Origin of the sequence: Paenibacillus medicaginis, assembly GCF_042138635.1 — a bacterium.
Taxonomy (GTDB): domain Bacteria; phylum Bacillota; class Bacilli; order Paenibacillales; family Paenibacillaceae; genus Paenibacillus; species Paenibacillus medicaginis.
In genome coordinates, this window is record NZ_JBHIRY010000001.1 from 56,861 (window position 1) to 168,741 (window position 111,881).

Below are 111,881 nucleotides of genomic sequence, written 5' to 3' on the forward strand. Positions count from 1 at the left end.
GTAAGCATAGGACATCGGCTTGTTGCCTACCGGATACACGGAGGTATTGCTCAAAAACTCGGCATCCGAGGTGTTGCCCCGACCCATTTGCTGAAATATGTAAGGGAAATACAGGCTTTCCGCGGCCAGCCGGTTTATAACTGGCGTCAGCTCTTTACCATCTACAGAGGTGTTTAACAGAAAATTTTGAAAAGACTCAAGCTGAACGACGATCAGATTGCAGCCCTTTCCTGCCCCAAAATAGGCTGGCGCCCCCGCTTTTTTATACTTTCGGTAAGGATAAGTCTCCTCCATTTGCTGAATGGCCTGGACGGTGGACTGCAGACCCGTATTCATCGTGCTTGTCTGCTTCTTTGCCGGAGGGACCCTTTCATGATGAGCAATGCCAGCGAACACGGCCAGACCGGCCAAGGCAGTGACAGCAAGGAATCCAAGCGTCCATCTCCTTATCTTCTTTTTGGACCTGTTCATGATAGGTTCACTCTCCCGATGATGCCGCAGCAGTTCTCCGCTTATTTTCCCCGCTCCCTAACCATCCATGTACTGTACGGAAACGAACTTTTTTCCAGATTGCAAAACAAAAAAATCCCGCCCCGGTCACTTGGACCCAGGACGGGATTCGTTCATCTCATTTACTGGTCTGCGTTTTCTTTCGTAATCAGCTTCAATTCGGCCGGGATGGACTTCTCAATCTTCTTGCCGTCCAGCACATCACGTGCTGCCTGTACCGACAGTTGTCCGATCAGTTGCGGCTGCTGTGCAACCGTCGCCGTCAATTTTCCTTCCTGAATCGACTTGATCGCATCATCGTTGCCGTCAAAGCCGATGACCGGAATATTTTTACCGGAGCTTTGGATCGCTTCGATGGCACCGAGCGCCATTTCGTCATTATGGGCAAATACCGCCTGCACGTCAGGGTTGCCCTGCAGCAGGTTTTCCATCACATTCAGCCCCTTGGAGCGGTCAAAGTCAGCCGCTTGCTTGGCCACAACAGTGAGCTGCTTGTCGGCAATTTCGTGGAAGCCTTTGCCCCGCTCGCGGGTTGCGGATGCGCCCGGCACACCTTCCAGTTCAATCACCTTCGCTCCCTCGCCAAGCTGATCGACGAAGTATTGGGCTGCCATGCGTCCACCTTTGACGTTATCAGATGCCACCAATGCCGCAACCTCGCCTTTATCAGCGGAACGGTCCAGCGTAATGACCGGAATGCCGATGCTGTTGGCAGATTGAACGACAGTGGAAATGGCCGCAGAATCAGCCGGATTAATGAGCAATGCGTTTACTCCCTGCTGGATCAAATCATCCACATCGTTGGTCTGCTTGGCCGAATCGTTCTGGGCGTCAACGACAATCACCTGCATGCCCAGTTTTTCCGCTTCTGCAACTACCCCATCCTTAAGGGATACGAAGAACGGATTGTTCAGGGTTGAAATCGACAGGCCGATTTTGATTTGCTCCTGGCTTCCGCCGGAGCTAGGCTTGGCCCATCCCGGAGGCTCCAGGGAGCATCCGGCCAAAACAATCATTAATGCACTTACAAGAAGGAATATGCTTAGTTTTTTCATGTTCGTCTCTCCCCTTAAGCCGTTTTCTTGCGGTCCAGCAGGACGGCAATAGCAATAACGACACCTTTGACAACCATTTGATAGAAGGAGTTAACCCCCAGCAGGTTCAAGCCGTTGTTCAGAACACCGATGATCAGCACACCGATAAGTGTACCCACAATCCGGCCGCGTCCGCCTGACAGGCTTGTTCCGCCCAGCACAACGGCAGCGATGGCATCCAGCTCATAGGACGTTCCGGCCGTTGGTTGTGCCGAGTTCAGACGGGAGGTGAGAATCGCGCCGGCGAGTGCCGACAGCATGCCTGCCAAAGAGTAAATCATGATTTTGACACGCGACACTTTAATCCCGGAAATAATGGAGGCTTTCTCATTGCCCCCGATAGCGTAAGTTTTACGGCCAAAGGCTGTTTTATGCAAAATTATCCACAGAATCAAAAAGGTAATCAGCATCGTGACGGCCGGAACAGGAATACCGAACAGGTAACCGCGTCCAAACAATTGGAACAGCAGGCTATCGCCCAGTCCTGTGATCGGGTTGCCGTCCGTATAAACAAGCGTCAAACCTCTGAATACGGTCATTGTAGCCAATGTGGCAATAAAAGGTGCCATTTTACCTTTGGTGATCATGAGGCCGTTCACCATACCCATGACACCACCGAGCGCTACCCCGATGATGATGGACAGAAGCGGGTCTACGCCGGACAGCATCATATTGGCCACAAAGGCGCTCGATAATGCAAGAATGGAGCCGACTGACAAGTCAATCCCGCCGGTCAGAATCACAAACGTCATGCCAAAGGCAATCAGCGCGTTAATTGAGACCTGGCGCAGCAGATTCAAAATGTTAAGTGGTTCCAAAAAGCTCGGATTTAATACTGAAACAATGACGATCAGAATGATCAAACCGAGCAACGGTCCCAATTTTTGTGTCAGATTCGTAAGGCGGAAGCCGCCTTTTGCCGTGTTGTTGTTCTGCAAAGTTGTCATCTCATTGCCCCCCTGTGGCCAATGTCATAATGTTTTCCTGTGTTGCCTCTTCTTTTGACAGCTCACCGGTAATGCGTCCTTCATGCACCACCGCGATCCGGTCGCTCATACCCAGTACCTCGGGAAGCTCAGATGAAACCATGATGATGGCGACACCGCGGTCTGTCAGTTCATTCATCAGCTGATAAATTTCCCGTTTCGCCCCCACATCGACACCGCGTGTCGGCTCATCCAGGATGAGCACGCTTGGACCGATGCCAACCCACTTGGCGATAACGACCTTTTGCTGGTTACCCCCGGACAGGTTCCGGGCCGCCGTTTCCGAGGATTGGGTTTTGATTTGCAGCCGTTTGATCAGCGTATCAACGAAGTCCTGCTCTTTCTTGGCGGAAATGAATCCTTTGGCTGAAAAACTGAACAGATTCGGCAAGGCCATGTTCTCGCGAATTGAGAAATCAAGTACCAGGCCTTCATCCTTGCGGTCTTCCGTAATAAAACCGATTCCGTGTCTGACCGCATCGTCTGGCTTCCGGATATGAACTTTTTTGCCGCGGAGCACAATGTCCCCGCTGTCCAAACCATCGAGTCCAAAGATGGCCCGCATGATTTCGGTGCGTCCTGAGCCCATGAGTCCGGAGAAGCCGAGAATTTCGCCCGCTTTTACAGAGAAGCTGACATTCTCAAACAGTCCTTTGCGGCTTGCATTGCGAACCTCCAGAACGATTTCACCATAAGAAGGATTACGCGCCGGATATCGTTCCGTCAACTCACGGCCAACCATTTTACGGACGACTTCATCAAAGCTTGTCTCCGGGATTGGCTTGGTATCCACAGTTTTGCCGTCACGCATAACGGTAATGCGGTCACAGATGGTGAAGATTTCCTCCATGCGGTGCGAAATATAGACGATGGATACCCCGTTTTTCCTGAGCGAGGCGATGACATCAAACAGCTTCTGAATCTCGCGTTCCGTAAGCGCTGCGGTCGGCTCATCCATGATGATTACCTTGGCATCTGTCATCAGGGCTTTGGCAATTTCAATCATCTGCTGCTGTCCGACGGAGCATTCTCCTGCAGGACGTTCCAGCGGAATTTGAACCGACAGCTTGGCAAATTGCTCTTGGGCGAGCGCTTTCATTTGCTTCGTATTGAGCAGCCCTAGGCTTGAAGTCAACTCCTTGCCGATGAACAGGTTCTCAAGCACCGTCATTTCCGGCCAAACGTTCAACTCTTGATGTATAAAGGCGATTCCCTGCTGCTCCGCTTCCTTAGGGCTGCCAAAATAGGTTTCCTTTCCGTCAAGCTCGATGGTGCCTTGATCTCTCTGATGTAAACCGATCAGAATGTTCATCAATGTCGATTTACCAGCTCCGTTCTCACCCATCAAGGCATGGACTTCGCCTTCCTTCAGTTCAAAATCCACTCCGTTCAGCACCTGATTCGTTCCAAACGCTTTATGAATGCCTTTCATCTGAATATGCATGATGCAGCCCTCCTTTTAACCAAAATGGACACCCGCCTGTAAAATGCAATTGGCATATGGCGTCGCTTCCCCTGTACGGATTACCGCTTTGGCATCCCGGGTAAGCGCTTTAAATTGCTCGTGGCTTATAGAAGCATCAACGGTGTCGTTTCCGAATTTTTCAGTCATAAATTGCATAATCTCCGGATTCTCGTCCCTGATTTCTTTGGCCAGAATGATCTTTTCAATGACCATATCCTCCGCAACCAGTTCCACAACCTCCCGGAAGCCGGGAGTACCCGGCTTTAAGGCCACATCGATTTTGGGCACTCCATCAGGCACGGGTAGGCCAATATCGGAAATGACAATGATGTCTGTATGGCCAAGATCAGACAGTACCTTGGAAATATGGCTATTTAGTATCCCGTGTCTCTTCATTACAGGCTCTCCTCCACTTCACGGCGTGCCGGCATGCCGCCCTGTGCCCCGAATTTGGTCACAGACAGCGATGCGGCACGGTTGGCGAAACGTATGCTTTCCTGCAGCGGCTTACCTTCCGCCAAGGCGACGGCAAATGCGGCGTTAAATGTGTCTCCTGCGCCTGTAGTATCTACTACTTCCACTTTGTAAGCCGGTACCAAGATCTCCTGCTCCCCGTCAAAATAGCGGACTCCCTTGCTGCCCTCCGTAATGAACAGCTTGTTCGGATATTTGCGCAACGCTTCCGCCGGGGTCACCCCTTCAAACAATACTGCGGTTTCATGCTCGTTAGGTGTGATATAAGCGGCATTGCTAATGACCTCTTCCGGTACGCTTCTTGCCGGTGCCGGATTCAGCAGCAGTGGGGTTCCGCTCTCGGCGCAAAGGGCACTCACATGCACAACCGTTTCTTCCGGAATTTCCTGCTGGATCAGCACAATATCAGCACTGCGGATCGCATCGGCCGCTTTGTCCACATATGCAGGCGTAACCTCATCATTAGCTCCTTTGACAACGACAATGCTGTTGTCACCTTCCGCCAAAATGATATGAGCTGTTCCGCTTTCTATATCTGTAACCGGTTCCACATACCGTGTATTTACAGAATTGGCTTTAAAATTGTCCAAAATGGCCTTGCCAAAATGATCGTCGCCTACCCTTCCGATCATCGTAACCTCTGCGCCAAGTCTTGCCGCGGCCACGGCCTGATTGGCTCCCTTGCCGCCAGGAACGGTTTTGAAGCTTTCACCCAGGACCGTTTCTCCGGCGCCTGGGCGTTTTGGGGAGGTGACCACCAAATCCATAGAACTGCTGCCGATTACACAAATTTTAGCCATTCGCATTCACCTTTCTTGTTGTGCCTCGCTCGATAAACTCGACAGGCATCTGTATATTTTTTTGATCAATTGGAGCCTGTTCAATAAGCTTGATAAGCAGCCCGGCCGCTTCCCTGCCCATCTCGTACGCCGGCTGGCGGATGGTCGACAATGCCGGCGACAGCAGGCTGCTCAGGGGAATATCGTCAAAGCCGATAATCTGCAGCTCTTCGGGAACCTTTCTTCCGATCCGCAGCGCTTCATGCAGCACTGCAGTCGCCGCGATGTCGTTGCTGGCAATGACGCCATCGGTCTCGCTGTGCTTGCTGAACAGCTCTTCCGCCCATAATGCAGCTTCGTTAAAGGAAAAGGACGTCGTCTGTACCACATGATAGTCAAGTCCGGCCTGGCGGATCATTTCAACCGCGCCCTCAAAACGGTCCTGTGCAGGTTTGATATGTACCGGACCCTGCATGACTGCGATGCGGCGGCTGCCACGCCTGATGATTTCTCTGGCAGCCAGACGGCCGCCTTCTCTGCCGTCCGCATACACGGACGGGCTATCCAGTGGTGTTCTGTCAAGGAACACGACCGGGATTTTCAAGTTTTCATATACTGGAGAGTGAGGATAGTTCGTCGAAGAGATGACACCGACCACATTATTCTGAATAAAAGTCTGGATGTAATCCTGTTCCTTCTCTTCATCCTCATCGCTGTTTCCGAAAATCAGCCTGAAATCCTGCTCCTGCATCCGGTCCTCAACACCGCGGGCCAACTGCGGAAAATAAGGGTTGGCGATGTCCGGCAGCAGCAGGCCAATCAGCTTGGACTTGCGTTTATATAAGGAACGCGCCACTTCATTTGGCGAAAAGTTAAGCTGCTTGACGGCTTCCTCTACCTTCTTGCGTGTATCGGCGTGCACATAGCCCCTTTCATTAATGACCCGTGACACGGTGGCTACCGATACGCCAGCCAGAACAGCTACATCTTTAATTGTTGTCATGTTATGCTCACCTCAATGTGTAACCGGTTACAGGTCTAAAATATCATATTTTTTTCTGTTTGACAATTTGTTTTTTACTGGAAGTTGCAAATTGCGTAATACGTAATGATCTTTTATAATGAGATAATTGTAACTAATGTAGTTATAGCTATCCGAAATAATGGAGGTTTCCTCATGATCATTGAAGTTTGGTCTGATTTTATGTGCCCTTTTTGCTTTATTGGCAAACGGCGGCTGGAAAATGCTTTGGCACAGTTTGAGCATAAGGATCAGGTTAAGGTGCAATTCCGCAGCTTTGAGCTGAACCCTTCCGCTGCCAGAGATTCCGAACATACCATGCCCGAGGAGCTGGCGGCGAAATATGGCGTAAGCGTGCAGCAAGCCGAAGCGATGAATAAAAATCTGGAGGCTCAGGCACGGACGGTAGGCCTCAATTACAACCTCAATGCAATCGTCCCTACCAACTCGTTTGATGCGCACCGTCTGGCTCACTGGGCAGACACTCAGCGTAAAATGGCGGAGCTGAGTGAACGGTTATTCAAGGCTACGCTTGAGCAAGCCAAGCATATTGGAAACATTGAAGTGCTTGCTGATCTGGCCGGGGAAGCCGGCCTCGACCGTTCCGAAGCACTTTCCGTGCTTGCCGGCGACCAATTTACAGCCGAAGTGCGCAGAGACGAAGCGCAGGCACAGCAGCTCGGCATTAACGGTGTTCCCTTCTTTGTGTTGAACGGAAAATTCGCGATCTCGGGGGCCCAGCCGGATGAAGTATTTGCCGATGCGCTGCAGCGGGCCTGGAGCGAGCGCTCTCCTTTTACGATGATGGAGGCCGAAGACAAGCCTGACGGCGCTGTATGTACAGAGGAAGGCTGTGAAATCCCGCCAGGAGACGGAAAAGAATAAGCAAATGAAGAGCGTCAGCCTACGACTACACAATAAGAGCCTGGGCTGACGCTATTTTATTGAGCTATCGATTCCAGTTTAATTTTTTCAGAAATTATCACTCTTTTCAGCCTCGTTTCGCAGTATAATGAGAAGCATGCTGTGCTTTGCAGCTCTAATGAACGAGACAGAAAGAAGATGACTTCCGTGATTTTGTCTATTTTGCTCAATGTTGTCCTGCCCATTGTGGTGCTGATCGGCTTCGGCTGCATCATGCAGTATTCCTTCCGGCTTGATCTGTACACGCTTGCCAAAATCAATTTTTACTACATAACGCCGGCAGTAATTTTCTTTAGCTTGTATCAATCGAACGTTTCGCTGGTGCTGCTTGGGGAAGTGGCCCTTTTTTATGCCATTTATGTATTCATCCTTTTCCTCATCAGCTGGACGGTGGCACGCTCGTTGAAATACTCTCCCGGCATGCGGGGAGCCTTTACCAACAGCGTGATGCTGGACAACTCGGGCAATTACGGGATGCCGATCAATGAGCTGGTATTTAAAGGGGAACCGGTGGCCGCTTCCGTGCAGGCGCTCATTATGACTTTTCAAACCTTTATTACGTTCACCTACGGCACCTTCGTCGTTCAGAACGGCGCCTCCAATGCCAAAAAAATTTTGCTGAACTTTTTGAAAATGCCGGTGCCCTACGCGCTCATCCTCGGACTGCTTTTGAATGTGCTGCACACGCCGCTACCGGCTATGCTGACCGAGCCCTTGGGATACATAAGCCGTTCCATGGTCGCCATTGCCCTGCTGACCCTTGGCGCACAGATTGTACAATACCCGTTCCGGCTGCGCCGGACGGCTATTTATATCAGCATGATTCTGCGGCTGCTGGCCGGTCCGGCTGTAGGCTTCGCCATCATTATGCTGCTCGGGCTGAAAGGAATCCCTGCCCAGGCACTGCTGATCGCCTCCGGGATGCCCACAGGCGTAAATACGTCCATTCTGGCGGAGGAATATAAGAATGAGCCGGACTTTGCGGCACAGACGGTACTGCTTTCCACGATTGTTAACGTGCTTACGATGACAGTTCTGATTACATTAGCCAATCATTTGGGATAATACGGCTATCGCCGCCTCCGGAAGCGAGGCGGCAGCCGCTTTTTCTCATGTGCTAAAATACTGGCTGGGACTGCCTCTCCATGGGTGAATTTTTTCCGTAAAATTCCCGCCTGTGTATTCACCGATCACCTTGCGCCAAAAAGCACGCGCCGGGGCGTTATTCTTCACCTGTGTTACCTTCCAGTTCCCTCTCAATCTGCTGAACAATTCGCGTGCGGCCCAGGAGCCAATGCCGTATCTGCGAAAAGGGCGCATGACAAAAAACTCGGCCATATAATAATCCCCTTCGAGCTTGTCATCAAGCCTGTCCACCAGAGCAAAGCCGGCCGGCTTGCCCTTATGCCACATAATAAAGGCCATTTTGCGATCCCCGCTTGTCCAGTATTGGTCCAGATCCGGATACTCGGGAAACCTGCCGTCAGCTGAAAGGTCAATCTCGATAAACTCGGTGAAATCATACAGATAAAACTGCATAAGCCGCATTATGATCGGCCGCTGCTCCCAACTTGCCAGCTTTAACATCGTTTTCATGCGATCACCTTCCACGCTTCTGCTGAACTCATTCTTGTTCAGTCATCGGTATTGCGGCAGTACCGCCCGCCGCCGGCCCTTTTTATGCTAAAATGTTCATGAACCATGAAATCAGAGGTGCAGACGATGAACATTCAAAAAGGAATCGACCGGCTCAAGCTGGATGAAAAGCTGCCGGCTATGCCATGGTATGTGCAGAAATTTATTGATTACAAGCTGCCTGATCTGTCCCCCTCCACCCTGCTGGAGTATATCAGGGATTATGAGATCTTCTTTTCCTGGCTGCGGGCGGAAGGACTCTCAGCGGCTGACACGAACAGCGGCGTGACCCTGGAGGAGCTGGAAAGGCTGCATATGGACAGTATTACCGGATTTCGTCTTTTTTTAACAACAAAAAGGGATGGGGCCAACACCAGAATTACCGTATCCCGCAAGCTGTCGTCCTTGCGCTCCTTATTCCATTACCTCAGCCAGATCGCGGAGGATGAAAACTTTTATCCCCTGCTGAAGCGCAATATTATGGCCAAGGTCGAAATCAAGCGTATACATAAGCCAAAGGATACCGCAGCCAAGCTCAAGGGCAAAATTCTTGAAGACGACGAGCTGCTTGAGTTTATCGCCTATATTCACGAAGGCTACGGCCATGATGTGGAAAATAACAAGCAGGCGCTATATGCCTATGAACAGAACAAGGAACGCGACGCATGCATCGCCAGCCTCATTCTCAATTCGGGGCTGCGTGTATCCGAGGTGGTCAACCTGAATCTGGATGATCTGGACCTGGCTAACAGGCTGCTGTATGTCTATCGCAAAGGAAACAACGATGAAACTTTTAAAGCCCCCGTCTACTTCAGGGAACAAGCCAAAGACGAGCTAGCCTTGTATCTGTCCATCCGGCAGCAGCGATACCGTGTGACCAAACGGGAGAAGGCCTTGTTCGTGGCCCTGCCGAACGGGAGCAATGAAGGAAAACGGATGACCAAGCGGGCCATACAGGCGATGATTATCAAATATGCCAAAAGGTACGGCAAACCGTCGTTAACCGTTCATAAGCTGCGGCATTCCTTTGCAACAGACTATTATTTGCAAAATGATATTTACAAGACGAAGGAGCAGCTTGGCCACGCCTCCACAGAAACGACTGAGGTATACGCGCATCTTACCGATAAAACGATGTCTGAAGCGATTGAACGCCGTGTGGATTCCTAGGCATAACCTTTGATCTGTTCTTCAATCCAGCGTGCGGCATGTTCCGCTTCCTCCGTGCCATACACCGTCAAGCCCGCAATCTGCTGCTGCACTTGTTTCTTCATACCCGGCCAGCAGACGGCACCCGCCACACACGGCAGCCTGTCGAGCAGCCCGGTGTCCCCGGCTTCCTTGACCATGACCAGCTTCGGGAAAGGCGCTTCCTTGAAGCCCTCGATCAAAATGCAATCATAGGTGTCAAAGCGTCCGATCAACTCATACAGCCCGGCGGCTCTTTCCTCCAGAACCGCCGTGCGGCCGGCTGAAACGATGGCAATGCCCTCCGCTCCCGCCTCACGGTGCTTGTATGTATCTGTGCCTGGATGGTCCATTTCAAAGCCGTGCGCATCATGCTTAATGACGGCCACCCGATGCCCTCCGGCTGTGAGAATGCCCAAAATTGAAGCGAGCAAGGTTGTTTTTCCCGTATTTTTATACCCGACAATCTGACAAATAAACGGCAGCTTCCCTTTACGATCGAGCTTCATGACCATCCTCCGCCTTCCAGCTTGATTATCTCTATCTTGTCCCCTGTTCTCAGCTGACCCGTACCGGGAGGAATGACAATAAGGCAGTCACTGTCTTTGATCGAAATCATGACGCTGGATTCGTCAACCGCCGCAGGCACGGCATAGATTCTTCCATCCCGGATTTCGGTCCGTGCCCGCACGAATCTCGTAAAATTGTTCACCCGGTGATAGTCCGCGCCCAGCAGAACCTCCCAGCGTGGGAGGAATGGCTGCCGCGCACCCAGCATCGTTCTGATCACGGGTCTGACCAACAGTTCGCAGCCGACAAAGCATGCGCCCGGATTGCCTGACAGGGCAAAGAGGAGACCCCCATCGATGACCGCTGCCGTCGTGACACTACCGGGCCGCATCGTTATTTTATTAAACAGCAAATCAACGCCTTCCTGTCTGACCAGATCACCCATAATATCGTAGTCCCCAACGGAAACCCCGCCGCTCGTCACCACATAATCAAAACCCGAGAGCGCATCCAGCACTGTTCTGCGGGCTGCCTCTACATCATCCTGCACGGAATCCAGAATATAAGGCTCGCCTCCCGCTTCCCGAATTTGCACAGCGAGCATAAAGCTGTTGCTGTTGCGGATCCGTCCCGGCTGCAAGGGCTCGTCCACGGACAACAGCTCCGATCCTGTTGAAATGACGGCTACCCGCGGCTTGCGAACAACGGGCACGCTGTGGATGCCAAACGAGGCCAGCACGGAAATTTCACCAGCTCCAAGCTGCCTCCCCTGTTCCAGCAGCAGTTGGCCTTCCTCTAGCTCGTAGCCGACAGGAGTGACATTATTCCCCGGCTCCACCTTTTTCTTCAGTCCGACGTATACGTCCCCTGCTTCCTCACGCAACCGTGTCGCCTCAAGCATGACAACGGCATCCGCTCCTTTGGGCACCTGCGCCCCTGTCATGATTCTGGCAGCCAGCCCGGAGGTAATCGGGCGGTCAGATACATATCCGCAGGGGATTTCATCTACAACACGCAACCATACGGTCTCATTCTCCGCACAGTTCTTCGTATCCGCACTTACAACCGCATATCCGTCCATACCCGAACGGCGGAAGTGCGGAAATGGATGCGGCGCATGCAGCGACTCGGCCAGAAAGCGGCCATTCGCTTCCGACAGCGGCACAAACTCGGCTGTCCCCGGTTTGCCATACTGCATTACTCGCTCCTGTGCTTCTTCAACGGAGATAGCACGCCGTTTGAATTTTTCGTTGGAATAGTCATCACTGTGCTTCATAAACCCACCCTTTTCATCAACGCTTATATGCTCTCCAGCTCTCTTTCTCTATCTCTACGTTTGCCTTTAAAACCCATGCCGCTTAAAACCGCTGATACAAAAATTTTGGCTTTCTGTGAGATTCATACCACCTTCCCTTTCCGATTTAGAAGAGCTTTTTCTTCTTCCATGGACTTCATGAAATACTTCGCTAATCCCAAATAATTGTCCGTTCTCAGATAAGAATAATATTTAGCCCTGTCCTCCACCTTAACAACTACTGGGGGAAGGTTGTTTTGTAGCAGGAGATAATTCACTAAAGTCCTTCCTGTTCTGCCGTTTCCGTCTTCATATGGATGAATCTTCTCGTAAGTAAGATGGAACCAAGCTACCGCTTCAACAATATCCTCTTCTGTCTTTGAATATATGAATTTTGCATTCATCAAATCATCCAAGGCATATAGAATTTCAGTTGAAACGTTATTCTGAGTGCGTTTAAACCTACCTGAATTATCGTCTATGTTAAACATGGTCAACTGGTGTATCTCATGCATAACAGAAATAGTCAACTCTGCTGTGCAATGATTCAAGATGTAATTCCAGACAGAAGACAGATTTGTTAGCTCATAAAGTTCTCTTGTAGTCACAGCTCTTTTAAAAGCTGGTACAAATCCATCCACCAAAAGAACCTGCGTTTCATCTATGCTAATGCTATTTCCCTCGATGGCTGCTGAGTTGTACACAGACCTTACGAGTATACTTTGCAGATACTCATGGTCTCCACGGATAATCCTTACAATGTCCTTTTCTCCGTAACTATACATAGATTTCTAAACCCTCTTCGTTTTGATAACGTATAAGTCCCGGTCATGTTCGCCTAGTTTGTGAACAAGGTAATCAACGCTCTCAGTAACGCCCTTTACTTCACCTTCTAACGAAGAAAGGCGTAGCTCAATACCGTCAATCTTTGCGTTCGTTACTTCTTGATTCTCGCGGATAGCGCGTAGTAGCGCAGCCATTTCTTGTAGAGTCTCTTCCATAAAAACAGCAACCCTCCGTTTAATTTAAAGTTACCTCTTTATACGTACAATCATTTTCTTCTTTCACTAACTCGATTATATCAGGTATGTATTATGCTTGAAATCTAAAAAAGGAAATCCCGGCTGAATGATCGGGATTTCCTTATCTCATCGTCGCCCTCGCCTGCTGATTTTGCCAGAGCCGATACGTGTCTTGGGCTTGGTGATGGATTTGCGCGGGGAATCAAATATGCTGCCGCCCTTATTCCGATTGATCGTGCCTCTGCTCGGCGAGCTCTGACCGCCGCGGTCAAATATACTTCCGCCGCTGCCTACGGCAGATCCTGTGCCGCCACGGCGGATAACCGATCCGCTGCGGTCAACCGTAATGGGCGGAATCGCTTTTTTCTCGCTGGTTGTAGGCTTGTGGTATTGGCCCCCAGCAGGCGGCTTGTATACATCCCGGCTGGTATAACCTCTGTACGCGCCTCCTCGTACGGTATCAAAAAGGTCGTTCAACAGACTGGCAACCAGATATCCCTGCAGAAAGCTTGAGCTGTAATTCTGCTGCACGTACTGCTTTGTATCCACTTCAATCAGCGTATCCGATGGCTTCTTGGGGTCCTGCTGCAAATGGTACCATTCATCCGAATATACGAGAAACATGCGCTCCGTACTTTCAGGCGACATTTGATCCGGAGTACGGCTGTTCGCCAGCTCCTGCGCCACCTCCGGCACCGTTTTGCCGGCTGCCCGGTATACGTACGAGGTAGCATTGCCGCTGCCGCTTACCGATTCAAGCGGATACGTATCCTTGACCGACGGCGCCCCACATCCGCTCAGCACGGACATAAAAAGGCATAAAGCCAAAATGATTTTTAAATTCCTCTGCCAGGCAGCGCGTGTATTCATAGGTATCCTCTCCTAGCTTGCCCGGATGACCTTCACGTCTCCCGGAATGACTTGTTCTCCTTCATACAACATAAAACGCCCGTCCTGCCACTCAATGCGCAGCATACGGTTGTTGTCCGCCTGATACTGCCATACATGCTGTTCGCCGCTGTTCGGGAAGGGGGTCCTGCCAACCGCAGATACCGTGCCTCCAAACTGCTCCTCAAGGTGATAGTCCAGTCCGTCCAGCTCCATGATGGTCGGCAGCTCGTCCGGGGTATCCGGACGCCCGTCAATGGGCTGATACATTACAAACTTCAGCATTTCCCGTTCTTCAATATATAAATAATCAATATTGCTTCCATCCTGCAGCGTCAGCATGACCGCATTCCGGGCACGGTTATGTACCCTTCCAGCCACCTCATAGGTGGTAAGTGACACCTCGCATATGTCGCCAGGCATCAGCTCAAGCATGCTTTTCTCCCGCTTAGGGGGCTCCGGCTTGGCAAACAGGTTGGAAATTCGTTTCCACATGCCCATCGCTATGTTCCCGCCTTTCTCTTGTTAGTACGTGTTCAAAAAGTCCGGTTTTCAGCACCGAGAAGGTTGAATGAAGCTAGGGACTGAGGAGCGGAGCGTACTTGGGGTACGTGAGCACCTGAAATGTTTCCGCAGGAAACATGCTTCGGAAGCATCCGCTTAGTCCCGGCTGAATTCAAGATTCGATGTCGAGTCCGCCTCCTGACTTCCTTCGTGATCAAAAGATGACTTTTTGAACTACCTCTGTTAAAAGCAAGCTGTAATGATGAATGCGCCGACCAGGTGCAGTGTACCGGAAAAAAGACCATAGCCCAGCTTGCCCTGCTGTGTTCCTTCATCAAGGTCAAAGTGTGCCCATCGGCGCAGCAGAATGCGGACCATCGCTTCCATGATCAGCAGAATGACAAATGCCACCACGGAATACAGAAGCGCAGTGCCAAGGCTGTAAGCAGTTGCGATCGAGCCTGACAAAATATACCCCTGCGCGATCAGCTTCAGAATCATTCGTGACGTCACAGCCATATTTCCGTTCTTGACCTCTTCAAAATCTTTGTATTTCGTGAACAGCGAGTCAACAAACATCAATACAAACAAAAGTACCGCACCGGCTACCGTCCAAACGAACATAGCCGTCAAGGTTTGCAGATCCATCAGCTTCATCCTCCAACATTGTCCTGGTTTGCAGTGAAAAGCGAAGGGAAACGTCACATGGGCCCCCCTTCGCTTCCTTTAAAGACGCCGCAGCGTCTTTAGTGGTTCAGCATTATTTATTTTCGTACTGCTTTAATAATGCGGCCAGTTCGTCGTCCACGGCGCCCTTCTTCTCAAGCTCCCTGAATTCATCGTCCAATGATTTGCCTTTGTTAGACATCTCGTTGCTGGCTTCGGCTCTAGCCTCCATCTGCAGCATCTTCTCTTCCATTCTTCTCATGCCCGCTGCTGCGGAGTCGGAGTTGAAACCACTCATCGCATTATTGATTTCCGTTTGCGCTTTAGCGGCGTTGTAGCGCGCAATCAATGTATCACGCTTGTTCTTCATCTCCGTAAGCTGTTTGCGCATTTCCTCCAGCTTGCCGCGAAGATTGTCTGCGGAAGCTCTGTTCTGATCATAGCTTGCTTTGTACTCGCTCATTTTGGCTTCGGCCGCTTTTTTCTCCTCAAGCGCCCGCCGCGCAAGCTCTACATTTTGGGCTTTGGCGGCAGTGTGCGCCTGTTCATCACGTTTTTTCACCAACGCTTCCTGTTCTTCGTAAAGCTGCTTGAATCTCTTCTCGATGGCGATTTGAGCTGCCACCGCTTTCTCTGCATCTTCAAGATCCTCCTGCATATCGCGAATATATTGTTCCGTCATTTTGATCGGATCTTCCGCCTTATCGATAATTGCATTGATATTGGACATGGTAAGATCGCGAAGCCGTTTGAAAAGGGACATTTGGATTTCCTCCTTAAATTTTTAGCTGTTAAAAACTCATTATGCTTACATTTACGTAGACAAATACTCCAGGTTTCATTTTCACAAATCTTTATGTCACTTATTTTATATCATCCTGCTCCATCCGAGCAAATCCCGCTTTGCAACCGGCAGGAATAAATATTATCCAATTGTAGAAAGATACTATAATCCGACGAATCCACCGAGAGAGGATGCAATCCATGTTCCGTTCTTTTTTGCTGCCCAGCATACTGATCGTACTGCATATGGCCTTCGGCCATTCGCCTTCTTCTTCTCCGCCGCAGACGCTTAAAGCCGCCACGGATACAGCCGTCATCACAGCAGCAGATGAGAACAAGCTGAGCAGACTGCGTAAAAAATACGCCGATACGTTCAAAATGCAGGGTCCGCGCACAAGGCAAATCGCCCTCACCTTTGACGATGCCCCGGATCCGAGGTTTACTCCTTATATTCTGGACGCTTTAAAGCAGAATCATATCAAGGCCACCTTTTTTGTTGTCGGTGATAAAGCGGAAAGATACCCCGAGCTCGTAAAACGCATGGTGAGAGAGGGGCATATTGTGGGAAATCACTCCTTTAATCACCCCAATTTCAATAAAATTTCGCTCAGACAATTTCAGCGGCAGACTATCAAAACCGGACTTGCTATACAAAAAAGTACCGGTTACAAGCCGCTTCTGATCAGACCGCCCTATGGTGAAATCACAGAATCCCAGCTGCGCTGGGCTCGCCGCAGCGGATACACCATCGTCAACTGGAATGTCGATTCCATGGATTGGAAGGGACTAGATAAGGAGCAAATCCGTCGTAATGTGCTAACGACCACCGGGCCAGGCTCGATTATACTGATGCATGCAGGAGGAGGAACAACCTCCAACCTGACAGGAACGATAGAATCCCTGCCCTCGCTCATCCGCACATTGCAGCAAAAAGGCTACATTTTTGTTACCGTTCCACAGCAGCTCGACATTCAGGCTCATCAATGAACATGGCAATGTGTACTTGAAACCAAAGAACCTTCCAGCCTACTGCAGGCATAGAAGGTTCTTTCACTCGTGTCTACTCGATGACATACAATTTAACATTTTGATAGCCGAACTTGCTGACATGGGACTTGCTTCCAGGGATAAAAATATCGATTCTATTGCCTTTGATCGCGCCGCCCTTATCGCTGGCTGTTGCCACAAAAGCGTGGTCCGGCAGCCCTGGATGGGAGTAACCTGTAACCAGCACCTTGGTGCCTAGTGGAATGACGTCCGGGTCCACCGCAATGGTGCCCAGCTTTAACGAATTGCCGAAATAATCGACAGCTCCCCACTTGCCGTGCTCATCGGCCACTGCTGAATAGGCTGATGCTTTGACGTTAATTTCTTTGGAATAAGTAAAGGTTTTGCCCCATGCAGTTACTTCGTTGGCCGACTTTTGCGCCACAGCGTTCGGATCTAGCTTCACGGTAGCTGCTTTAACCAATCCGCCGTTTACTCCGCTGCCAGGGAGCTTGATCTGTCTGCCAACATAGATGTTATTCGCCGGAATATCCGGATTCGCCTTCATCAAAGCCTGGAGGTTAACATCGTATTGCTTGGCAATCTTGAAATACGTATCCCCCTGCTTCGCCGTATAAACCGCCTCCGCATGTACCGGCACCGTATTCACGATCAGGCTGATTCCTGCCGCAATAAAGGCCGCTTTAAATAATTTCCTCCATTTTATCATTGTATGTACCTCCCAGGATGAATTCACACAGAATCATTTTCAGAAAATTTACCAGATTTCATCTTCCGCACTTTGCTTATGCTCAGGTTACTACCTTATGCATATTATCACAACTTTGTAACCTTTTCTTTATGGAAATGTTACCATTTCCCCAAGTCCTCATCACCATCATCCGGCTTGTCGACCGCTGCCACAAAGTCGCTCTTGGCCGGGTAACCTTTGAGGCTGTAGTAAATCTCCATATAAGCTTCTGCCGATACATTCCAGCTGTAGTCTCCCTTGAATGCGGACTGCATGATCTGCTGCCAATGCTCCGGCTGACGAAAAAAGGACATGGCCCTGCGAATCGTATGCATCATATCATGCGCATTGTAATGCTCAAAGCTGAAACCGTTCCCTTCCCCTGTAAGCTCGTTATAAGCATGAACTGTATCCTTCAAACCGCCTGTTTCGCGGACGATCGGGATGCTTCCGTAACGAAGCGCCAGCAACTGGCTGATGCCGCACGGTTCAAAACGTGATGGCATCAGATACATATCGCTGGCCGCATAGATTTTGCGGGAAAGCTCCTCGCTGAAACGGATCTGGGCGGACATTTTCAGCGGATAACGCCCGGCTGCTTCGTTGAACCAGCGCTCATAAGATGGATCTCCGGTACCGAGAACGACGAACTGGAAATCGTCGTAATACATCATCTCATCCAACACCCGGGTGACCAGATCCAACCCCTTCATGCTGACCAGCCGGGTTACCATTGCGATCAGCGGAACATTCGGGCGTACGGGCAGACCGAGCTCCTGCTGCAGCCCGATTTTATTGTCCCGTTTCTTGCCCGAACTGCTGCGATACTTGACATAAATATGCGGATCGATCGACGGATTATAGCTTTTTACATCTATCCCGTTCACAATACCGCTCAGGCGCCCTTCATCCCCCAATTTGCGCAGCAAACCGTCCAGACCGTATCCGTAATACTCCGTCTGAATCTCCGTGGCATAGGTCGGGCTAACTGTCGTCACATGATCGGAATATACGAGGCCTGCCTTCATAAAGTTCACCCTGCCGTAATGCTCCACACCATCGACATGAAAGTGGCTGCTGTCCAGGTCGAGCAGATCTGTTAGAACTTCATAAGGGAAATCCCCTTGGTACAGCAGATTATGTATGGTGAACACCGTTTTGATCCCGTGATAAAATTTGTGGTGGCTGTACTGGTCACGCAGCAGCAAAGGAATCATCGCCGTATGCCAGTCATGACAGTGCAGAATATCCGGCTTGAAGCCCAGCTCTGGCAGCACATCCAATACGGCCCTGTTCAGGAAGGAAAAACGCTCGCCATCATCCATATATCCATAAATGCCTTCCCTGGAAAAATAGTATTCATTGTCCACAAAATAGAACTTGATTCCGTCCAGCGTCAGCTGCTCGATACCGCAATATTGATTCCGCCAGCCTATCTGCACATGTTTCACACCGACAGACTTCATGCTTTTCTTGTACTGCTCCGGAATGCCGGCATATTTGGGCAAAATGACGCGGACATCGTTGCCTGCCCTCACGAGTGCCTTCGGCAGAGCTCCCAGGACGTCAGCCAGTCCTCCGGTTTTGATAAAAGGATGTACTTCAGCGGCGGCAAATAAAATATTCATTGCGGTTTCCTCCTTCTCGGTTTGGCAGCTGTTTTTTTCAGTATAACCATGCCAAGCGGCGGAAGTGTCAATTCGAGGCTTTGCTTCTGTCCATGCCAGGGCATCTTGACCGTGCGCAGCACTTCCGTATGGACCAAGCCGCTTCCCCCGAATTCTTCCTGATCACTATTAAAAATTTCCGTATAGCTGCCCGGTCGTTCCACTCCAATCCGGTAATTCATCCGCTGCACCGGCTGAAAATTGAGCAGAACGATCAAGCCATTTCCTTTTCTGCCCTTGCGCACAAAGCTGATGACACTCTGTGCATCATCCTCCGGGCTGATCCATTGATAACCCTCCCACGTATGATCCTGCTCCCAGAGCGCTTTTTCCTGCAGGTACAAATGATTCAGGGCAGCGGTATACCTGTGCAGCTTGCGGTGGCTGTCATAATCGAGCAGAAACCAGTCCAGCGCCTCCTCATCCCTCCACTCTATAAACTGGCCAAATTCCCCGCCCATAAAAAGCAGCTTTTTGCCCGGTGATGTCATTTGATAGCCGAGCAGCGCTCTTAATCCGGCAAATTTCTGCTCATAGCTGCCTGGCATTTTATCCAGTAAAGATTTTTTGCCATGTACAACCTCATCATGCGATAAAGGGAGCGTAAAATTTTCGGAGTATGCATAATATATAGGAAATGTCAGCAGATTATGCTGCCGGGGCCGTTCGGAAAAGTCTGTCTCCATGTACTTGAGCGTGTCGTTCATCCAGCCCATATTCCATTTATAGTTAAATCCCAGTCCCCCTTCATTCGTCATCCGGGTAATTCCCGGCCAGGCACTCGATTCCTCGGCCATCATCAGAGCATAGGGATAGTCGTTGAATATCGTCTCGTTCAGTTGCTGCAATAAAGAAATCGCTTCCTCATTCTCGATCCCCCCCTTGGCGTTGCGGTTGAAGCTGCCCTCTTCCTTTTCAAAGTCCAATCGCAGCATACTTGTCACCGCATCGACCCGCAGACCATCAATGTGATACACATCCATCCAGAAAAGCGCGTTGGAAATCAGGAAAGAGCGGACTTCCGGTTTGCCGAAGTCAAAGGTAAGCGTCCCCCATCCCGGCTTCTCGGCCGTTAGAGGATCGGCATACTCGAAAAGAGGTGATCCATCGAACAAACGAAGTCCATGCGCATCCTTGGCAAAATGAGCCGGAACCCAGTCCAGAATGACGCCAATTCCGGCTTGATGGCATTGATCTACAAAATACATGAAATCCTGCGGGCATCCGTATCTGCTTGTTAGCGCAAAATAACCTGTCAGTTGATATCCCCAGGAAAGATCATAAGGATGTTCGCTTAGGGGCATAATTTCAATATGTGTATACCCCATTTCCTGAATATAAGGTACCAGCAAATCTGCGATTTCCCTGTATGTATAGAAGCTTCCGTCTTCTTTCTGCCGCCATGTGCCCAGGTGAATTTCGTAGATGTTTATCGGCCTGTTGTATGGCTCCCGCTTTTTGCGGCGCCATGCCGAGTCCGACCATTTATACCCGTTCAGGCTGCCTACGACGGAAGCCGTAGCGGGTCTCAGCTCAGCCCGGACTGCAAAGGGATCAGCTTTAAGGAATCGCTTGCCATCAGGACCTGTAATGTCATATTTGTAAAAAGTTCCTTCCGTGATCCCCGCAAAAAAGCGGCTCCACAATCCTGATTCGGGTATCTTATATAAGGAATGGGTTTGGCCGCTCCAATGATTCATGTCCGCCGCAAGCCCTACATGCAGTGCATTCGGTGCCCATACAGTGAAACGGACACCTTTTTCGCCGTTTTCTTCCGTGATGTGCGAGCCCATGAAACGATAGGCGTTATAATGGGTTCCTTCATGGAATAGATAAATGTCCTGGCTCAAAACCGCCCCGGTTGCCCGTGCAACGGCCGAATTATGGATGGGTTGAGCTTGCTCTTTCAAATGATCACCTGCTTTACATAGTTAAACTTTACTTAACTTATTACCCCATTGTTCCCAGTTTGAAAAGGAATTTTGCGGCTGCTTATATTATTTGCATGATTTCCATTCATTCACAGCCCTGGATCGTTTCAAGAGTGTCTGTTTTCGTTTATGTATGTACTACATTGACAAAATTCGGGAGGGAATCGAGATGTACAATAAAGAATGCATTGCCATGTTGCTCGCTGGCGGAGAAGGACGCCGCTTGGCACCGCTGACTTCGATCATAGCCAAACCCGCCGTTCCATTCGGCGGCAGTTACCGGATTATCGATTTTCCTCTCAGCAATTGCGTAAACTCTGGAATCGATACGGTCGGTGTCTTGACTCAGTACGAAGCAGAGTCGCTTCACCAGCATATCGGCGAAGGTGAACCATGGGGATTAAACAGTACGACGGATAAAGGGATTACGCTGCTTCCTTCATATAATACAGGCATTTCCGAATATTTAGGAACAGCTGATGCCATTTACAAAAATCTGGAGTATATCGATCAGCAAAATCCGGAGCATGTACTCATTCTTTCTGGCGATCATATTTATTATATGGATTATCGTGAAATGCTGGAAGCTCATAAAACGAAAAAAGCAGCAGCCACCATTTCCGTGATGGAGGTGCCTTGGGAGGAGGCTAGCCGCTTCGGCGTTCTGAGTACAGATGAGCATAAGCATGTCACCCGTTTTGACGAGAAACCGGAGCAGCCGGGAAGCAACCTCGCTTCCATGGGCATTTATGTGTTCAAATGGAGCTACCTTAAACAGCTTTTAATCGCAGATGCAGCGGACGACAGCTCCAGTCATGATTTTGGCAAGGACATCATTCCCAAAATGATTACCGATAGGGAGCCGGTATGTGTCTATGAATTTCAGGGCTACTGGAAGGACGTGGGCACGGTGCAAAGCCTGTGGGATTCCCATATGGACCTGTTGACGGCAGAATGTGAAATTGATTTAAACCGCCAGGACTGGCCGATGTTTACCCGTGAATGGCGGTCGAAGCTCAGCGCGCGCAGCAACACACTGCCGCTGTTGAACAACTGCCTGGTGCACGATAGCTGCAGTATGGAAGGAACCGCGGACGGGTCTGTTGTATTCTGTGGTGTGGAGGTTGGTAAATTCACCCGCATTATAGACAGCGTCGTTATGCCGAACTCGAAAATCGGCCGCAATGTAATCATTGAGCGGGCGATTATCGGGGAAGGTGCCGTCATCAAAGATGGCGCCGTCATCAAGGGATCCACCAACGAAATTGTAGTCATCGGTCCGTATGAAACGGTTCTCGGCAAGCCTGCCGTTCGCCCTCAGGCCGCTCGTTTGCTGAAGGATGCCTACGAGAAAAATGCTCGTCTGCGTGCAGAAGGCCTTTCTTCCTAATATGATAATGGGATGTGCAAAGTTTGGCAACTTTGTACATCCCATTTTTTCATGACAAGGAGATTTTCTCAGGATCGGACACTCTTCTCTCCTCCCACTCGCTGCGCAGAATCCCCATTTCAAAAAGGCTCCAATACTGATCGCCAATCCGGGCGCATTCCCTCATCAAGCCTTCCTGCTTAAACCCTGCGCGTTCATACGTACGGATAGCCGATTCATTAAAATCAAAAACGCCCAAGGTCATACGATGCAGCTTCAGCACGTCAAAGCCGATGCGAAGCGCTTCATGGATCATGCGGCCCCCGCAACCTTTCCCTCTATATTCCGGGTTCCCGATCACGACCTTGCCGATGCGGCCAGACAGATTGCGTCTGTCCAGCGCGATGGACAATGTGCCAATGATGTCCCCGGACAAGGCATGCAGCACTTTGTACACGAGTTTTCCGCCGACGGCAGGATGATTTGCATTCTCCATATACTGGCTCAGTGCATCCAATTGCAACGGATGGTCCCATAAGGGGCCGGCCCACTGCAACTGAAACTCGGGTGTACTGGCCCACTGCTGCATGAGTGGCAGATCTTTGTCCAGCATGTACACGAACCGGATATCCCTGTCACTATGCTGCTGCGGCTGCTTTTCATAAAGAGTGACAAAACGTCCGCCCATGTCCGAGATGCCCATGAAACGGTAGCCTTGTTTTTGATACACAGCGTTCAGCTTTGGATTGTCCGAGGTGCAGTCGAGCCGGAGCCCCCTCTTGCCCCTATTTTCCACAAGGTTTTCTGCCGTACGCAGCAAATGTTCTCCGATGCCTGCCCCGCTGTAGCGTCGGCGGACGGTAAGCCGGTGGAGATAGCCGAAGCTGCTGTCATTCTGATCCTTCCAATAAGCAGGGTCCTCATCCTGCAATGTAAACATGCCGGCAGGCTGGTCGTTGATGCAGGCGACATACACCTTCCTATCCGCAAAATATTCGGCGACAAGCTGTTCGGTAAACAGGGAACGGTCCCATTGTTTGATTTGCTGCTCTGACAGCCAGCCCGCCGCTTCCTGCAGCAGAGCCATGACGATGCCGGTTTGCGGCAGGGCCGCTTCCGTGATTTTTAATAAGCCCAGGCTGGTAGATACAGTATCTATAACTTTGGCATCATTCATTTATGAGCCCCCGCTTCCGTTTCAGCTTCAACAACATCAGACGGAACGCCCGCTTCTTCCAGGGCGGGAAGCTTCACCGTAACGGTGGTTCCTTGCCCAAGCACACTGTCCATCAGCATTTCTCCCCCATGCCGTTCGACAAATTGCTGGGAAATGGTAAGCCCCAAGCCTGTTCCCCCATTCTGATGATCCACCTGGAAGAAACGATCCCGTACCTTTTGCAAATTCTCCTCACTGATTCCAATTCCCGTATCCTGAACAGACACGGCTATTTGCTGGTCCGCTTTTCTTAAGCTAATGAAAATATAGGAGTTCTCACTTGAGAACTTGATCGCATTGTCAACAATATTGAGAAATACCTGCTTGAGCCGGTTGCCGTCCCCATGAACCAGATAGGGCTGCTCTTCGGCATCCAGATTGAGCTTGATCTTCTTCATCTCTGCTTTGGCCCACACATTCAGCATAATCTCCTGCAGCAGCTGCCGCAGATCGACGGTTCCCATCACCAGCTTCATCTCATTACTCTGCAGTTTGGAGAAATCAAGAATTTCTTCCACAAGCCCGATCAGCCGGTCCGTTTCCTTGGAAATAATTTGCATCCCGATTTTTGTCTCCTCCGGATCATAGCCCCCCGAGTTCAGCGTCTCACTCCAGCCCTTGATGCTGGTCAAGGGGGTGCGCAGCTCATGGGAAATGGAAGAAATAAAATCATCCTTCACCTGGTTCGTATGCACAACCTCCTGGGCCATATAGTTCAGGGTGGCTGCAAGCTCGCCAAGCTCATGCGGGTGGTTGCCCCTGATACGGACATCAAATTTTCCTTCAGCCATCTGGGCCGACACTTCGGTAATTTCATTAAGCGGCCTCACAATGGAGTTTGCCAGACCGATGCTGAAAATGAGGACGATTGTCAACACCGCCGCTCCCACACCGATGGACAGCAGCGTAATATAAAAGAGTCGATCGTTTACTACATCAAGCGAGGTTACGTAACGAAGGATATAAACATTATCCCCGCCGATGCCTGACAGCTTTTTGGATATAGCCATCACCTGCTGGCCGGTTTCCGGTTGTTTGCCCACCCACCGTCCATTGCCACCGGCCAAGGCCTGGGCAACGTCACTGGTTTGGATTTTCCGGTCTGATTCAAAGCCGGTGGAATTGATAATGACATTTCCCTGCTCATCAAGCACTTCCAGAAGCGTTCTTTCTATTTTGAAGTTATTGATCAAATTCGCGTTCAGCGATTGTCCCGGCATGCGCAGAGGCTGAGAGAGATCGGCCACGTAATCGGCATGCAGTTCGATGTGCCGATAGATGGTATCATAATAATAGGATCTGATCGCAAATAAGAAAATGATCTCCGCCAGCAGCAGAGCCAGAAATACCACAAAAAAGTAATGCAGGACAATCTGCCTGCGGATCCCTTTCTTAATCATTGACCCTGACCCTTCCATTTATATCCATGGCCCCATACTGTCTGCAAATAGGCGGGCTCTGACGGATTAGTCTCGATCTTCTGGCGAAGGCGCCGTATGTTCACGTCCACAATTTTCGGATCCCCCATATATTCCTTGCCCCAGACGTGATCAAGCAATACATCCCTGCTGAGCGGTGTGTTTTCTTTTTCCAGAAAAAACTGGATCAGCGAAAATTCGGTCGGTGTCAGCTCGATCGCCTGACCGTTCTTTTTGAACTGCTTGGAAATCAGATCGAGTGTAAACGGTCCGGAATGGAATGACACCTTGGCAGCCGTCTCGCGGTGCACATTGACCCTTCTTAACAGCGAATGGATGCGGGCGATCAGCTCCGTAGGGCTGAACGGCTTACTAACATGGTCGTCTGCACCTACGGACAGAGCATATACCTTATCCTGCTCCTGAACCTTCGCTGTCAGAAAAATAATGCCGAGCCGTTCATTGGTTTCACGGACCCTGCGGCATACTTCAAAGCCGTCGATGCCAGGCACCATCACGTCCAGCAGCGCGATATCAATATCCGGAACCGAATTCAGCAAATGGAGAGCCTCATGCCCATCTCCTGCTTCCAATACTTCAAATCCGTTGCGCTTCAAGTTAATAACAATAAAACTGCGAATGGATTCCTCATCCTCAAGAATCAAAACTTTACTCACTGCTCTCCTCCCTTTCCACCGCTGTATTTAACATATTTCCCATTTTGCGTTTAAATGCTCCCGACTCTTTGATGCCAACCACCTGGCCGCTTGTACGCACCAGTTCCTCCCAGCCGCTGCTGACATTATCCCATTGTGAGAGCGGGAAAAACTTGATTTCCGCAAGCACCTCATCATTTTCAATCCTTACGAAGCGCAGATAACGTTTTTTATCCGAATTTCGGTTAATCGTCACTTTGCCGTGCAAATCCTTCGGGATATTCAGAATAAAGAGGTTCTGGTTGTCCCGATACTGCTGCAGCTTGAAAATCGTGCCCTGCTCACCGTCCCACTGGTAAAAGGAGACAAAGAAAGGCACCTCGGTCGGATCGGAATTCTCCCAGCCTACCGGCCGTTCAAGCAGTCCGAATTCGAGAACTCCGTCGTTGTCCACATCTTCACTCAAAATAACTGCATCCCTGTACGTGTGGTCCACAAGATCGAGCCGCTGCATTCGGCCATCCTTCATGATAATAATATTGGACACCGAAGCAGACTGGGTGATCATCGTATCAATTATCAGGCCGGTCGTGTTCTTCGCCACCTGACCAGCTGCCACGTTGTACACACCGGATATCTGGCTCTCCATATCAAGGCGTCCGATTTCCCGGAAGCCGTTATTATACTGATAAGTTGTGACCGTAAAATACTCGTTGCGCAAAAAAGATATAATGGTAATATCCGTTAACTTGTCGCCATTCATATCCATCGGTTTTTGCCTGCTATCGTCCACCACAAAATGGGAATACGGCATCTGCCAGACGACCTCCAATGTGCCTCCGGTATAGGAGTATACGATCAGGGTGTTCTCGGAATCCTCTTCCCCGCGCGAGAAACCGGCCACAATATCCAGTGTTCCATCATTCGTCACATCCACGAGCTTGAACGATTCCAGCACAAGACCCGCTCCGTTAAACGTCAGCTTCTTCACCCATGTGCCGCCCTGATTCTCCAGCAGCATGCCGTGAATGCGCACATTTTCATCCTCTGGAGTCTCGTAGAATAAAACGGCTTCCTGTATTCCGTCGTTATTTAAATCCCCCACTCGAATCGAGCTGGTATCCTCCGGATCGCGTGGACTGACAATTTGATTCCCGGCCAGCTGTGAGGTAATCACACTATGCAGCTTCTGGTTTCCGTCTGACATCATCGGCTCCCTCATCAAGGAAACCGGGTCTGTTTCGTTGCCAATGCCGCAGCCGGCCAGCAGAAACACGGCAACCAGCAGAAGCCCCGCGAAGCTCAGAGCGCGCAGTCTTGTTAACATGCATCCACTTCCGTTCAAAGCATATTTTTCTCCCCGTAAGTTAACCTCCGTCCATGAACGTCGAAGACGATCTCGCCTCCCTGCAGCCCCCAGATCCGGGATGCAAAACGCTCGGCTCTCTCCAGTGGAAGCACGCTGATGACGGTGATCCGCTCCTGTTTGCACAGCTCCCGCAACGTTTCCAGCACCTTGTCCGCCGCAGCAGGATCCAAGCCGTTTACCGGCTCATCGGCCAGAATAACCTTGGCGCCATGCACCAGCGCACGGGCTATAGCTACCCGCTGCCGTTCTCCTCCGCTTAGTTTCTCGCATTTGGCATGAGCTTTATCCAGCAAGCCCAGCTCTTCAAGCGTATCCATCGCTCCCATATAATCATCAGAACGGACCATGCCTGTAATCATTCGCCAGACAGGAGTTTGTCCCGTTCTTCCGATCAATACGTTTTTAAGTGCGCTCCGGTTCAGATTCACATAAGGATTCTGCTCCAGAAAAGCCCATTCCCGTCTTTGCTTCAGTTTCCCCGAAATTCCGTTCTTCAGGACGTCTTCCCCGTTTATCATGAAACTGCCGCCGTCCCATGATTCCTTCAGCGCCAGGCAGCGCAGCAATGTGCTCTTGCCGCTACCGCTCGGTCCAACAAGCGCAATAAATTCGCCCGGCTGGATATCTGCGCTTATATTGCGGAGCACCGGAATTCTGTCTGCTCCGACATGTTTGGTCAGCTGCCTTATTCTGATCATCGGATATTCCCCTTCTTGTCCGAACCAACGTATTTTGAAACCTTCTTAATTACTTAAGTTTATTGTAATAAAAGAATAATTTCTATGCAAACAAACGTTCTAGACAGACTAGTTCACATTATAGTGGACAACGCCCGGCAAAACAAGCGATAATGAATGTTGACGCAATTATTTCAAGGTTGCAATAGCATGCTGTCTGACAGGAGGCATTTTGTGGCATGAGCTACGAGGTCAAAATTGACGCATCTCCGATTTATGAGCTTCTCGGAAGCTTTATGGTATACGTCACCAAAAAATGGGTTCGGGATCTGGATGTAGGAACCGCATGGATTGAGCAAGTTGATAACAAACTATCTTCTGAAGCAAAACAAGCCATCGACACAGCCAAAGATCTGCCCTTTCATGATTACGATGTTCTGTATGCATGGGCCTTTACAAGGCCGGGCTTTGATGAAATCGCAGATTTTCTCGCCTATCTGGAGAGCAGTGATGACCGGTCGCTGCATGAGCGGATATTCCATCATCTTCCTTTCCTGACTCCGGAGGAGTCCATCAGAATTCGCCGCATCTATGTCCCTCTGCTCCGCGCCTGGGACAAGGAGTATTTCCGCCAGCAGGAAGGGGATCTGCGGGCTATCGCCTTTGAGGATGCCGAGGAGAAAAAAATGCTGCTTGGCAAAATGGATCCTGATGCGCTTGTAGAATACGCCACGGCAGGATTGGTAGTTCCCCCGCTGCAGGATCTCGATACGGTCGTGCTCTTCCCGAGCGTACACAATCGGCCGATCAATACGTACTGCTTTTATAGCCGGATGCTGCTCATCCAGTATCCAGTGGATATTCCCGAAGAAGACGAGGATGCGCCTCCTACCATTTTACTGAGACTGACCCAGGCTGTTGCGGATCCGCAGCGTCTGCGGCTGCTCCGTTATTTTGCCGGCGAGCCGCGATCGTTGTCCGACATGCGCCGGGATTTAAAGCAAGCGGATGAAGAGCTGATGTCTGACTTGATGATTTTGCGGGTAGCCGGGCTGCTGCGCATTCACATCGGCCGTTACGGCAAGGAAAAATTCAGCATCCGCCCCGAGGGCACTTCGGATCTGCAAATGTTTTTGGAATCATACGTCCGGATTTGACCAGCGTGCATATCCGGACGTCAGGGAGGAAATCAACAATTTATGATCACACGGCAGCAAATTATATTTGATTTGGATGATACGCTAATATACTGCAACAAATACTTTGATATGATTCTTGACCAGTTTTTTGAGACCCTGCAGGAATGGTTTGCGGATGAAGCTCTGACGACCGGGGAAATCCGCGACAAGCAGATCGAAATTGATGTCGCCGGCGTGAAAAAGCTTGGCTTTGCCAGCGAGCATTTCCCCCGCTCACTGGTTGAAACATACCATTATTTCTGCAATGCTTACCAGCGCGAATACGTTAAAACGGAAGAGGAACAGCTCCTGCTGCTGGGAAGAAGCGTATATGATCAGGAGGTGGAACCTTATCCCGGCATGGTGGAAACCCTTGAATCTCTGCGTAAGGCCGGTCATACCCTGTACCTGTACACCGGCGGGGAAGTCGCAATCCAGCAGCGGAAGATCGACCAAATGAAGCTGTCCACATACTTTGAGGACCGTATTTTCATCCGCCAGCACAAAAATGTGCAGGCACTGGAGGAAATTTTGCGGACAAACCGGTTTGACCGCAGCGTTACCTGGATGATTGGCAATTCACTGCGTACAGACGTATCACCGGCGCTCGAAGCGGGTATCCATGCGATCTATTTGCAGCAGGAAAAGGAATGGGTGTATAACATGGTGGAACTGCAGCAGAAGCCTGCCTCTGTGATGTATACGATCAGAACCCTTACGGAGGTTCCCCGCGTCATTCATGAAAGCATTCAAATCCACCAGCAAAAAAGGACCCTTGGCTAGTCGGCTAGGGTCCTTTTTTGCTGCACGTTATTCCATTCTGACTCCCAGTTTGCCTGTCGGCGCATCCTCAAGCACAATTCTCGCTTTAACGGCTGAACCGTCGCTGCGTTTGAATGTCAACAACTGGGTCTGACCTTTGCCCAGCAGCGATTTCAGCATCGCTTCCGACAGCGTTTTGCCCTTGTATTCCTTCCAGATGACAAACCCGCAGCCCTGCTTGAAATGGGTGCATCCATAGCCTTTCCTGCCTTCAATGATCGAGCCGCCGCAGCCCGGACGGGGACAGTTCCCCAATTTCGTCCGCTCTGCCACAAGAGTCGCTGATGCGGAGGCGCTTTGAGCGCTTCCCGTGCTGCTCCCGGCTTTTCCGTTCCCGGAGCGTCCCGCACGTCCCTTACGTGTCCGGCTGCCGCCGTCCGTGCCGAAGGAGTCCGCCGCCGCAGGCGTCTGTTTTCTAACCTTTTCAATAACGGAGAAAGTGAACTTTTTTACATTTTCCATGAACTTTTCCTGCGCAGCCTCGCCCTTGGAAATCTGGTTCAATCTGCGTTCCCATTGTCCGGTCATTTCCGGGCTCGCCAGCAGCTCGACCCCGGCATGGCGGATAAGCTCGATGGCCGTCTTTCCTTTTTCTGTAACAAGAACGCGCTTGCCCTTCATCTCGATGTAGCCGACCTGCTTGAGCCGCTCAATGGTGGCAGCGCGGGTGGCGGGTGTGCCCAGGCCGGCATCCTTCATCACTTCGCGCAGTTCCTCATCCTCCATCTGCTTGCCCGCGCTTTCCATCGCCTTCAGCAAGGTGCCCTCCGTATAGCTTTTAGGGGGCTGGGTCGCTTTCTCCTTTACCTCCGACTTGACGCAATAGGCAGGCTGGGCTGGGTCGAGCTCGAAATGTCCCTCCGTCCACTCCTCCGTCTCTTCCTCTTCATCCTTTTTTCCCCGTCGACCTGATTTCTTCTCCGTGTCAGACGCAACTGCAAGCACGACCTTCCAGCCCAGCGAAACGAGCTCCTTAATACCTGTTTTGAAGATATGCTGCTCCACTTGTGTCAGCACCGTATGCAGCTTGTACTCCGCCGGTGGATAAAAGTGGGACAAAAAGCGGCGCACTACCAGATCATAGATGTTCTGCTCTTCTTTGCTGAGCGTACCCGTTCTTTTCAAGGTGGGCAGGATCGCATGGTGATCTTCAACCCTGGCCGGATTGCAGACCGATTTATTTTGCTTGTGAACCAGCCTGCTATCCGCATTTTGCGCAAGCTCCGCATATGGACCGGATTGCAGCATATGAAGCACTTTGTGCATGCCTTCAATATTTTGCTCTGTTACATAGTTGGAGTTCGTTCGCGGATAAGAAATGACCTTATGACGCTCATACAAGGCCTGCGCCACATCCAGCGTTTTCTTGGCCGAATATCCGTACCTGGCGTTCGCCTCGCGTTGCAGCAAGGTTAAATCATATAGCTTGAAGGGATATTCCTTGGTCGGCTTCATTTCATATTTGGCAATGCTGCCTGTTTTGCCTTTGACCGCGGCAGCAATGTCAGCCGCCTTCTCCTGCTCAGTTAGACGATCTCCCTGCCATATCCCTTTATATTTGGTTTGTCCCTGCTTAAAAAAGCCCAGCACCTCGTAAAAGGTCTGGCTTTCAAACGCCGCAATCTCCTTCTCCCGGTCATGGATCAGGGCCAGCACAGGCGTCTGTACCCTGCCGACAGATAGCAGCGCGTTGTGTCTGGTCGTAAAAGCACGCGAGGCATTCATCCCGATCAGCCAATCGGCCTCACTTCGTGCCCGGGCGGCCAGGGTTAGATTTTCATACTCCGAGGCATCCTTCATATTCGCGAAGCCCCGTGAAATGCTTTCTGCCGTCAGATCCGAAATCCACAACCGCTTTACAGGCTGACGTAATTTCAGCTGCTGCTGGATCAAAGCAAAGATATACTGCCCCTCACGCCCTGCGTCACAGGCATTGATGATGGAATCGCAGCGTTTGGCCAGCTCTCCGATCGTTTTCAGCTGATCCTTGGTCTTCGGATTGGGAACAATTCTGAAATGCTCCGGTATAATAGGCAGATCATTGATGTTCCAGCGCTTGTACTTCGGATCATAGGCGTCCGGCTCGGCAAGCCCGAGCAAATGGCCAATGGCCCAGGTTACAATATAACGTTCACCTTCCAAATAACTGCGGTTGTTCTTCGCACGGGGCTCGATCACCGCCGCTATCGTCCGTCCCATGTCGGGTTTCTCGGCGATCACCAGCGTCTTCATCCATTTCTTCCTCCCTGGCGCCTGCAGCTTAGCAAGCTTGATCCTAGTCCGTTTAGAAGCAAAAAAAGCTTCCGTCTAAGAAAGCTTTATGCCATGATTACAGTCTATTATACCACAGAAGCCAATTCTTCTAAAGGAAAAGCAAATTCCACAAAAGTTATGTATATGTTAATTTTAATAACACATAAAGCACGAAAATACGGAATACCTTTTAATCTTCGAATTAATTTTCAATTTCCGCATATATGTTGTGGCTAAGACAGAAGTTATATGTTATATTTAATGACGATAAAGGTGCGAAAAAAAGACTCCGCTTAAGCAGAGTCTCGAAAAATAGGATCATAGCTATTGATAAAAGTTTAAACCAATACTGAGGAGCCCATCAAATATTTATCCACTTCACGGGCCACTTCTCTGCCTTCGTGAATGGCCCAGACGACCAGACTTTGCCCACGGCGCATGTCCCCGGCAGCGAACACTTTATCCACGTTCGTTACATATTTGCCGTAACGGGCTTTGACGTTCGAACGGCGGTCGGTTTCCAGCCCCATCTGCTCAACAATGGTTTGCTCAGGACCGTCAAATCCGATCGCAATCAGGGCCATTTGCGCAGGGAATACACGCTCTGTTCCAGGGACCGGTTGATAGATCTTGCGTCCTGTTTCATCAACCATACGCTGAATTTGAACCGTATGCAGTTCTTTCAGGTTTCCGTTGTCATCCCCGACAAATTTCGTGGTCATGATGGAGAACTCACGTGGATCATCGCCGAAAATCGCCTTTGCCTCTTCCTGAGCGTAATCGAGCTGATACACATTCGGGAATTGCGGCCACGGATTGGCGACAGGATCCCGTTCCAGCGGGGCCTTGCTGTGAGTACCGAATTGGGTTACACTGCGGCAGCCATGACGCAGCGCTGTAGCAACACAGTCCGAGCCGGTGTCGCCGCCGCCGATGACGATAACATCCTTGCCCTCAGCATTAATGAATTGACCGTCCTCCAGACCGGAATCCAGATAGCTCTTGATCGTTCCGTTCAAATAGTCCATCGCATAACGAACCCCGTTCAAATCGCTTCCCTCAATGTTGAACTCTCTCGGCTTGGTTGCTCCCCCGCATAATACCACCGCATCAAACTCATCAACAAGCTGCTGTGCCGGAATGTCCTTTCCAATTTCCGTACCGGTAATGAACTGTATCCCTTCCGCTTCAAGCAGTTCCACACGCCGCTCAACCACTTTCTTATCCAGCTTCATGCTTGGAATGCCGTACATCAGCAGTCCGCCGACACGATCAGCACGTTCGTATACGGTTACACTGTGGCCTGCTTTGTTCAGTTGAGCAGCTGCTGCCAACCCCGCCGGGCCGGAACCGACGACAGCTACGCGCTTGCCTGTACGCTTCTCCGGGGGTTCGGGAACAACCCAGCCCTCTTCAAAGCCTTTCTCGATAATCGCTTCTTCAATGGTCTTGATCGTCACGGGCTGTCCGATCAGACCGACGGTACATGAACCCTCGCACGGAGCGGGACAGACGCGCCCGGTGAATTCCGGAAAGTTGTTCGTCTTGTGCAGACGGTCCAATGCTTCTTTCCAGAGCCCACGGTATACAAGATTGTTCCACTCAGGAATGAGATTGTGAACAGGGCACCCATAGGTGCTGCCGGCCATATCCAAGCCTGTATGGCAATAAGGGGTTCCGCAATCCATGCAACGGGCACCCTGTGTGCGTAATTCTTCTTCGCTCAAATGCTTATGGAACTCCTCCCAGTCCTTAACCCGTTCCAGCGGGTCGCGGTCAGCAGGAAGCTGTCTCTTATACTCCATAAACCCTGTTGGTGTAGACATCTTACGTTCCCCCATCTCCTCTTATCTGTGCCCGCTTCGCAAACATTCCACAACTCCCTCTCCATGAAGGGAGCTCAGGAATATGAAACGGTAACCCTCAATTGAATCAAATTTGATTCATTGTAACACAATAAAGCAGAAAAGTGTTGAAATACTGTGCAACTTTTTAGCGAAAAGCGAAATGTATTTTCAATCATATCAATAAATATTTCAAATAGCATACCACACACAGATATGAATAATAAACAGGAAAATCGTATATTTATTTGATTATGTGCTTTATTTGGCAGCAGTCAGACTCTTTCATAAAATACAAAGCGGTAGCAGTAAGGGTTCTTCTCGTCTGTTATTCCCTGAATTTCGCGTACAGGTTTCCAGCTGCTCCAGTCCAAATCCGGAAAGAGCGTATCTCCTTCGAACGCTTCTTCAATACGGGTTACGATCAATTCGTCGGCATAGGGCCAGAACAGCTTGTAGATTTCCGCTCCTCCGATAATCATAAGCTGCTCCTGCTCAGCCAGCTTCATTCCTTCTTCAAGACGGTGAATCACATCCGCTCCGTCTGCGGTATAATCAGGATCGTGGGTCAAAACGACATTTTTACGCTGCGGCAGGCTTTTCCCTCCAAAGGATTCCCACGTTTTGCGGCCCATCAGCACCGTTTTATTCATCGTCTGCTCTTTAAAAAATGCCATATCCCGCGGCAGTCTCCATGGGAGAGAATTGTTGCGGCCGATCGTTCCGTTCTTATCCATCGCCCATATCATGGAAATACTCATGTAAGTCCCCCCTTTTCACGCGCCAAAGACTCGTGTTCGGCAGTTCAGCCGTCTTTAAATCGCCACCGGCGCCTTAATTGCCGGATGGTGCTGATAGTTCACAAACTCAAAGTCTTCAAATGTATAATCGAAAATGGTATCCGGCTTCCGCTTGATCACCAGCTTCGGCAACGGATAAGGCTCACGCTGCAACTGGGTGCGAACTTGCTCGAAATGGTTTGAATAGATATGGACATCTCCGCCGGACCAGATAAATTCGCCCGCTTCAAGGCCGCACTGCTGGGCAACCATATGCGTAAGCAAAGCATAACTTGCAATGTTAAAAGGCAGTCCCAGAAAGGTATCCACCGAACGCATCGTCAGCATGCAGGACAGCTTTCCGTCAGCTACGTAAAATTGAAACACAAAATGACATGGCGGCAGCTTCATCTGCTCGATTTCCGCAACATTCCACGCACTCACCATATGTCTGCGCGAATCCGGATTGTTCTTGATCGAATCGATAACATTGACAATCTGGTCGATCGTTCTTCCGTCCGGTGTTTGCCAGGAGCGCCATTGCGAGCCGTATACAGGACCGAGATCACCGTTCTCATCCGCCCACTCATCCCAGATGGTAACTCCATGCTCCTTCAGATAAGCGATATTGGTATCACCGCGCAAAAACCAGAGCAGCTCATGAATGACCGACTTCAGATGAATTCTTTTGGTCGTTACAAGCGGAAATCCTTCCGTCAGATCAAAACGGAGCTGTCTGCCGAAGACGGAACGAGTTCCGGTGCCTGTGCGGTCGTTCTTGTCCGTTCCATGCTCCAAAATATCCTTCAGCAAATCCAAATAATTTTTCACTGCACATTCCCCTCTTCATGCAAGCATTGTACATGACAGCATTCGTCCGGTTTTACCAGATCACGTCATCTTTTATAAACATCCTGACTCTTAGTGTACCATGAGCGGCCGACTCTCTCCAGATGAAAAAAACGTCTGTTCGGATGGATAATACTTGCTTTTGTGTGAATGTTCCCACCGCCTAAAGAGGCGGGGGCTTCTTGTTTCGACGATCGCTGCCTCTCTGTAGGAAAGGTCTGACTGGATCTCCACAAGCGTTCGATGCGGCACGCATCCCGTTCGGGGCAAACCCTCCCTACGGTATCCAGTCCATCACGCTACGATGTTCAAAGCCCGCTGCAAAATGACCTGGGCCGAAACGATGTCTCTGTCCTGCGCCAGCCCGCATTCTTTGCATTCATGAAGCCGGATTGCCAACGTTTTTGGCACTTCCGCACCGCAGATGCAGGTTTGCGATGTGCCGTGGGCGGGCACTTCTACGAGTCGCTTCCCCTGTTTTGCGGCTTTATACGACAGATACGTGATGAACCTTCGCCATCCGGCATCCGAGATGCTTTTGGACAGTCGGCGATTGCGAATCATATTTTTCACTTTCAGCTGCTCCACCGCAATCAGGTCATGTCCCTGAACGATGCGATGCGATTGTTTGTGCAAGAAATCTTTGCGCTGCCGCGCCACTTTCTGGTGGATGTTCGCCACTTTCTGTTTGGCCTTCTGCCAGTTACGAGAACCGCGCACTTTGCGGGACAACCGCCGCTGGGCGCGTCTGAGCCGCTTTTCCGATTTTCGCAGATACCGTGGGTTGTCCACCTTCGTCTCATCAGACAGCGCCGCAAACGTGCGTAGCCCGACGTCGATGCCCACGGCGGTTTCCGTCGTCTGGCTAGCTTTCGCTGCTTCTATGCTTACGCTGATGCCTGCGATCCATCCGTCCGCATGCCGTTTCACGTTGATTTGCGTCACATTTGCCTGGTCGAGCGGACGGTGTGTACGCATGCGGACAAAGCCGATTTTAGACAGATAGACGTATCCATCCCGTGCGAAAGTCTTGTCTACCGTACCCGGCTGAGGGTATGTAAAGGAGAGATATCGGTCGGCTGACTTATAGTGGGGAAAGCCCGCATCGCCGCGAAAGAACCGTTGATAGGCATCATCCAAACGCCGCAAGCAGTCTTGTAACACTTGGGAATGAACTTCTTTGTATTCGGGAAATTCCTTCTTGAAAGCGGGCAATTCATTTTGCTGTTTGGCGTAGGTGATGGTTGTGCCCTCTTGCTTGTAGACGGTATCCCGTTGCTCCTTCGCCCGATTGTAAAGCTTCCGGCACAAGATCAACGTTCGAATCATGCGTTCTTCCTGTTCGGGAGTCGGGAAGAGGCGAAATTGATACGTAATTTGCACGAAGGGTCACCGCCTTAATAAGAACGTATATTCCCATCATACCACACAAACATTCGACTAGGAAAGCACGAGCTTTATACAATAGACAAGTGCATTTAGGCTTCGCCTAACCGAGATTCATCCCCTACCTGCAGAGGAAGGGGACTTCTCACGGAAACATGTTAAAAAAAGACAGAGAACGCGCTTGGCGTTCTCTGCTTTGTACAAAATATATAGTGCTGCAAAAGAATTAGCGGCGAGGAGCCATCGTATGGATGGGGTGACCCAATACCACTTCAGCAGCCTCGGCAACCAGTTCACCCAGCGTAGGATGCGCATGGATGGTAAGAGCGATATCTTCGAGTGTAGCTCCCATTTCAATAGCCAGACCCAGCTCGGCAATCAGGTTGGAGGCTTCGATACCTACGATTTGCGCACCCAGTACAAGACCGGTTTCATCATCAGCTACGATTTTCACGAAACCTTCAGCACCATTAAGGGAAACGGCGCGGCCGTTCGCAGCATAAGAGAATTTGCCTGTTTTTACTTTGTGGCCTTTGTCTTTCGCTTGCTGCTCACTGTAACCTACACTTGCACATTCAGGATCTGTAAATACTACAGCAGGAATGCATTTGTAGTCCACTACAGAAGGCATGCCGGCAATGGCTTCAGCCGCCACTTTACCTTCATAAGAAGCTTTGTGCGCCAATGCAGGGCCTGCAACGATATCACCGATAGCGAAAATATGCTTATGATTAGTGCGACCTTGATGATCCACTTTTACAAAACCGCGCTCATCCAATTCCACTTCAATCAGATCAAGACCCAGCTCACCATCCGTATTGGGACGGCGTCCAACCGTAACAAGCAGGTACTCAGCCGTTACTTCTTTGCTCTCGCCGTTTACGGAGAATTTCACCGTAACGTCTTTGTCTGTTTGCTCAGCGCTTTCGGCTTTGGCTCCTGTGACGATTTCGATGTTTGTTTTCTTCATGTTTTTCGCAACAAGCGAAGTCATATCTTTATCAAAGCCAGGGAGAACAGTATCCAAGCCTTCGATGATAGTCACTTTCGTGCCGAATTTGGAGTACATTTGACCCAACTCGGCGCCGATGTAGCCGCCGCCGATTACGATCATGCTCTTCGGTACTTCAGGCAGATTCAACGCTTCTGTCGAGGACAGAATACGGCCGCCGAACGGGAACGGCTTCAACTCGATTGGACGGGAGCCGGTAGCGATGATGCAGTTTTTGAAACGGTAACGCGGAGATTCATGATCATTGAACACACGCGCTTCGTTCTGGCTAATGAACATGCACTCGCCGTTGAAGATTTCCACTTTGTTGCCTTTGAGCAGCGCGCTTACACCGCCGGTCATTTTCTTAACAACACTTTCCTTGAACTCCTGTGTTTTGGTGAAGTCCACTTTAACGTCACCCACCGACACGCCGAAGAAATCGGCGTGCAGTGCGTTTTCGTACTGATGGGCTGCGGAGATCAGGGCCTTGGACGGAATACAGCCGCGGTTCAAGCACACGCCGCCGAGTTCCGATTTATCCACGATCAACACTTTTTGACCCAGTTGCGCAGCGCGGATGGCGGCTACATAACCGCCTGGACCCGCACCGATGACCAATGTATCAATATCCAGAGAAGCGTCTCCTACTACCATTGATTACACCTCCATAACAAGCAGCTCAGGGTTGGCGAGCAGCTGTTTGATATAATTCATGAAGTTTTGGGCTGTTGCACCATCGATAATACGGTGGTCGAAGCTCAGAGACAGTGCCATAACAGGAGCTGCCACAATTTCACCGTTTCTCACGACAGGTTTTTCACTGATGCGGCCCGTTCCGAGGATGGCCACTTCAGGGAAGTTGATGATTGGTGTAAAGAACATACCGCCTGCAGAACCGATGTTGGTGATGGAAATGGTGCTGCCTCTCATTTCGGCAGGAGTCAGCTTACCTTCACGGCCGCGGGAAGCGAGATCGCGGATGGAATCTGCAATCATCCAGATGCTCTTGCGGTCTGCATCTTTAATGACCGGCACGATAAGACCGTTATCCGTATCTGTCGCAATACCGATGTTGTAGTATTTTTTGTACACAATTTCATTCGCTTCTTCGTCGATCATGGCATTCAGAGCCGGGAATTGACGGCTAGCGGCAACGAGCGCCTTCACGATGAATGGCAGGTACGTTACTTTTACGCCTTTCTTCTCGGCGATTGGCTTCATGCGGGTACGGAATGCCACCAGCTCAGTTACGTCCACCTCGTCCATAATCGTAACGTGTGGCGCGGTATAAGCCGACTTAACCATTGCATTGGCGATAGCTTTGCGGATGCCTTTGAATGGCACACGCTCTTCTTCAAGCCGCTGGTCCGCTGTTGCAGGCGCCGCCGCTTTCTGAGCTGCAGGTTTCGTTTCCGCAGGCACTGCTGTTTGTGCTGCAGGAGATGCCGCAGGTGCCGGGGCCGCTTGACCGCCGCCGTTTTTGAAGGCCTGAACATCTTCTTTGGTTACTTTGCCGTTTTTGCCGGTTCCGTTTACCAGGGAAATATCCACGCCTTGCTCACGGGCAAATTTACGAACACTAGGTGTAGCAAGCACTTCTTTGTTGGAAGCTGCCGCAGGTGCAGGAGCTGCATTGACTGCTACAGGCGTTTCAGCAGCGGCTGTAGCAGACGCGCCGCCTTCCTGTTCAGGAAGCTCACCCTCTGCGTCGATGATTGCTACAACTTGGCCTACATGGAATACATCGCCGTCCTTCGCGAACACTTCAGCGACGGTTCCGTTTACAGGGCAAGGAACTTCCACAACAGCCTTGTCGTTCTGTACTTCCATAATGATGTCGTCGTCTGTCACTTTATCCCCTGGCTTGATGTGCATTTTGATGATTTCACCCTCATGCAGACCTTCGCCCAATTCAGGGAACTTGTATTCAAACTTGGAGCTTCCGGAAGCAGCCGGATTTGCTGTTGCAGGTGAAGAAGCCGTGTTAGCTCCGCCTTGAGCGGCATCCTTTTCCTGTACTGCGTGGCTGCCTGCGGTTGCTTCTTCCTGTTCAGGCACATCGCCTTCCGCATCGATGATCGCTACTACCTGACCAACGTTGAATACGTCGCCGTCCTTCGCGAACACTTCTTTCACTGTACCGTTTACCGGACAAGGTACTTCTACGACAGCTTTGTCATTTTGCACTTCCATAATGATGTCGTCGTCTGTCACCTTATCGCCGGGCTTGATATGCATCTTGATGATTTCGCCTTCGTGCAGGCCTTCACCAAGCTCCGGAAATTTGTATTCAAAATTTGCCACGTTCAAAACCTCCCAATTTAATCAGGGTTCAGCCCTTTCCTGCTCTCGTTGCCGAATGACCGGAACCCTCTACTGTGAGCTCTAATTAAAATTCCAGCACTTTGTTGACCCCGTCAATGATGCGGGCTGGGGTTGGAAGCCATGTATCCTCAATTTGCGCGAAAGGATAAATCGTGTCTGGCGGTGCAATACGCAGCACAGGAGCTTCGAGATGAAGAATGGCTTTTTCATTGATTTGGGCAACAACCTCGGCGCCTACACCGGAACTCTTCTGAGCTTCCTGCACCACAATGGCACGGTTCGTTTTCTTAACCGAAGCTACGATGGTATCGATATCGATCGGGCTGACAGTACGCAGGTCGATGACCTCTACTTTGATGCCCTTCGTTTTTTCAAGTTCTTCAGCGGCTTTGACAGATGTGTGAACCATCATGCCGTAAGTAATAATGGTAACATCGGAGCCTTCGCGAACTACTTTCGCTTTGCCCAGTTCAACCGTGTAATCTCCTTCCGGCACTTCATCGCGGAATGCATGGTAGAGATTCAGGTGCTCCATGAAGAATACAGGATCGTTATCGCGAATCGCTGCGATCATCAGACCTTTGGCATCGTAAGGATTGGATGGAACAACAACCTTGATGCCCGGTGTCTGAGCCAGTAGACCTTCCAGCGCGTCTGTATGCAGCTCAGCCGCTTTTACGCCGCCGCCGTAAGGTGTACGAAATACGATCGGGGAATTGTAGCGTCCGCCGGAGCGGTAGCGCATACGTGCCGCTTGAATAGCCATTTGATCCAGCGCTTCAAAAATAAAGCCTACGAACTGAATCTCTGCAACAGGACGAAAGCCCTGGATACCCAGACCAACTGCGAGACCGCCAATCGCGGATTCGGCAAGCGGTGTATCAAACACACGCTCTTCGCCAAATTCCTTCTGCAAACCCTCTGTGGCGCGGAATACGCCGCCTACATTACCTACGTCTTCACCGAAAAGAATGACGTTCGGATCACGCTTCAATTCAACGCGCAGCGCGTCGCGAATCGCTTCTTTCATGTTCATTTGTGCCATTGCTTCATTTCCTCCTTAAACATTAACAGATCACATTCGTACCTTATCCATCATGAACCTGAACCGGTCTCAGGCTTCATACCTATGTTTTATTGAAAATCCGCTTTTTGTTCTTCAAGATGCTTCGGCGTATGCTCGAACATGCTGTCAATCAGGCCTGGAACCGTCATTTTCTCGGTTTTCTCAGCTTTCTTGATCTCTTCGTTGACTTTCGCTTTCGCTTCTTCTTTCACGCGCTCGGTGTCCGCTTCCGTCCACAGTCCTTTTTTCTCAAGGTACTTGGCCAGACGGGCAATCGGATCCTTCTCGCTCCATTGTCCTTCTTCTTCTTTCGTACGATATTTGCTGGCATCGTCAGAAAGGGAATGTGGACGGAAACGGTAAGTGACCGCTTCGATCAGTGTAGCGCCTTCGCCGTTGCGTCCACGTTCAGCAGCTTCCTGAACCGCTTTGATAACAGCAAGCACATCCATGCCGTCAATTTTCACGCCTTTAATACCAGCTGCAACCGCTTTATGAGCGATGGACAGGGCGGCTGTCTGTTTGGAAAATGGCGTAGTAATGGCGTAACCGTTATTTTGCACAAAGAAAATAACCGGAAGCTTGTAAACCCCAGCATAGTTCAGACCTTCGTAGAAATCGCCTTCGGAGGAACCGCCGTCACCTGTGTAAGTAATGACCACTTGTTTTTGCTTCTTGAGCTTGAAGCCCATCGCAATACCCATCGCATGCAAAATTTGTGCCCCGATAATAATTTGCGGCATCAATACGTTAACACCTTCAGGAATTTGGCCGCCATGCTGATGGCCGCGGGAGTACAGGAATGCTTGATACAGCGGCAGACCATGCCATACGATTTGTGGCATATCACGGTAGCCTGGTGCGATAAAGTCCTCTTTCTCCAAAGCAAACTCACTGCCGACCATCGTTGCTTCCTGACCGGATACCGGAGCATAGAAACCAAGGCGGCCCTGACGTCCAAGGTTAACGGCACGGTCGTCCCAGGTGCGGGTAAATACCATGCGGTACATAATTTCTTTCAATTGATCGTCGGTAAGCTCAGGCAGCATATTCTCATTAATAATTTCACCTTCCGGGGAAAGCACGGAAAGAGCTTCCACTTCCTCCGTGTACACTTCGTAAGGAACCTTGCTCATTTTCTTCACCTCAACAAAAAATTTGAATATCAAGTTCCGCTGTTATAGAATTATTATACACCTGTTCTACCTCTTGAGTCAAAGATATCCGCCATTTTTATTTGTTTTGTGCAAATCGTGTATGTATAACAGGGTTTATAATTCACTATAACAGCATAGTACATCTTTTAAAATTTAACCAGTCTTTGCAACCACGGTTATCTTAACTTATTGTGATCATGAATGCAAAAAATTACCCGCGAAAGGTGACGAAGCATGACGGATTCCCGCTATCTGAAAAGAACGATTCTCAAAGACGAAATTCAGAGCCGTTTTTTGAACGCAAAACGCAATCTCCGGATCTACCTGCCACCTGGCTATAACGAAATTTTGAGTTATCCTGTCGTTTACTGCCAGGACGGCGAAGAGTTTTTCAACTTCGGGCGCATCGCCACCCATGCCAACCAGCTCATTCTCGATGAGGGAGTCGAGCCATTCATCATTGTAGGTGTAGAGGTCGATACTTCCATCCGTACACAGGAGTACGCCCCCTTTGGCAGCTTGTTTGAGGCCTATACCTCCTGCTTTGCCAAGGAAATCGTCCCTTATATTGAAGGCAAGTATCCTGTCAGACAAGAAGCCTCGGAACGAGTGCTGGCCGGGGATTCCCTTGGCGGCAGCGTCTCGCTGCATCTGGCCCTGATGTACCCCGAGCTGTTCACAAGGGTCATCAGCCTGTCCGGTGCCTACTACGAGAAATCACGCGAGCTTATCGGCCGTGAACAGGACCTGTCCTGTCTGGAGGTCTGGATGACGGTCGGCCTGCAGGAAACGGAGTTTCAAAGTGATACCGGAACCTATAACTTTGTTGAAATTAACCGCAAGACAGCAGACCTGCTCAGAGAACGTGGAGCCACGGTTTCCTATCGTGAGAAGGATGGCAAGCATATCTGGGGCTTTTGGCAAAAAGAGCTGCCTGATGCGCTGAGCTATTTTCTCGGGCTGGCTTAAGAAAAACGTCCCCACCCACCAATACCCGCTGCACAGCCTGCCTTAACGCCAAATTTTACAGACATAAATTAAAAAAAATTCGGCAGCCCCCCTGTCCCGGCCTACTGGCCGGGATTTTGCTTTCTCCGGCGTTCAGCCTGTGGTTGCGCTTTCATCCAAACAACAGAAAAAACGGCACTGCTGCCGTTTATCCTTTTCGTCATCATACGACCATATTATAGCTTTTCGCTTACAATCTTGTCCAGAAGGACCTCGCACCCCAGATCAATTAATCTGTAGGTTTCTTCGAAGTTGCCTGTAAAATACGGATCAGGAACCTCGCGGAGCGGCTCATCGGGAAGCAAATCCATCAATTTCAGGATTTCCACATCCTTGCCTCCCTGAAGCCTGCGCAGATTTTGCTCATTGGAGTCGTCCATGCATACGATATAATCAAATTGTTCAAAATCCTGCGCCTGCATCTGCCGGGCAATCAACCCTTCGCTGCTAATCCCGTGCAGCTTGAGCTGCCCTAGCGTTCCTTCATGCGGCGGCTTGCCGATATGCCAGTTGCCCGTCCCGGCCGAATCGGTTGCAATGGCACCCTGCAGCCCCCGCAGCGCCGCCTTATGTCTTAACACAGCCTCTGCCATGGGCGATCGGCAAATATTGCCCAGACATACAAATAATACTCGAATCATGATCCTTATCCTTTCTGAACCCGCCAGTCAACCGCTCCCGGATCTGCCTGCGACGGACGGCGCAGCGATCGCCGCGGGAGTTTCCATTTATAATACACGGAAAGCATACGAAATACTACGACACTTATAAAAAGCACGATCAGCTCTGCCGGGCGGGTCGTGAGTCCGGCACCCACCGCAAGTCCGGCCAGCATGGCCCATACGGCATAAATCTCGTCCCTCAGCACAAGCGGCTTGCGACCAGCCAGCAGGTCACGGATCATACCGCCGCCCGTGCCTGTCAAGAAGGCGGCGACCACGGCGGCAATGACAGGATGGTTCATCTGTGTAGCATACAGCGCCCCCTGAATTGCAAATGCAGCCAGACCAACCGCATCGAACAGCGCTTCTGTCCGTTTCCAATGCTTGATCCATTCATATGGCAGCATAAATGCAATGATTATGGAAATAACGGCCAGCGTAATTAGCATCCCCTGACTCCAGAGCGTAGTCACCGGAACACCGATGAGAATGTTGCGGATCACTCCTCCCCCGAATGCCGTCACCAGCCCAAGTACGAGCACTCCCACAATATCGTATTCTTCCTCCATCGCCACGATAGCCCCGGACATGGCGAAGGCAATCGTCCCGACAATGCTGAACCAATCAAAGATGTGTAATTCCAACAGCTTGTTTCTCTCCCTTTCTCCTCTGACTGCCTGCTTTCTTGAAATCCCTTACTTCCCCTGTCAACTTTTCACCTCCTCATTGTAGCGAAACCGGAGGAAATTGTGCAAGCGATAATTATCCAGGTTATACTTATACATAGTGTATTTTTTAGAGGAGATGTAGCGGATGAGCATCAGAAGAGCAATCATATTTTCCGGCGGAGTCCTGTCCCCGGACGACTGGTCCGAGATCAGGGACGGAGACCTGATTATTGGGGCGGATCGCGGGGCGTTATATCTGGTGGAACACGGAATCCGCCCCGATATCGCCGTGGGCGATTTCGATTCCGTGCTGCCGGAGCAGCGAGACAAGGTTGAGGCATGCAGCAAACGTCTGCTCAGCTGTGACCCGATTCACAAGGATCTTACCGACACCGAGCTTGCGCTTGAGCTGGCGATTGAGGAGCAGATCGGCGAGGTGCTGCTGCTCGGCGCTACCGGCACCAGAATGGATCATACACTCGCCAATTTGCAAATGATGCTGCGCGCCATGCAGCATCATATCCACTGTATCATCCAGGATGCACACAACCGGATTATGCTGACAGGCACGGAAGCCGTTGTAGAGGACAGGGGATATACCTACACCTCTCTGCTGCCCATGACGAATGAAGTAACCGGCATCAATCTTGAAGGATTTATGTACCCGCTGGTAAATGCAACCCTTAAAATGGGACAATCCCGGGGCGTTAGCAACCGTCTGACCGCTGCTGCCGGCAAAGTTTCGATCGAGAGCGGCATATTGCTCATCATCCAAAGCAAGGATTGATTACATTTTTGTAATCTTCTTTTAACATTTGTAAAAGAGTAAAAAAAGCTAAAACCGTTGATAATTCAACGGTTTTAGCTTTTTTTACTTGCCGGTTTCCGCAACATTCCAGCCTTTTACAGCAATTTTAACCGTTTTTTAATAATCGGGTTCAAGGCCATGGCGCACAAGGGATAAGCCTGGTTCACCTAAATTCTGGGAAGTAACAAAACTGTTATACTCAGTCCTGCAAGAGGGCAAGCATTCCTTTCGAATGACTAATACTTTTGGAGGTACAACTACATCATGAAGTTCAACAACTTGTTTAAGAAAGTCATCTCTGTCGGGCTCGCCGCTTCTATCGGCTTTGGGGCAATCGCAACTATAGAAGCTCCATCCGCGCATGCGGCTACCGCCACATCGACTAAAGGTCAACAAATTGTTAATTTTGGCAAAAAGTACATAGGAACTCCTTATGATTTCGGAGCTAATACCAGCACGACGAGAAGATTTGACTGCTCGTCCTTCACGAAGTACATCTTTGACAAATATGGAGTGAATCTTCCCCGCACTTCCGAGGATCAAGCGAGGAAAGGCAAATATGTTTCCAAATCCAATATTAAGGTCGGGGATCTGCTGTTCTTTTCCAGCGGCAGCCGCGCTAACGGTAGAAATGTAACGCATGTCGGTGTATATGCAGGAAACGGCAAAATTCTGCACACCTACGGTTCTCCAGGCGTAACCATCTCCAATTTGAATTCAGGCACCTGGAAGAAAACCTATCTGTTTGCACGCCGTGTACTGTAATGGATTGATATCATCATAAGTGAAACAAACCGGGCCACTGTGCTCCGGTTTGTTTTTCGTTATAGGGAATATTACGTTGCCTGGCCGGAAGCATCCATCCGCGGCTCCTGAAGCTGGTAACCCACACCGCGCACCGTCCGGATGAGCTTGTATTTTTGACCATAGTCAATTTTGAGCCGAAGATGCCGTATATACACATCGACTACATTAGTATCCGCTATAAATTCATGCCTCCAAACATGCTTTAAAATTTGCTGTCTGCTGCAGGCCTGATTTACGTGCAGTGCAAGATACCACAGGAGGTCGAACTCCTTCGCTGTCAGCCCGATTTGCTCTTCTTCCCGCTGAACTATCCTCACTTCCCTGTCAATCGTCAGGTCCGCCACCTTGATCCGGCTATTCATTTGAACGGCACCGCGGAAAATAAGCAGCAAATTTTTGATACGGGCTAGCAGCACCTTTTCCGGCACTTCTGCAGCTACAACGTCATGAGCCCCCCGGTCGAAGCATTCAACCATCTTATCGGCATCCTCGGAATCTGTAATCATGACGACCGGAATTCGCCTCTTTTCACCATGGATGCCGAGCAGCAGCCGGTCCGCCTCCACAGAAGGAAGCTCCGCATCGAGCAGCAGCAGTCCGAATTCCAGATTTTCCACACGATCAGCAGCTTCCTGCGCGCTGTGCAGATGGATTACATCATACCCCGCTTTCCGCAAACCTTCCCCCATATGTTCCCGGCCATCTTCGCCGACGAGCAATATACATTCTTCCATGTGACACCTGATTTCTGCCGCCTTGCTAAAGCAGCCTGGTGATATCCCTGATCCTATTCATAGTTTGGGGAATCCGCAAGAAATACATGTATCAGGACAAAGAGGGAATTAAAGTATTTTATCCGAAATAACGATGATATAACACACGGGCTTCCGCTATATCACTCGTGCCGTGAATCAGCGTGCGGCCATCTTCAAAAATGACCATTCGCTGTTTGCCGGCAGCAAAGGACACCAGAAAAGGATTACTCTCCACCAGACCATCCCCGGTGGCGGCAAGACGGGCGGCTGTCGCTTTCAGATCGAGCTTGGTGCGACGGGCAGGTCGGATCTGCACCGTGTCCCTGCCGCACAGCACATCCGCCTTTTGCCGATTAGCGGCCAGCAGATACGGGTACACCCTGTTCTTTCCGCAGGAAGGACAATCCTCCTTTTTGGCGCCGGTCACGGAGATTGATACGGTTTCATTACGCCACACATCAAAGGACAACAGCTTGCCCCGCAGTGCCTCCTTATGGCCGCTTAACAGCTTGAAGGCTTCCGCCGTCTGATGGGCGGTCACCATCTGCACAGCCTGGGGAAGAATGCCGGCCGTGTCGCAGGTATCTCCTCCACCCGGAATCGTGCCCAGCAGACAGTTCAGGCACGGCGTTTCTCCGGGAATAATGGTGAAGGTAATCCCGTAGCTGCCCACACAGCCGCCGTATATCCACGGCATGCCGAGCTTTTGCGCCACATCGTTAATGATCAGTCTTGTGTCAAAATTATCGGTTGCATCCAGGATAATATCCACATCTGCAGCCAGCTCTTCCAACGCTTCACCATCAATATCAAGCACATAGGCATGGATGAGGCATTCGGAATTAATCTCTTCCAGACGGCGCTTGGCCGCGATCGCTTTGGGTGTTCGCTGTACCGCATCCGACTCGGCAAAAAGCTGCTGCCGCTGCAGATTGCTCCACTCGACATAATCGCGGTCAGCGATCGTGATCGTGCCGATACCTGAGCGGACGAGCGTTTCGGCTATGCCTGTACCGAGTGCTCCCGCCCCGATAATGAGCGCATGGGAAGCACGCAGCTTGCGCTGCCCCTCCCGGCCGAACGGCGCAAAGCGCTCCTGGCGCGAGTAGCGGTCGGCCGCTGCCTGTGCGGCTCCTTCAGTTGAATCTGTCGGAACCGCTGTCTTGCGTTCATTCATTATGATGTAACCATCCCTTCTGTAGGGCTGCTTGCCGCAGCATAGCGTTTAACGGGAATCATGCCCGCCTTGAACGCTTGCCTGCCCGCTTGTACAGCGAGCTTCATTGCCTCCGCCATAGCGACCGGGTCCCCAGCGCCGGACACCGCCGTATTCAACAGTACCCCGTCCGCACCCAGTTCCATCGCGTGCGCTGCATCGGCAGGTGAACGGATGCCGGCGTCTACAATGACAGGAATCGAAGCCTGTTCTATAATGAGCTCCAAAGTGTAAGGATTGAGGATGCCCCGGCCCGAACCGATAGGGGATGCCCCCGGCATGACGGCGTGAACACCGAGCTGCTCCAGTCTTTTGGCCAGGATGACATCGTCGGAAATGTAAGGCAGCACAATGAAGCCTTCGGCAAGCAGCATTTCACAGGCTTTTAAAGTCTCAAACGGATCGGGAAGCAGCGTTCTGTCATCCCCGATCACTTCAACCTTTATCATATCACATAAACCGGACGCCTTGGCCAGTTGGGCGATGCGGACAGCTTCTTCGGCAGTAGCCGCCCCAGCCGTATTGGGAAGCAGGGTGAAGCTGGACAGATCCAGCCTATCCAGGAAGTTTCCCTGCCCCTTCTCCTCCAGATTCAAGCGGCGGACGGCAAAGGTAAGGATCTGGCTTTCCGATGCCTGAACAGCTTTCATTTGCGTTTCCAGATCCGGAAACTTCCCCGTCCCCAGCAACAGTCTTGATTTAAAGGCTTTATCTCCAATATGCAGCATATTATCCGCCCCCCACAAAATGTACAATTTCAAGATGATCCCCGTTCTTCAAATCGGTTGCGCTGTGAATGTCCTTGGTCAATATGCGCCGGTTCAACTCGACGACAACCGTTTTGACCTGCAGATCCAATGCATTGAGCAACTGGTCCACATTATAAATTTCCATGTCAAAAGTCATTTCCTGGCCGTTAATAACAAGCCTCATCTCTTCCCCCCCTTGACTGCTGGTGCAGGCTGTCTTTTCATTCTTGCTGGTGACAAGGCCGTCAAATTTAATTGCTCCACTGTATGGCCTGCCATCATCTTCGCTATCGCTTCCCCTGTAGCCGCACTCAGTAATATTCCGTTGCGGTGATGTCCACAAGCAGCGTATAAGCCGGCAGCATCAGGTACGGGGCCTATAATGGGAAAGCCATCTTCCGTTTGCGGCCTTAATCCCGACCACGCTCTCAGAAAAGACGACTCCCCAATGTCCGACAGCCAGGCTGAAGCGCGCTCCAGAAGCTGGCGCAGCCCGCCTGCGGATACATCCTCTCCCCATTCATGCGGTCTGCTGGTTGCCCCAATCCACAGCTCCCCCTCCGGCTTTGGCACCAGATACACATCCTCGGCGTAAATGGTATACTCCAGCGTACGTACTGGCATGGTAACGGCTGCGATCTCTCCCTTGACAGGATACATTTCCGTATGGATGCCGAAATGGTTAAGCAGCTTGACCGCTTCAACCCCCCCTGCGATCACAACATTTGGGCAAGCAATATATCCCCTGCTCGTTTTTACACCACGCACCATACCGTCCACAATCCGGATGTCCTCTGCGATTGTATTTGTCAGCAGTTCTGCCCCGTGCTTTTCCGCGCCTGACACCAATGCCTGCACAAGTCGCTGCGGGAGCAACTGCGATTCCCGCTCGCGGAACAAGCCTCCAAGCACCTGCCCTGTCAGGCCGGGAATCCTTCTGGTTATCTCTGCGGCGTCCCACCACTCTGCGGCTGATCCATCATTGTTCCCGGCCATGGCCGACAAGTGCTCAACTTGCTCCGCTGTCCGGACAGGGAGAACGAAGCCTGTGGTGGTATACCCTGTTACCAGTCCTGTCAGGCCTTCAAGCTCCCGCACCAGTTCCCCGAACAGATTACGGCTGTGCAGGGCAAATGCGGCCAACTGAGGGTGGGCAAAAGCCTCACACTCTGCCGCCAGCATTCCGGCTGCCGCTCGTGTGGCCCCTTGTGCAGGAACCGATTTTTCGATCAGAATCGTTTTGAAGCCTCTTTTCGCCAGCTGATAGGCGATGGAACTGCCGATCGCTCCCGCGCCGATCACCGTACAGTCTGCCGAATAGCTCATGTCTGTTCCTCCTCCCATTCTCCTGTTATCATAAGGATACATCTGATCTGTAACACCCTGCTTCAAGTTATGAGCATTCTCCTGTATTCCTTTGCCGCCTCGGCCGGATCATCTGCTTTCCAGATACCTGACATCACAGCGATTCCTGATGCACCTGCCCGCCTGATGCCCCGCACATGCCGGGGCTGGATGCCGCCAAGCGCGATAACCGGAATGGAGACTGCACGACATAGCTCCTCCAGACTGCTCAGCCCCCGCGGTGGCAGCCCGGGCTTGGAGACGGAATCGTAAATATGGCCGTACAACACATAATTGGCCCCCGCCTGCTCCGCAGCCCGCGCTTCCTGCAGCGAGTGTACGGATGCCCCGCAGCGCAGCTTCGGGAACGTCCGCTTCACAAGCTGCAGCGGCAGGCTGTTTGAGGTGAGCTGCACCGTCCCCGCACCGAACAGAAGTGCTGCGTCTACACGGTCATTGACCGCGAGCTTGGACGGCGAGCAGCAGCCGCGCTCCGACACCGTGAACATAAATTCGTACAGCTCCGCCGCGCTCAGATGTTTCTCCCTGATGTGCAGCATGTCGATATCCGGTTCGATCAACCGCAAGATGTCTGCCGTGCGTTCAGCGCTTTGGCAGCCGTCCGTAATAAGATGAAGCTCCATTGCTTTTTGCCTCCATGGACAGTTATTCGGGAAAGCCAAAAAACCGCTTCCCGGTCAGGAAGCGGCTGAATTTACAGGTTCACCGAATTTACATGGAACTGCCTCCCTGCGCATAAGCAAGGTCGCATTTGATTCCCATTCGGCTAATGTCCACTTCCCTACGCTGGTATGATCCAGATCAGGTGCAAAGGGTCCGGAATGCGTTTATTCCGTCTCAGCCGCCAGCCGCGGCTCCCCCAGTGTGATACAGGCCTGTTCAATCGCCTGTATTACTATATATTTTGTTTTCCCTTTTCATGGTAGCACAATCCGTTTCACTTGCCTAGACGTACACTCAGATTTCAGTCCGAAAAGTCCAAAGCTGTGCTTCTCCTGCACATCAGGCTTTGGCCGACCACTCTTCGACATTCCATACTCTCGTTACCCAATCCTTATAAAAATCAGGTTCGTGGGATACAAGCAGCACCGTGCCTTTGTATTCCTTCAGCGCACGCTTCAGTTCATCCTTCGCCACCACATCCAGGTGGTTGGTCGGTTCGTCAAACAGCACCCAGTTGCTCTCACGCATCAGCAGCTTGCAGAGGCGGACCTTGGCCTGCTCTCCACCACTGAGGGCAGACAGCGGACGGGTAATATGATCATTTTTCAGTCCGCAGCGGGCAAGATGGGCACGAACCTCATGCTGGTTCAAATGCGGGTACTCGTTCCACACATCGTCAAGCGGTGTGATCCGCTCAGGACGCACCTCCTGCTCGAAATAAGCGGGATAAAGAAAGTCTCCGGTATAGATTTTTCCACTCAGCGGAGAGATTTTTCCGAGAATCGTTTTGAGCAGCGTAGATTTGCCGACACCGTTATAACCGACGATGGCGATCTTCTCGCCCCGTTCAATCGTAATGGACATTTTCGGCAGCAGGGGATGGCTGTAGCCAATCTCAAAGTCAATGCCTTCAAAGACCGTTTTGCCGCTGGCCCGCGCTTCCTTGAACTGGAACGTCGGTTTGGCCGCTTCTTCCGGCTTGTCGATCCGATCAATCTTATCAAGCTGCTTCTCACGGCTCTTGGCCCGTCCGGAAGTGGAGGCACGCGCCTTGTTGCGCTGGATGAAGTCCTCCTGCTTCTTGATATACTCCTGCTGCTTTTCATAAGCATCGATATGCTGTGTCTTCTGAATGTCAGCCATTTCAAGGAACTTCTCATAGTTGGCCGTATAGCGGTTCAGCTTGCCAAACTCCAGATGATAAATGACGTTGACGACCTGATTCATGAACTCAGTATCATGGGAAATCAGCATAAAGGCATACGGGTAGTCCTTCAAATAACGTGTAAGCCATTCGATATGCTCAACGTCCAGGTAGTTCGTCGGCTCGTCCAGCAGCAGCACATTCGGTTTCTCCAGCAACAGTTTGGCCAGCAGCACCTTCGTGCGCTGCCCCCCGCTTAAAGAGGCTACATCGCGGTCCAGTCCGATGGCAGCAATTCCAAGCCCGTTGGCCATTTCCTCCACTTTCACATCAATCAGATAAAAATCACCGATCTCCAGTTGCTCCTGGATTTCCCCCATTTGCTCCAGCAGCACCTCAAGCTCCTCCGGTGTGGCTTCGGCCATTTTATCCGTAATCGCATTCAGTTCCTGCTCAAGCTCAAGCAAGGGTAGAAATGCATCCTTGAGCACATCCCGCACGGTCTTGCCCGGAGTCAGCTTCGTGTGCTGGTCCAGATAACCGTAACGGACCTTCGGTGTCCACTCGACTTTGCCGTTGTCACGCAACTGCTGGCCTGTCAAAATATTCATCAGCGTCGATTTGCCGACACCGTTGGCCCCTACCAGACCGACGTGCTCTCCCGGCAGCAGGCGGAACGATACATTTCTGAATAATGTTCTGTCCCCGAAATTGTGGGAAACTTCTTCTACTGTTAATAAACTCATTTCCGTTAACTGGCTCCTTATTTTTCATTAAACTTCAATATGACTTCAGGTTTGCTTTCAAAGCCTTATTGTAGCATAAGAGGCAGCCTTACCGGAACCGCCCGCCATAACGAAAATGAAATTATACACCTGCACGACACGGACTCACTGTCTCCGGAGGGAAGCAAATAACGGCTTTTTCCGCCTCGGCCCAGGCAGAGCATCCTTGAACAAGGCTTGCAAAACGGTATCCATTTCTTCACATGGCTCAAAGGGGTCCAGATGGAGAGGCAGCGTATACACCTTTCCTGTACCCAGCTCTTTTCCAAGCCTGCGGACTGCTTCGCTCGTTGCCAAAGGAAGGCAGAAGCTCCACTTCTGCTGCGGATACCTGGCCAGAGCACTCGCAAACATCACTGTATCCGGCAACCTCCACTCCGCCCCGGACCCGACAATCAGCGGATAATCGGCCCGCAAAAATTCCTCCAGCCCTTCAGGATTCCCACCGCTGCCCAGATCAAAAACAATAAAATCAAAACCTCCGCTCAAGAGAGGAATGATGTCTTCCGGCGACATTTGACGGCAGTACTGCACCCCCTCAAAAGAAAAGCGCTTCGTCCCCTCCGCTCGTGCGTGCTCGTCCCCCTCCAGCAGCGTCTGTATCCTGGAAAAGGACTGTGATCGTCCATTCAATTCGGCTACAGCCACCCTGCCGCCCTGCCGTGAAAGATAGTGGCTGATGGCAATGGCCGTATGTGTAACCCCGCAGCCTGGGGATACCCCGAGCAGCGCAATCACCCGGGTGCCGGAATATTTCGCCTCCACTACTGGTACCGGCCTGTCAGCGGACGGCACGGACAACAGCCTTAACTCATGCATAACCTCCCTGGCGGTCTGGTATCTTTCCCCTGGATCGATCTTTAGCAGCCTGCGAATCACTCTGGCCAAATCACGCGGCAGCCCTGAGCGGATGACCTCCTCTACGCCAGGTGTCCATTCGCTTTGTCTTCCGTCTGTACATAAATACAGCATAAGCGCACCAAGACCATACAGATCGGAGCGCGCATCGGTTTGTCCTCCTCCATACTGCTCGGGTGCCGCAAAACCGACCGTCCCCAGCTTGACCGTGTCCTGGCTGCTGCCAGTACTGTAATTCCGCGCTGTACCAAAGTCGATTAGTTTCAGCTCAAGTCCCGCAGTGACCATAATGTTGGACGGCTTCAAATCGCGGTAGATGATGGACGGATTGTGGCTGTGCAGATAATCGAGCACATCAAGCAGTTGCAAGGCAAACGATACAATTTGTCCGCCCTCCACGATCCCGTCGTTGTTCTGCATATAAGCTTCAAGCGTCATGCCTCCGATATAATCCATGACAAGATATACGTTGCCTTCGTTGCTGAAATCGAAAAAATCAACGATCCGCGGCAGCCGCGGATGATTCAGCGCGCTCAGCAGTTCCGCTTCCGCTCTCCACGCCCCCATCAGCTCCCTGTCGGCGACCGTCTCCTTAACTGCCCATATTTTGCCCGTCAGCTTCAGGTCCTCTGCCATATAAACCCGGCTCATGCCACCTCTACCGATCAGCCGGCATATGCGGTATCTTCCGCCCAATACATAACCGGGCTCATGCTGCCGCTGTTGCTTCATCCCTGCTCTTCCCTCCTTGAAAAGCAAAAAAGGAAAGCCATCACCGTAAATGACCTCAACACAAGAGATCTCTTTACAGGATGCTTTCCCTGCTTATCAAACACTATGACTTACACAATTTGGATTAATTATAGTGTATTCTGAGCATTTCTGCAATGCTATTTTTAAGCATATTTAATCATATAAAGTGTTATTTCATCCCGGTTATGGAACAGCTGCTTGGCCTGCTGCACCTGCATTCCCGCCTGCTCGAAGGAGGAGATGACATCCTGAATGAGCGCGAGCGGCTTTTTGTGCATCAGCTTCACCGTCACGATGGCCGTCCCCCCGCTCGCGAGGCTGTATAACAGTCCCGTAACGAGCTTCGCCATCTGCTTCGGGCTCCAGCTCATATCACATACCAGCACATCAAACTCGCTGTCCCGAAACTTGACCTCCCCCGCATTTTTACGGAGAAACGTGAGACGTGGGGATTGCAGAACGGACGGGTCCATGCGCGCCGGGTCCACTGCCGTAACCTCTAACCCCCGTTCCAGCAGGAACGAAGTCCAGCCTCCCGGAGCCGCTCCGATGTCCAGAGCTTTCCTGAATGCCGTAAAATCGATCCCAAAGGCCGCTTCCGCCTCCAGCAGCTTGAATTTGGCGCGTGACACCTGGCCCTCTTCCTTCTGGAAGCGCACAGCCCCTCCATTCCAGTCGGACAGATTGTCATCAGGTCTGGAAATGCCTGCATACCAGAATTGTTGGCCGGCAAAAACGGACAGGACGTAATCCGCTCCACGCACGGCAAAATCGAGCGGCGCTTCCGCCAGCTTGTCCGTGATGGCCTGCTTCAGCGCTCCCGTGCTGTCCTCCCAGTGGCTGTCCGTGCTTTTGCGGACCTGCACAGACAGAATCTGCCCTTGCAGCTCGATCCGGTTCATGACGAAGGCCGCCAACCGGGTCAGCACCGTATCCAGGCTGCCGCCCTCCTCCTGAAACTGGACGGGAAACAGATGGCGCAGAAACATCGGTGCCTGCGCCTGAATTCTCTCGACTACAGTCGCGGTCTCCTCTGAAAGCGTTACGAGCAGTACCTCGCCTGAAATCAGCACGGTCGATTTGACCGAGCCAAACAGCCGCCGCAGCTCTTCCTGGGCATATGGCGCAAAGCCATGATTGGCCGTACATATAAAGCGCGACGTCACGCCGGACTTTTTCTCATTTTTCTGCATATCTTCATCAATTGAATTCAAAATTACGTTAACCTCCAGCGCATACTCTGATTCACGGGCGCTCATCATCCCACTGCAGCTCGACCGGAATCTCATACGTATGCATTATCGTTTCATTACTCAAAACCACTTTTGAGTAATGAGCTCCATTTTAATCATTGGCTTACTTCCCTGATCTGTTCCAGTAAATTTTGCACGGATTCCATCTTGTATATTATTTTCGGCCTGGAGCTCTCGCCATTGAAAAGCAGCAGTGCAGGCACGCTGGATATCCGGTACTCCTGAACCAGATCGGGTATCGTGTTAATGTTGCTTTGCACGATCATATCCTCTGGCAGCATATGGCCGACAATCTCAAGCATCTTTCTGGCTACGGCACAGGTGCCGCACATCGGCGTATACACAAATACAGCAAGCCTGCAGCCTTCCCAAATATCCCTGCGCAGCTCCTGCTGATTGCGCTCCTTCATCGCTGTTCCTTCTTTTCAAGCTGGCTCAGCAGCTCCGGAGGAACCGGATGATTAAACAGCTGCACACCCTTCGGCAGGCTGCCGTACAGCATTTCATACATCTGCCTTCTGCCTGAAAGACTGGACGAGTGAAGGTAGATCTGCTCCGGAAATAATCCCTCTCTGACGATCGCCGCAGCTACCTCCAGCCCTGTCGGCTCACCTGGCCCCAGGTCATAGTCCAGCGAGAGGATTTCAACCTTGTATTCCTGGAGCAGCAGCAGGCACTCCTCCGCATTGCGGGCCAGCGTAAAGCCCTGCGGACAGCGCCGGTAATCATCCATGTATAAATTCATTCTGCATCTCCTTCCAGCTTTATTTCATCTGTTTGCTTCTGCCCATTCCCACACTTTGCGAATATCTGCCCGGTGTGTTCCGTCCGATCCCTGCTCAGTCTCCATAATCAACGGAATATGCTGAAAAGGCCGCTGCCCCAGCAGCCAGCGAAAGCCCAACTCGCCGATATATCCGCTTCCGACTCTGGCGTGACGGTCTTTTCTTTCCCCGCCCGGATAACGTGAATCATTCAGATGAACCGCGCATAGAGCGTCCCAGTATCCAAGCTGTACCCCCTTGTCCAGCAGGCTTTCATCCACGCCCCCATTCCAGAGTCCCGCAGCAAATGCATGGCAGGTATCCAGGCAAAAACCGATTCGTGCAGGAAATTTGCTCAAGCTCCGGATCTGCACCATTTCCTCCAGCGTCGTTCCCATCGAGCCATGATCGCCGGCCTGGTTTTCAAGCAGAATTTTGGCTTTTCCTGTCCAGCGGCCCAATACGGCATCCAGGCAGCCGATAATATTTTTATACCCCTCCAGAGGATCACTGCTGCGCAGATGGCCAAAATGAACCACAATCCCCACGGAGCCGCACGCTTCTGCAATCTCCAGGTCATTCAGCAGCGAAGCCACCATGAGCGCATACGCCGCCTCTCCCCGGGAGGCGCCCGCCGCAGGATTGACCGGGTATGGCGAATGGGCGATGGATATTAAATGATGGTCCGCACAGTAGCCCCTGCAGGCCTCTGCATCGGGGACATCCAGCGTCTTCAAAGCCAGGCTGCGCGGGTTTTTCGGAAAATACTGAAAGGACAGCGCCCCGGCTTCCCTTGCCCGTTGCGCCGCCTTGTAAAAGCCTCTGCGCGTGCTGACATGCGCGCCGAGATACCAATCAGGCTTCATGCTGGCAATCCGGACAGTAAAAGACCTTGCGTCCGGCCTGCTCCAACCTGCGAATCGTTCCCCCACACCGTGGACAGGCCTCGCCTTCACGGTCATACACCTGGCATCTTTCATCAAAGCCGCCCGTCTTGGTATCCCCAGCAAACAGCGGCATCTCCATATAGCCGCCATACATATAAGCCTCCCTAAGCACGGACCGGGCAGCTTCATACAGCTTTCCGACCTGCTCTGCGGACGCAGCAATATTTTGCATTTTCGAGGCCGGTGCAAGCCCTGCCGCGAAGGCGATTTCGTCGGCATAACAATTGCCGATGCCGGCTATGACATGCTGGTTGATCAGGGTGCTTTTCAGCGAGCTGCGTCTTCCTTTCAGCAAAGCGGAAAAGCTTTCCAAGGTCATACGAGGGTCCAGCGGCTCGGGGCCCAGGTCTGCCAAAGCTTCATTGGTCTCCTTGGCATTGAGCAGATGCAGGAATCCCAGTCTGAGCCCGATGAACAGCAGCCTTTGTCCGTCAAATTCTATTTCAACCTGGGTTGAGCGACCGATGGACTCGTCGGGAGCGGCCAGATACATCATGCCTCCCAGCATCAGGTGCAGCAGCAGCCGCTTGCCTGTGTTCAAATGAAAAATCAGATGCTTGCCGCGCCGCTCAATGTACACAATCGAGCTGCCGAGCAATTGTGAGCGAAAGTCCGCCGCCTCCAGATTGATTGATTTTTCCCGATTGACCGTGATTCCGGTCATCGGCTTATCCAGTATGCGTCCGGATAATAGTACCCGGTAATTCTCCATTTCAGGAAGTTCCGGCATGTGTTATCTACCCTTTCTAGGCTGTATATTTTTGTCTCTTGCACAGATCGTCATTTTCCAGGCGACAGACAGTCGCCCCAAAGCTCATTCAGACTACGACATACATAATCAGGCCGGATTCCGGCTGTTTGAATGTGCTGTTCCATATTGGAGGAGGTTGTCACCCCGGTCATCACAAGTGCTGTCCTGCAGCCTGCGGCTGCGCCGGCAGCAATATCCGTAAGCATATTATCCCCGATTACGACAGCTTGCTCCGCCTTGGTGCCCAACCGGTTAAGCGCGTAATCCATCAGGATGCCGGACGGCTTGCCGATGACAACAGGTCTGGTCTGCGAAGCAGCTTCTATGGCCGCCCCGATCGTTCCCGCCCCCGGGATGAGTCCTTCATGCGTTGGAAGCTGAACATCCGGATTGGTTATGATAAAAGCCGCGCCCTGCATAATCCATTGCATAGCGGCGGACAGCTTGGCATATGTAAAATGGCGGTCTATTCCCTGTATCACATAATCCGGCTGCTCCTCAACCAGTTGCAGGCCTGCGCTAACAAGCGCCTGCTGCAGCCCTTCTTCTCCAACACAGTACACCTTGGCTCCAGGACGTTTCCGGGATACATACTGTGCAGCCGCCTGCGCGGAGGTGCAGATTTCTTCTCCCGCTGTCTTGATTCCCATCCCGCTCAGCATATCCGCGATCGCCTCTGGCGTGCGTGAAGAATTGTTCGTCACGAATAGAAAAGGAATTTGCCGATCACGGCATATACGGATAAATTGATCCGCTCCTTCGATCATACGATTGCCATGAACCATCGTTCCGTCAAGATCAATCAGTAGCGCTGTCAAGCTGCCTTCCTCCCTGCCAAAGCCCTAATTCATTTCATTAAATATTCAGGGCATAAGTCATTTACCTGCAATACTTCGGCCTCACCTATCTATCTTAAGGAAATCAGTGCCGTACGTCCAATAATTTCCCTTGTATTTTAGAAGCAAGGTTAATGAGATTGTCAAAAAATTGTTATGTAAACCCTTCTTCAAGCCTGATCTGCGTCGAAAACCATCGACAGCTGTTTTTTTAAGGAAACTTTTTCGCTGTACCTTTGTCAGTTTCTGCGCTTTCCCGGAAAATAATCAGCCACTCCTGAGCAGCTTTTCGAAAATAAAAGGTACCGAAATAGCTCCGGCACCTTTTTCTTGGAGACCATACAAGCTTAGCTTCAGGCTCTGCAAGGCACCTGGAACAACATATGCTCTTCCGCCAGCATGCTGTTTGGAAAGACCGACTTTGCCTCGTCCAGCAGTTCCTGCAGTTGCTCCATATCCTTGTATCTTGAGCTGAAGTGAGTCATGATCAGCCCGCCCGCGGCGGCAGCCTTGGCCGTCTCCGCTGCCTGCAGTGCAGTGCTGTGATGGTATTCATGGGCTGTTTCCGCCAGCTCATGAAGAAATGTAGCTTCATGGATCACCAGGTTCGCCCCTGTGGACAACAGCAACGCATTCTGGCAAGGACGAGTATCCCCCAAAACGGTAACGATGCGGCCCTTCTTCGGAACTCCGAGCACCTCCTGCGGTTGCACCACACGGCCATCCTCCAGTTCAACCGGCTCCCCCCGCTTAAGCTTGCCATACAAGGGGCCAGGGCGGATACCGTATTTCGCCATCGCCTCTGCGTCCAGCTTGCCCGGTTTATCCTTCTCAGTCACCCGGTAGCCATAGCTATCGATCCGGTGCTCCAGCAGTGCGGCCTCCACCATGAACTGCTCATCCTCAAAAATCAGTCCCCCGTTGTGCTCAACAACGTGCAGCTCATAATTGATGCGCGACTGGCTAAGCTCCAGAGACATCTCGATATATTGCTTCAGCCCGGATGGTCCGTATACGGCCAGCGGAGATGTTCCCCCCTGGTACGCCCTGCTGGACAACAATCCGGGCAATCCGAACAGATGGTCACCGTGAAGATGTGTTATGAATATTTTCTCAAGCTTGCTCAGCTTCAGGGGCGATCGCAGAACCTGCTGCTGTGTTCCTTCTCCGCAGTCAAACAGCCACATCGTTCTACGCTCCTCCAGCAGCCGCAGCGCTAGTGAAGTCACATTGCGCTGGAGCGTCGGAACGCCGGCGTTTGTGCCCAAAAAATAAATGTCCATACTTATCCAACCTTCTTCCTGCTGGGCAGCAAAAAACCTCCGAAGCCCGGAGGATTCTGCTGCCAACCTCTTCTGCTCCTATAGGCTGCGCACAAACCGGGAAGAGGCAGCACTCCTCCTGTTATGCCGCAGACCGCCTAGGCTTTATCCACATTAAAATATTGAGCCTGCGGATGGGCGAAGACCATGGCAGATACAGAAGCTTCTGGCTCCATCATGTACCCCTCCGTCAAGGCGACCCCCATATCCTCCGGCTTCATCAGGCGGAAAAGCGGCTCCTGATCCTCAAGATCCGGACAAGCCGGGTAGCCGAATGAGACACGGATCCCCTGATATCTTGCCCCAAGCCGCTGTTTCATCGTCATATCCGGCGGATCCGGGAAGCCCCAGTTGTCCCTCATCATATGATGAATCCGTTCAGCAAGCCCTTCGGCCACCTCAAGGGCAACCGCCTGCAGTGCATGTGAGCGCAAATAATCCCCTTGATCCTTCCAAGCCGTGGACAGCTCACGGATTCCATGGCCGGCTGTAACGACCAGAAAACCGACATAATCCATTGTACCTGAACTTACCGGTTTAAGGAAATCGGCCAGACACAGGTAAGGCTCGACTTGCTGCCGCGGGAAGGAGAAGCGATGCAGCACCTTGCCGACATCAGCAGGATCATAGATCAAAATATCATTGCCCTCCGATTGGGCCGGAAAGAAGCGGTACATCGCATGTGCCTGCATGAGCGAATCCTGTACAGCGCTTTTCAAAATCTCGTCCACCGTCTCCTTCAGACTGACCGCTTTGGGGTCGCCTGCCGCCAGCAGTTGCTCCACATTGCCCTTCAAACCCAGATGGTGTCCAAGCAGCATTTGCATATTCACATACGGCAAAATGTGGCCAATCGGGTAATTGCGGAGCACATGGCGCTCAAGATCAGGCGGAACATAGACAGGAACATCTGTTGAGATATTGGAGCGTTCGACGCGACTCAGTTGGGGCAGAGACTTCGGCTCGGTGGCTGTTTCCGTTTCTTTTTCGTTCTCCGCTTCTTCCACCATCAACCGGCGCGTGTCCGGATTCATTAATTTATTGGCCAGGTCCAGACCGTCCATGGCATCCTTGGCATACAAGACAAGACCGTTGTATTCCGGCCTGATGCGGTTTTTAGTAAATTTGCGGGTTAACGCCGCCCCGCCAACCATGATTGGAGCATCAATGCCCGCCGTCTTCAAATCCTGGGCGGTCACGACCATCTGCTGCGCGGATTTCACCAGCAAGCCGGAGAGACCAATGGCATCCGCCTTTTCCTCTCGGTAAGCTTCAATAATCCGCTCCGGTGGTACTTTTATACCCAGATTAATGATACGGTAACCGTTATTGGAGAGAATGATTTCAACCAGGTTCTTTCCGATATCGTGAACGTCCCCTTTAACGGTGGCAAGAATAATTTTACCTTTTACCGAGGTCTCAGTCTTCTCCATAAATTGCTCCAGATGCGCCACCGAAGTCTTCATCACTTCAGCGCTTTGCAGAACTTCAGCAACAATCAGCTCATTATTGTTAAACAGCCGCCCAACCTCTTCCATGCCGGCCATCAGCGGGCCATTGATGATTTTCAGCGGCGTATATTTCGTTAAAGCCTCATCCAGATCCGGAACAAGTCCCTCTTTGCTGCCTTCCACCACATAAGCAGCCAGCCGTTCTTCAAGCGTCAGATTCGAGATCTGCTGCTTCTTTTCTACCTTTTTGTCCCGGAAAGCCGCCACGAACAGCGCCAGCGTCTCATCATTCGTATTGTAAATGAGGTCCTCCGCCAGCTTTCGCTCATGTGCCGGGATGGAGGCATAACGTTCCAGCTTCTCCGTATTGACGATCGCATAGTCCAGCCCGGCTTTGGTGCATTCATAGAGAAACACGGAATTAAGCACCTCGCGGCCTGCTTCCGGCAAGCCGAAGGATACGTTGCTGATGCCGAGAATCGTGTGCACACCCGGAAGCGCCTCTTTAATGAGACGGATTCCTTCAATGGTCTCCTCGGCCGAGCCGATATACTGCTCATCTCCCGTTCCAACCGGGAACACAAGCGTATCGAAGATCAGGTCTTCAGGGGAGAGACCGTATTTATGCACCAACAGATCGTAAGACCGTTTGGCTACCTCCAGCTTATCCTCCCTTTTAATGGCTTGCCCCTGCTCATCAATCGTTCCGACCACGACAGCCGCTCCATATTTATGAATCAAGGGCACGACCTGTTCAAATTTTTCTTCCCCATCCTCAAGGTTAATGGAATTAATAATCCCTTTCCCTTGTGTGTATTGCAGCGACAAATCAACAACAGACGGGTCTGTCGTATCGATCATTAAAGGAACTTTCACCTTGTTAACAACGAGCTTCAGAAAAGCTTCCATATCGGACGTCTCATCACGGTCAGGGTCCTGGAGGCACACATCCACAATATGTGCTCCGTTCTTCACCTGCGCACGGGCAATCTCCGACGCTTCCTCGTATTTGCCTTCAACGATAAGCCGTTTAAATTTGCGTGAGCCGAGGACATTCGTCCGTTCCCCTACCATATAAGGGCGGTTGTCCTGCTCGATGTAGACCGTTTCAATGCCCGTAATCGCTGGTGGATGCTGCCCGTGCAGAGGCCGTGGCGGGTATTTTTCCATTTCCTCGGCCATGGCCCGGATATGCGCGGGCGTAGTGCCGCAGCAGCCCCCGGCTATATTGAGCCAGCCTTTTTCCGCAAAGCCCCCCATCTTTCTCGCCAGCGACTCCGGAGACTCATGATACTGGCCGTTTTCATCCGGGAGGCCTGCGTTTGGATAACAGCTAACCGCAGACGACGACATGGCCGCCAGAGAGCGGATATGGTCCCTCATGAATTCCGGGCCTGTCGCACAGTTCAATCCGACGGAAATGGGCCGCAGATGCTCCAGTGATATATAGAAAGACTCAATATTTTGACCGGCAAGCGTTGTGCCCATAGGCTCAATCGTACCGGAAATCATCAAAGGCAGTTCGATGCCGCTTTTGGCATATGCCTGCCGGATTCCTATGCTGCCTGCTTTCACATTCAATGTGTCCTGTGACGTTTCAAGCAGCAACAGGTCTACTCCACCCTCGATGAGGGCTATGGCCTGCTCCTCATAGCTATCAACAAGTTCGGCAAAAGTTACACCGCCTGTAACGGACAGCGTTTTCGTTGTTGGTCCCATGGCCCCGACCACAAACCGGGGTTTGGCCGGTGTCTGGAAGGCATCCGCCGCCGCGCGGGCCAGACGGGCTGCAGCGAGATTGATCTCACGGGCTTTATCTGCAATGTCATACTCGGCAAGGACAACCGAAGTAGCGCCGAACGTATTGGTTTCAATCAGATCCGCCCCAGCCTCCAGGTATAACTCATGGATCCGTTGAATGACGTCCGGTCTCGTCAGCACGAGCATTTCATTACAGCCTTCAAGCTCCTCGCCCCCAAAATCCGCCGCAGTCAAATCCTCCTGCTGTATCATCGTGCCCATGGCACCGTCGAGAATAAGTATCCGCTGCTGTATTGCAAGCTGCAAACTTTCTTTCATTGCCCTTGTTCCCCCTCGCAAAACGTTAAATCTTAGTTTAGCAGAAACGCTTCTACTTGAATACACACAACTGTCGAAATATAGAATCTATAGTATTCAACAAAGCTGAACAATTCTATAACCGGAAGAAAAAAATTGCCCTTATAGTGGACAAAAAAATTAACATCGACACGTGACCTGATATTCGTTATAATTCATAATTAATATAATAATTCCAAGTGGAAAAGAGGGATAAAATGGCTGCGATCGTAATCCGCAACACCAATGAACGCATCAGCGACGAAGCTGCTGTACAGGAGTTTCTGGCCAAGCAAGAAGTACTGTACGAGAAATGGGACGCAAGCAAGCTCCCTGACGAGCTTCAAGAGAACTTTACTTTAACAGATGAACAAAAAGCCCGGGTTATCAGCATCTTTGACAGCGAAATCAAAGACCTGGCCGCCCGCCGCGGCTATAAAATCTGGGATGTCATCACATTGTCCGAAGCGACTCCGAACCTTGAAGAGCTACTGGCTAAATTTGAAAATATTCACACCCATACGGAAGACGAAATTCGGGCCATTGTGGGTGGTAAAGGGATTTTTATCATTAAAAGCGCTGACGGCGGCTACTTTAATGTGGAATTGTCGCCTGGCGATGTCATTTCCGTACCGGAAAACACACCGCACTTTTTCACTTTGATGGAAAATCAGAAGATCGTGGCTGTCCGTCTCTTTATCGAAGAAAACGGATGGGTGGCACACAACTATGATGATCCGACTTTCGTTAAAGCTTGAGAAAAACGTCTATCGATGCAAACCACTTATAAACAACTCTGTTGCTGCCCGTCCGGGCGATAACGGGGTTGTTTTGTTAGGTAGCGGGTACGAAAAAAACCGCCCGACGCACCTTTCCCGTCCGGACGGTTTATGATCAAGATATTGAGTTAATTACATTCTCCAACTCCGCAAGATGCCTGATTTCAAAATCCGGCTGTATGTTCTCCATATTGGTCTTGCTGTTCCGGTTCACCCAGACCGCATGAACCCCCGCTGCGAGCGCACCTTTAATGTCCGTCGTCAGCTTGTCGCCAACCATGACCGCCCTCTGCGGTTCAATGCCGAGCAATCCCAGAGCATGTCCAAAAATGGACGGATCCGGCTTGCCTTTGCCAAACGTACCCGAAATGACGATATGGTCAAAATAAGGAATCAGCCGCGGCACTCCGTCCAACTTCTCCTGCTGCAGCGAAGGAGATCCGTTCGTCAGCAGCAATAGCTTATATCTGCCCTTGAGGTCATCAAGCACCTGGAAGGTTTCTTCATATACATATGGCCGAGCTCTCCGTTCAGTCCCGAACTGTTCGGCAAGTCTGCCTGCCAGCCCGTCATCGGATACCCCCACTTGTTCGAGTCCTCTTCTCCAGGATTCCTTGCGGTATACAGGCGCCAACTGTTCCAGCTGCCGGAATTCGGGCTGATCTCCGCCAGCAAAAGTTGCCCACAAGCCTTCAAAAGGATTAATGCCTATCATTTTCGTAAAAGGGAAGGTTTCATAAGATTCATAAAGTAATCTGGCCTCTGCCCTTACCGCATCTTCCAGCTTGACCGGATCCACCCCGGTTGCCCCGGAGGCCGTCTGACATACGGCTGCAAACGCTTCTTCAACACTGCGCTCATCCCACAGCAGTGTATCATCCAGATCAAACATTACCGCTTGAATCGTCATCCTGCTAGTCCCACTCCTTCATTTAATTCACCTGATGGCTGTTAAATCCTGTTCCCCGTGTACGATTATGTCTCGGACCCTTCCGATTGAAACGCGATTTGGTTGGAAGCTGCAAATTTCTCAAGCCGTTCTGCGATGGCACCGGTATCATACCGTCCCAGCGTTTTGTTAAAAATCCAGTTGCCGCCTTTGCCCTGCTTTTCAACGATAACATATCCGGATTGAACCTTGATCCCCTTGATCTGATCCGCTGGCATCGAACGCTCTCTGCCGCCTTTTAACGTATACAGAGCGTTTTTGCCAACCCGCAGGTACGGACGGCGAAGAAAAAATACAACCGCAAGCAGCATATAAAGCCCGAATACAAGCCAATCCATGCCCCTCATGCCTACCTGTGTCCAGAACATGGTCAAGACCAGATACAGGACAGACAGGCCCACCAGCATGATCGGAACTGTCAAATTGCGCCCATGATATGTATCGCCGGTATTGCCTGTGCTGCTGCCGATCGGTTGCCCCCCCTGCTTTCTGCGCTGCTTGTTCACTTTCTCCATGTTTTTGCGAATTTTTCTTTCAAATGAACCGGCCATATGCACATTTCCTTCCTCTAAATAGTGACGGTTATATAGTGACGGCGCATCTGCCCGGGCCGCCGACAAGCGGACCGGTCCGTAACACCGGCTGTATATCGCTATATAATGTAATTAATGCTTCGGTCCTTTGTCTTGGTCCGGCTCGTCATCCACAATTTCGATGGATTCCAGCTGCTGGCGGAAATTTTTGCGGATGTTGCCCAGATAAATTTCGCGAAGCTCGGCTCTTTCCTTTATTTCGGCTTCAGTCAAGCCCTCTCCTTTTGCTTTGCGCGCGAGCTCATTGATGCGCGCTACCAAGCTGTCAATATCCAATTTTTGTCCCCTCCAAATAAGCAAAGATACTATACACTTTGACACGTTAAAAAGAGCTTGTCAAGGTTCCCGCAAGCTCTGGCAACAGTCTTGTTCTCAAAATTCTGGCAGGTGCAGCACATCCCCCGCCCTGATTCCGGAGCTCTTAAGCCCGTTGATCCGAATAATTCCTTCTATAACTTTTCATCAGCAAAAATTTGTTTGCTGACTTTCAGAACTTATGTTTGTACGAACGACAGTTCTATGCTATAATTTTCCCAAACGTTACTTAAATGGGGTTGATGGGATATGTCTAAGATTTCCAGCAGGCAGCAGGCAATTTTGGAATTTATACGTAATGAGGTTCGCTTAAAGGGATACCCTCCCTCAGTAAGAGAGATCGGAGAGGCGGTCGGACTTGCCTCCAGCTCTACTGTCCATGGACATCTGGACAGGCTTGAGAAGAAAGGGCTAATCCGCCGGGATCCCACCAAGCCGCGGGCAATCGAGCTGCTCGGTCAGGAGGATTCGGATCAGACACATATGTTCAGCTACACGGTAACCCGGGTCCCGGTGGTCGGCAAGGTAACCGCAGGCATTCCGATCACGGCCACGGAGAATATTGAGGATTATTTTCCACTGCCTCAGCAATTTGTCGGCGATGACAAGATGTTTATGCTGTCTGTTGTAGGGGACAGTATGATTGAAGCAGGCATCAGCAATGGGGACTTTGTCATTGTAAGACAGCAGCAAACAGCTAATAACGGAGATATTGTTGTGGCGATGACGGAGGAGGATGAAGCGACCGTGAAGACCTTCTACAAAGAGAAAGATCATGTCCGGCTTCAACCCGAGAACCCGAAATATGAACCGCTCCGCTTGACCAAAGTCAGCATACTGGGCAAGGTAGTCGGTTTGTTCAGGGATTTCCACTAAATCAGCTTAGACCGAACACACCCCTGCATTTTGTGCTATTTTGCATAAAACGCAGGGGTGTTCCTGTTTCATCAGAAGTTAATCTGATGAATGATTCTGTTTCTGTGCTCATGCTGATGAATGTCTGCCGTCAGGCAATTGTCCAATCAAGCACGGCTAAATGGCATATGTTATATCAACATATCCGAAAGGAGTTGTCAGAATGACTTATTATCCGGCAGCAGCGCCTATCGTCTGCCCTCCGATTCGAATCATCAATGATCGCTACTATCCAACGGTCGTTCCGGTAGTTCACCCCATTGAAGTGATCAACAAATGCCATCCGGTTCCTATACCGCATCATATGTACCCTGTAATCGTGAAAAACGATCCAAGCTGCTACATCTGCTCTGTAGGCAAAAAAAGAAGAGGCCGCTAAGCAGCCCTCTTCCACATGTGACTATTCACAACCAAAAGCCTTGGAGTGTCCAAGGCTTTTCCGTCCGAACTTCATTTGCACGTTATATTCCCATCGTCCAAATAAATAAAGCCCTCAGCGCTGATGCGCCAAGGACTCTCCCCCTTAGTAAAGAGACAAATACTGATCTCTCTCCCATTGGTGAACTTGAGTGCGGTACATATCCCATTCGATTTCCTTGAGCTCATAGAAGTAAGCAAGAGCATGGTCGCCAAGCGCGTCAGCAATGACTTCGCTGCGCAGCAGCTCGCCAAGCGCCTCTTTCAGATCAGCTGGCAGGCTGGCGATTCCTTCTTCCACCAGTTCCTCTTCTGTCATGACATAAATGTTACGGTCAATTGGAGCAGGCAGTGAAAGCGCGCGTTTGATGCCGTCCAGACCTGCTTTAAGCATAACGGCCAGCGCAAGATAAGGATTCGCGGCAGGGTCCGGATTGCGGACTTCGACGCGAGTACTCAAACCGCGCGAAGCCGGTATACGGATCATCGGACTACGGTTGCTTGCAGACCAGGCCACGTAGGACGGAGCTTCATAACCAGGCACAAGACGTTTGTACGAGTTCACGGTCGGGTTCGTAATCGCCGCCATCGCGCGGGCATGCTTCAAAATACCGGCCATATAATGTCGGGCTGTCCGGCTCAGGCCGAGCTGGTCATTTTCATCATAAAAAGCGTTCTCATCACCTTGGAACAACGATTGGTGGCAGTGCATGCCGGAACCGTTCACACCAAACAGCGGCTTTGGCATGAACGTTGCATGCAGGCCATGCTGTCTGGCGATCGTTTTCACTACGAGCTTGAACGTTTGAATCTGGTCGGCCGCTTTAATCGCATCGGCATATTTGAAGTCAATCTCATGCTGTCCCGGCGCCACCTCGTGGTGAGAGGCTTCGATCTCAAAGCCCATCTCCTCCAAGGTCAGTACGATTTCACGTCGGCAGTTTTCACCCAGGTCTGTAGGGGCAAGATCAAAGTAGCCGCCTCTATCATTCAGCTCTTCGGTCGGATTGCCTTTTTCATCGGTTTTGAACAGGAAAAATTCCGGCTCAGGTCCCACGTTCATGGACGAAAAGCCCATTTGTTCCGCTTCCTTCAGCACTCTCTTCAGAATGCCACGCGGGTCGCCAGCGAAAGGAGTACCGTCAGGCATGTAAACGTCACAAATCAAACGCGCCACGCGATCCTGGGTAACCCAAGGGAAAATGACCCAGGTATCCAGATCAGGGTATAGATACATATCGGATTCCTCGATTCGCACATAACCTTCGATCGAAGAGCCGTCAAACATCATTTTGTTATCCAGTGCTTTCACAAGCTGGCTCACCGGAATTTCCACGTTCTTGATCGTGCCGAGCAAATCCGTGAACTGCAGGCGGATAAAGCGCACATTCTCTTCCTGCGCAATGCGGAGAATGTCTTCTTTTGTATAACTCAATGTAACCTCTCCTTTTTATCTGTTATCTAAATGTCTCACTTATTATTAAAAAAACGCGAAAGCTCCCCTTGAATGAGCGATACCTGTCCCGGGCGTTTGCCTGCCACCAGCTGCTGTTTCAACAAACGGTGCAGCTGCGTATCGGACAGCTCACGGCGTTTGACTTCCGTATCGGGCGTAATGACCGTCGCTTCTTCGGATTCCTTGCTGACAGGGTTCATCACCTGCTTGATTCCTGCTATATTTACACCTTTTTCAATTAAAGCCTTTATTTCAAGCAGCCGTTCCACATCATTAAAGGAGAACAACCGCTGGTTGCCTGAGGTCCGCGCCGGAACAATCAGACTGTGCTGTTCATAATAACGAATCTGCCTGGCAGACAAATCAGTAAGCTTCATCACGATACCTATCGGGAATAAGGCCATATTTCTGCGAATTTCGTCACCCATCGTTCATCAACCTTCCAGTGATCTATTCTACTCACTCCATTGTACATTTTCCTGATGTAAAATGTCAACGGCGTGTTAGGTAAACTCACAGTAAATTACGATCCTTCATCGTTTGCAGTGCTTTCAATACGCCAAATTTGACGTGAGAATACGTTAATCCGCCCTGCATATAGCCGATATACGGCTCCCGGATGGGCGCGTCTGCGGACAATTCAAGACTGCCTCCCTGGATAAAAGTACCTGCGGCCATAATGACAGGATGCTCGTACCCGGGCATATCCCACGGTTCTGGCACCACATGGCTGTCAACCGCAGCAGCCTTTTGAATTCCCTGTACAAACGCAATCAGATGCTCAGGCCCCGCAAAGGACACGGCTTGAATCAGATCGGTCCGGTGCTCGTCCCAGGCCGGCTTGCTTGTAAATCCGATAGCTTCAAATACGGCGGCAGCAAAAATACTCCCCTTCACCGCCTGTCCCACGAGTGTCGGAGCCAGAAACAAGCCTTGATAGATGCTGCGCGTCGTCCCCAGCATTGCGCCAACCTCAGCGCCGATTCCCGGCGCCGTGAGACGGTATGCAGCCAAATCGACATACCTTTTGCGTCCGCATATGTAACCGCCGGTTTCGGCAATGCCTCCACCCGGATTTTTGATTAAGGAGCCTGCAATCAAATCCGCACCAACCTCCGTAGGCTCCAGCTCTTCCGTAAACTCCCCGTAACAGTTGTCTACGAAGACGATCAGGTCACTGCGGATCGCTTTGATCCGCCGCACCATTTCCCCAATATCAGCAACGGAGAACGAGGACCGCCAGTCGTAGCCGCGGGAACGCTGGATACCGATGACCTTGGTTGCCACCGTAATAGAGGACTCGACCTGCTCCCAATCGACTTGTCCATCCGCCGTCAACGACGTCTCACGGTAGCCCACACCAAAATCCTGGAGCGAGCCTGTTCCGTCCCCCGGCTGCCCAATCACCTTATGCAGCGTATCATACGGTCGCCCTGTAATATACAGCAGTTCATCTCCCGGACGCAGCACGCCGAACAGCGCCGTTGCGATCGTATGCGTGCCTGACGCAAAATGCGGGCGGACCAGCGCCGCTTCCGCGCCGAATACCAAGGCGTACACTTCATCCAGTACTTCTCTGCCGCGGTCGTTATAAGCATATCCGGTAGAGCCGGCAAAATGAAAATCACTCACCTGGCGGCTCTGGAACGCCTCAATGACCTTCCATTGATTGTGGTCTACAATCCGGTCAACGAGCTGCAGCCTGTCTTTAATCTTCGCTTCCGCTTCTTCCCTGATGTGTTCAATTTCCTCTGAAAATAAGGCCATTGCTTCTCTTGTCTCCTCTTCAAGCCTATCAAAAAGCTCCTCTTAAAGTAACCTGGACACGCCACGCAATGTTAACCCTCTGTAAAGTTTTCCAGTGCATGGCCGTATTTTTCGAACTCCCCTGTTTGGATGCGCACCTCATACAGCACATCATTGCCGTCGTATTCGGTGGCGATCACATCACCGATCCGGTACAGGACAGAGGTCAGGTCGCCGCGCTCCGCCGGAATCCGGAAGCGTCTCGTCTCACCGGTTACGGCGTTCTGCACCGCCTCCCTGATCCGGAGCAGATCCCCTTCATCAAAGGCGCTGATTTTCAGGTAGCCCTCACCGGAAGGCAGCATTTGCAGCTGCTCCGGCGTGCAGGCATCCTTTTTGTTGAACAGGACCAATTGCCGCTTATCGGCAGCGCCAAGCTCCTCCAGAATATTTTGCACCACCTTCATATGATCCTCACGCATATCCGAGGAGGCGTCCACCACATGCAGCACGAGGTCCGCCTCGTTCACTTCTTCGAGTGTCGCCCGAAATGCGGCGACCAGATCATGGGGCAGATTCTGGATAAAACCGACCGTATCGGTCACAACAACCTCTTTGCCGCTTGGCAGCTCCATCGTCCGTGACGTTGGATCAAGCGTCGCAAACAGCTGATTTTCAATGTATACGTCCGCCGCCGTTAGCGATTTCAGCAGTGTGGATTTGCCTGCATTGGTATAGCCGATCAGGGCCACCTGTACAATCCCGCTCTTCTGCCGGCGCTCCCGGTGCAGCCGCCGGTGGCGGGTCACCTCTTCCAGCTGTCGCTTGAGCTCGCCGATACGGTCGCGGATATGACGGCGGTCCGTTTCGAGCTTACTTTCCCCCGGACCACGCGTGCCGATGCCGCCGCCGAGACGGGATAAATTTTTCCCTTGCCCGGAGAGACGGGGCAGCAGATAGGAGAGCTGTGCCAGCTCCACCTGGATGATTCCTTCTCTCGTTTTGGCCCGCTGTGCAAAGATATCCAGAATAAGCTGGGTGCGGTCGATTATTTTCATATCCAGGCTCATCTCAAGGTTGCGCACCTGGGCGCCGGACAGCTCCTGGTCAAAAATAGCGGTGTTGGCCCCAAGCGTTTCGCCGATAGCGCGCAGCTCTTCCACTTTACCCTTGCCGATAAACCATTTGGAGTCCGGCGTTTCCCGGTTCTGGCTGAGCACACTCAGCACCTCCACACCGGCGGTCTCCGCCAGCTTGACCAATTCATCAAGCGAATATTGGGGATCAATCCCGCTGCGCTTCACTTGCTCCGTTACAAGACTGACCAGAACGGCACGATCCTGAACCTCAGTTTGCGTATCATATGTAGAATTCGCCATCAACATCAGCTCCTTTATTGTCAACAGATCTCATTTCGTGCAGAAACCGACCTGAAACCAGGCCGGCTTTGATAAAACTTCCATGGAGAACCCTATTATCGTTTATTTTTTCCCGATTTTCAAATCCTCCGGCCGCAGTGTCATCAGCTCCAGTCTGCCCGGCTGTCCGCTGGCATATTGATTCAAGAGCCGCACGGCCTGGTGGCGGATCGATCTTTCGATCACATTGCGCACATAGCGGGCGTTGCTGAAATTATGAAGGCTTTCCTCTTTGGTGACGATCAGATGCTGTTTCATTTTAAAAATCGTCTGTGGCATTAAAATATAATCCCGTTCCTTGGCCATCAGCTCACTGATTTGAATGAGCTGGTCAATCGTATAATCGGGAAATTCAAGCTGCAGCGGGAAACGTGAAGGCAGACCGGGATTGGTGCTCAGAAAAAAGTCCATCTCATCGCTGTACCCGGCCAGGATCAGGATAAACTGGTTTTTCTGATCCTCCATCGCCTTGGCCACTGATTATATTTTTATGTGTATGATTCAATCCTCCCTTCTCATTCCCTTTAAAATTTAGGTATATTTCCACCTTATTATCATCATTTAAAACTACTTTCTTAATGAATATTCCTAGAAGTAATCGCTTATCTTCGATGTCTATCTGGTCTTCAGTAATTATATACTCATATCTTTTTAATGTTTCTTGAATTAACTGGATGTCATTTTTATCATGGAGCACTGCAGACAAACTCTGTTCGATAATTGACAATTCATCCTTCAAATCATTAATTTGCCTATCTACAACGAGGACTTTGTCTTCAAGGTCTTTCATTGTTTTGATAATCCCTCCAGCATACATTTCTGTATACCGATCACGACTTCCTTCTTTTTCTCTAAGCGTCTTTTCAAGTGCTGACTTTTGTTTCAAGAGTTCATCACTCTGATGAGTGTCGGCTTGCCGTTGAATTATCTTTTCAATAAACTCTTCTGGTTTTTTTATAATATTTAAAACATAATCCCACATAAATTTATCTACATAATCAACCCTCCAATTTCTCCCTCTACAAATCAAATTACTTTCCCCTGTGCCTACTGCAAATGATTTCTTTGCTTTATTTTGACAGGCATAGTATTTAATTAATCCGCTCTTGGTTTTTGACGTGACGCCTGATGAAACTGCTCCCCCACATCTTCCGCAACGAACAATACCTCTTAATAAATAATTTTCCGTTGGCCTCCCAGAAGTTTTTTTATTCAGAATTTTCAACTTAGAAAGAATGTGTTTATAGGTTTCCTGTGAAATATAGGCAAGAACAGGAATAGTCCTCCATTCATCTCGTGACTGAGCAACTTGTTGCTTTGTTCCATCAAGATTTTTAATTACTTGTGTTTTACCGAAATAATAATTACCAGTATACGTTTCATTTTTTAGAATCCTGCTTACAGTTGTTTGATACCATCTATCACTAGAAGGAGCAGCGATATTTCTAAGTGATAACTCTCTGGCAATTTTTGAACAACTGTAATTTTTATTCAGTAACATATCAACCATCTTTAAATAAACTGCTTTCTCTTCTTCATTCACAACTAATGTGTCAATTTCAGTATCGTAAGTATATCCATAAATCCTGTTCAGTCCGGGTATTTTTCCATTTTTTACTTTTGTGATTCGACCGCGCTTAGTATCGGCCAATATTTTAGCTTTGTTGTACTCGGCAATTGAACCCTGAATGTTAAAATTCAACATTGATTCTGGATTTGATTTATCAAAATCAAATTCTACAAACCAAAAATCTTTACCTAACGCCCAAATACGATTAGATAATTGAGTCTGAAGATTGAGGAACCGGCTCATTCTGTTTGGATGTAAAAATATCACATGATCACCGATACCATATTCTAATAAGAATAATGCATAGTTGATCATTGGACGATTTGGATTATCCCCAGATTCACCGTCTTCAACTAATACGAGCATCTCATTTTCTTCAATATCTTTCTGTTTCCCGAAATCAATACATCTTTCTATTTGTGATTCTATAGAATAATTATCAACTTGTCCGTCTGTAGATACACGTGCATAGACAAGAGCCTTGATCTGTCCGACCAAGGCTTGCAGTTCCTGTTTATTTAGTTTTTCCGAACCAGTTAATGTACGTGGCACTTGTGAATCCCCCGGTAATCTAGTGATTATGTTTCTATGTATTATTATAAATCATTAGATGCTCTAAGTGTATATTTTTTTAGTATATATTCCATCCATATTACAACCTCATTTTCTAACTGTTTATGAGACTTGAATTCTTCCTCATCTGCATGATGAGTTACAATCTCAAATTTATTTGCATCACTCCGTTTCATGACTTATAAGACCTCCTCCCTCTTGCTTCAATTTAATTACTTCTACAATAAAATCATTAAGATGATAATGATATTTCACTTTCTTTTTATAATTATTTATTTCTATTCCAATCTCATTACAAATATCCAAACTGATACTACTTTTATTGACCTTACTTTTATATGTATGTTCCTTGATTTGATTCTCGGCTATGTCTTTATATTTTATGAATTCTTTGATGGGTACAAAATATGTCTTGTTCTCATAATCCCTAAAATTGAATATGAATCCAGCCTTAACACCTTTGAATCCATCTGCAACCAATAAATTATCGATCTGATGTTGTTTAATAATTTTCTCATCAAAACTTACCGACTTGCTTGCTGTTGACTTAAGTTCTAGTGCAAAAAGAACTTCTCCGTTATACAACAAGCAATCATATTTGTTTTGAGATAACCTGATACGATTTCTAAGTTCAACGGGAATATGCACATCTTTTATTCGTAAAAAGAATAAGTTTAATTTTTTAGCACTTTCCTCTAATTGTTCTTCAAACTCTTTACCAGCATTCTTAGTAGCCAATCAATCACCATCCTTAATGGTGACAGTCTTCTTTGCTTCCACTGCTTTGTAAATACAATTATATGTATCGTGTACAGCCATTCCATAGATATCTAATATGTTGTCGTCTCCACAATAAATCGTTCCTCCGCAGCCTGAACATGCTGAATATTCTTCTGGTTCATGCTCTTGTGGATCTGGCAATCCTACATCAAATCGATCTAATTCCAAATTTTATACCACCTGTTCTATGTATTCTTTTCATTAACTCTAAACTTTGCCCAGTATGTATCAATACTTTTGGTATAACTATAAAATGCCACTTCAACTTTTCCTGCTGATAAGAAGTCGAATCCTCGCTTTATTAAGTCTTTAATAGCTATATCAATTTCTTGCTGACTTCTCCGTTTAATGATCATCTGCTGTCCGGGCTTCAATTTTGTATAGATAATACTTCACCTCCTCCCCTATGAAAATGTGATTTTATTGTTATTTTTTACTTTTTAATTGTGCATGAAACCAACCATTCTTCCTTGTCAGGAAGGTCAATCCACTTGCCATCAACCAATTTCTTTCGTGGTTTAAACTGTGACTCGGTAATTTTAAGCATATCACCCTTTTCTATGGTGTCTTCACCTCCTCTATAGAATTTCTTCTTGTCTACTTTAATTGATTTTTCTTGTCCAGATGTTAGTTCATAGACAGTTAACCTTGGAGTATATTTCTTATCGATATCAACAACTACAAACCAATCGGTTGCATTTGGATATTTAACATCTGCATATCCCAACATTTCCTTCTGGAAAGAGATCGTTTCGCCAATCGGCAATACTTTCTCTTCAAGGTCATTTCGGATAGATACTTCCCGTTCTTTCTTAATAGCTAAACGCTTTTCTTTTGTCTCTTGCTTTAGAGTTTTTTTATAGGCATCTTTTCCGCCAACAAACTCTTCATAAATCGTTAACAGTTCTTTATTTCCGCCAAACTCCTTGAAGAAATCTAACTTAATTAGAATCTGTAATTGCCTTGCATCGCAAGTTGTCTTTTCTAATATATCTACTAGCAAATCACAGAAGGTTTCATATGTATTATCTTGTAATTCATAAAGTTCATCAGCTACTTGTTCGTTAAGATATTTTATTGATTTAATTCCCTTGTAAATTGCATTATCTTCTTTAGATATTTGATACAAGCTTCTCGATTTTCTAAACTTAATGGGTCTTATTTCAATGTCTCTTGTCTTTGCATATTCAAATATCTTACCTGTTTTATCCATATCATTTGTATTGATGTTAAGCATAACTGTTAGGAATTCTAAAGGATAAAAATGTCTCAGATACCCGTTCCCATATCCAATGTGACTGTATGGATTAGAGTGATTGTCAGAGAAGCCATAATCTTGAGCATCTAAGACTACCTGTAGAAACGGTTCAATGATTGACTCTGACTTCTGCTCAGGCACATCGTATTGTTCTTTCATGAAAGAAACAAATCTATTTTTAATTTTAGGGATATGTTCTTTTGTCCCCTCTTTCTTACTTAGTCCACGTCTTACCGTATCGCTCTCTGCCATTGAATAACCGCAGAAATTAACCAAAAACATCATGATTTGTTCCTGCGAAATCAAATAACCCATAGTATTTTTAAGCGATTCGTTTAATAGGTTGTGGCCGTGTTCCTTAAATTTTCCCGCTGCCAAATCATTTCTATAAGATTCTCCAGAAGGTCTAATCGCACCATTACCTATTGAAAACAATTCCATCAAGCTAATGTCGGGATTAACTTCTCTAATTTTTCTAATGGTCTCGTTGCTAAACAATTCCTTATAGTAATGATGTGCCGAATCGCTTTCCCATTGAAATATTCCAAGTCCAGAGTCCTTCATTGAGTTCCATACGTCATCGTTGTTGACATCCATATTATCTGGAACTAATCGTTCAATACCGGCAAGTTTACAAGTTTCATTGATGATTTCAATATTATCAAGACCCAAGATATCCAATTTCACAAAATTGCACGAGTCAAGTTCTTTCATATTGACTTGACTGACAGCATATTTGCTTTCTTTTGTATAACAAAGTCCTACTGATTCATCTAGTGGAATGGGCGATACGACAAACCCCGAAGGGTGCGAACCTATGCTAACAATTACCCCTTTTATAAGATCGACATACTTAAATAGTTCCGGGTGCCTGTCTCTATATTCAGAAGAAATAACATCTTTTTTCTTATCGTCTTTGAACACGGACTTGGCAATTGAATCTACCAAATCTAAATCCATATCTAAAGCTCTTCCAACTTCTCTTATGGCTCCTTTAAGAGCAACGGTGTTAAACGTTATTATTTCGGAGAAATAAATACCGGGAATACTAGCTACATAATCAATGACTCTCTGCCTTTGTGTCGGTGCGAAGTCTATATCGATATCGGCCAAACTTATTCTTTCAGGGTTCAAGAAACGGAAAAAGTTTAGATTATGCTTGATACTATCCATTTCAGTTATCTTAAGAATATAAGCGATCTCGCTGCCATTTACCGATCCGCGACCGAATCCTTGATAAATACCATTATCATGGCACCAATCAATGATTTTCTTTTGGAGCAGCATATAATCAATTGCTCCCAATTTTTCATATGTATCAAACTCTTCTCTTACACGATTGTAATATTTATTCTTTTTTTCTTTTTCGTATGTATTAATCCTGCGTACAATAATACCTTCGTTTATTTTATCCTTAAACACTTGCTCTGGATTGTCATATAACTTAGGATATTTATTTGACTTATCAATTTCAAACACTTCAACCATATCAGCCATTACATTTGTATTGTATATGGCTTCCATATAAGCATCTTTGGGAATGGCTGATTGTTTATTAAACATTTCAACCAGTTCACTGTATGGCTTAAAAGTCAAATCAAACAAGTCTTCGTCACCATAAGATGCTTTCTTAGCTTTCATCAAGATTTTACGAGCTGCAGCATGGTCTTGATTCAAAGCGTGTGTGTCAGTACCTGCAATTAGAGGTATTCCTGTGGATTTTGAAAACTCATAAAGCCATCGATTAAATTCAATTTGTTCTGGATGTTCATGATACTGAATTTCTAGAAACATTCTATGCTTATTCTTTACGAAGAAATCCAGAAGTTTATCAAGCATCGCTTTATTTTTCTTTTGAATTGCTCTCCATACTGGCGAAGCAAGACAGGCGCTAGTCATTATAATATTGTCCGATGTCTCCATAACTTCATCCAGTGACAACCTTGGATTATAATAATAATGACCATCTTCGCGATTGTTTGAAATTGATGTTAATTTATTTAATTCTTTTACTCCTTCTAAATTCTTTCCAATAAGCATGTAGTGCATGTTATCACGGACAAGTCCTTGTTCCTTATCTATGTATTCAGTAACATAAATCTCATTGGCGTGAATGTATTTCATTCCACGCGTTTCGACTTCCTTTTTCTTATTAACCCAGTTCATCACAGATCCGTGTTCGGAAAAACAAAACGACTTCATTTCAAGCTGCTGTGCTAAATCCAAATATTGTGTAAACTTAGTTGTTGAGTCTACGGCCATGCTGGAAGTCGCATTACTCAAATCAGAGTGGCAATGGAAGACAGTATAATTATTCATTTTTTTCTAACACCCCATATGCTTCAAATAAATGAGATTGTGGCGATGTAAGACCTAGATGCTCATATTCTACCTGTAATCTTGCTTTAACCGCATCTTCATAATGATGAAAATACCCCAGTTCTCTTCTCTTCTTGTTAATATTTATGTATGCTCTCCAAAGGTTGCCGTTACTCCAAAAATTAACACCAGTTACCCCACTCGTATTGGTTCTTCTCTTTTCGCAGTTCAATGAATTTATGGACTTATCTGCAATTCTTAAATTACTCCGTCGATTATCTAGTCGGTCTCTATTGATATGGTCAACGACTTCATTTTCTTGTGGCGACAATAGATATCTATGTATAAATACATTTCTTTTATTCCCATCATAATCTTTTATTTTTGAACTTGCATAACCCCAAGTATCAATACGCCACTTATAATCTTTAACATTTTTTATATCTTCAATGTCAATTTTCACAATACCGTTTTCAATGTTGTTTCCATCATACAAAATTAACTCTGCATATGTATCTCTAATGCGAATTTCATTTCGATCAAAAATGGTTCGTTCAAATATCTCTCCATGAATATACTTTTGATCGTAGTGCTTCTTGCACAACATAATACTTTCTGGTTTATAGAAAATTACTTTAGTCGTACTTCCGCAGGCTATACACTTCCTTTCGTCTCTCGTATGAGACCTTTTTTCGTCCGAAACGAATCCTTGATTTCTAACTTGAGTGTAGTGCTTAAGGCAGAGTAAATATCCTTTATATTCTCCATCTTTATTATTCTGTCTGACCTCAAAATCGTCCTTGCATATATCGCATACTCTCCTATCTCTCCTTCTCGATCTTGTTTCATCGGTAATTTTTCCATTTCTTTGTATTTGAATGTAATGCTTGTTACATAACAGTTTTCCTTTATACTCACTATCCAAACCACACTTTAGGGTTTTAAAACAATCGCCGCATATGCAGCATCTCCTCGCTTCTGACAATCGTCTAACCTCCTTAAAAAGAAAATGTCCTCGGTAATAATATACCATAGAACATCATTGTTGTATAGTTTTATTTTATATTATCTGCTTCCCTTTGTTGCGTAATGCGTCTTATATCCTGCGTCATTTATTTCTAAACAATTAAGCTGCATACCATACGCACAAGCACCATCAATACCTATCTTATCTCCGTTTGGGCTAAACCAGATATCTTCTGTTTCATGTAAATGAACTGTTGGTGTGTGACCAAATACAACAATTTTATTTAATCCAGTTGCTACATTATAGAACCTTTCTCTTATCCATACAAAATCTTCATCAGAAGTCTGTTTCCAATGCTCCTTATATGGATTAATACCAGCATGTACAAATATATGAGTATCGGTTTCGTAATAATAAGGAAGACTGCTCAGGAAGTCAATATGATGTTTAAAGTGCCGTCTTATAAAGTTCTTTGCTTGTTCGTAAAGATCCCACTCAAATATTTCCTCGAAGAAATCAAGGCCGACATAACTTTCAACCGTTTGATATCCTCCATTATTAAGCCAATTCACATCTTCGTCTGCATTAAGAGCATCAATCATCATTTGGTCATGATTCCCTCTTAAAACTACTACGTTCCATTCTGAAACCATATTCATTAACTGCTCAACAACCTGTTTGCTTCTTTGTCCTCGATCAACCAGATCACCAAGTATAATTAGTTTGTCTTCAGCGGGGTTATATTTCACATGTTTGAGCAAGGCGTTAAATTCATCAAAACAGCCGTGTATATCTGAAATTGCTAACGTTCTAATTTTATATCACCTCCTATAAAAGAATGCTTTTATTTGATTTATTTTTTATCCAGTAACTCAGCCGTAATCTCAGACATTAATTTTACTTTCTCATTTTTTGAGATACTCATTTTCTTTACAAGTTCAAATTTTGTATTAAATCTATCATTATAATTTTTAACGAATTCAATTTGCATATGTAGAGGATAATTTAAATAATAAAAGGCCGAATATTGATTATCATTAATCTTCTCTTTAAATTTATCTGCAAGTTCAGGTTTCATTTTAATTATCTTTTTATTGTTCTCGATGAATCGTTTGTGATCATCGTAAAAATTTCCCTTTGGTAGATAATTAAACATGCTTACAACTTGATCTTCTGAAATCTGCTGATAATCTTGAATTCTAAAAAAGTAAGTAGAATTAGTTGCACCCTTACTAAGCGAATCAATAATCTTGTTAAAAAATTTATCAGTTACCAAGAGTTTGTTTTGCAGAAGTAGGTTCCATGGAATCTCAGAGTACGAGGACTTTGTAAGAAGGTCTGAAAGATCTCCCTTGTGTCTAGATATCTCCTTATAAAAGAACCCCATATTACCACTAAAAAGACAGCCATTACAAACATACATCCTTCCCAACTTTTCAAAAATCAAATCCAATTCATTTTCATTATAATCAAAGGGCAATTTAAACTTTCTAGCCCAAGATGGATAAGGTATAGCAAACAAATCAAACAATCTAAAGAGGCGTTCGCGATCCTCATAGTACCAACAAACCAATTTAAACCATACAGGTATACATTCATCATGCATTCCGTCGAAAGATATATCTGTTTGTTTCAATTTCAAACTTGAGAGCAATGCTGTAATATTGCTTTCATTAATTAGTGATTGAAAAATTAAGAAATCCTCCGTTTGACCCTGCTTCTTCTTTAAGTCATCATAATCTTTTTTTAGATTTATGTATTTATCATGTTGAATCTTATACCATTCGTATTCCTGCTTAAAAGCAGTTACTTTCTTTTCTACCTCAGAATCAACTAAAGCCATGATTACACATTCTAATTCTGATGGCTCGTATTCATGTTCATATTCATTGTACATGTTATCTCTCCTTTATGATTTTATGATAAAAAGACAATTTCATTACATGCTTTCAACTACGTTAAATCCAAGTTGGTACGCATTTTCAGAAACGAATCCCCCGTCTAGATGCATACAAAAAACGTTGTCTCGGTACTGAGATTCAATTAATTCGCTTAGTTTTTTTAGAGATAGATGAACATTGCCATCATAGTCGGCGCTGCTCACATCTTGATAAAAGTAATCGAATTTCCCTTGTTTATGCAAATCAATAATGTTATCAGGAATCATATATGAATCGCCACTGTAGTACGAAGTCTCTCCTTCGTACTCAATGATGTATCCAAAGCATGAAAGTTCTTGAACATGGTCAACCTTAACCGTATCAAATAAGATATGAAAATCCTCAAGATGATAACCACCTCCCTTATCAAACTGTACTAAGTCGTATACATCTTCAGTAACTCCCATTCCATTCAATAGGTGTCCAAGAACATGATCATAATGAGAAAATACAACCAATTTTTTCTCGAACATCGGCTTGATATTATAATATGTATAGAATGCCAAGTCTCCCAATGACCCAATGTGATCAGGATGTGTGTGAGTGATTAGAACAATTACACGTTCCACACCTTCAAGTAAATTATTTTTGACAATTCGTTCAAATGTACTGCTGCCACAATCTATCATAAACAGTATATTATCTTTCTTAATGAATGCTCCATTGTTACCCAGCCTAGTATTGAATGCACTTCCGGTTCCAATAAATTTAAACATAACTCACCTCATAATTATTTATTTATCTTCAACTACTACAATATCTTTCAGATGCGCTCCTACACTGCCTCCACCTTCGAAAACAATCTTATATGGAGTAATCGAGTCACACCTTTCAATAGTCCCAGTTAGACCAGAAAAGTAACCGTATTTTTTGTATCCCTTTTTACCTACAACATCAATTGTGCTCATTCAATCTCTCCTTTTACCCTGCTTGTATAACCTCAAAAAATAGATCATCATAATTAAAAAGAAAAGCGTAGATAACACCCAGAACCAAATGTTTAAATCATCTTGATAAATTGCTAAAATTAATATGATTAAACTGTAAAGAGTCATAAATACTGTAACAATAAGTTGACCTATATCACTCACTCCCCATGAAATAATAGTTTCATTGTAATTCAATTCCAATATATAGATATTATCTACCCATCATTATCTATATGTAGTATTTTTTTAAGTGATTACCATCTAGGATTGAGGCCATCGTTCACTATACCAAAAATATAATGTAATGCATCAGCCCAGGGCTTCAATTTTGGATCTAATCTTCTGATTTCGCCAAACTCGGTAGTGAAAACTTGGTTATAAAAATCGTTCTCCCACGTCTTTATCCAATCAAGGCTTTCTCTCAAGTCGTCGATGGCATTAAATAGTTCCACTACCATCTCTTCTTTGAAATTTTTACTGTTCTCATCGTAATATGCCTTTTTGATTTCATTAAAACATTCTTGTTTCATATTTAAAAGCACCTTCCTTTCCCATGGAATTGTGTTTTTATTGTTTATTTATTTTTCTTACTCCACCATAAGGACCGACTTCATACCCAGATGGTAGATCAACAATATCCCAATGTTTAAAAATATTATCAAGTCTATCCCCCAAGCTCTTACCCAAGGCTCCGCTTTTTTCATCATACCAATGTACAGAACCTCCAAACAGTGAATATTCCAACGTGCCATACTGACCAGTTTCCTTGTTCTTCAAAATTGTCGGCATAGATTGAATCTCCTTTGAATTATAATGCTTCCACATCTCGACGTTAGCCTCTTTAATCATCTTGTCGAGCTTGGTTTTTAGGTTTCTTGCCGATGCATTCCAACCGTCTATTTGCCACGGAGACATTTTTAGTTCAGACTTTGAAAAGTATTCTGCAAGGTCGGAAAGATGCTGTTCGAGCGCTTTAAACTCATTTAGAAATTTGTTATCTACGCCAACCTTATGTTGTCTGGTATCAGGATCATAGGAAACCGAATCTATATCGGTCCAAAAAATTTCTCCATTATCTACTTCAACATAAAGCGAATCGCCACTCACCTCTTTAACAATTGCTTGTTCTCCCTCGTTAAATTCGTCATCACTTCTTGTAATCTCAACATATGTATCCTTAAGATATGAGTAGTCTCGTGTTTTCATTTTTTTATTCTCCTTATAAATTTTATTTTTTATTTTATTGTATCTCTAAAATCTTTCTGATTTCCGCTAGTGACTGATCTCTAGTTAATTCTCCATTTACAAACACTTCCTCAAGTTGATCATCATTAATAAAATTTGAATAATATGTCTTTTTGTCTATTCCATCCACAAGTTTCAAATTACCATTCTCCTTAATTACCGCTACAAGTCCGCGCTGGCTTCTTTTTGTTCCATCGTCTGTCTTAGGATCTTTGAATAGCATTTTTTCTTTGCCGTCGATTACTGCATACGTTGCTTTCATTGCAAATCCAAGAGTATCTCTCGTATTATATTGGTAAGTGTAACTTCCAATGCCAAGTACAATATTTGTGCTAGCAAACCCTTTTTTCTCAAGTCGGTCAACAATTTGGTGTGCTCTCTCCAAAGTTATGGAATCTCCATAGATAGCACCAATGTGAGAGTCCAGTATCTTATAACCTTGATCAGAAATAGTGCCACCAAAAATGTCCCACAGTGATTCAATGAGTCCTAGTTGTTCTGCTGTTGGAATAATTTCTTTATACAATGCGACTCTACTATCTTCAATAAAATAATATTGTTTATCGTATCTGTCCCAATCGATATCAACAATAATTTTGTAATATTTATTTTTGTATTTAAATATCCCCTCTGCATCACATTCGCCATGTTCTCCATGAGGAGTCTCCTCTCGCACAGTATCAACAAGGGCTTCTCTCATATCTTCAATACAATATTCTAAGTCTGTCGCATACTTATCTCGGTTATAGTCTTTGATCTCTAATCCGCAAATAATTTCTACAGGATCACCAGAATCAGGCCTAATTACAACTCTTCCATCACGGTTCATAATTTCTTTTTTCAATCGCGGCAAAACATCTCCAATTACTGCCCAGAAATCATAAGTGTCAGAAACTACGCTGAAGAATCCATTCGGGTATACTTCGGTAATAAGCCTTTTAAACATTTGGTACTCATCACGAGTATCTGCATCAGTACCAGCACACATTACACTGTGCTCAGTGGCTGAAATACTAGCTCCCACCAGTTCATCTTCAATATTGGCATTATAATATGCCTCTTGGTAGGCAATTGCTGGAATAGTATCCGTCCCTGTGAAAGAAAGAAGATGACCGGCTCCACTTACTGCTCCACCATCCAAGCCCACCATGCCTCTTGCTGAAAAATCGTGTCCTTGAAATTCTACTCCTTCTGTACTCCCCGTTGTTTTCAAAGCATATTTATTAAGGAGTTTACGGTATTGATACGCCGTAGTCGCAGAAGTCATAGGTTGCCAAATCTCCGCAGACACTAGAGTTTCTAGATAGTTAGTAAGCCAAAAAAAATCTGGATGCGTATTCTCCATTGTTAAAACAGGAGTTTTGATAGGAGCTTTACTTCCCTCTTTTAAGGCTTTAATTTTAATTGGCAAGTAGCCTAAATCATGCAAATTTTCAATATGCGAAGCATCTGGTTTTTGTTCTCCAAGAGTGTATTTAATATATCTTACGTATTCGTTGCGAACATCTTCTTTTGAGCGACTGAAGAAATGGGCATTGAAATAATCAATAAGATATTTCTTAATAAAGCCTTGAATTCCAAATACAACAACTTGATCAGCTTCAGGGAAATATTTATTGCTTCTTGGTGTAAAAGTCGAATAAATCACTTCTGTTTTCTCAGGATATTGTTTTTTATGTGATACCTTGTAAAAATCACACAATAACGATGCTGGATAAATAGTGTTTTTCATTTAAATTACCACCTTTTCAATATTAATAATTGTAATTTTATTTTTATATTTTACATTTTCCCAGTGATTTTCTTCTGACATAATACTGTCGGTTGTGAATAGATGGTCAATGTGATCAAATAACTTACCTTTAAAGACACTGTTCTCCGCATGAGCGACTAAGAGATAAACTTCCTCAATCCCCCTTCTTCTTAGAGCTTCTGCGCTTTTTACAAATGTTCCCCCGTATGAAGATAAGTCATCTACAATAACAACTTTTTTACCACCGGTTTCAAAATTACCATGCAGTTCTAATTCTTTAATATCTCCTGTCTCAAAATTTCTTACTTTGTTGCCAACGATTACATTCTTGATTTTCATCTTACCGTATCGTTTGCTGGCTCCTGCATCCGGGAACATAATATAATCATGCTCATAATCAAAGTTGACCTTCTTTAGGACACGGGGAAGTAAGTCAAAATTGATGTAGTTAGCCTTAGCATTATTTAATAAGGCAACTGAGACATCTGAATGTGGTTCAATTAGCATCACCTCCTCAAAGTTCAAACTGTTGATAAATTCAGATACATATTTTAAGGTGAATGCTGAACCATTTTCGCTTCTGTCCATTCTACTGTAAGGCATATACATGATTGCTAGTTTTATTTCTTTTATATGTATCGATTCTAAATACTTCTTTACAAACATCAATTTAATTAAATCGTCATCTCCTTCGTACTTAAATTGGATGATGTTGTTTGTTAACACTTTCAAACTACTCTCGATTAGTTTTGTCTCTCCGTTAGGAAAGTTTGTGAATTCAATTTTTTCATTATTTAATTTTATCAATTTTTTATTCTCCTTTTTCTCATGAAAGTATATTTTTATTACTGATGTACATCCCGAAGATCCTTCAGGGAAATAGCACCACCAATTGTACAGCGAAGATCGAATATTCCCTTTCTGTTACTTTTTTTAATTGTGTAAACGTCAGAACCATCATAAAAAACTCTATTGTTTAATTCATCGTCTGTTTTCCCAAGTTCAATTTGCTCTGAAATCCACTCGCTAATCAATTGGGGATTTGTTTTCATTTATACTCTCCTCTCATAAATCAACTCAATTGATTCTGACGTTTCTTTGTATATATCAAAAGGTTCATTAAACTCCGTGTATTTATGTAGTTCATGAGGTTGCATTATCTCATCAAGTTTAATTTTGTATAACTTTACTTTTTTCCAGTACTCCTCAATGTTTATAACCGTTCCTTTTTTACCATCAATATCAGGGTGACAACCAAACTCCTTAATTTCTGTCTTTGTATAAGGTTGTTTAAGAACAATCTTTATTCTGTCGCCTACAACTGGCATTATCGTATATCCGCCTCCTTTTTCCACAAAACTATTCTTTTATTTTTTATTTTTTATATACTATTTCCAAATCATCAATCATCATGATTACAAGCTTTTCTTGATGCTCAGGAATAACCCTTCCTTGTTGGTTCATTACTTGAATACATGTTACAGTCTCATTATCTGAATCAATTTCACTCTCAACAACACCAAATATTCTGCGTCCATATTTATTATAATAATCATCATTTGTCATAACTTTAGTTCCATTTTTCAATTATTTACTCCTCCCCTCTAAACGTTGAATGATTTCATCCACTACTTCACCAATGCCCATTTCATATGTCCATTCTTCCTCAAATTGTTTCTTCACCCATTCAAGTGCCTTATTCTTTTCCTCTATTACCCTCAATAAATTTGAGTATTCTTTTATTAATGATTGAATATTTTTAATATTTCGTTCGATTATGGCAACAGATTTATCATAAAATTCTGACCATTGATTTATCTCCTTAGCCTGATCTTCTACTACCGCTTGTAAAGTTTTAACCCATTTCAGATAAGCCAGTATATCGTTTTTAACTTCTCCATCCTTAATTCCTGACCAAAACTCAATTAAATTGTCTACATTTTCTGGAATCTCTTTTAGTGTCTCTTGTATCTCGGTTAGCTTTGACATGGTTTAGACCTCCCTATCCCCTTCTATTGCACGTAGTAGATACCTAAGTGACTCAGATACATCAGGATACTTTTCAGCTAATCGTTCCAGTTTAGGCACTTGTTCCTCAATCGCTTCCATTTCAGTCGGAGTAACAAGCCATCCCCAAAATTTTCGCTTATCTGCTGTGATTATCCACCTATTTCCGTTGGTTTGCGCCAATATTTCTTCATATCCACTATCCACTAAGCTTTGTACTTCTTTCCCGACATTTTTAGTTGTTGCAGATGTCTGCATACTCATGTATTTATCTCCTCCTTATCATTCACTTGGTGGCGTGTATGTTAATTTACTCCCATTGTTAAACGTAAATATTAAATTTGTTATTTCTGGGTCTTCTTGTGTCATAGCGGCGAATTCTCTCTCCATATGTTGTTTTACTGCTGTAATCACTTGATTTGTTCTATTTTCGCTTTTATCCGAAAATGACATTCCGCCTTTATCCACTTTCCCAATCACTATTTGGTTCCCTAATAAAGTTGTTACAACCACATAATTGTTCCATTTAACTCCTGTCATATGTTTATCCTCTCCTTATAGACATTATACGTCCTCCACTTCGTTAAGTACCTTTCGGAAGGATTCCTTTCAACAGTAAACGGTTATCAGTGCGCCCGTTTCTAGCGTCTTCTAGAATGCGTAGAGCCGTTCGAGCAACAATAGAATCAAAGGCGAACTTCATTTCGCTGTACTGTCGAGCATTCGGATTGTTCTCATCTTGGCTTTGACAGCCTTCGCGGTTTAGTTGATGCTGAAAGTTCTCCCCTGTGCACCATTTCAATCCACCCCAACTTATCCATTTATCCGAGCAAATCGAAATTTCTTCAATCTCTCCTAACACCTTTTTGTAGTTCCAGCAATATTCGTCGAACTGTATGCGCCATGGTTTGTATGAGTCACCGAACATCATTGTTAGATCGTCGTTAAACTTAATCCGAACAATCACGCTTCATTCCTCCTATATGTCTAGTACAGCCAATAGGGCTGCTTTACATATAGCTTCTGGTGCTGTTTTACCAAATTCTACAATTCCGCCTATTTTGCATAAGTAATAATCTTCATCATCAACATCAAAGTTTTTCTTCACAGAAGGCGTATCAAAGTTAATAAACACTTCCCATGCTGCTGAAATTTCTTTTGTGTAGCAAGGAATTGATAATGACCACGTCTGCGGCCCAACCTTCCAACCATCAAGGTTTAAACCTTTATCAAACTCAGGCGTTATTTTCATAACAACATCTCCTATCCACGCATCCCGTTCCCTCAGTGTCATACTGTCCCATCGCTGTATTACTTCTTCTCTATTCATTCCGAACCAAATCCCTTCTTCCGTTCTCTTCATGAAGCACAAATATATCCTTGGTGGATTCATCGTAACCAACTACAATCAAATAACCTTCGGATTCACCCGCCTTGATGTGAAGAGTTTTGTTATCCAGTTCCTCCCACTCAAACGACTTGATATCTTTGAACCACTGTTCTTCTCTATTCATTCCTCTGCCGCCTCATCCTCAAGTAAGCCTTGTAGATATTTGATGTCTCGCTTAATACTTTTCTTTTGCATATCAATAATTTTTTGTGCCGATTCAAAATCAATAATTCTATCATGAGCCATCTGCGATGCATTATTCATAAGTTGAACCTTTTGGTCAATTGATCTTGCATAATCAGCAACACATTTCATTTCCAATCTGCTTGGACTTAGTTTTTCGTCGATCTCCTTTTGTCTATCAAACATGTTGTTAATACCTTTTGACCATGCATCGATTTCTTTTCCAACCGTTCTATTCATTCCTTATACCTCCGGCAAATTGATTTCAGCATAATATTTTACGTATTCCCGTAACTTCTCTACTCCGAATTCCGTATCAACTTCGAACACATTTTCAAATGCATTGTACATTACAAATTTTATTGTTCCAGATAATCCTTTCTGTAAAAGAATCAGATAGTCTTTTTCCTCTAAATCATATGGGTTCTTTGGATCATATTTCGTCCATTGAATCATTTATCTCTCCCCTTCTCTGTGGTATCCAGCCCACTCCATTTTCCCATCGCATTCATCACAATCAACTTCGTGATAATCTGCGCCTAAATAAACACCTATGTCTAATTTCTTCGTTTCTGAACACTCTGGACATATCCAGTTTGATTTTGATCCTCTTTCGCTCATTTTTTATCACCATTCAGTTTTATTAATTTATTTTATTTTATATACAATAAAATATGAATTTCATTGGCTAATTACCTTCAAAAAGTCCTTATGTATCAAGGGTTTTATACAAGTGAAACCATTGCTTTTGCTACTTTTCGTTTATTTCCTTGAACATGCTTAAGTGACTGCTCTATTTCTGAAAAGTATTCATCGATTGCTTTAATTCTTGCTTCACATGCCAATTTCACAGCCTGCGAACGCGTTCTAAACATTCTCCTTTTTAGAGCAGCGATTTCGAAATCAAGATCTACTCTCAACGACTCTATTTTTTTAGAATACTTCTTTTCCTCTCTATCATAACGCTTCATTTCATTCTCATATAGTTTTTTCAATTTATAATAAAGTGGATTTTCTGGTTTCGTTTCTGCTATGTATGCTTTCTTCTCAACTTTATAGATCGTAACAATTTCTTTGAAATCCATCGATATATGGATAACTGTATTACCGATTGTATACATACTGTGCTCTCTTTCCATGATCACATACAGTTTCACCCATATACTTAATCCATTTTATATCTCCTAGAAGTGATTTACAGTAATGCAAGGCATCTTGTTTATCTTTTCTTTGAAATCTTTCCTTTGCTCGTTTTACTGCATGATCGGAAATGGCTAGTTCTTTAAAATTTTCCCTTAGTTCTTTAATCATTCTTATCCCTCCTAAACAATAATGACCTTGAAGACTGGTTTATTATGTCTTAAGGCCATTATATCATTTTAACATTTTATTTCAAGTATTTATTTTATATATTTCTTATGTATTTTTTTATGATCAAATTGTATTCTGCTGCTTTGACGATCTCTATATTTTCAACTATCCACTCTTCATAACTGGTGCTTGGAAAATAAGTATCTCCTTCAAACTCTCCATCAATATGAGTAATATACAAACTGTTTGCATAAGGTATAAATAACTTGTAAACCTGTGCTCCACCAATTACAAATGATTTGCAATCTGAACTGGCAACTAAATCAAGAACATCATCAGGATTGGTGGCTACTGCACATTCTGGAGCATAGTAGTCAAGTTGAGTCGTTAGAACAATGTTATTCCGATTAGGTAATGCTTTACCAATAGACTCGTATGTACTTCGTCCCATAATAACATTACTGTTTAGTGTAGTTTCGCGGAAGAAAGTCAAATCTTCAGGAATGTGCCAAGGAAGAGTATTTCCTTCTCCTATCAAGCCATTTCTGTCCATTGCGACAATTAGACTCAATCCTTTCAAACGGCAACCACTCCTTTAATTGTCGGATGTGGATCATATCCTTTTAAAGTGAAATCTTCATATTTGAAATCAAAAATGTCTTTTATGTTTGGATTAAGAATCATTTTGGGGAGTTCTCTGGGTTCTCTTGTGAGTTGCAGTCTCACCTGTTCGATATGATTCGTGTAAATATGTACATCCCCACCAGAATAAATAAGATCTCCAAGTTCAAACTCACATACCTGAGCAACCATCATAGTGAGGAGAGCGTAACTTGCAATGTTGAAGGGTAGACCTAAGAACACATCGGTCGATCTCATTGTAAATTTACAAGATAGTTTATTGTTTGCTAAATAGAATTGAAAATTATAATGGCATGGCGGTAATTTCATTTTCTCTATTTCCCCAACGTTCCATGCTGACACAACATGACGACGAGAATCGGGATTAGTTTTAATTTGTTCAACTACATTCTTAATTTGGTCTATTATTCTTCCATCGGGAGTCTTCCATGTACGCCATTGAGAACCATAAACAGGGCCTAGATCACCATTTTCATCAGCCCATTCATCCCAGATACGCACACCATTATCCTTGAGATATTTAATGTTGGTTGATCCAGACAAAAACCAAAGAAGTTCATGAATGATTGACTTCAAATGAATTCGTTTTGTGGTCAACAAAGGGAACCCTTCATTTAAATTTATTCTCATATCAGCTCCAAATATTGAAATTGTTCCTGTGCCGGTTCTATCGTCCTTTCTTACACCATTGTCTAAAATATATTGGCAAATCTCTAAATATTTTTTGTCTACTTGATTCATATATCCTCCACAAATTAAGAATAAAGGAGACGGATTAACCATCTCCTCATTAGTTTTAGTTGTTAAATCTTGCGGCGCCGAGTTTAAGTTGACGCCTTACTTCCTCTTCTTTTAATTTGACTTTATGTAATCCAAAATAATCTTGAGCAAATTTCGCGTCATCTAATGAGCGGTATTCTCCGATGTTTATTGGCTTGCCAACTACCGATTCATAATATCTAACTTGCCACTTCCCATTTTTTGATGAGCTGATACCTCTAATTCCAGATTTAGTGTTTTTACTGCGGTTCAAGTTTGAGGTAGGTATAAGTAAATCATCTTCTTTCCAACCTTTCTTCAACCTTCTAGTTACACATCCCACTGTTAACCCGAATTCTTTTTCCCATTGTGACGCTGTTTTCATAACGTCATTAATGCAAATATACCTACTATTTCTTTTATTATTTTGCTGAATCTGCATTGTAACCCAACGGCAGTTAGACGGTTCGTAATTTCCATTAACATCAATCCGGTCAATCGAAAGATTATCTTCATATCCGTTTCTTATTGCCCAATTATAAAAATTATTAAAACCATGGTTATGATCTAGCCATTCATTACATACTTTTACTCCTCTTCCGCCATAATTGTGGAAACTTTTATGAATACTGTTTAGGCATCTGCTTTTCATGTCAATAAAGGTTTTATATAGTCTTGAATTTGCCATACCATGTCTGGTGTGAATCTCTTTATGTAAACATCCACAACTCATATTCTTTCCATTTTTCAAATCCGATGCTATGACACTTTTAATCGTTTTATTTTCACAATTACACTGACACAACCAATATGTACCCTTTGTTTTACTTCTGTCGCGTTCTAAAACAGTCCATCTATTGAACTGTCTATTTGTTAAATCTTGAAACTTTGGCATTAAGAAATCCCCGTACTCCCAAAACCGCCCCGACTAACTTCATCCAACCGATCTACTTCTGTAAATTTAACCTCTGGTTGGATTTCAGTGATTCTAAATTGGCATATACGGTCATTCTTTTTAATAACAGTGTCACGAGTAAAATACACTGGCATGTGCCATTGATCATCGTTTCCAGAGTATGAGTTGTCAATTACTCCAAAATGATTTGTCTGCAAAATCCCCCATGTTTTAAATGTGCTACTACGCGGCACAACATTCGCTTCATATCCATCGGGCAATTTCATACCAACCCCAAGAGGAATCATTTTATATTCTCCAGCACTACCCACATAATCGATTGCAGACCGTAGATCTATCCAATCACCTTTGTTAATCTTTTGAATTTTTTCAATATCAGAAAAATATTTTACTTTAATCTCAAGTGTCATATGTATATTAGTTCTCCTTCGGTAATTTTATTCTTCAAAAATAAAATCTTCGTCTTTAATTGCTTCTACCTTAGCCTTCTGATATGACTGTCCTTTCATAGAAAAGAAATCGTGTGATTTTGTTTTAGTATCGAGTCCATTGATTACCACAGGGTTGACTTCCTCATCCTCAAAATATGGATCAAATCCAAGATTCTGCAGAGCCTTATTACCATTATAACGAATGAATTTTTTAACATCATGAGTTAAACCAATATCGTCATACAATTCTTCTGTATATCTCAATTCGTTTTCATACAGATCATTGAGCAATTCAATCACAAATTCTTTAAGTCCTTTTTTTACTTCTTCAGACTGCTTATTATAAATCTCTTGTGCCAGAAGCCCAACATAAACACCATGGATTGCTTCATCCCTGATTATAAGGTTTATCAGTTCTCCGCTTTGCATCATTCTTCCCTGACCATAACACAAAAGAGGGTAATAAAATCCACTATAAAAAAGAAAACTTTCCAAAAAGACAGAAGCAGTCATCGCTTTATACAAAGAAATATCATTGCTATCTCTAACTTCGTCATACAAATCTACAATTAACTCCGCTTTCTTTTGCAAATATCTATTAGATTTAACCCACTCGAACAAATGTCTGATTTCTTCCATGGAACATAGAGTAATAAAAATATTCGAATAGGATTTTGCATGTACGGCGTTTTCCATCATGGCCATAAAATTGAGTACCGCTTTTCGCTGATGACCTTTTACTTGCCCTGCAATGACCGGCATTCCTGTATTGCCCTGTTCTGTATCCAATAGCGTAAGGCCTGCTAAAGCTTTCTTGTATGTATTTTTCTCTTCATTGCTCATTGACTTCCAAGTTAAAAGGTCCCCATTCAAGGATATTTCCTCGGGTAACCAAAACTGTCTTGTGTTTTGGTTATAAAACATTTGTGTAAAAGAATCATCCTGAGTTGACCAGTTTGCCGCATCAAAAACTTTATTCATTTCATTATTCCCTTCGTACTGATTTGTTTTAAACTGTGCAAGATAGGCACTCTTCACGAGAAGTATCTTTTGTCCTTGCATAGTAGAGAGTCTTTATTCCTTTATGATGAGCATAAAGATCAATTCTGTTTAAGTCTCGTGTTGTATGAGTATCTTTCATGAACAAAGTAAAACTAATACCTTGATCAACATGCTGTTGAATTGTAGCAATCATGTCCACTACTCTAAACATATCCATGTCATAAGCTTCTTTATAAAAGAACCAAGTTTCAGGTGATAGGTAAGGCATAGGGTAATAAGTCTTAGAGTTGCCATATGTTCGCTCTTCAATTCTTTCCATTATAGGCATTACAGATGCAGTAGATGATTGCACATAAGAAATGGAGCCAGTTGGAGCAATCGCAAGTCTATAAGAATTACGCAATCCATATTTCATTACATTCTGCTTAAGATTTTTCCAATCTTGAGGAGTAGGAATATACATTCCATCAAATAGTGTTTTGACTTTTTCAAACTTGGGAGAAAAATCATTATTTAGGTATTTGTCAAAATAAACCCCAGAAGCATAATCACTATCTTCAAATCGATAAAACTTCTTGCCGGTTTCCTTAGCCAATTCCATCGATCTTTCAATTGAATAATAATTAATCATCATAAAGAATGTATTTGCAAAATCTCTTGCTTGCTCACTCTCATATGAAATCTTATTTTTTGCTAAGAATCCATGAAGATTCATTGCACCAAGTCCTACAGAAGCCATGAGGTCATTTGCTTTTCTAACTGAAGGAGCATTTTGAATGCTGGTTTTTTCCGATACTAATGTGAGGGCATCAATGGCTATTTTTGTTGTTTCAGCAATGGATCTATTCTCCATTACATTTACAATATTCAGGGAGCTGAGGTTGCAAGAAACATCCAAACCGAGTGTATCTTCTTCGTCATAATCCCCGTAACTAGAAACCTCAGTTAATTCTAGTACCTCCGAACATAAATTACTAAATTTCACCTTGCCAATGTCGTTTAAAGCATGTGATGCATTCACATTTCCCTCAAACATAATGTAAGGATATCCAGATTCAAACCGTAACATTGCCATCTGTTCAAGTAATTTACGAGGATTGATTTTATCTTTCCTTACTTTAGGGTTATCAACCATTTTGTCGTACATTTCGTTCATATCCATATCATCAAGATAAATACCGTATTCCTTAAACACAGTATATGGATAGAATACATACACATCTTTATCTTCCTTGGCAAGTTCAATAAATTTATCAGGAATGACTACTCCAATTGAAAGAGTTTTTACTCGAACATCTTCATCTGCTGAGATTTTTTTGGTATCAAGAAAGTCATTAATATCTGCATGAAAAACATTCAGGTACGCCGAACCAGATCCTTGCCTCTGCATTTTGTTACTCGTTCAGTACGAACGGAGTAGGTCATTTCTGCCTACTTCTTATGCTTTCACATAAGTACGGACTATATCTTTACTCTCCAATATCACAATTAATTTTTTATATTTTCAATCTCGCCAGAATGAATTTTTTTATGACATCTCCAATATACTAACGCTAAATTATGTATATTATTCGCTTCTTCTAAGTTATCAAACTCTTCTAATTCAACTATGTGATGTACATGCATTTTATTCTTCCCATCATACCATTCATGGCACGATCTACACTTATAGCTGTCTCTAATCATAACTTCTTTCCGTATCTTTTCCCACGATCTGCCGCCGTATCTCATACTATTTCTAGGATTTAATCTTTCAAAAAATAAGTTTCTACATTTAGTGCTGCATAAGATATTTCCTTCTCTGACTGTAAATGATGGTCGCTGAAACTCCTTACCACAGCAAGAACAAATCAAATCAACTAACTTCCTCTTGTTGCCCTCATGTCTACAATTATCGCTACAGTACTTAGTTCCTTTTCTGTCAGTTCTGTATTCGCTATTACATACCTTACAATATGCTACAACTCTTTGTTTTCTACAAATTTCTGAACAGTATTTATTTTTTGTTTCTAATTTAGATGAACTAGGAGCTTCGAACTCTTGATGACAAACATCGCAAACATACACTTTTATTGCTGACATTAAATGGGGAAGTCTTGAGGCACAATATTGACTACAACATTTCTTCTTACGTCCACTTGTAGTATCTTTAGTCTCAAAACTACTCTGACAGACTTCACAATTTTTATATATTATTTTTGCTGCCGGTCTACCTATAATAAATTCCTTTCTGTGATCCTTGGAGAGTATGCGGTTCGTTGCTGTCAATTACTTGGCAACAATCTTAGTCTCTGGACCTTAATCCAACTGGCGATTTGGATTCTTGGCTGCGGATTGCCCAATACACCTGTCTTTTACCATACCGTAGTGATTAGTTACGCCTCCGTATATGTTACCATTACAGGTTGGTGCAGATGTCTCTAAGGGTTTCCCCGTCAATTGACCGCATTTTATATGAGCCATTTTTACTTAACCCATCTGATCCGCGTAACGGAAAGCATTATCCAAAAGTTTCATTACCCCTACTACACCTTTTGTGGCATTCTCAACACCCTTAATTGCCTCACCTTTAGCTCTAATCTTGCTAAGATTTAGTGAAACACCTCCACCCAACTTAGACAATTGCATGGACATATCTACGGCTTTGGAAATGTCATTGAGCGAATCGCCCACTTCCATCAGAAAGCAGCTTACCAACTCTCCTCTCCGTTTACGTCCAGCATTCAAGAATGTTGGAGTAGAGGGTTGTAGTTCTTGATTGATAAGTGATTTTACCAACTTCTTAGCCTTTTCAAAGTCACCATTTGCCAAATAAAGAGCTACAATGGATATACGATCTTCATAACGCTCTAGAATCTTTTTCTTGTCATTCGTTTTAAGAGCATAATCATTATAAAATTTAAAGGCGCTCATATAAGATGGGAACCTAAACTTCTCATCATACGCGATATTGAAAATTTCTTTCTTCTGCTCATGTGTATATTTATTTAGAAACTCTTCTTCGTAATAGTCGTTTTCAACTAAATAATCAATCTTCTCTTTCAGATTATGGAAGAAGACTGTATTTTGGTTTACGTAATCAATAAAATAACTTTTTGCTGCTTCCTTATCCTTATCAAATTGAAACTGCCCATCTTTTTGAACCATAATCTCATTGTTCAATTTAATCCAATTAGGTACATTAGACAATGTTGTTTACCTCCTGAGTAAATATGTCTATATCTTTTTTAGTTCCTGATAATTCAAATTTATGAATCACAGGTACGTTGTATTGTGCTGATAGTAAATCGGCTGCTTTACAAAAATATGCTCCCCAATTTCTATTTCCACTTGCAGCAACACCTTTTAAATGTTTGTGATTGGAAAGAAGAAAGTCCCGAACATTCTCAGGGACTTCTCCAAATCCAATTGTATAGGTAATTAATACAAATGGATCATCAATCAATAAGTTATTATGTATTTTTACTTTTTTGAAATCTAATTTATTCACAAAACGCTGGATATTGCCCGTAAGAGAATCATATACTACAAGCAATTTATTCCCTTCTCTCCAATGAAATTTCTCTTTTATCAAATTTTTTTTGTTGATATCCACATATAATATGCTAATCCTAAAAATCCAAAAAAAGCCATTACTTCATCTACGGGATATCCGCATAAAATCATTACTGCATTGAGGGCATAGCATATAGATCCTAACTTAATGAAAATCTTGATAAATGATTCACCTCCTTAAATTAGTCTTCACTTCAAACTTAAACCAAGCATCTTCCCATTCGGATTCATTCATTGCGTCAAACTCTTTAAATTCCTTGCTTCCCAAATGTTGTTTCAATGTTTTAGTTACATACTTATCGTCATGCAGCAATTTTTCATCTTCAGTACCAACAACATTTGAGAAACATTCAACTAATACGTCTGTTAACTCCCATACTGTTCTTGCCATATGTATTAAAAGAAGTTTGCTGTGATCCAAGAACGAATATCTTCGAGTTCATGAGTCTTAGCATTGACCGTTTCATCTTTGTGTCCAAGTCTACGGGAAACTTCTTTGTTTACACCATTGAGAGTATCAATCCTTTCAGTAATATGATCGATGATTTGTTCTGCTGTATTGCTGTTAAACATCTCATAACCCTCCTATGAAAAATTGGTTATTATTTACACCCAAATGTAATAAAGTGCCGTCATTCTGAAAATTATTCCTAAAACGAGACCAATGACAAGACCGATACCAGCCTTCCCAGCATCTTCATTTTTGAACTTAGCATTGACATAATTAAGCATATCTCCAGCTATTAAAAAGATTAAGAAACATTTTAAAATGATAGTCCAATCCACTTAATTCCCCCAATTAATTATCCGTTTTATTGATTTTTAATAGATCGATATTTTTTTTAGATTTTTCTGAATCCCCTTCAAGGATTACTTTAATTGAATTTAGTTTTTCGTAAGACATCATCCAATCCCTGTACTCACTTGGCGATCTTCTTGATACCAATGCTTCATTCGATTCTTTTTCTATCTCTTTGATTTCATACTCCAAACCATCAACCAATTCATTTATAAAGAATAGATTATCTAAAGTATGGAATTGAACATTCCCCGTCACAAATCCATCATTTACAAGGTGCTTCTCTCTTTTTACATTTTTTTCGAAAAGATTAATCACAATCAATAAAGTATCAGCAAGTATTTTATAGTTTTTAAATTCTCCTTTTTTTCTATTATATTGAAGTTCTGACAAAATAAATTTAGCATCGTGCTTTGCTTTATATGCAATATTATTCATTTACATTCTCCTTTAGCGATAGGTTTCCACCCTATAAAATCATAATTTTATTTTCTAATCTGTAACAACATAACGAGATAGTTTTTCTGTGACTACAGTTACCTCAAATGTGTCGTACCCGTGTTTCTTAGCCATTTCTCCTAGAATTTCCGGCGAAGGTAACTCTGCAGCTTCGGCTGTTTTAATATCAGCATTCAATCCATTTTGAGCAACGTCTTCAGCTCGATACATTTCGAATCTGTGGAATTTCCGAGTTTCGCCATCATATTTTTCAACCATACTATCTTCCCCCTCAGTAATCAGTTCGTTTACCGGCTGCACGAAGCTTTTTACGCTCTTTAAACGCCTTAGTAATCGTGCTTCCTTGTTTACCTTTACCGACAACTGGTCTAGTCTGATCAAAATCAATAATCAAGCCGCGAAGCTCAGCCAACTCTGCGATATCATTCTGTGCATAATGTTTAGTTTTTTCTTCGCTTGACAATACCATTTGCTTACCTTCTTGAGTCATTGCTACGTTATAAAACATGTTCATTTCTCCTTTAATATGTATTATATATTTTTATTTTATTTAAACAGTTGTTAAACTATTATGATATGAATAACGGTATTCGCATGTGTTTCTAAGATTACACAATTGGCAAGGAAAAAACTCTTTCTTGCCGTCCACTACAGAACAAAGAGGATTCCACTCAGATCCGTGTGACTCGATTTTTGCAACTGTATCTTTTACCCATTGCTTTGTGCGCTCTAATTCCTTCATATCAAACTTGATTACCCGTTCACGATTATCTTTTTCCCTTGGGAATATGTATACAAGTGCATCAGGCCAATAACCATATTCATTATAAAAAGGAATTGAATAAAGGTAAAGTTGTTGAATATTATGTTTCATTTTTTTAGCATTATAAACCCGACTTGTTTTATAATCTCCAATGATCATTCCGTATTCTTTATGTTGAGCATATAAATCCGGGAAACCCTTGAGCTTGATACCGTCGATTTCAAACAGTTTTAATTCTTCTGCTTGTTTTACATCATAATCCTTAAATACTTCGTCAAACTCATCAAAGAACTTGAACAGTGAATTCTCGTATGAAGCTCTCATCTTTGCGAACGGTACGGAATACGTAAAATTCTTAAGTCCATTTCTTAATTCATCTTCAAGGTCCCAAGCCAACAGTTCATTATTATGTAGTTTCTCAATCGTTTCATGTACTAGCAATCCGTATTCAGCAAAGTAATTATTCTCACCGCGATTATCATGGTTGTATTGCTCATTGAACAAGTGAAAACATCCTTCGCCTTCTGTTGCCATATGATATGTATTTAATCGAGACCAACTATAAATTATTTCATCTTGCAATATGTCACCATCCTTATGAAGTTGTCTATTAATCACTAAACCATTTTTCACCTCCCTCATTTAATATATCACAATAATATTTTATTGTAAATATTTATTTTATATAATTTCATCAATTATTCCTAGTTCCAACGCTTCCTCTGCGGTGATAAACCAGTCTTGCTTATAGTTCTGTACTTCTTCAATTCTTTCTTTTGGAATTTTGGTTCGTTGCAATAGATGTTTGGTATAAAGATCACGTAATCTCAATGCTTCATTGACATCTTCCCGCATTGTTTCAACTTTTCCTTCGGCCCAACTTGAAACACTATGATACATGAAGGTTGCCAACTCATGAGCACATCGTTTCTTCCCAAAAGATGAAATTAGAAGACCCATAGACATTGCGTATCCATAAACATATGTATGCACGGGTGTTTTACTTGAATCGATTGCGGCACAAATTGCAAGTCCATCATAACAAACGCCGCCATAACTATTCATGATAAGTTTAATTGGTGTTCTAGTGTACTCTTTTAGTTCTGACTCTTTCTTATCATCTTCTTCATTAATGTCACAAATCTCTTTAATGATCTTGCCCGCTGATTCTTTATTAATTTCTAGGTTCAAATAAATAGTCCTGCTTAGTGTTTTATTTTCGTTCATTCACTGTCTCCCTTATTCTGATAAAAATCAAACTTCGTTGGCTACCTTGCATTAATCAGAGTGAGATGTTGTGTTGCAAACCAGAACAAAAGTCTATTTTTCATTTTATCATCTAACTCATCAATGATATTCCAGATTCTCTCAACATACAAATTTGGTAATCCGTCAGTGTCTAAATAAGCACAACATTTGAATTTTTCTATATACTCATCCCGTAGTTTAGTCTCCTGAATAAAAGCATTCATATCCATTTATTATATCTCCCTATAAGTACTTAGTTTTATTTGTTTATAATTTTGTTAAATGCTTCTTGTGCTATTTCCTTCATTCCAAAATAATCATCCTCAAAATCTTCCCCATCATATTCTATAATCCTTAAAAGAGCAGAAGTTGCAATGTGGAGTCTTTCTTCTATCGTTATATTGTTCGCCTCCCTATAAAACATCCATTTCATAGACTTTATTAATTCCGAATAGGTTTACAATGATAAATTGGTATAGTGTAGTTTTCGCACTCGTAAATTACCACTGCATATATCCCGAATGTATGAATCCGTAAGTGATCAATCTTACTACCGTCAAGGAAGGGAAATTGCCATCCCGTATAATTGAATGTGTCTCCCGGATTTACTTCTGGTACATCTAGTGTAGGGTCAGGATTAAAGTAACCCGATTCAATTTTTAATTTTAATTTATTTAAACCTTGTTTTATTCCGAATCCGTGTGCACCCATCGGCAGAACTCCTTTAGTAATATCATCTATCCAATCCAGCATTTTACCAGCATCTATCAATTTCCCTTTATCCAGTATTTCAGACATGATCATACCTCCCCGTCCTTATCTTTCTTCACATATTCAGCACCGCTACACATCGGACATTCCGGATGATTTTCTGATTCCGTATATCCTCTGCCGTTACATCCATAGCATTTTTCAACTTCGCCAACAATCACATACATGCGTTCCTTCATATTCTCTTTTACTCCTTTCATACCCATGTATAAGGTTTCCTTTCCGGGTATATGGGTTAATCCATCGCATATGCTTTGATATAATCTGGTATCTGCTCATATTTTTCGATCCATAGCACGTTAGCTACAGCGAGCACATACTCTTTTTCCATATTTGCAATAACCCTCTGAGCATCACACTCATACTCAGTCTCCCCTGGGTTCCAAGTTAAACTTCTTAGCTTGTCCACCACATAACTTTGATGCGGCTCCCCCACGGCATTGATGATTACTCTGGCTTGCTGCATATCCGTTACAACAGTCTGTTTATTCATTCTCATTCGCTCCTTATTCCCACCATATCGAGCATGTCCGTGATATAGTGGGTTGTTGTATATGGGGAGGGTTATTCCCCGGACTCCAATTGTAGTCGGGACATCAATTGACGTTGCCGTTTACGTAGTAGATAATTCCAGCAGTTACCACATACAAACCTCGCATCATCTGGTATTGGCGATTGTATAAGTTCATATCTTTCACGGCTGCATTCTTCGCGCTGGCATTTTTGTTTAACTTCGTTCGGGTGTCGCTTCATCCCTGGAACACTCCTTGTATTGTGATAGAGGGTTATTCCCCTAATGCTTCAAATCTTTCGTGTAATGCCTGCAAGTCTTGTTTTATCCACCTACAGTGTTCATGCCATCCAAATCCTTCACCAAAAACACCAATAGGCTTGTGAGCAAGGTAATTAATCATTTTGAGTATTTCCTTTAGAGCTGCTTCCTTCTCTGCCAACTCTTCGGTTTTACCGATAAGTCGCCGCCGTAATTGCGCTGCCTTATGCTCCATCTTGAGATATTGACGATCTGCATTGTCAAAAGCCTTGCTCCACTTGGCTGACTGCTGTCGTGCCTCTTCAAGCTTCTTACTTAGCACCCATACTTGATTTTGTTTGATTGAAAAATACTCTCTTGTCTCCGTTAGTTGCTTTTGTGCCTCTTCTAGATCCTTGAGCAGATAAGAGATGTAGTCGCACAGCGTAAACACTTGACTACTTAGATGGGCCTCTTGCCCTCTGGCATTATCTGCTTTTATCCAAAATTCATCCGCATCCTTTTTGATCTCTTCAATACGTTCATTCACCATTATCAACCCTTTCCAACGTGCACCAATCTTCTAAATCTTCAAGGAGAAATGTGACTGTCGCTTCTTCTCCGTTGAATCTGAATACCACATCAAACATTTCACGGTATCCATAATGTGAATCACGTCCGCATGAATCAATTTCACCTATCGCGCCTTCGGGAATAAATGTTTCATACCCCTCACCTGTTTCATAATCCATGCCGCCTACATGCAAATCATGCTTCATTTTCACCTTTGTTTCGTTTTCATACTTAAATCCGTTACTCATGCCCTTGTACCTCCAACCAATTCTGGATTATTCCATACATTTCCTACTACCTTAATTTCAGCCGATTCGCTGAATAGATAGTCACCGTCTTTCCCGTCCAAATCTTCAAGCAGGTATGAACCGTCAATATATTTCACAACGCCTGAGCTTGTGCCATGTAGCGGGAACAGCATTTCTTCTCTCATGCATATATCCCCTCATAGATTTCCTGGCCCTCTGGAAACTCTTGCGTCCGTTTCGAGTCCTTGAGGCCTGTGTATTGACCCACTGTTTCTGGATCAACGCCAACCGAAGTTCCGTTTGCCAAACAGATGCTGATGTATTTTACATCCTCACCGTTATCCTTGCGCTTGCCCCGAAATTTAATCTCTCTCATGACTGTGAAGCCTCCTTTAAGGTCATATATGCAGCCTCAGACCTCTGGCGGGGTGTGGCATCACACATCGCAGCAACAAGCGTGCCGTAATATGCATCTGTGACCTTCCTGGTCATCCTTGGCTTAACCTGATTAGAGAGATTCAACGCGTACCACTCTGCATTAGTTTTTCGTGCTGCTGCCTGTACCTCCAGAGAGGCGGCAGGATCGGAAGTCGGATGTCAATCCGTCACCTTGCGGCGAAACTCATTTGTTTTTCCATCAACCCATACAAGTCTTACTCCATCCCATGCATTTACCCAACCCATCAGATTCGCAATAGCAAAGTCTAGCATTTCATCCATCATATCCTGTGGTTTATTCATGATTGTTCTTCCTCCCCTCAATCCGAACAAAGTCTTCAATACATCCGTCCTCGTCATACCGAAGTTCGATTACATATTCATCGTCAATCAGATGCAAACGCGCCGAAACCTCGTCCAACTCAAGCACACATCCCAAATCATCTGTGTAACAATCATCGCCATATAGATTTTGCAGAAACTCTGTTTGCCCCTTGCTGTTTTCTCTGGCAATTGCATATTTCTTATCCATGTATATCCCTCCCTGGTAAGGCCGTATTACCTCAGACTTCGTCAGTAAATCCAACCAAATTGGCTGTTAATTTGAACTGTGGTTCCAGCTTGTAAGGTGATAATTGCAAAAGATTTTCGGTATCCAGCAGATTGATAACTGCGATCCCATCTTCAACATGCAATTCAGGCGTTCCGTCTTCATCATCTGCATAGAACGACGCAAACACTGCCAACTCTGCCTCTGAGTCAATTCCGATGCACATTACAGACCCTTCATTCATCATATAAGTTCCATACAATTTGATTTTCATGTTGTTATCACTCCTTTATAGAGGTATAGGGTAAGAGGCTGTTAAGCCTCAACCCTGGGCTTTAGATATCCCAATTCAATTGCTTTACCCTGGATTGCTTGCATGTCCTCTTTTGGGTATCCCCAATGTGGGCAGTACAGACCACCGTAGCCGTTGTTGTGGTTCGCGTCATCATCGCCATTGATGTAGTCCCGAAAATCGCACGCAAGGCCCCACAGCGTTCCTCCGTGCGAGAAATGATAATGTTCGTCTGGTTTGGACTCGTCCATGAGCAACGGAGAGCCTGTATAATCATCTGTCAGCCATAACCTGCCCCCGGCCCAATGGAATGAAGCGTATCTGTCATGCTTCTCGGAGTACAAGAAGTGGCGTCCCCGCCTGCCTATTTCTCTGATCAGTTGATTCACAATGTCTATCCGATTCTGTCCTGGGAAGGGCTTTTCGTTCTGCATAGGAACAGAAGAACCAATCTTGCGGACCTTAACGATTTTCATATAATCAAAGAATGTCATGTCTGGATCGGCATCGCTGAAACTCAAATATGCGCCATACTTAGCAGCTCCGGCCGACTTCGCTTTTTTGAGAACTGAGTAGTCTGGATAGTCGTCAAAGTATCCTGGGTACGAAATCTCATAAAGATTTAGCGCCTCGCTCATACGGTATATCTCTCCTTTGGGATGGGGATGTATATATCCCCCTTTATAATTATTTTAGTTCTTTAAAACAAACTTAATTTCCTTATGAATTTCTCTTAGTTTATGTAGAGGCAGATTGTATAAATTTAATGATTCAATTTCTTCTATAATTTTTCTTCTTTCTACAATAAACTCTTCTATATCCCGTTCTGTCATAACCCTTATCTTATCCGCAAATGGAGAGTTAGATAAGCGAACTTCATTAAAATTCACCATATATCCATGCTCTTTTGAAAATCTACTTTCTCGTATAAAAAGTACATTATCATCTGCACCAGTTATAATTAATGGGTACTTTATCTCGTTATTTAACCTGTAATTATACCATTCGAAAACTACTTCATCTCCTATTTCGATTTCATATAGACTATTTTTCATTTGCACTCCTTTCGTAATATATAGGCTTCATGCTCTTCCCGTGTCGCTTCTCTGACCCATCCTTTATCAACCCATGACTTTGGACAGTGTGTCGCATCCTCAAGCTCTACCGGCATTCCAGCACGTCTACGGTCTGTGTTAAGCCCTAAAGTCATAGACCAAGAATGGCCAGCATCGGTATACACCCAATGAGTATTAGCGGTTACTGTCATGATTGTAGACATTTATTTTCTTCTCCTTCTTTGGATGGTAATATTATTAGGCATCTTTCAAAGCTATTGCAAAATCCTCAACATCGTTCACGAACTGTAGCAGTTCATTTGCAAGATCCCGTGCCTTATCAACATTTAATTCCTGTCTAATTATTGCGGAATCTGTTTCAATTTTCATTTCCAATACGGGCCATTCAGGATAATGCGCCCTTTTCCATCCTGCTGCAGACAAGCCGCCTAATCTATACAAAAAATCAACATTAATCATTGTTCATTCCTCCGTTCCGATTAAATAAGTATTTTATCAGCCGAAAACTTTCTCTTTGTGTTCTATTCAGCGTTCGAATTTGATTTCTCAATGTATTCTTTGAAGTATTTTTCCATCCCATCTCGTCTCAGACAATTCACCGATTGAACATTGGAGCCGCAGTGTGATTCCCAATTAATATATAAGTCGATTCCTTTAACTTTCTTAATATCCTCTTTTTCAGCAGAAAACGAGCTGCTGCAATCATAATAATTTTCAAGAATTTCAATAACCTCTGCTTCATCTATGGTGTAAGACATGTCGAACTCAGAACACTCGAACTGAATATATGCACAAATTGAGTTAATTGTTTCATAGTTATAAGGAGCCTTAAAGTAAAGTTTCCTATTCGGATCAATGTTGTATGCATGTGTCAGATAGTAGACGCAGTATTCATCAGCCTTCTTCAATTTTGACAACGACATCATTGATTGAACAAACTCTTTTCTGTTTTTGGTTATTTGACTATTTTGAATACACATCGCTTCTTTACTCATCTAGCTTCCCCCTTATTTATATAACACGAATTTTATTAGCCAAATATCTCTTTCTTATGTATTTTTACTTTGTTGACTGCAAGTGTATGTAGTGTCTTGAAATCAATTTTTGGATTTTTATATTTTTTAATGAAATTCCACGTCTCCTCTTTTACTAATTCTGAGAACACCCGTCCAAATAACATTGGGATATATTGACCTTTCCAGCCTTCATTCTCATGTACGATCTTAGCGTACTCTTTGTCGATAAAAGCAGCAGTCAAGAATTCATCGATAATTTGCTGTTCTATCATTTCTTTTGGTTTAATTTCTGGAGCACCCATTGCTTTATAATGTTTTTCTTTGAACTCACTTGTTACAATTTTTGCCCACGTCTGACGTTTATATCTGTTATAGAAGTCATAATTTTTAATTACAACCCCTTCACCTTTACCCTCTCCATCTTTAATGAGAAAGTTGTTTGTTTCGAGAGATTTAACAAAATACTCATACGATCCATTTTTAATCACACAAAGTGGAGATATATATTCTAAATCAAATTCTTCTAGCAGCGGCTTATATACATCGTAAGGTATGTATTCGACTGATTCTTCATCCTTATCGATACAAACATCAAAAATATGGAATTTACGCCAAGCATCATCTCTGTATGTTTTTAGTGTATGAGGAACAAGAAATTCTCCGTACAACCTGTGTGTTGGATGTTCTCTAAGGTAATTTATAATTTTCTCATTTGAAAGCACATGTGTATAAAATCCTGCATTATCCTTTTCTAATGATAATTCTCTGTTTCGACTTCCTGCCTTAACATTTCCTTCATTATCTAGCCAAACAGATCCATTCGTCCCATCTAGTTTCGGGAAAACGAGACATTCGCCTAATTCAATACCTTCTACTTCATCAGTTCCATATCTTTCGAGGTGTTGATATTTTTTGAATTCCATTTTATCATTTCTCCTTTTTTTACGATAAAATCCGTCTTTGATTGTCGTATTATTCAACAGTTGAAGTTCGATCTGTGAATAGCCGGTTAGCCTCAAACTTCAATTCATTGATCCTAAATCGTAACAAACTAATCTCTTTGCTTAATTTAAAGTGTTCGCGTTGCTTAGTCATAAAGTCATTTTCAAGTATGTTCAATTCTTTACAAATTTCATTTAATCGGGTGCTCATGTTTCACGCACCTTTCTATGTATTGTTGTTTTGTTTATTTATTTTATTTATAATATTTAGTTTTATAAAAAATCCACACTTGAGTCGTCTTAATCCCACAGTCATTCATAAAGTAATGCTCGTTTATATATTCAAATCCTTCGCATGGTACAATACCAATCGGTTGATCGTATTCCACTTTATAAAGCTTATCCCTCGTAATTCCACTCTTTTCAAGGTTTACGTCGAATGAAATGTATTCAGCATCCTCAATACAATCAACAGTTTGCAACTGACTTATATTTAACATAGTTTATCTCCTTTGTTGTATTGTACTTTTATTGTTATTATTTATTTTATATATTATCACCAATATTTGGTTTCCGTCAATCATTATTATTGTAATCTATTTTATTGATGAAATAGTTCTTTTATTACTCTTAGTCTTCTTCCGTAGCAAGTATTTCTTCTTCATAATAACTCCAATCTATTTCATCAAAACAGTTTTTGTAATCTGAAAATTTATATCCATAGTATTCAAAAAGTTCATTTAATTCAACGCAAAGGGTGTCGTTGAACAGCCTTGCTTCCACACCTCCTTCACTAAACCAATCGTTGCCAACGGCCTTTGTAAATTCCTCAATTTCTGAAAAACAAAGGTGAACATAGCCAATGATATCGTCACCCTTTTTATAAAGTCCTGTCTCACTTTCTTTAAGTAAATCATATAATTGAACATTGAATTCCAAGCATAATCATCTCCCATAAAAATCGTATTTTATCGGTTCATTTTAACTTGTAAGTAACACTTACATATTGCTTCTGCTGCTGAATCACAAGAAATTCCGGTATCCTTATATTTATGAAGAGCAATTTCACCGCCTCTATAATGAACTGATTCTAGGTCGCATGTATACCACCTGAATCCTTTATCTGAGCTTTGTGGGATTACTGCTATTCCTTCCAGATTAGCCAGTTTAAAAGCAGTGTTCATATCTGTTGAAGGATGAAAATTATACATTTCCTCCGAATCATCCATTGTCACTCTTTCACCATTACCCCAACAAGCCTGACATCTGCTCGATGTTTCTAAGTCGTTACATTCCCAACCACAGTTAGGACAAACATGAACATGACGAATATTCATGTCATATCCATATAAAACCTTATGTACTAGGCTATCTAATTCCTTGCCTGCTTCCATGTTAAGTATCCAATCCATATCGATAAGACCTCCCCTTAGACCATTGTTTTATTAACATGTATGTATACTAATCCCCAAACGTTTTACCGAGCCAATCTCCTCCTCTTTGATATCCTCCTTAACTAGATTCCAGCCATATAATGTTTTACCATAATATAAATCGGACAATTCAACACTTTCGTCATTCATCTCTCCCCGGAGTCTAATCATTCGTTCTTTATAAGATTCCTCTCCAATCACTTCGTAATTTTCTCCATAGATATCATATGTATTTTCATCATCTTCATTGTCTTTGTATGGAGTATATACCCATCTATCTCTATCCAATTTTGGATCTGATTTTAACCATTCGTAAACATCCTCATCTGAATTAGCTACCAGATATGTCAAAATTCCCTGTTGACTATCTTTTGGAGCATAATGTTCTATTTTAATTTCGTAAAGATTCATTTAGCAATCTCTCCTATAGAATTATTTTATATATTTTTATTCTTTAAGCAGCGATTCAATTTCATTAATCTCAAGCTCAACCTTCTTTTCATCTGAAAGCAATTTATCCAATTTAGTCTCCATTGCTCTGAGCTTTTGCTCTTCTTCTTTTCTGGACATAAAGTCAAGCTTAGACTGCAGATCATCAATCCATTCCTGAACTCCGTAACCGCTGATCATATATTCATCCAATAAACCCAAATCTTTTGCTGATGCGGCGTAGGCATTTAATTTAACTAACATGGAGATGATTTGTTCTCTGCTCAACACCTGAATGTTGTATCTCACTGAATCGATTTCAATTGAACAATTTGTTATTGGGATAAATTTTTGAGATTTCTTAAGCCGTTTTTTCTTTTCTTCAATTTGTTTTTTAAGTTCAAGGATTTTTTGATCATTATTGTTAGTCATAAATATAATTCTCCTTTTAGATCATTTCTTTTTGATATAGCTTCCCATTAGCCAAATATTTGTTTTTACGCATGGGGTTAAATTTTTTGTGAATTTCTTCCGGTGTCCCTTCGTAAATAGTGTTTTCTCTATGCCAGTTCCATCCATAGTTCTGTGATTTATTTGCTACTAAAACTTTATAAACTCCAACTTCATTATATTTTTCTTCAATCTTAATTAAATTTTCTTCTGAAAGACCGCCAGTATAATATTTTATTCCCCATCTATTATTCAAAATCTGAGTAACAAAAACATCATATTCGATATGTATAGGTTCATCTTTTGATTCGTCATAAGGTGAAAAACGAGTGTCTCTTTCAAGTTTCTCCATAATTTCTGAATAATTGTCTACTGGATCATCAGAAACTACACTAATCAATTTATCTCCCAAACTTGCCAAAGTCTCAAAATAATCATAACCATACGGAGATTTAAAATAGAAAAAATACTTTTTTATCTTCTTTTTACCTCTGTAATAATCATACTTCCCTAAAAAAACCCATTCTTTATTATCCTTTGTTTTATAAGTTACACCAAGTTTTAAATCCTTCGATTTAATATACTCTTTATTTAATAGGATAGAATTAAATTGTGAAATTTCTTGATAGTCTGGTGAACTTGTAGGCAACAATATCAACTCTTTACCATCCCAACCGTAAACAAACTCCCCTTCAAGTCCTTTACCTCTAATGGAGTTTGCATTTTCCAAAATGTAAAGCAAGTTTTCAATTGTGATTTCAAACTCAAATCCTCTTGGATCATACACACGAACATACGCCTGTCGATGATTCCAATCAGAAACATAGTCACCGACTTTTTTGTTCAGTACAAATCCAGACATCGGCTCATTAGTATAGTTCACAGGCTCAATTTTTTTATCTCTCCAACTTTCCCATGAAGCTTCTTTTCGTAATTTCCCTTTGTGATCATAATAAATAACATAGGCGAGTTTCTTTGTGTATGTACTATCTCTATTCTGAAAACCTATCCTAATTGTTTCGGGTATAAAAATGTTTGTCTTCACTTAGTTATCCACCGTCATCTGTTCTAAGCTCACCTTCAACCACCTTACCCACTCATTTCGTTCATTTGTGACCTTTACTTCTTTATTCCATCCCTCAGCATGGTGCTCAATATCTTTGTTGATCCTAGTTAGTTGACTTTCTAGCCACTCTTCAGGCGTTAACTTTGGAATATCTAAAGGATAATATTGATCCAATTCTTCTTCACTAAACCCATGCTTCATACTTTCTTCTAACTGATTAATACAAAATTCTTTAAGGTTGTTGTGTTCAGAAGTTGGGACTTTCCATTCTTTTACCTTTTCTAGCATATCTGAGTATCGTTTTTGTTCTAACATTTTTTCAGACCTGATCTTTTTATTGTTTTCAATTTTATACCAATGG

Annotated in this window: 137 protein-coding genes, 3 pseudogenes and 1 riboswitch (2 of these 141 running past the window's edge); of the genes and pseudogenes, 13 read left to right on the top strand and 127 right to left on the bottom strand. The window is 45.6% G+C overall.

Annotated features, from left to right (window positions below):
• From ACE5LO_RS00295 to ACE5LO_RS00325, 7 genes are all read right to left on the bottom strand, one after another.
• A protein-coding gene (locus ACE5LO_RS00295) for an LTA synthase family protein (protein ID WP_375518079.1) crosses the window boundary here: on the bottom strand, positions 1–471 show its beginning. 936 nt of this gene lie to the left of the window's left edge; only the first 471 of its 1,407 coding nucleotides appear in the window; the start codon lies at positions 469–471; its stop codon lies beyond the left edge, outside the window.
• 161 nt (positions 472–632) lie between these two features.
• The gene (gene rbsB / locus ACE5LO_RS00300) at positions 633–1,565 is read right to left on the bottom strand and encodes a ribose ABC transporter substrate-binding protein RbsB (protein WP_375518080.1); all 933 of its coding nucleotides are present in this window, start codon (positions 1,563–1,565) and stop codon (positions 633–635) included.
• A 14-nt stretch (positions 1,566–1,579) separates the two neighbouring features.
• A complete protein-coding gene (gene rbsC, locus ACE5LO_RS00305; RefSeq protein WP_375518081.1) occupies positions 1,580–2,551 on the bottom strand; it encodes a ribose ABC transporter permease RbsC in 972 nt (323 codons plus the stop codon).
• A 1-nt stretch (position 2,552) separates the two neighbouring features.
• Positions 2,553–4,034: a sugar ABC transporter ATP-binding protein gene (locus tag ACE5LO_RS00310; protein ID WP_375518082.1), complete on the bottom strand. Its 1,482-nt coding sequence runs from the start codon at positions 4,032–4,034 to the stop codon at positions 2,553–2,555.
• A 15-nt stretch (positions 4,035–4,049) separates the two neighbouring features.
• Entirely contained in the window at positions 4,050–4,451 is a 402-nt protein-coding gene (gene rbsD, locus ACE5LO_RS00315; RefSeq protein ID WP_375518083.1) for a D-ribose pyranase, read from the bottom strand.
• Positions 4,451–5,329, bottom strand: a complete 879-nt coding sequence (rbsK, locus tag ACE5LO_RS00320; RefSeq protein ID WP_375518084.1) for a ribokinase — start codon at positions 5,327–5,329, stop codon at positions 4,451–4,453. Before rbsK ends, rbsD begins: the two co-directional genes overlap by 1 nt.
• Complete coding sequence (locus tag ACE5LO_RS00325; RefSeq protein ID WP_375518085.1) at positions 5,322–6,311, bottom strand: LacI family DNA-binding transcriptional regulator; 990 nt, start codon at positions 6,309–6,311, stop codon at positions 5,322–5,324. The genes rbsK and ACE5LO_RS00325 overlap by 8 nt, the downstream gene beginning before the upstream one ends.
• Positions 6,312–6,485: 174 nt before the next feature.
• On the opposite strand from ACE5LO_RS00325, the gene ACE5LO_RS00330 reads away from it, so the two are divergent.
• A complete protein-coding gene (locus ACE5LO_RS00330) occupies positions 6,486–7,214 on the top strand; it encodes a DsbA family oxidoreductase (RefSeq protein WP_375518086.1) in 729 nt (242 codons plus the stop codon).
• A gap of 177 nt (positions 7,215–7,391) precedes the next feature.
• Positions 7,392–8,318: an AEC family transporter gene (locus ACE5LO_RS00335; protein ID WP_375518087.1), complete on the top strand. Its 927-nt coding sequence runs from the start codon at positions 7,392–7,394 to the stop codon at positions 8,316–8,318.
• 45 nt (positions 8,319–8,363) lie between these two features.
• Here ACE5LO_RS00335 and ACE5LO_RS00340 read toward each other — a convergent pair whose 3' ends face one another.
• Complete coding sequence (locus ACE5LO_RS00340) at positions 8,364–8,849, bottom strand: GNAT family N-acetyltransferase (RefSeq protein WP_375518088.1); 486 nt, start codon at positions 8,847–8,849, stop codon at positions 8,364–8,366.
• A 126-nt stretch (positions 8,850–8,975) separates the two neighbouring features.
• Here ACE5LO_RS00340 and xerS point away from each other — a divergent pair, with 126 nt between their 5' ends.
• Positions 8,976–10,058, top strand: coding sequence for a tyrosine recombinase XerS (xerS, locus tag ACE5LO_RS00345; protein ID WP_375518089.1), 1,083 nt, complete (start codon positions 8,976–8,978; stop codon positions 10,056–10,058).
• On the opposite strand, the gene mobB is transcribed toward xerS, so the two are convergent.
• The 8 genes from mobB to ACE5LO_RS00385 form a co-directional block, all read right to left on the bottom strand.
• On the bottom strand, positions 10,055–10,585 hold the full coding sequence (gene mobB, locus ACE5LO_RS00350) for a molybdopterin-guanine dinucleotide biosynthesis protein B (protein ID WP_375518090.1): 531 nt from the start codon (positions 10,583–10,585) through the stop codon (positions 10,055–10,057). The genes xerS and mobB overlap by 4 nt on opposite strands.
• The gene (locus ACE5LO_RS00355) at positions 10,582–11,862 is read right to left on the bottom strand and encodes a molybdopterin molybdotransferase MoeA (protein WP_375518091.1); all 1,281 of its coding nucleotides are present in this window, start codon (positions 11,860–11,862) and stop codon (positions 10,582–10,584) included. Before ACE5LO_RS00355 ends, mobB begins: the two co-directional genes overlap by 4 nt.
• 122 nt (positions 11,863–11,984) lie before the next feature.
• Positions 11,985–12,665 (bottom strand): Fic family protein, encoded by a 681-nt coding sequence (locus ACE5LO_RS00360; protein ID WP_375518092.1) that lies wholly within the window; start codon positions 12,663–12,665, stop codon positions 11,985–11,987.
• 6 nt (positions 12,666–12,671) lie between these two features.
• Complete coding sequence (locus tag ACE5LO_RS00365; protein WP_375518093.1) at positions 12,672–12,881, bottom strand: hypothetical protein; 210 nt, start codon at positions 12,879–12,881, stop codon at positions 12,672–12,674.
• 147 nt (positions 12,882–13,028) lie between these two features.
• Positions 13,029–13,772 (bottom strand): DUF4247 domain-containing protein, encoded by a 744-nt coding sequence (locus tag ACE5LO_RS00370; RefSeq protein WP_375518094.1) that lies wholly within the window; start codon positions 13,770–13,772, stop codon positions 13,029–13,031.
• A gap of 12 nt (positions 13,773–13,784) precedes the next feature.
• Entirely contained in the window at positions 13,785–14,291 is a 507-nt protein-coding gene (locus tag ACE5LO_RS00375; protein WP_375518095.1) for a DUF4178 domain-containing protein, read from the bottom strand.
• A gap of 246 nt (positions 14,292–14,537) precedes the next feature.
• Positions 14,538–14,942 (bottom strand): DUF350 domain-containing protein, encoded by a 405-nt coding sequence (locus ACE5LO_RS00380; RefSeq protein ID WP_375518096.1) that lies wholly within the window; start codon positions 14,940–14,942, stop codon positions 14,538–14,540.
• A 112-nt stretch (positions 14,943–15,054) separates the two neighbouring features.
• Complete coding sequence (locus ACE5LO_RS00385) at positions 15,055–15,723, bottom strand: PspA/IM30 family protein (protein ID WP_375518097.1); 669 nt, start codon at positions 15,721–15,723, stop codon at positions 15,055–15,057.
• A gap of 221 nt (positions 15,724–15,944) precedes the next feature.
• Here ACE5LO_RS00385 and ACE5LO_RS00390 point away from each other — a divergent pair, with 221 nt between their 5' ends.
• Positions 15,945–16,730, top strand: coding sequence for a polysaccharide deacetylase family protein (locus ACE5LO_RS00390; RefSeq protein ID WP_375518098.1), 786 nt, complete (start codon positions 15,945–15,947; stop codon positions 16,728–16,730).
• A gap of 73 nt (positions 16,731–16,803) precedes the next feature.
• On the opposite strand, the gene ACE5LO_RS00395 is transcribed toward ACE5LO_RS00390, so the two are convergent.
• The 3 genes from ACE5LO_RS00395 to glgB all read right to left on the bottom strand — a co-directional run bounded on the left by ACE5LO_RS00395 (position 16,804) and on the right by glgB (position 21,058).
• Positions 16,804–17,460 (bottom strand): 3D domain-containing protein, encoded by a 657-nt coding sequence (locus ACE5LO_RS00395; RefSeq protein ID WP_375518099.1) that lies wholly within the window; start codon positions 17,458–17,460, stop codon positions 16,804–16,806.
• Positions 17,461–17,600: 140 nt separating this feature from the next.
• Positions 17,601–19,109 (bottom strand): glycogen synthase GlgA, encoded by a 1,509-nt coding sequence (glgA, locus tag ACE5LO_RS00400; RefSeq protein WP_375518100.1) that lies wholly within the window; start codon positions 19,107–19,109, stop codon positions 17,601–17,603.
• A complete protein-coding gene (glgB, locus tag ACE5LO_RS00405) occupies positions 19,106–21,058 on the bottom strand; it encodes a 1,4-alpha-glucan branching protein GlgB (protein WP_375518101.1) in 1,953 nt (650 codons plus the stop codon). Before glgB ends, glgA begins: the two co-directional genes overlap by 4 nt.
• Before the next feature lie 190 nt (positions 21,059–21,248).
• Here glgB and ACE5LO_RS00410 point away from each other — a divergent pair, with 190 nt between their 5' ends.
• The gene (locus ACE5LO_RS00410) at positions 21,249–22,469 is read left to right on the top strand and encodes a glucose-1-phosphate adenylyltransferase (RefSeq protein WP_375518102.1); all 1,221 of its coding nucleotides are present in this window, start codon (positions 21,249–21,251) and stop codon (positions 22,467–22,469) included.
• A 49-nt stretch (positions 22,470–22,518) separates the two neighbouring features.
• Here the strand turns inward: ACE5LO_RS00410 and ACE5LO_RS00415 are convergent, their stop codons facing one another.
• The 5 genes from ACE5LO_RS00415 to ACE5LO_RS00435 are packed head-to-tail and all read right to left on the bottom strand — an operon-like array spanning position 22,519 to position 27,805.
• On the bottom strand, positions 22,519–23,625 hold the full coding sequence (locus ACE5LO_RS00415; RefSeq protein WP_375518103.1) for a GNAT family N-acetyltransferase: 1,107 nt from the start codon (positions 23,623–23,625) through the stop codon (positions 22,519–22,521).
• A complete protein-coding gene (locus ACE5LO_RS00420; RefSeq protein WP_375518104.1) occupies positions 23,622–25,064 on the bottom strand; it encodes a sensor histidine kinase in 1,443 nt (480 codons plus the stop codon). The genes ACE5LO_RS00415 and ACE5LO_RS00420 overlap by 4 nt, the downstream gene beginning before the upstream one ends.
• Positions 25,061–25,759 (bottom strand): response regulator transcription factor, encoded by a 699-nt coding sequence (locus ACE5LO_RS00425; RefSeq protein ID WP_375352843.1) that lies wholly within the window; start codon positions 25,757–25,759, stop codon positions 25,061–25,063. Before ACE5LO_RS00425 ends, ACE5LO_RS00420 begins: the two co-directional genes overlap by 4 nt.
• On the bottom strand, positions 25,752–27,065 hold the full coding sequence (locus ACE5LO_RS00430) for a hypothetical protein (RefSeq protein ID WP_375518105.1): 1,314 nt from the start codon (positions 27,063–27,065) through the stop codon (positions 25,752–25,754). Before ACE5LO_RS00430 ends, ACE5LO_RS00425 begins: the two co-directional genes overlap by 8 nt.
• A 14-nt stretch (positions 27,066–27,079) precedes the next feature.
• Positions 27,080–27,805: a phosphonate ABC transporter ATP-binding protein gene (locus ACE5LO_RS00435; RefSeq protein ID WP_375518106.1), complete on the bottom strand. Its 726-nt coding sequence runs from the start codon at positions 27,803–27,805 to the stop codon at positions 27,080–27,082.
• A gap of 218 nt (positions 27,806–28,023) precedes the next feature.
• On the opposite strand from ACE5LO_RS00435, the gene ACE5LO_RS00440 reads away from it, so the two are divergent.
• Both ACE5LO_RS00440 and ACE5LO_RS00445 read left to right on the top strand, forming a co-directional pair.
• Positions 28,024–28,941, top strand: coding sequence for an ArsR family transcriptional regulator (locus ACE5LO_RS00440; protein ID WP_375518107.1), 918 nt, complete (start codon positions 28,024–28,026; stop codon positions 28,939–28,941).
• Between the two features lie 42 nt (positions 28,942–28,983).
• Positions 28,984–29,745, top strand: coding sequence for an HAD family hydrolase (locus ACE5LO_RS00445; protein WP_375518108.1), 762 nt, complete (start codon positions 28,984–28,986; stop codon positions 29,743–29,745).
• A 27-nt stretch (positions 29,746–29,772) separates the two neighbouring features.
• Here the strand turns inward: ACE5LO_RS00445 and ACE5LO_RS00450 are convergent, their stop codons facing one another.
• From ACE5LO_RS00450 to pdhA, 9 genes are all read right to left on the bottom strand, one after another.
• A complete protein-coding gene (locus ACE5LO_RS00450) occupies positions 29,773–32,016 on the bottom strand; it encodes a type IA DNA topoisomerase (protein WP_375518109.1) in 2,244 nt (747 codons plus the stop codon).
• Between the two features lie 359 nt (positions 32,017–32,375).
• Positions 32,376–33,863, bottom strand: coding sequence for a glutamate synthase subunit beta (locus tag ACE5LO_RS00455; protein ID WP_375518110.1), 1,488 nt, complete (start codon positions 33,861–33,863; stop codon positions 32,376–32,378).
• Positions 33,864–34,156: 293 nt separating this feature from the next.
• Entirely contained in the window at positions 34,157–34,642 is a 486-nt protein-coding gene (locus ACE5LO_RS00460) for a dihydrofolate reductase (protein WP_375518111.1), read from the bottom strand.
• A gap of 54 nt (positions 34,643–34,696) precedes the next feature.
• Entirely contained in the window at positions 34,697–35,491 is a 795-nt protein-coding gene (gene thyA, locus ACE5LO_RS00465; RefSeq protein ID WP_375518112.1) for a thymidylate synthase, read from the bottom strand.
• A gap of 312 nt (positions 35,492–35,803) precedes the next feature.
• Entirely contained in the window at positions 35,804–36,892 is a 1,089-nt protein-coding gene (locus ACE5LO_RS00470) for an RNA-guided endonuclease InsQ/TnpB family protein (RefSeq protein ID WP_375518113.1), read from the bottom strand.
• A 229-nt stretch (positions 36,893–37,121) separates the two neighbouring features.
• On the bottom strand, positions 37,122–38,543 hold the full coding sequence (gene lpdA, locus ACE5LO_RS00475) for a dihydrolipoyl dehydrogenase (protein ID WP_375518114.1): 1,422 nt from the start codon (positions 38,541–38,543) through the stop codon (positions 37,122–37,124).
• Positions 38,544–38,546: 3 nt separating this feature from the next.
• Positions 38,547–40,193, bottom strand: a complete 1,647-nt coding sequence (locus ACE5LO_RS00480) for a dihydrolipoyllysine-residue acetyltransferase (protein WP_375518115.1) — start codon at positions 40,191–40,193, stop codon at positions 38,547–38,549.
• Between the two features lie 85 nt (positions 40,194–40,278).
• Positions 40,279–41,259, bottom strand: a complete 981-nt coding sequence (locus ACE5LO_RS00485; RefSeq protein ID WP_375518116.1) for an alpha-ketoacid dehydrogenase subunit beta — start codon at positions 41,257–41,259, stop codon at positions 40,279–40,281.
• An 89-nt stretch (positions 41,260–41,348) separates the two neighbouring features.
• Positions 41,349–42,416 (bottom strand): pyruvate dehydrogenase (acetyl-transferring) E1 component subunit alpha, encoded by a 1,068-nt coding sequence (gene pdhA, locus ACE5LO_RS00490; RefSeq protein WP_375352827.1) that lies wholly within the window; start codon positions 42,414–42,416, stop codon positions 41,349–41,351.
• A gap of 255 nt (positions 42,417–42,671) precedes the next feature.
• Here pdhA and ACE5LO_RS00495 point away from each other — a divergent pair, with 255 nt between their 5' ends.
• Positions 42,672–43,406, top strand: a complete 735-nt coding sequence (locus ACE5LO_RS00495; RefSeq protein WP_375518117.1) for an alpha/beta hydrolase — start codon at positions 42,672–42,674, stop codon at positions 43,404–43,406.
• A 215-nt stretch (positions 43,407–43,621) separates the two neighbouring features.
• Here ACE5LO_RS00495 and ACE5LO_RS00500 read toward each other — a convergent pair whose 3' ends face one another.
• Positions 43,622–44,086: a low molecular weight protein-tyrosine-phosphatase gene (locus ACE5LO_RS00500; protein ID WP_375518118.1), complete on the bottom strand. Its 465-nt coding sequence runs from the start codon at positions 44,084–44,086 to the stop codon at positions 43,622–43,624.
• Between the two features lie 5 nt (positions 44,087–44,091).
• Complete coding sequence (locus ACE5LO_RS00505; RefSeq protein ID WP_375518119.1) at positions 44,092–44,751, bottom strand: trimeric intracellular cation channel family protein; 660 nt, start codon at positions 44,749–44,751, stop codon at positions 44,092–44,094.
• Positions 44,752–44,920: 169 nt separating this feature from the next.
• On the opposite strand from ACE5LO_RS00505, the gene ACE5LO_RS00510 reads away from it, so the two are divergent.
• On the top strand, positions 44,921–45,562 hold the full coding sequence (locus ACE5LO_RS00510; protein WP_375518120.1) for a thiamine diphosphokinase: 642 nt from the start codon (positions 44,921–44,923) through the stop codon (positions 45,560–45,562).
• Between the two features lie 285 nt (positions 45,563–45,847).
• A complete protein-coding gene (locus tag ACE5LO_RS00515; protein ID WP_375518121.1) occupies positions 45,848–46,348 on the top strand; it encodes a C40 family peptidase in 501 nt (166 codons plus the stop codon).
• A 71-nt stretch (positions 46,349–46,419) separates the two neighbouring features.
• Here ACE5LO_RS00515 and ACE5LO_RS00520 read toward each other — a convergent pair whose 3' ends face one another.
• From ACE5LO_RS00520 to metH, 16 genes are all read right to left on the bottom strand, one after another.
• The gene (locus ACE5LO_RS00520) at positions 46,420–47,124 is read right to left on the bottom strand and encodes a response regulator transcription factor (protein ID WP_375518122.1); all 705 of its coding nucleotides are present in this window, start codon (positions 47,122–47,124) and stop codon (positions 46,420–46,422) included.
• 118 nt (positions 47,125–47,242) lie between these two features.
• On the bottom strand, positions 47,243–48,322 hold the full coding sequence (locus tag ACE5LO_RS00525; RefSeq protein ID WP_375518123.1) for a ThiF family adenylyltransferase: 1,080 nt from the start codon (positions 48,320–48,322) through the stop codon (positions 47,243–47,245).
• Positions 48,322–49,089, bottom strand: a complete 768-nt coding sequence (locus ACE5LO_RS00530; RefSeq protein WP_375518124.1) for a thiazole synthase — start codon at positions 49,087–49,089, stop codon at positions 48,322–48,324. Before ACE5LO_RS00530 ends, ACE5LO_RS00525 begins: the two co-directional genes overlap by 1 nt.
• Before the next feature lies 1 nt (position 49,090).
• The gene (gene thiS / locus ACE5LO_RS00535) at positions 49,091–49,294 is read right to left on the bottom strand and encodes a sulfur carrier protein ThiS (RefSeq protein ID WP_375518125.1); all 204 of its coding nucleotides are present in this window, start codon (positions 49,292–49,294) and stop codon (positions 49,091–49,093) included.
• Positions 49,291–50,436, bottom strand: a complete 1,146-nt coding sequence (gene thiO, locus ACE5LO_RS00540) for a glycine oxidase ThiO (RefSeq protein ID WP_375518126.1) — start codon at positions 50,434–50,436, stop codon at positions 49,291–49,293. The genes thiS and thiO overlap by 4 nt, the downstream gene beginning before the upstream one ends.
• Before the next feature lie 62 nt (positions 50,437–50,498).
• Positions 50,499–51,098, bottom strand: a complete 600-nt coding sequence (locus ACE5LO_RS00545) for a thiamine phosphate synthase (RefSeq protein ID WP_375518127.1) — start codon at positions 51,096–51,098, stop codon at positions 50,499–50,501.
• 138 nt (positions 51,099–51,236) lie between these two features.
• A riboswitch (TPP riboswitch) is annotated at positions 51,237–51,346 on the bottom strand.
• Positions 51,347–51,477: 131 nt separating this feature from the next.
• Positions 51,478–53,028 carry an ABC-F family ATP-binding cassette domain-containing protein gene (locus ACE5LO_RS00550; protein WP_375518128.1) on the bottom strand — a complete coding sequence of 517 codons (1,551 nt, stop codon included), beginning with the start codon at positions 53,026–53,028 and terminating at the stop codon, positions 51,478–51,480.
• A 144-nt stretch (positions 53,029–53,172) separates the two neighbouring features.
• The gene (locus ACE5LO_RS00555) at positions 53,173–54,657 is read right to left on the bottom strand and encodes a serine/threonine-protein kinase (protein WP_375518129.1); all 1,485 of its coding nucleotides are present in this window, start codon (positions 54,655–54,657) and stop codon (positions 53,173–53,175) included.
• A 164-nt stretch (positions 54,658–54,821) separates the two neighbouring features.
• Positions 54,822–55,871, bottom strand: a complete 1,050-nt coding sequence (locus ACE5LO_RS00560; RefSeq protein ID WP_375518507.1) for a 23S rRNA (cytidine(2498)-2'-O)-methyltransferase RlmM — start codon at positions 55,869–55,871, stop codon at positions 54,822–54,824.
• Between the two features lie 155 nt (positions 55,872–56,026).
• Positions 56,027–56,341: a thioredoxin family protein gene (locus tag ACE5LO_RS00565; protein ID WP_375518130.1), complete on the bottom strand. Its 315-nt coding sequence runs from the start codon at positions 56,339–56,341 to the stop codon at positions 56,027–56,029.
• A complete protein-coding gene (locus ACE5LO_RS00570) occupies positions 56,338–56,676 on the bottom strand; it encodes a cyclic-phosphate processing receiver domain-containing protein (protein WP_375518131.1) in 339 nt (112 codons plus the stop codon). Before ACE5LO_RS00570 ends, ACE5LO_RS00565 begins: the two co-directional genes overlap by 4 nt.
• Before the next feature lie 24 nt (positions 56,677–56,700).
• Positions 56,701–57,561 (bottom strand): deoxyribonuclease IV, encoded by an 861-nt coding sequence (locus ACE5LO_RS00575; protein ID WP_375518132.1) that lies wholly within the window; start codon positions 57,559–57,561, stop codon positions 56,701–56,703.
• Positions 57,551–58,372, bottom strand: coding sequence for an Fpg/Nei family DNA glycosylase (locus ACE5LO_RS00580; RefSeq protein WP_375518133.1), 822 nt, complete (start codon positions 58,370–58,372; stop codon positions 57,551–57,553). The genes ACE5LO_RS00575 and ACE5LO_RS00580 overlap by 11 nt, the downstream gene beginning before the upstream one ends.
• 50 nt (positions 58,373–58,422) lie before the next feature.
• On the bottom strand, positions 58,423–59,211 hold the full coding sequence (gene nucF / locus ACE5LO_RS00585; protein WP_375518134.1) for a 5' nucleotidase NucF: 789 nt from the start codon (positions 59,209–59,211) through the stop codon (positions 58,423–58,425).
• 371 nt (positions 59,212–59,582) lie between these two features.
• A complete protein-coding gene (gene rnz, locus ACE5LO_RS00590) occupies positions 59,583–60,512 on the bottom strand; it encodes a ribonuclease Z (RefSeq protein ID WP_375518135.1) in 930 nt (309 codons plus the stop codon).
• A 137-nt stretch (positions 60,513–60,649) separates the two neighbouring features.
• Complete coding sequence (gene metH, locus ACE5LO_RS00595; RefSeq protein WP_375518136.1) at positions 60,650–64,081, bottom strand: methionine synthase; 3,432 nt, start codon at positions 64,079–64,081, stop codon at positions 60,650–60,652.
• Positions 64,082–64,317: 236 nt separating this feature from the next.
• Here metH and mtnD point away from each other — a divergent pair, with 236 nt between their 5' ends.
• Positions 64,318–64,857, top strand: a complete 540-nt coding sequence (gene mtnD / locus ACE5LO_RS00600; RefSeq protein WP_375518137.1) for an acireductone dioxygenase — start codon at positions 64,318–64,320, stop codon at positions 64,855–64,857.
• Between the two features lie 136 nt (positions 64,858–64,993).
• Here mtnD and ACE5LO_RS00605 read toward each other — a convergent pair whose 3' ends face one another.
• From ACE5LO_RS00605 to ACE5LO_RS00615, 3 genes are all read right to left on the bottom strand, one after another.
• Positions 64,994–65,788 carry an HAD family hydrolase gene (locus ACE5LO_RS00605; protein WP_375518138.1) on the bottom strand — a complete coding sequence of 265 codons (795 nt, stop codon included), beginning with the start codon at positions 65,786–65,788 and terminating at the stop codon, positions 64,994–64,996.
• Between the two features lie 65 nt (positions 65,789–65,853).
• On the bottom strand, positions 65,854–66,378 hold the full coding sequence (locus tag ACE5LO_RS00610) for a hypothetical protein (RefSeq protein WP_375518139.1): 525 nt from the start codon (positions 66,376–66,378) through the stop codon (positions 65,854–65,856).
• Positions 66,379–66,492: 114 nt separating this feature from the next.
• Complete coding sequence (locus ACE5LO_RS00615; RefSeq protein WP_375518140.1) at positions 66,493–66,696, bottom strand: DUF896 domain-containing protein; 204 nt, start codon at positions 66,694–66,696, stop codon at positions 66,493–66,495.
• 288 nt (positions 66,697–66,984) lie between these two features.
• Between ACE5LO_RS00615 and lexA the strand changes: the two genes are divergently transcribed.
• Both lexA and ACE5LO_RS00625 read left to right on the top strand, forming a co-directional pair.
• Positions 66,985–67,611: a transcriptional repressor LexA gene (gene lexA / locus ACE5LO_RS00620; protein WP_375518141.1), complete on the top strand. Its 627-nt coding sequence runs from the start codon at positions 66,985–66,987 to the stop codon at positions 67,609–67,611.
• A gap of 202 nt (positions 67,612–67,813) precedes the next feature.
• Positions 67,814–68,029 carry a hypothetical protein gene (locus tag ACE5LO_RS00625; protein ID WP_375352788.1) on the top strand — a complete coding sequence of 72 codons (216 nt, stop codon included), beginning with the start codon at positions 67,814–67,816 and terminating at the stop codon, positions 68,027–68,029.
• A 144-nt stretch (positions 68,030–68,173) separates the two neighbouring features.
• On the opposite strand, the gene glnA is transcribed toward ACE5LO_RS00625, so the two are convergent.
• The 73 genes and pseudogenes from glnA to ACE5LO_RS00990 all read right to left on the bottom strand — a co-directional run.
• The gene (gene glnA / locus ACE5LO_RS00630; RefSeq protein ID WP_375518142.1) at positions 68,174–69,502 is read right to left on the bottom strand and encodes a type I glutamate--ammonia ligase; all 1,329 of its coding nucleotides are present in this window, start codon (positions 69,500–69,502) and stop codon (positions 68,174–68,176) included.
• Between the two features lie 35 nt (positions 69,503–69,537).
• Positions 69,538–69,951 (bottom strand): MerR family transcriptional regulator, encoded by a 414-nt coding sequence (locus ACE5LO_RS00635; protein WP_375518143.1) that lies wholly within the window; start codon positions 69,949–69,951, stop codon positions 69,538–69,540.
• Between the two features lie 85 nt (positions 69,952–70,036).
• Entirely contained in the window at positions 70,037–71,290 is a 1,254-nt protein-coding gene (locus ACE5LO_RS00640) for a methionine gamma-lyase family protein (RefSeq protein WP_375518144.1), read from the bottom strand.
• A gap of 71 nt (positions 71,291–71,361) precedes the next feature.
• The gene (hflX, locus tag ACE5LO_RS00645; RefSeq protein ID WP_375518145.1) at positions 71,362–72,648 is read right to left on the bottom strand and encodes a GTPase HflX; all 1,287 of its coding nucleotides are present in this window, start codon (positions 72,646–72,648) and stop codon (positions 71,362–71,364) included.
• 102 nt (positions 72,649–72,750) lie between these two features.
• Positions 72,751–73,167: pseudogene (locus tag ACE5LO_RS00650) on the bottom strand (AAA family ATPase); the annotation flags it as partial.
• A complete protein-coding gene (locus ACE5LO_RS00655) occupies positions 73,100–74,809 on the bottom strand; it encodes a recombinase family protein (protein ID WP_375518146.1) in 1,710 nt (569 codons plus the stop codon). The gene ACE5LO_RS00655 and the pseudogene ACE5LO_RS00650, both read right to left, overlap by 68 nt.
• 44 nt (positions 74,810–74,853) lie before the next feature.
• Positions 74,854–75,006: a hypothetical protein gene (locus ACE5LO_RS00660; RefSeq protein WP_375518147.1), complete on the bottom strand. Its 153-nt coding sequence runs from the start codon at positions 75,004–75,006 to the stop codon at positions 74,854–74,856.
• Positions 74,993–75,568 carry a hypothetical protein gene (locus ACE5LO_RS00665; protein ID WP_375518148.1) on the bottom strand — a complete coding sequence of 192 codons (576 nt, stop codon included), beginning with the start codon at positions 75,566–75,568 and terminating at the stop codon, positions 74,993–74,995. The genes ACE5LO_RS00660 and ACE5LO_RS00665 overlap by 14 nt, the downstream gene beginning before the upstream one ends.
• On the bottom strand, positions 75,569–75,778 hold the full coding sequence (locus ACE5LO_RS00670; RefSeq protein WP_375518149.1) for a hypothetical protein: 210 nt from the start codon (positions 75,776–75,778) through the stop codon (positions 75,569–75,571).
• A gap of 265 nt (positions 75,779–76,043) precedes the next feature.
• A complete protein-coding gene (gene dnaE / locus ACE5LO_RS00675) occupies positions 76,044–79,187 on the bottom strand; it encodes a DNA polymerase III subunit alpha (protein ID WP_375518150.1) in 3,144 nt (1,047 codons plus the stop codon).
• Positions 79,180–80,172 (bottom strand): HNH endonuclease, encoded by a 993-nt coding sequence (locus ACE5LO_RS00680; RefSeq protein WP_375518151.1) that lies wholly within the window; start codon positions 80,170–80,172, stop codon positions 79,180–79,182. The genes dnaE and ACE5LO_RS00680 overlap by 8 nt, the downstream gene beginning before the upstream one ends.
• Positions 80,173–80,252: 80 nt before the next feature.
• The gene (locus ACE5LO_RS00685; RefSeq protein WP_375518508.1) at positions 80,253–80,969 is read right to left on the bottom strand and encodes a metallophosphoesterase family protein; all 717 of its coding nucleotides are present in this window, start codon (positions 80,967–80,969) and stop codon (positions 80,253–80,255) included.
• A gap of 38 nt (positions 80,970–81,007) precedes the next feature.
• Entirely contained in the window at positions 81,008–82,051 is a 1,044-nt protein-coding gene (locus ACE5LO_RS00690) for a hypothetical protein (protein ID WP_375518152.1), read from the bottom strand.
• A 42-nt stretch (positions 82,052–82,093) separates the two neighbouring features.
• Positions 82,094–82,810: an MBL fold metallo-hydrolase gene (locus ACE5LO_RS00695; protein WP_375518153.1), complete on the bottom strand. Its 717-nt coding sequence runs from the start codon at positions 82,808–82,810 to the stop codon at positions 82,094–82,096.
• An 18-nt stretch (positions 82,811–82,828) separates the two neighbouring features.
• Positions 82,829–83,002 carry a hypothetical protein gene (locus ACE5LO_RS00700; RefSeq protein ID WP_375518154.1) on the bottom strand — a complete coding sequence of 58 codons (174 nt, stop codon included), beginning with the start codon at positions 83,000–83,002 and terminating at the stop codon, positions 82,829–82,831.
• Positions 83,003–83,277: 275 nt separating this feature from the next.
• Positions 83,278–83,553, bottom strand: coding sequence for a hypothetical protein (locus ACE5LO_RS00705; RefSeq protein WP_375518155.1), 276 nt, complete (start codon positions 83,551–83,553; stop codon positions 83,278–83,280).
• A gap of 37 nt (positions 83,554–83,590) precedes the next feature.
• Complete coding sequence (locus ACE5LO_RS00710; protein ID WP_375518156.1) at positions 83,591–84,229, bottom strand: hypothetical protein; 639 nt, start codon at positions 84,227–84,229, stop codon at positions 83,591–83,593.
• A 34-nt stretch (positions 84,230–84,263) separates the two neighbouring features.
• Complete coding sequence (locus ACE5LO_RS00715) at positions 84,264–86,000, bottom strand: nicotinate phosphoribosyltransferase (protein ID WP_375518157.1); 1,737 nt, start codon at positions 85,998–86,000, stop codon at positions 84,264–84,266.
• Complete coding sequence (locus ACE5LO_RS00720) at positions 86,001–86,828, bottom strand: phosphoribosyltransferase family protein (protein WP_375518158.1); 828 nt, start codon at positions 86,826–86,828, stop codon at positions 86,001–86,003.
• 38 nt (positions 86,829–86,866) lie between these two features.
• On the bottom strand, positions 86,867–87,073 hold the full coding sequence (locus tag ACE5LO_RS00725; RefSeq protein WP_375518159.1) for a hypothetical protein: 207 nt from the start codon (positions 87,071–87,073) through the stop codon (positions 86,867–86,869).
• The gene (locus ACE5LO_RS00730) at positions 87,074–87,376 is read right to left on the bottom strand and encodes a hypothetical protein (RefSeq protein ID WP_375518160.1); all 303 of its coding nucleotides are present in this window, start codon (positions 87,374–87,376) and stop codon (positions 87,074–87,076) included.
• A gap of 19 nt (positions 87,377–87,395) precedes the next feature.
• Positions 87,396–87,608: a hypothetical protein gene (locus ACE5LO_RS00735; RefSeq protein ID WP_375518161.1), complete on the bottom strand. Its 213-nt coding sequence runs from the start codon at positions 87,606–87,608 to the stop codon at positions 87,396–87,398.
• A complete protein-coding gene (locus tag ACE5LO_RS00740; protein WP_375518162.1) occupies positions 87,609–88,010 on the bottom strand; it encodes a hypothetical protein in 402 nt (133 codons plus the stop codon).
• 3 nt (positions 88,011–88,013) lie between these two features.
• On the bottom strand, positions 88,014–88,292 hold the full coding sequence (locus ACE5LO_RS00745; RefSeq protein ID WP_375518163.1) for a hypothetical protein: 279 nt from the start codon (positions 88,290–88,292) through the stop codon (positions 88,014–88,016).
• An 18-nt stretch (positions 88,293–88,310) separates the two neighbouring features.
• Entirely contained in the window at positions 88,311–88,568 is a 258-nt protein-coding gene (locus tag ACE5LO_RS00750) for a DUF7446 family protein (RefSeq protein ID WP_375518164.1), read from the bottom strand.
• 43 nt (positions 88,569–88,611) lie between these two features.
• On the bottom strand, positions 88,612–88,995 hold the full coding sequence (locus ACE5LO_RS00755) for a spore protein H (RefSeq protein WP_375518165.1): 384 nt from the start codon (positions 88,993–88,995) through the stop codon (positions 88,612–88,614).
• Between the two features lie 12 nt (positions 88,996–89,007).
• Positions 89,008–89,358, bottom strand: a complete 351-nt coding sequence (locus tag ACE5LO_RS00760) for a BC1872 family protein (RefSeq protein ID WP_375518166.1) — start codon at positions 89,356–89,358, stop codon at positions 89,008–89,010.
• Positions 89,351–89,542 (bottom strand): hypothetical protein, encoded by a 192-nt coding sequence (locus ACE5LO_RS00765; RefSeq protein WP_375518167.1) that lies wholly within the window; start codon positions 89,540–89,542, stop codon positions 89,351–89,353. Before ACE5LO_RS00765 ends, ACE5LO_RS00760 begins: the two co-directional genes overlap by 8 nt.
• Positions 89,539–89,841 (bottom strand): hypothetical protein, encoded by a 303-nt coding sequence (locus ACE5LO_RS00770; RefSeq protein WP_375518168.1) that lies wholly within the window; start codon positions 89,839–89,841, stop codon positions 89,539–89,541. Before ACE5LO_RS00770 ends, ACE5LO_RS00765 begins: the two co-directional genes overlap by 4 nt.
• 3 nt (positions 89,842–89,844) lie before the next feature.
• Complete coding sequence (locus tag ACE5LO_RS00775) at positions 89,845–90,057, bottom strand: hypothetical protein (RefSeq protein ID WP_375518169.1); 213 nt, start codon at positions 90,055–90,057, stop codon at positions 89,845–89,847.
• A 269-nt stretch (positions 90,058–90,326) separates the two neighbouring features.
• The gene (locus ACE5LO_RS00780) at positions 90,327–90,722 is read right to left on the bottom strand and encodes a hypothetical protein (protein ID WP_375518170.1); all 396 of its coding nucleotides are present in this window, start codon (positions 90,720–90,722) and stop codon (positions 90,327–90,329) included.
• On the bottom strand, positions 90,706–90,912 hold the full coding sequence (locus ACE5LO_RS00785) for a hypothetical protein (protein WP_375518171.1): 207 nt from the start codon (positions 90,910–90,912) through the stop codon (positions 90,706–90,708). The genes ACE5LO_RS00780 and ACE5LO_RS00785 overlap by 17 nt, the downstream gene beginning before the upstream one ends.
• A 94-nt stretch (positions 90,913–91,006) precedes the next feature.
• Positions 91,007–91,492 carry a dihydrofolate reductase gene (locus ACE5LO_RS00790; RefSeq protein WP_375518172.1) on the bottom strand — a complete coding sequence of 162 codons (486 nt, stop codon included), beginning with the start codon at positions 91,490–91,492 and terminating at the stop codon, positions 91,007–91,009.
• Positions 91,489–92,295 (bottom strand): thymidylate synthase, encoded by an 807-nt coding sequence (locus ACE5LO_RS00795; RefSeq protein ID WP_375518173.1) that lies wholly within the window; start codon positions 92,293–92,295, stop codon positions 91,489–91,491. Before ACE5LO_RS00795 ends, ACE5LO_RS00790 begins: the two co-directional genes overlap by 4 nt.
• 55 nt (positions 92,296–92,350) lie before the next feature.
• Positions 92,351–93,208: a hypothetical protein gene (locus tag ACE5LO_RS00800; RefSeq protein ID WP_375518174.1), complete on the bottom strand. Its 858-nt coding sequence runs from the start codon at positions 93,206–93,208 to the stop codon at positions 92,351–92,353.
• The gene (locus ACE5LO_RS00805) at positions 93,208–93,639 is read right to left on the bottom strand and encodes a dUTP diphosphatase (protein ID WP_375518175.1); all 432 of its coding nucleotides are present in this window, start codon (positions 93,637–93,639) and stop codon (positions 93,208–93,210) included. Before ACE5LO_RS00805 ends, ACE5LO_RS00800 begins: the two co-directional genes overlap by 1 nt.
• Before the next feature lie 27 nt (positions 93,640–93,666).
• Positions 93,667–94,641, bottom strand: a complete 975-nt coding sequence (gene nrdF / locus ACE5LO_RS00810) for a class 1b ribonucleoside-diphosphate reductase subunit beta (RefSeq protein ID WP_375518176.1) — start codon at positions 94,639–94,641, stop codon at positions 93,667–93,669.
• 28 nt (positions 94,642–94,669) lie between these two features.
• Positions 94,670–96,049: pseudogene (locus ACE5LO_RS00815) on the bottom strand (ribonucleoside-diphosphate reductase subunit alpha); the annotation flags it as partial.
• Between the two features lie 101 nt (positions 96,050–96,150).
• Positions 96,151–96,930, bottom strand: coding sequence for an HNH endonuclease (locus ACE5LO_RS00820; RefSeq protein ID WP_375518177.1), 780 nt, complete (start codon positions 96,928–96,930; stop codon positions 96,151–96,153).
• Between the two features lie 204 nt (positions 96,931–97,134).
• Positions 97,135–97,851 (bottom strand): annotated as a pseudogene (locus ACE5LO_RS00825) (ribonucleotide reductase barrel domain-containing protein); the annotation flags it as partial.
• Complete coding sequence (gene nrdI, locus ACE5LO_RS00830; protein ID WP_375518509.1) at positions 97,844–98,197, bottom strand: class Ib ribonucleoside-diphosphate reductase assembly flavoprotein NrdI; 354 nt, start codon at positions 98,195–98,197, stop codon at positions 97,844–97,846. The pseudogene ACE5LO_RS00825 and the gene nrdI, both read right to left, overlap by 8 nt.
• Before the next feature lie 189 nt (positions 98,198–98,386).
• Positions 98,387–98,638 (bottom strand): hypothetical protein, encoded by a 252-nt coding sequence (locus ACE5LO_RS00835; RefSeq protein WP_375518178.1) that lies wholly within the window; start codon positions 98,636–98,638, stop codon positions 98,387–98,389.
• The gene (locus ACE5LO_RS00840; protein ID WP_375518179.1) at positions 98,614–98,790 is read right to left on the bottom strand and encodes a hypothetical protein; all 177 of its coding nucleotides are present in this window, start codon (positions 98,788–98,790) and stop codon (positions 98,614–98,616) included. Before ACE5LO_RS00840 ends, ACE5LO_RS00835 begins: the two co-directional genes overlap by 25 nt.
• A gap of 33 nt (positions 98,791–98,823) precedes the next feature.
• On the bottom strand, positions 98,824–99,003 hold the full coding sequence (locus tag ACE5LO_RS00845) for a hypothetical protein (protein WP_375518180.1): 180 nt from the start codon (positions 99,001–99,003) through the stop codon (positions 98,824–98,826).
• Between the two features lie 13 nt (positions 99,004–99,016).
• Positions 99,017–99,454, bottom strand: a complete 438-nt coding sequence (locus ACE5LO_RS00850; RefSeq protein WP_375518181.1) for a hypothetical protein — start codon at positions 99,452–99,454, stop codon at positions 99,017–99,019.
• Between the two features lie 54 nt (positions 99,455–99,508).
• A complete protein-coding gene (locus ACE5LO_RS00855) occupies positions 99,509–99,733 on the bottom strand; it encodes a hypothetical protein (protein ID WP_375518182.1) in 225 nt (74 codons plus the stop codon).
• A 13-nt stretch (positions 99,734–99,746) separates the two neighbouring features.
• A complete protein-coding gene (locus ACE5LO_RS00860; RefSeq protein WP_375518183.1) occupies positions 99,747–99,983 on the bottom strand; it encodes a hypothetical protein in 237 nt (78 codons plus the stop codon).
• A gap of 42 nt (positions 99,984–100,025) precedes the next feature.
• Entirely contained in the window at positions 100,026–100,820 is a 795-nt protein-coding gene (locus ACE5LO_RS00865) for a PD-(D/E)XK nuclease family protein (RefSeq protein WP_375518184.1), read from the bottom strand.
• A gap of 99 nt (positions 100,821–100,919) precedes the next feature.
• Positions 100,920–101,465 (bottom strand): ATP-dependent Clp protease proteolytic subunit, encoded by a 546-nt coding sequence (locus ACE5LO_RS00870; protein WP_375518185.1) that lies wholly within the window; start codon positions 101,463–101,465, stop codon positions 100,920–100,922.
• Between the two features lie 41 nt (positions 101,466–101,506).
• Entirely contained in the window at positions 101,507–101,716 is a 210-nt protein-coding gene (locus ACE5LO_RS00875) for a hypothetical protein (RefSeq protein ID WP_375518186.1), read from the bottom strand.
• Positions 101,717–101,745: 29 nt separating this feature from the next.
• Positions 101,746–101,919 carry a hypothetical protein gene (locus ACE5LO_RS00880; protein ID WP_375518187.1) on the bottom strand — a complete coding sequence of 58 codons (174 nt, stop codon included), beginning with the start codon at positions 101,917–101,919 and terminating at the stop codon, positions 101,746–101,748.
• 8 nt (positions 101,920–101,927) lie between these two features.
• The gene (locus ACE5LO_RS00885) at positions 101,928–102,284 is read right to left on the bottom strand and encodes a hypothetical protein (RefSeq protein ID WP_375518188.1); all 357 of its coding nucleotides are present in this window, start codon (positions 102,282–102,284) and stop codon (positions 101,928–101,930) included.
• A gap of 2 nt (positions 102,285–102,286) precedes the next feature.
• Positions 102,287–102,463 carry a hypothetical protein gene (locus ACE5LO_RS00890; RefSeq protein ID WP_375518189.1) on the bottom strand — a complete coding sequence of 59 codons (177 nt, stop codon included), beginning with the start codon at positions 102,461–102,463 and terminating at the stop codon, positions 102,287–102,289.
• 29 nt (positions 102,464–102,492) lie between these two features.
• Positions 102,493–102,750, bottom strand: coding sequence for a hypothetical protein (locus ACE5LO_RS00895; RefSeq protein ID WP_375518190.1), 258 nt, complete (start codon positions 102,748–102,750; stop codon positions 102,493–102,495).
• A 292-nt stretch (positions 102,751–103,042) separates the two neighbouring features.
• Entirely contained in the window at positions 103,043–103,561 is a 519-nt protein-coding gene (locus ACE5LO_RS00900) for a hypothetical protein (protein ID WP_375518191.1), read from the bottom strand.
• The gene (locus tag ACE5LO_RS00905; RefSeq protein WP_375518192.1) at positions 103,551–103,829 is read right to left on the bottom strand and encodes a hypothetical protein; all 279 of its coding nucleotides are present in this window, start codon (positions 103,827–103,829) and stop codon (positions 103,551–103,553) included. The genes ACE5LO_RS00900 and ACE5LO_RS00905 overlap by 11 nt, the downstream gene beginning before the upstream one ends.
• The gene (locus ACE5LO_RS00910; protein WP_375518193.1) at positions 103,826–104,014 is read right to left on the bottom strand and encodes a hypothetical protein; all 189 of its coding nucleotides are present in this window, start codon (positions 104,012–104,014) and stop codon (positions 103,826–103,828) included. Before ACE5LO_RS00910 ends, ACE5LO_RS00905 begins: the two co-directional genes overlap by 4 nt.
• On the bottom strand, positions 104,011–104,205 hold the full coding sequence (locus tag ACE5LO_RS00915; RefSeq protein ID WP_375518194.1) for a YopX family protein: 195 nt from the start codon (positions 104,203–104,205) through the stop codon (positions 104,011–104,013). Before ACE5LO_RS00915 ends, ACE5LO_RS00910 begins: the two co-directional genes overlap by 4 nt.
• Before the next feature lie 221 nt (positions 104,206–104,426).
• Positions 104,427–104,570 carry a hypothetical protein gene (locus ACE5LO_RS00920; protein ID WP_375518195.1) on the bottom strand — a complete coding sequence of 48 codons (144 nt, stop codon included), beginning with the start codon at positions 104,568–104,570 and terminating at the stop codon, positions 104,427–104,429.
• Positions 104,563–104,799 (bottom strand): hypothetical protein, encoded by a 237-nt coding sequence (locus tag ACE5LO_RS00925; RefSeq protein ID WP_375518196.1) that lies wholly within the window; start codon positions 104,797–104,799, stop codon positions 104,563–104,565. The genes ACE5LO_RS00920 and ACE5LO_RS00925 overlap by 8 nt, the downstream gene beginning before the upstream one ends.
• Positions 104,800–104,830: 31 nt before the next feature.
• Positions 104,831–105,091, bottom strand: a complete 261-nt coding sequence (locus ACE5LO_RS00930; RefSeq protein WP_375518197.1) for a hypothetical protein — start codon at positions 105,089–105,091, stop codon at positions 104,831–104,833.
• Positions 105,092–105,132: 41 nt separating this feature from the next.
• A complete protein-coding gene (locus ACE5LO_RS00935) occupies positions 105,133–105,747 on the bottom strand; it encodes a YoqU family phage-derived protein (protein ID WP_375518198.1) in 615 nt (204 codons plus the stop codon).
• A 54-nt stretch (positions 105,748–105,801) separates the two neighbouring features.
• Positions 105,802–106,164 carry a hypothetical protein gene (locus ACE5LO_RS00940; RefSeq protein WP_375518199.1) on the bottom strand — a complete coding sequence of 121 codons (363 nt, stop codon included), beginning with the start codon at positions 106,162–106,164 and terminating at the stop codon, positions 105,802–105,804.
• A 258-nt stretch (positions 106,165–106,422) separates the two neighbouring features.
• A complete protein-coding gene (locus tag ACE5LO_RS00945; RefSeq protein ID WP_375518200.1) occupies positions 106,423–106,644 on the bottom strand; it encodes a hypothetical protein in 222 nt (73 codons plus the stop codon).
• 62 nt (positions 106,645–106,706) lie between these two features.
• Positions 106,707–107,180: a hypothetical protein gene (locus ACE5LO_RS00950; RefSeq protein WP_375518201.1), complete on the bottom strand. Its 474-nt coding sequence runs from the start codon at positions 107,178–107,180 to the stop codon at positions 106,707–106,709.
• Positions 107,181–107,215: 35 nt separating this feature from the next.
• Positions 107,216–108,124, bottom strand: coding sequence for an RNA ligase family protein (locus ACE5LO_RS00955; RefSeq protein ID WP_375518202.1), 909 nt, complete (start codon positions 108,122–108,124; stop codon positions 107,216–107,218).
• A 272-nt stretch (positions 108,125–108,396) separates the two neighbouring features.
• Entirely contained in the window at positions 108,397–108,642 is a 246-nt protein-coding gene (locus tag ACE5LO_RS00960) for a hypothetical protein (protein ID WP_375518203.1), read from the bottom strand.
• A gap of 130 nt (positions 108,643–108,772) precedes the next feature.
• Positions 108,773–109,081 carry a hypothetical protein gene (locus tag ACE5LO_RS00965; protein WP_375518204.1) on the bottom strand — a complete coding sequence of 103 codons (309 nt, stop codon included), beginning with the start codon at positions 109,079–109,081 and terminating at the stop codon, positions 108,773–108,775.
• 29 nt (positions 109,082–109,110) lie between these two features.
• Positions 109,111–109,554 (bottom strand): hypothetical protein, encoded by a 444-nt coding sequence (locus ACE5LO_RS00970; RefSeq protein ID WP_375518205.1) that lies wholly within the window; start codon positions 109,552–109,554, stop codon positions 109,111–109,113.
• Positions 109,555–109,587: 33 nt separating this feature from the next.
• Positions 109,588–109,986 (bottom strand): hypothetical protein, encoded by a 399-nt coding sequence (locus tag ACE5LO_RS00975; RefSeq protein WP_375518206.1) that lies wholly within the window; start codon positions 109,984–109,986, stop codon positions 109,588–109,590.
• A gap of 36 nt (positions 109,987–110,022) precedes the next feature.
• Positions 110,023–110,436, bottom strand: coding sequence for a hypothetical protein (locus ACE5LO_RS00980; protein ID WP_375518207.1), 414 nt, complete (start codon positions 110,434–110,436; stop codon positions 110,023–110,025).
• Between the two features lie 16 nt (positions 110,437–110,452).
• A complete protein-coding gene (locus tag ACE5LO_RS00985) occupies positions 110,453–111,499 on the bottom strand; it encodes a hypothetical protein (protein ID WP_375518208.1) in 1,047 nt (348 codons plus the stop codon).
• Positions 111,500–111,881 carry the 3' portion of a hypothetical protein gene (locus tag ACE5LO_RS00990; protein ID WP_375518209.1) on the bottom strand. Its footprint extends 242 nt past the window's final position, so 382 of the gene's 624 nt are visible here — the last part of the coding sequence; its start codon lies off the right edge, out of view; it ends in the stop codon at positions 111,500–111,502.

What these genes read in the sequence shown, in the direction of transcription:
- rbsB (WP_375518080.1), bottom strand. Translation starts at nt 1,565, where the DNA reads ATGAAAAAACTAAGCATATTCCTTCTTGTAAGTGCATTAATGATTGTT.
- rbsC (WP_375518081.1), bottom strand. Translation starts at nt 2,551, where the DNA reads ATGACAACTTTGCAGAACAACAACACGGCAAAAGGCGGCTTCCGCCTT.
- ACE5LO_RS00310 (WP_375518082.1), bottom strand. Translation starts at nt 4,034, where the DNA reads ATGCATATTCAGATGAAAGGCATTCATAAAGCGTTTGGAACGAATCAG.
- rbsD (WP_375518083.1), bottom strand. Translation starts at nt 4,451, where the DNA reads ATGAAGAGACACGGGATACTAAATAGCCATATTTCCAAGGTACTGTCT.
- rbsK (WP_375518084.1), bottom strand. Translation starts at nt 5,329, where the DNA reads ATGGCTAAAATTTGTGTAATCGGCAGCAGTTCTATGGATTTGGTGGTC.
- ACE5LO_RS00325 (WP_375518085.1), bottom strand. Translation starts at nt 6,311, where the DNA reads ATGACAACAATTAAAGATGTAGCTGTTCTGGCTGGCGTATCGGTAGCC.
- ACE5LO_RS00330 (WP_375518086.1), top strand. Translation starts at nt 6,486, where the DNA reads ATGATCATTGAAGTTTGGTCTGATTTTATGTGCCCTTTTTGCTTTATT.
- ACE5LO_RS00335 (WP_375518087.1), top strand. Translation starts at nt 7,392, where the DNA reads ATGACTTCCGTGATTTTGTCTATTTTGCTCAATGTTGTCCTGCCCATT.
- ACE5LO_RS00340 (WP_375518088.1), bottom strand. Translation starts at nt 8,849, where the DNA reads ATGAAAACGATGTTAAAGCTGGCAAGTTGGGAGCAGCGGCCGATCATA.
- xerS (WP_375518089.1), top strand. Translation starts at nt 8,976, where the DNA reads ATGAACATTCAAAAAGGAATCGACCGGCTCAAGCTGGATGAAAAGCTG.
- mobB (WP_375518090.1), bottom strand. Translation starts at nt 10,585, where the DNA reads ATGAAGCTCGATCGTAAAGGGAAGCTGCCGTTTATTTGTCAGATTGTC.
- ACE5LO_RS00355 (WP_375518091.1), bottom strand. Translation starts at nt 11,862, where the DNA reads ATGAAGCACAGTGATGACTATTCCAACGAAAAATTCAAACGGCGTGCT.
- ACE5LO_RS00360 (WP_375518092.1), bottom strand. Translation starts at nt 12,665, where the DNA reads ATGTATAGTTACGGAGAAAAGGACATTGTAAGGATTATCCGTGGAGAC.
- ACE5LO_RS00365 (WP_375518093.1), bottom strand. Translation starts at nt 12,881, where the DNA reads ATGGAAGAGACTCTACAAGAAATGGCTGCGCTACTACGCGCTATCCGC.
- ACE5LO_RS00370 (WP_375518094.1), bottom strand. Translation starts at nt 13,772, where the DNA reads ATGAATACACGCGCTGCCTGGCAGAGGAATTTAAAAATCATTTTGGCT.
- ACE5LO_RS00375 (WP_375518095.1), bottom strand. Translation starts at nt 14,291, where the DNA reads ATGGGCATGTGGAAACGAATTTCCAACCTGTTTGCCAAGCCGGAGCCC.
- ACE5LO_RS00380 (WP_375518096.1), bottom strand. Translation starts at nt 14,942, where the DNA reads ATGGATCTGCAAACCTTGACGGCTATGTTCGTTTGGACGGTAGCCGGT.
- ACE5LO_RS00385 (WP_375518097.1), bottom strand. Translation starts at nt 15,723, where the DNA reads ATGTCCCTTTTCAAACGGCTTCGCGATCTTACCATGTCCAATATCAAT.
- ACE5LO_RS00390 (WP_375518098.1), top strand. Translation starts at nt 15,945, where the DNA reads ATGTTCCGTTCTTTTTTGCTGCCCAGCATACTGATCGTACTGCATATG.
- ACE5LO_RS00395 (WP_375518099.1), bottom strand. Translation starts at nt 17,460, where the DNA reads ATGATAAAATGGAGGAAATTATTTAAAGCGGCCTTTATTGCGGCAGGA.
- glgA (WP_375518100.1), bottom strand. Translation starts at nt 19,109, where the DNA reads ATGAATATTTTATTTGCCGCCGCTGAAGTACATCCTTTTATCAAAACC.
- ACE5LO_RS00410 (WP_375518102.1), top strand. Translation starts at nt 21,249, where the DNA reads ATGTACAATAAAGAATGCATTGCCATGTTGCTCGCTGGCGGAGAAGGA.
- ACE5LO_RS00415 (WP_375518103.1), bottom strand. Translation starts at nt 23,625, where the DNA reads ATGAATGATGCCAAAGTTATAGATACTGTATCTACCAGCCTGGGCTTA.
- ACE5LO_RS00420 (WP_375518104.1), bottom strand. Translation starts at nt 25,064, where the DNA reads ATGATTAAGAAAGGGATCCGCAGGCAGATTGTCCTGCATTACTTTTTT.
- ACE5LO_RS00430 (WP_375518105.1), bottom strand. Translation starts at nt 27,065, where the DNA reads ATGTTAACAAGACTGCGCGCTCTGAGCTTCGCGGGGCTTCTGCTGGTT.
- ACE5LO_RS00435 (WP_375518106.1), bottom strand. Translation starts at nt 27,805, where the DNA reads ATGATCAGAATAAGGCAGCTGACCAAACATGTCGGAGCAGACAGAATT.
- ACE5LO_RS00440 (WP_375518107.1), top strand. Translation starts at nt 28,024, where the DNA reads ATGAGCTACGAGGTCAAAATTGACGCATCTCCGATTTATGAGCTTCTC.
- ACE5LO_RS00445 (WP_375518108.1), top strand. Translation starts at nt 28,984, where the DNA reads ATGATCACACGGCAGCAAATTATATTTGATTTGGATGATACGCTAATA.
- ACE5LO_RS00450 (WP_375518109.1), bottom strand. Translation starts at nt 32,016, where the DNA reads ATGAAGACGCTGGTGATCGCCGAGAAACCCGACATGGGACGGACGATA.
- ACE5LO_RS00455 (WP_375518110.1), bottom strand. Translation starts at nt 33,863, where the DNA reads ATGTCTACACCAACAGGGTTTATGGAGTATAAGAGACAGCTTCCTGCT.
- ACE5LO_RS00460 (WP_375518111.1), bottom strand. Translation starts at nt 34,642, where the DNA reads ATGAGTATTTCCATGATATGGGCGATGGATAAGAACGGAACGATCGGC.
- lpdA (WP_375518114.1), bottom strand. Translation starts at nt 38,543, where the DNA reads ATGGTAGTAGGAGACGCTTCTCTGGATATTGATACATTGGTCATCGGT.
- ACE5LO_RS00485 (WP_375518116.1), bottom strand. Translation starts at nt 41,259, where the DNA reads ATGGCACAAATGAACATGAAAGAAGCGATTCGCGACGCGCTGCGCGTT.
- pdhA (WP_375352827.1), bottom strand. Translation starts at nt 42,416, where the DNA reads ATGAGCAAGGTTCCTTACGAAGTGTACACGGAGGAAGTGGAAGCTCTT.
- ACE5LO_RS00495 (WP_375518117.1), top strand. Translation starts at nt 42,672, where the DNA reads ATGACGGATTCCCGCTATCTGAAAAGAACGATTCTCAAAGACGAAATT.
- ACE5LO_RS00500 (WP_375518118.1), bottom strand. Translation starts at nt 44,086, where the DNA reads ATGATTCGAGTATTATTTGTATGTCTGGGCAATATTTGCCGATCGCCC.
- ACE5LO_RS00510 (WP_375518120.1), top strand. Translation starts at nt 44,921, where the DNA reads ATGAGCATCAGAAGAGCAATCATATTTTCCGGCGGAGTCCTGTCCCCG.
- ACE5LO_RS00515 (WP_375518121.1), top strand. Translation starts at nt 45,848, where the DNA reads ATGAAGTTCAACAACTTGTTTAAGAAAGTCATCTCTGTCGGGCTCGCC.
- ACE5LO_RS00520 (WP_375518122.1), bottom strand. Translation starts at nt 47,124, where the DNA reads ATGGAAGAATGTATATTGCTCGTCGGCGAAGATGGCCGGGAACATATG.
- ACE5LO_RS00525 (WP_375518123.1), bottom strand. Translation starts at nt 48,322, where the DNA reads ATGAATGAACGCAAGACAGCGGTTCCGACAGATTCAACTGAAGGAGCC.
- ACE5LO_RS00530 (WP_375518124.1), bottom strand. Translation starts at nt 49,089, where the DNA reads ATGCTGCATATTGGAGATAAAGCCTTTAAATCAAGACTGTTGCTGGGG.
- thiS (WP_375518125.1), bottom strand. Translation starts at nt 49,294, where the DNA reads ATGAGGCTTGTTATTAACGGCCAGGAAATGACTTTTGACATGGAAATT.
- thiO (WP_375518126.1), bottom strand. Translation starts at nt 50,436, where the DNA reads ATGAGCTATTCGGCAGACTGTACGGTGATCGGCGCGGGAGCGATCGGC.
- ACE5LO_RS00545 (WP_375518127.1), bottom strand. Translation starts at nt 51,098, where the DNA reads ATGGAGCTTCATCTTATTACGGACGGCTGCCAAAGCGCTGAACGCACG.
- ACE5LO_RS00550 (WP_375518128.1), bottom strand. Translation starts at nt 53,028, where the DNA reads ATGAGTTTATTAACAGTAGAAGAAGTTTCCCACAATTTCGGGGACAGA.
- ACE5LO_RS00555 (WP_375518129.1), bottom strand. Translation starts at nt 54,657, where the DNA reads ATGAAGCAACAGCGGCAGCATGAGCCCGGTTATGTATTGGGCGGAAGA.
- ACE5LO_RS00560 (WP_375518507.1), bottom strand. Translation starts at nt 55,871, where the DNA reads ATGCAGAAAAATGAGAAAAAGTCCGGCGTGACGTCGCGCTTTATATGT.
- ACE5LO_RS00565 (WP_375518130.1), bottom strand. Translation starts at nt 56,341, where the DNA reads ATGAAGGAGCGCAATCAGCAGGAGCTGCGCAGGGATATTTGGGAAGGC.
- ACE5LO_RS00570 (WP_375518131.1), bottom strand. Translation starts at nt 56,676, where the DNA reads ATGAATTTATACATGGATGATTACCGGCGCTGTCCGCAGGGCTTTACG.
- ACE5LO_RS00575 (WP_375518132.1), bottom strand. Translation starts at nt 57,561, where the DNA reads ATGAAGCCTGATTGGTATCTCGGCGCGCATGTCAGCACGCGCAGAGGC.
- ACE5LO_RS00580 (WP_375518133.1), bottom strand. Translation starts at nt 58,372, where the DNA reads ATGCCGGAACTTCCTGAAATGGAGAATTACCGGGTACTATTATCCGGA.
- rnz (WP_375518135.1), bottom strand. Translation starts at nt 60,512, where the DNA reads ATGGACATTTATTTTTTGGGCACAAACGCCGGCGTTCCGACGCTCCAG.
- metH (WP_375518136.1), bottom strand. Translation starts at nt 64,081, where the DNA reads ATGAAAGAAAGTTTGCAGCTTGCAATACAGCAGCGGATACTTATTCTC.
- mtnD (WP_375518137.1), top strand. Translation starts at nt 64,318, where the DNA reads ATGGCTGCGATCGTAATCCGCAACACCAATGAACGCATCAGCGACGAA.
- ACE5LO_RS00605 (WP_375518138.1), bottom strand. Translation starts at nt 65,788, where the DNA reads ATGACGATTCAAGCGGTAATGTTTGATCTGGATGATACACTGCTGTGG.
- ACE5LO_RS00610 (WP_375518139.1), bottom strand. Translation starts at nt 66,378, where the DNA reads ATGGCCGGTTCATTTGAAAGAAAAATTCGCAAAAACATGGAGAAAGTG.
- lexA (WP_375518141.1), top strand. Translation starts at nt 66,985, where the DNA reads ATGTCTAAGATTTCCAGCAGGCAGCAGGCAATTTTGGAATTTATACGT.
- ACE5LO_RS00625 (WP_375352788.1), top strand. Translation starts at nt 67,814, where the DNA reads ATGACTTATTATCCGGCAGCAGCGCCTATCGTCTGCCCTCCGATTCGA.
- ACE5LO_RS00635 (WP_375518143.1), bottom strand. Translation starts at nt 69,951, where the DNA reads ATGGGTGACGAAATTCGCAGAAATATGGCCTTATTCCCGATAGGTATC.
- ACE5LO_RS00640 (WP_375518144.1), bottom strand. Translation starts at nt 71,290, where the DNA reads ATGGCCTTATTTTCAGAGGAAATTGAACACATCAGGGAAGAAGCGGAA.
- hflX (WP_375518145.1), bottom strand. Translation starts at nt 72,648, where the DNA reads ATGGCGAATTCTACATATGATACGCAAACTGAGGTTCAGGATCGTGCC.
- ACE5LO_RS00660 (WP_375518147.1), bottom strand. Translation starts at nt 75,006, where the DNA reads ATGAAACGGAGTGATGCAAATAAATTTGAGATTGTAACTCATCATGCA.
- dnaE (WP_375518150.1), bottom strand. Translation starts at nt 79,187, where the DNA reads ATGAATAATTATACTGTCTTCCATTGCCACTCTGATTTGAGTAATGCG.
- ACE5LO_RS00690 (WP_375518152.1), bottom strand. Translation starts at nt 82,051, where the DNA reads ATGTACAATGAATATGAACATGAATACGAGCCATCAGAATTAGAATGT.
- ACE5LO_RS00695 (WP_375518153.1), bottom strand. Translation starts at nt 82,810, where the DNA reads ATGTTTAAATTTATTGGAACCGGAAGTGCATTCAATACTAGGCTGGGT.
- ACE5LO_RS00700 (WP_375518154.1), bottom strand. Translation starts at nt 83,002, where the DNA reads ATGAGCACAATTGATGTTGTAGGTAAAAAGGGATACAAAAAATACGGT.
- ACE5LO_RS00705 (WP_375518155.1), bottom strand. Translation starts at nt 83,553, where the DNA reads ATGAAACAAGAATGTTTTAATGAAATCAAAAAGGCATATTACGATGAG.
- ACE5LO_RS00710 (WP_375518156.1), bottom strand. Translation starts at nt 84,229, where the DNA reads ATGAAAACACGAGACTACTCATATCTTAAGGATACATATGTTGAGATT.
- ACE5LO_RS00715 (WP_375518157.1), bottom strand. Translation starts at nt 86,000, where the DNA reads ATGAAAAACACTATTTATCCAGCATCGTTATTGTGTGATTTTTACAAG.
- ACE5LO_RS00725 (WP_375518159.1), bottom strand. Translation starts at nt 87,073, where the DNA reads ATGAAAACAAATCCCCAATTGATTAGCGAGTGGATTTCAGAGCAAATT.
- ACE5LO_RS00740 (WP_375518162.1), bottom strand. Translation starts at nt 88,010, where the DNA reads ATGTCAAAGCTAACCGAGATACAAGAGACACTAAAAGAGATTCCAGAA.
- ACE5LO_RS00745 (WP_375518163.1), bottom strand. Translation starts at nt 88,292, where the DNA reads ATGAGTATGCAGACATCTGCAACAACTAAAAATGTCGGGAAAGAAGTA.
- ACE5LO_RS00750 (WP_375518164.1), bottom strand. Translation starts at nt 88,568, where the DNA reads ATGACAGGAGTTAAATGGAACAATTATGTGGTTGTAACAACTTTATTA.
- ACE5LO_RS00760 (WP_375518166.1), bottom strand. Translation starts at nt 89,358, where the DNA reads ATGAATAGAGAAGAAGTAATACAGCGATGGGACAGTATGACACTGAGG.
- ACE5LO_RS00765 (WP_375518167.1), bottom strand. Translation starts at nt 89,542, where the DNA reads ATGAATAGAGAAGAACAGTGGTTCAAAGATATCAAGTCGTTTGAGTGG.
- ACE5LO_RS00770 (WP_375518168.1), bottom strand. Translation starts at nt 89,841, where the DNA reads ATGAATAGAACGGTTGGAAAAGAAATCGATGCATGGTCAAAAGGTATT.
- ACE5LO_RS00775 (WP_375518169.1), bottom strand. Translation starts at nt 90,057, where the DNA reads ATGATTCAATGGACGAAATATGATCCAAAGAACCCATATGATTTAGAG.
- ACE5LO_RS00780 (WP_375518170.1), bottom strand. Translation starts at nt 90,722, where the DNA reads ATGTATACAATCGGTAATACAGTTATCCATATATCGATGGATTTCAAA.
- ACE5LO_RS00785 (WP_375518171.1), bottom strand. Translation starts at nt 90,912, where the DNA reads ATGATTAAAGAACTAAGGGAAAATTTTAAAGAACTAGCCATTTCCGAT.
- ACE5LO_RS00795 (WP_375518173.1), bottom strand. Translation starts at nt 92,295, where the DNA reads ATGAATCAAGTAGACAAAAAATATTTAGAGATTTGCCAATATATTTTA.
- ACE5LO_RS00800 (WP_375518174.1), bottom strand. Translation starts at nt 93,208, where the DNA reads ATGCCAAAGTTTCAAGATTTAACAAATAGACAGTTCAATAGATGGACT.
- ACE5LO_RS00805 (WP_375518175.1), bottom strand. Translation starts at nt 93,639, where the DNA reads ATGACACTTGAGATTAAAGTAAAATATTTTTCTGATATTGAAAAAATT.
- nrdF (WP_375518176.1), bottom strand. Translation starts at nt 94,641, where the DNA reads ATGAATAAAGTTTTTGATGCGGCAAACTGGTCAACTCAGGATGATTCT.
- ACE5LO_RS00840 (WP_375518179.1), bottom strand. Translation starts at nt 98,790, where the DNA reads ATGTTTAACAGCAATACAGCAGAACAAATCATCGATCATATTACTGAA.
- ACE5LO_RS00850 (WP_375518181.1), bottom strand. Translation starts at nt 99,454, where the DNA reads ATGAATAATATTGCATATAAAGCAAAGCACGATGCTAAATTTATTTTG.
- ACE5LO_RS00855 (WP_375518182.1), bottom strand. Translation starts at nt 99,733, where the DNA reads ATGGTTGAAAAATATGATGGCGAAACTCGGAAATTCCACAGATTCGAA.
- ACE5LO_RS00860 (WP_375518183.1), bottom strand. Translation starts at nt 99,983, where the DNA reads ATGTTTTATAACGTAGCAATGACTCAAGAAGGTAAGCAAATGGTATTG.
- ACE5LO_RS00870 (WP_375518185.1), bottom strand. Translation starts at nt 101,465, where the DNA reads ATGAACGAAAATAAAACACTAAGCAGGACTATTTATTTGAACCTAGAA.
- ACE5LO_RS00875 (WP_375518186.1), bottom strand. Translation starts at nt 101,716, where the DNA reads ATGGATATGAATGCTTTTATTCAGGAGACTAAACTACGGGATGAGTAT.
- ACE5LO_RS00880 (WP_375518187.1), bottom strand. Translation starts at nt 101,919, where the DNA reads ATGAAATGGATGTTTTATAGGGAGGCGAACAATATAACGATAGAAGAA.
- ACE5LO_RS00885 (WP_375518188.1), bottom strand. Translation starts at nt 102,284, where the DNA reads ATGTCTGAAATACTGGATAAAGGGAAATTGATAGATGCTGGTAAAATG.
- ACE5LO_RS00890 (WP_375518189.1), bottom strand. Translation starts at nt 102,463, where the DNA reads ATGGGTATGAAAGGAGTAAAAGAGAATATGAAGGAACGCATGTATGTG.
- ACE5LO_RS00895 (WP_375518190.1), bottom strand. Translation starts at nt 102,750, where the DNA reads ATGAATAAACAGACTGTTGTAACGGATATGCAGCAAGCCAGAGTAATC.
- ACE5LO_RS00900 (WP_375518191.1), bottom strand. Translation starts at nt 103,561, where the DNA reads ATGGTGAATGAACGTATTGAAGAGATCAAAAAGGATGCGGATGAATTT.
- ACE5LO_RS00905 (WP_375518192.1), bottom strand. Translation starts at nt 103,829, where the DNA reads ATGAGTAACGGATTTAAGTATGAAAACGAAACAAAGGTGAAAATGAAG.
- ACE5LO_RS00910 (WP_375518193.1), bottom strand. Translation starts at nt 104,014, where the DNA reads ATGAGAGAAGAAATGCTGTTCCCGCTACATGGCACAAGCTCAGGCGTT.
- ACE5LO_RS00915 (WP_375518194.1), bottom strand. Translation starts at nt 104,205, where the DNA reads ATGAGAGAGATTAAATTTCGGGGCAAGCGCAAGGATAACGGTGAGGAT.
- ACE5LO_RS00920 (WP_375518195.1), bottom strand. Translation starts at nt 104,570, where the DNA reads ATGAATAAACCACAGGATATGATGGATGAAATGCTAGACTTTGCTATT.
- ACE5LO_RS00925 (WP_375518196.1), bottom strand. Translation starts at nt 104,799, where the DNA reads ATGGATAAGAAATATGCAATTGCCAGAGAAAACAGCAAGGGGCAAACA.
- ACE5LO_RS00930 (WP_375518197.1), bottom strand. Translation starts at nt 105,091, where the DNA reads ATGAAAATCAAATTGTATGGAACTTATATGATGAATGAAGGGTCTGTA.
- ACE5LO_RS00935 (WP_375518198.1), bottom strand. Translation starts at nt 105,747, where the DNA reads ATGAGCGAGGCGCTAAATCTTTATGAGATTTCGTACCCAGGATACTTT.
- ACE5LO_RS00940 (WP_375518199.1), bottom strand. Translation starts at nt 106,164, where the DNA reads ATGAAAAATAGTCTATATGAAATCGAAATAGGAGATGAAGTAGTTTTC.
- ACE5LO_RS00945 (WP_375518200.1), bottom strand. Translation starts at nt 106,644, where the DNA reads ATGATTAATGTTGATTTTTTGTATAGATTAGGCGGCTTGTCTGCAGCA.
- ACE5LO_RS00950 (WP_375518201.1), bottom strand. Translation starts at nt 107,180, where the DNA reads ATGAGTAAAGAAGCGATGTGTATTCAAAATAGTCAAATAACCAAAAAC.
- ACE5LO_RS00955 (WP_375518202.1), bottom strand. Translation starts at nt 108,124, where the DNA reads ATGGAATTCAAAAAATATCAACACCTCGAAAGATATGGAACTGATGAA.
- ACE5LO_RS00960 (WP_375518203.1), bottom strand. Translation starts at nt 108,642, where the DNA reads ATGTTAAATATAAGTCAGTTGCAAACTGTTGATTGTATTGAGGATGCT.
- ACE5LO_RS00970 (WP_375518205.1), bottom strand. Translation starts at nt 109,554, where the DNA reads ATGGATTGGATACTTAACATGGAAGCAGGCAAGGAATTAGATAGCCTA.
- ACE5LO_RS00975 (WP_375518206.1), bottom strand. Translation starts at nt 109,986, where the DNA reads ATGAATCTTTACGAAATTAAAATAGAACATTATGCTCCAAAAGATAGT.
- ACE5LO_RS00980 (WP_375518207.1), bottom strand. Translation starts at nt 110,436, where the DNA reads ATGACTAACAATAATGATCAAAAAATCCTTGAACTTAAAAAACAAATT.